This is a genomic window from Occultella gossypii, assembly GCF_019947135.1.
Classification (GTDB): Bacteria; Actinomycetota; Actinomycetes; order Actinomycetales; family Beutenbergiaceae; genus Occultella; species Occultella gossypii.
The window spans coordinates 397,185-479,671 of record NZ_JAGSHT010000002.1; the positions used below are offsets into that span (position 1 = coordinate 397,185).

Below are 82,487 nucleotides of genomic sequence, written 5' to 3' on the forward strand. Positions count from 1 at the left end.
GTCGGGATCAGCCAGGACGACGAAATCGGCATCGTCGGGATAGTCCCAATCCACCCTCCGAGCGCCGAGCGAGATCAGGCGGTCGACCTGTGCCCGTTGATCGGCCTCGTCGTCGGCCCAGAGATCGAGGTGGGTTCTGTCTTCGCCGTCTAGGTGGAGCCGAGTGCCACCAGAACCCTCGGGCGCCAAGAACGCCGGGTTGTGCGGTTGCCTCGTGTACCCGAGTGCTGCCGACCAGAACGCCCCGGCCCGGTCGACGTCCGACACGTTCATCACGACGGCTCCGATTCTCAGCATGGATCAAGCCTGACGCGTCGGGGGCGACTCGTCCAGTGATCTGCGGCAGATGCTGCCCTGTCGCTGGCTCCCGCGCTCCAGGTCGACACCATCACGCGTGCCAGCTGACCCTGACGGCCGGCTCCGTGCCGTGGCGCTGTCGGTAGGCATTGACGATCTCGTCCTCGGCGACCTGCTCGCCGGCGGCGACACGGCCGAGGAAGGGCACCACCCACAGCGCGCCGGCCTGCGCGAAGGCCTGCTCCCATCGTTGCTGCAAGCCACCGGACTCCGTGAGGACCTCCTCCAGCCACATGGCGCCCCCAGACCCGAGATGGCCGCTGCCCTCGGAGATGGTCACGACGGGCTCCGCACCACCCAGCCACAGGCCGACCACGACGGGCTCCTTGAGATGCCCCATGTTCGAGGCGACTCCCCTCGGCTTCGGACTGCTAGCGAGCGTGATGACGCGCGCGCCTGCGGGGAGGTACGGGGATGGGCGCGCCGTGCTCATCCTCCGCAGATCTGGTTGATGACCTCGTCCGACGGCTTCTTCGACTGCTGGAACCCAGGCACGACGCCATTATCGCCGTTGAGACATGACCGAGTACACCTCAGGTCACGTCCTGCCGGACCGTCCTGCATGCGGCGACCATCGATAGCCTGCCGTGTGTGACCGCCGTGGACCTGATCGTGCTCCGGGAGGCCGTCGAAGCGTCGTGGAGTCGCCGGACGTCGTACCGCGGCGTCTGGGACGAGCGAAATCCTGCGCTCGGACAGTGCTATCCGACGGCGCGCGTCGTCCAGCACTTCTTGCCGGCCGCCGACATCGTCAGGGGCTCGGTGTGGACCGGCGTCAGGCAGGAGGTCCACTTCTGGAACGAACTCTGTGTTGGGCTTGACCTGATGGCGATCGACCTCACCTGGCAGCAGTTTCCGCCCGGTTCTGTCGTGGCGTCTCGACAGACGCTGAACCGGCTCGAGTTGGGCGACACGCCGCCGACCGTCGCCAGGTGCGACCGGCTGCTGACCGCTGTCAACGCCCGCCTGAACCAGATCGTCACCAGCGAGAACCCTGCGACTACTTGATGAAGCCTCGATAACAATCGCCGGTCACGGCAGCGAGAAGCCGAGCGGCTTCACCCGCAGTTCGGTCGAAACTTCCCGGACCTCTCCCCCGATCTGGCTCGACGGCTCCGCCTACCCTTGGGAGCATGGCTGACGTCGAAGTACTGGGACCAGCCTCGTGGAACACCCTGGTGCACCTGGACGAACTCCCCGAACCCCGGTCTCAGACGGTGTTCGCCAGGGCCTCCTTCGAGACGCTCGGCGGCACGTCCGCGGGCAAGGCCCTGCACCTGGCCGATCTCGGTCGCTCGTTGCACCTGACCACGCTGGTCGGGTCCGATGCCGCGGGAGGATCGGTGGCCCACGCGCTGTCCCGCGCCGGGATCGATTACGAACCGATCACCGTCGGAGGGCCGAGCGAGCGCCACGCGAACCTGCTGACCGAGCGCGGCGAGCGGGTCTCGATCTACCTGTCGGTCCCGAAACTTGATCTTGACGCCGACGTGGTCGCCTCTCGCCTGGCCGCGCGAGTGCACGATGCGCGAGCGGTCGTGGTCGACCTGGCCGGATGGACCCACGATGTCGTCACGCTCATTGAAGCCCGACGCGACCTCGTCTGGACCGACCTGCACGACTACGACGGGCAGGCGCCGTTCCATCGGCCGTTCATCGAGCGCGCTTCACACGTCTTCATGAACGCCGACGGTCTGCACGCGCCGGGCGACCTCATGCACGAGCTGGTCGACGGCGGAGCGAGCGTTGTCGTGTGCACGCTCGGTGCCGAGGGTGCCCGTGCCGTGGACGCCGGGCACCGGGAGTGGCAGGTCGCGGCGGTGCCGGTCGAGCGGGTCGTCGACACGAACGGCGCCGGCGACGCTTTTCTGGCCGGGTTCCTCGACTCGACGCTCGACGGTGCTGACGTCGGTACGGCCCTGTCAGCGGGTGCCAGGCAGGCGGCCCGTGCCCTGAGTTCGTGGCACCTCAGCCCGTTGCTCGACGACATCTGCGACGGTCCGACACCCGGGAGGACGTCATGACCTGACGTGGCCGCACACTGCCGTGCGGGGACGTCACCCCTTCCGAACGCGGTAGCGCAGGTGCAGCACGCGGTTGCCCTGGACCACCGCGTGCGGGTCTTCAAGCAGGTGCTGGCCGTCGACCGGCCCGAAGTAGCGCTTCCCTGAGCCGAACACGACCGGGACGACGTCCATCGCCACCTCGTCGACGAGACCAGCTGCCAGGGCCTGGCCGCCGACGTCCCCGGCGCAGAGGGCGACCACACCGTCGCCGGCGCGCCGGCTGGCTTCGGCGATGGCATCCGGGACGTTGTCGAGGAACGGGACGTCGGCCTCGGGATGCCACCCATCCGGTTTCGGCCGGTGGGAGACGACCACGAGGTGCTCCCCCGCCGGCGGCTTGGCCTCCCAGCCGTTCGTCAGGTCGAACAGGTGCCTGCCCATGATCGTTGCCCCGATCGAGTCCCACATGGGCCTCGTGTAGTCGTAGGACGCCTGCGAGAGGCTCATCCCCATGTGCTCCAGCGGCCGGTCGCCGTTGAAGTACCAGTCAAAGAGCGGGCCGACGGCGTCGTCGTCAGCCGCGACGAACCCGTCGAGGGACACCACTGCGTGCATGAGTACGGTTGCCATGCCTGGATAGACCGGACCATCGACCGGGACTCATCGGAGCGGCCGACGAGAACGAAGGGCAGCTGCGCGCACCCGCGGCGGACGCTCACCTCTCGGTCGGGAGCCGGAGCGCGCCGAGGGCGATCACGTCACGCGCCCACGCCACCACCTGCTGAGCCACCTGCTCAGGCGTCGATCCGTCCGTGTCGACGACGTGGGCTGGCCAGCGGGGGTCGCCACTGCGCCACTCGTCCCATCGCTCCCAACGCATCGGGACGGAGCTCTCAACGCGAATGACCTCCGGGTGGAAGGTCGGGTCCACGGCGTGACCGTGGGACCACTCACCGAACGCAACGTGATGTTCGAGACTGTCCTCGGGTTCGCCGCGTTCCATCAGCCGGGCTCGACGTACCTCGGGTGAGCAGTGCAGCACGCAGGCAGCGATGCCATCGAGCCGATCTGCCGACGGCGCGGCCAGCAGTTCGCCGACCGGAACCTGACCGCACAGCAGAACGTGGCTGCCTTCATCCTGGGCGGCGAGGGCCCGCTGGACCCACTGCTCGATCACGGCATGTCGCCACGCCGTGTCGGCGTCCGGAGGCACACCCACCGAGTCGAACTCGACACAGGTGACCGGCTGCTCCCAGTCCGTCGCGGTGAGGTGCGCCAGCGTGGTCGACTTTCCTGCACCGCTGGCGCCCGTCAATGACAGCAACATCAGATCTCGTGCCGATCGACGCAGTGGAACTGCTTCATCCAGACAGAGTAGGCCGCGTGTACATGGGAAATGCGCGGGCTCCGGGACGCGAAGCTCCCGGTTCACAGCGTTCACCGGCCTGGATCGGGTCGGTGCTCCGCGAAACGGCTGTCGGTGAGTCCCTACTCGCGAGCCGTGCGATACCAGGTGGCCGTGGAAGTCTGCCGGAAACCGACGCCGTGATACAGGGCGCCCGCCGACTGCGTCTCGTATGAGACCTTCACCCGCTCGGCGCCTCTCGCAGCGAGTCGGTCGATCCCCGCGGAGAGCATCGCCCGGGCGAGTCCTCGACGCTGGTAGCCGTCCTCGACCCGCACGGGCTCGACCAGTCCCACCTTCGTGACCGGATCCAACCAGAAGAGCGCATACCCCGCGGTCCGTCCATCGGCGGCCTCGACGGCCAGGTCGAGCGTGTGGTCGTAGAGCGAGCACTGTTCCAGGCGCCGTGCGATGCCTTCGCCACTCCGGTGACTCATCGGGTGCGGCGCGTCCGAACGTTGCGTGCGGTCGACGAGCGCGAAGCCCGCAGCGGGTGGCGCGACCTCGGGCCCGTCCGACGCCACCATCCAGGCGGTGTTGTCGCGATCACCGGGGGCGAGACCCGAGCGCTCGGCCAACCCGCGAAACACAGGATCGTCATCGCTCACGGGCACCTCGAACCCGATCCCGCAGTGCTTCCCTGCATGCTCCAGGGCACGCTCCCACAGGTCACCGGGTTCGAGGCCCGACGCGTGCGGGACGGCGATCGGATCACACTGCCAGGTCTCGCCGGCCCAGGTCGTGAGCAGGACGCCGGCGACCGGCCCATCGTCATCGAGCCAGAACAGCTTCTCGACGTCGTCGGAACGTCGTGGACTGCGCCACCACCACTGGACGTCCGCGGCCTCCCAGAGGCCCGCCGTCGGATCGGCTCGTCGGGCGCGCTGCAACAGGCTCGTTGCCAGCTCCTGGGCGCGTGGCCCGGCGGCACGGATCTCTCTGACGGACACGTCCCTCTCCTCCCAGTGGCCACTCCCTCGTGAGACCGTACCGATCAGTACCTCGCCAGGGCTCATGGATATCGTCGCCGGTCACGCCTTCCAGGGGCCGGGCGCCTCCGTCTGTCACGATGGTGAGGTGACCGAAACGACACATGACGTCGATGTGCGCCCGGCTCGCGACGACGAACTCGGCCTTGTGGCCTCCCTACGGTGGCACTGGGTTCACGGCCAGCCCTACGGCGGGGCGAACCTGCCGAGTCTCGACGACTACGTCGCGTCAGCCGTCGCCTGGGCTCGCGCCCACAGCGACTCGCACGTCGCGTTCGTCGCGCGATCGTCCGGCAGTGCGATCGGCATGGCCTGGCTGGCCCTTCTCGAACGAGTCCCAGCACCCGACCGGATGCAGCGACTCAACGGCGACCTACAGTCCTGCTACGTGCTGCGGGAGTTCCGCGGACGTGGCGTCGGGAGTCGGCTCGTCGCGGCGGTCCTGCAGGAGGCCCGACGCCGAGGGTGTGAACACGTGACCGTCCACGCATCTCCACTGTCGGTGCCGATGTATGAACGCGCAGGTTTCGAGCACAATCCCGAGCTGTTGTGGAGCGCCACCGACGGACCGTGAGCCGGCCGGAGTGGGTAGGTCCACTCCCCCGCCGCCGGGTCAGCCGGCGGCCACCGGCTCCGGCTTCATCGCGATGATCTGCACGAGATTGCCGCAGGTGTCGTCGAAGACCGCCACGACGGCGGTGCCGATGTCCGTCGGCGGCTGGGTGAACACGACACCACGCTCGGTCAGGCGCGTGTGCTCTGCCTCCACGTCATCGACGGCGAACTGCACGAGCGGGATCCCGTCCTCGACGAGCGCAGCCCGGTACGTGCGCGCCGCCGGGTGGTCCGACGGCTCCAGCAGCAGCTCGGGACCGTCGGGGACCTCCGGCGACGCTACGGTCAACCAGAAGTTATCCCCGAGCGGGATGTCGTGACGTTTGGTGAAGCCGAGCACGTCGGTGTAGAAGTCGAGCGCGGCGCGCTGGTCGTCGACGAAGATGCCGGTCAGTTCGATCCTCATGGTTCGGTCCTTTGTCCGATCGGCCACCGCCGCGCGATCTCGGCGAGTGGCTCTGGGGTGAAGTAGTGGTACTTGGAACGCCCGCGTCGCTCGGTCCTGATCAGCCCGGCCTCCTCGAGGACTCCGAGGTGCTGCGAGACCGCCTGGCGCGTCAGGCTGACGTCGTACCGCGCCGCCAGGATCGAGCAGATCTCGAAGAGTGTCTGCCCGTCCCGGGTGGCCAACTGGTCGAGGACGAGACGTCTGGTCTCGTCGTCGAGGGCGCGGAACACATCAGCCATGCGGCCACTATAGGCAAGCAGACGCTTGCCTATCAAGTCCGGAACCTAAGAACTCAGGTAGATATGGTCGACGCCATCCTCCCCGGGCTCGTCCAGATCCGGGGCCCTGCTGAGTCCGACCCTGAGTGCGACGTTCGCACTCGCGTGATTGGCAGGCCGCACCCGTGCCACCACTGGCAACTCCGGGTAGAGCGCGCGTGAGCGGGCCACTGCCGCCCGGGCGGCCTCCGTGGCGTAGCCCTTGCCCCAGGCGCTCGGATCGAACCGGTACAGCAGATTCATGATCGGCCGGCCCCCGAGCGTCATCGCCTTCACCCCGCAGATCCCGATGACCGTCGGGTCGTCCTGTCGACGCACCGACCAGTAGCCGATCCGATGGTCGCGCCATTGACGCTGCCAGCGAGCGAGCAGTTCCCGGGCCTGCGCCTCGTCGGCCAATCGATCTCCCGGGTTGTGCATGATCGCCAGGTCCTCCTGGTGGACGCGCAGAATCGCAGGAATGTCGGACTCGGTCGGCACTCGAAGCTCGAGCCGCTCGGTAACAAGGCTGCTCTCGGCGACCTCGTCGTGGGCGGTGGCGCGGAGTTGCCCGAGTTCGTCATCCCAGCCGAATCCCGGCGTCAGCCCCGGATCGGTCAAGGGCCGGAAGGACAGCCGGAACAGCATCCCGGAGTCCTCCTCCCCCGCACTCACGACGTGCTCCCACCGGTCCGGCGTGGTGAGCGGGGCGGTCAGCCGGTAGTAGTGCCGGATCCGCGACGACGCCGCCTCGTCGTGCCAGAGGTGCGAGCCGAGGTGCCGCGCGGGTCCCGGCACGCGCAGGCCGGTCTCCTCGAGGAGCTCCCGGATCGCCGCGTCCGCAGGAGCCTCGCCCGGGTCGACCCCACCTGCCGGCACCTGCACGCCCGCGGTGGGGTAGGACTCGGTGTGTTCCAGGACGAGCACCTCGTCGGCGCGCCGGGTCAGGTAGATCAGCACCTTCTCGCGCCAGCCGTGGCGCCGCGCCAGCTCCCTCGCACGGTCGAAGGACAGAGGTTCGGAGGCTCGGGAGGGCATCGAAGCACCGTGGCCGGCGTGAACTACGAGACCAGCTTTCCCGCACCGACGTAGTCGGCGAGATGCTCGGCCGTCAGCGTGGACCCCTGCGCCACCAGATCGGCCGGCGTGCCCTCGAAGACGATCGCACCGCCGTCGTGCCCTGCCCCCGGGCCCAGGTCGATGATCCAGTCGGCGTGAGCCATGACGGCCTGGTGGTGCTCGATCACGATCACGGACTTGCCCGAGTCCACGAGCCGGTCCAGCAGCGCGAGCAGTTGCTCGACGTCCGCCAGGTGCAGGCCGCTGGTCGGCTCGTCGAGGATGTAGACCTCGCCCTTGTCCCCCATCTGTGCGGCCAGCTTGAGGCGTTGCCGCTCGCCGCCGGACAGCGTCGTGAGCGGCTGTCCGAGGCTCACGTAGCCGAGGCCGACGTCGTCGAGGCGCACCAGGATCTTGTGCGCCGCCGGGATCCGGGCCTCGCCCTCGCCGAAGAACACCTTCGCGTCGGCCACCGGCATCGCGAGCACCTCGCTGATGTCGCGGCCGCCGAGGTGGTAGTCCAGCACGGAGGCCTGGAACCGCTTGCCCTCACATTCCACGCAGGTCGTGGCGACGCCCGCCATGATGCCGAGGTCCTGGTAGACCACGCCGGCGCCCTTGCACGCCGGGCAGGCGCCCTCGGAGTTCGCGCTGAACAGCGCGGGCTTGACGCCGTTGGCCTTCGCGAACGCCTTCCGGATCGGCTCGAGGAGCCCGGTGTAGGTGGCCGGGTTGCTACGCCGGGATCCGCGGATCGCGGTCTGGTCGATGGTCACCACACCGTCGCGCCCTGCGACCGAGCCCTGGATCAGGGAGCTCTTGCCCGAGCCGGCGACCCCGGTCAGGACGGTGAGCATCCCGAGCGGGATGTCGACGTCGACGTTACGGAGGTTGTTCGTGTTCGCTGCGCGAACCTCCAAGGCGCCCGACGGCGTCCGTAGCGAGTCCTTCAGCCTCGCCCTGTCGTCGAGGTGCTTGCCCGTGATGGTGTCGGCGGCGCGCAGACCCTCGACGCTGCCCTCGAACATCACCTCTCCCCCGGCGGTGCCGGCCCGCGGCCCGAGGTCGACGACGTGGTCGGCGATCCCGATGACCTCCGGCTTGTGCTCCACGACCAGGACCGTGTTGCCCTTGTCCCGCAGCTGGAGCAGCAGCCGGTTCATCCGCTGGATGTCGTGCGGGTGCAGGCCGACGCTGGGCTCGTCGAAGACGTAGGTGACGTCCGTGAGCGATGAGCCGAGGTGGCGGATCATCTTGGTGCGCTGCGCCTCGCCTCCGGAGAGGGTGCCGGAGGGCCGGGCGAGGCTGAGGTAGCCGAGGCCGATGTCGACGAACGAGTCGAGGGAGTCGCGTAGGGACTCCAGTAGCGGGCCGACCGAGGGCTCGTCGAGCTCGCGCACCCATTCGGCCAGGTCGCTGATCTGCATGGCGCACGCGTCTGCGATGCTGATGCCCTTGACCTTCGACGAGCGCGCTCCCTCGTTGAGCCGGGTGCCATCGCACTCCGGGCAGGTCGCGAAGGTCACGGCCCGCTCCACGAACGCGCGGATGTGCGGTTGCATGGAGTCGACGTCCTTGACGAGGAACGACTTCTGGATCTGCGGGATCAGACCGAGGTACGTCAGGTTGACGCCATCGACCTTGAGCTTCGTGGCCGGCTTGTAGAGCAGGGCGTCCAGTTCCTTCTTCGTGTACTTCCCGATCGGCTTGTCCATGTCGAACCAGCCGGAGCCGCGGAAGATGCGGCCGTACCAGCCGTCCATGGAGTAGCCGGGGATCGTCAGGGCGCCATCGTTCAGGGACTTCGTCTCGTCGTACAGCGCGGACCGGTCGAAGTCGGTCACCGCGCCGCGGCCCTCGCACCGGGGGCACATCCCGCCCACGACGGCGAAGTCTCGTCGCTCCTTGACGGTCTCGCCGCCCCGCTCGAACGTCACGGCGCCCGCGCCGCTGATGGAGGCGACGTTGAAGGAGAACGCCTGCGGGGATCCGATGTGCGGTTGACCGAGCCGGCTGAACACGATCCGGAGCATCGCGTTCGCGTCGGTGATGGTGCCGACCGTCGACCGCGGATTGGCACCGATCCGCTCCTGGTCCACCAGGATCGCCGTGGTCAGACCTTCGAGCAGGTCCACGTCAGGCCGCGCCATGGCGGGCATGAAGCCTTGGACGAAGGCGCTGTAGGTCTCGTTGATGAGCCGCTGGGACTCCGCCGCGATGGTGGCGAAGACCAGCGAGCTCTTGCCGGAGCCGGAGACCCCGGTGAACACCGTCAGCCGTCTCTTCGGGAGATCGACGCTGATGTCCTTGAGATTGTTCTCCCGGGCACCGTGCACGCGGATCAGGTCGTGGCTGTCGGCTGCGTGCGCGGCGGTGTTCATCGGTGTCTCCAACGCTGTCTACTTGCTCTCGAAGATGCGGATCATGTTGCCGGACGGGTCCCGGAACGCGGCGTCCCGGACCCCCCAGGGCTGCTCGGTCGGCTCCTGGACGACCTCGCCGACGGTACCGGCCTGGACCTTCTCGAACGTCTCGTCGAGGTCCTTGGTGGCGAGGTTGATCCCCGCGAAGGTGCCCTTGGCCATCATCTCGGCGATGACCTTGCGCTCGTCCTCGGTGATGCCCGGGTCGGCCGCCGGCGGGTGCAGCACGATCGACGTCTCGGGCTGTCCCGGAGGACCGACGGTGAGCCAGTGGAGGCCCTGGTACTCGACGTCGTTGCGAACCTCGAAGCCGAGCGTGTCCCGATAGAACGCCAGCGCGGCGTCCGGATCGGTCTGCGGAAGATATGCCTGGTGAATGGTGATGTCCATGCGCCTCACGTTAGTTCCGGCGTCGGTGCGGGCGCTTCTCGATTCCTGATCGGTCGGGCGACTCGTTTCGCGACGCACGCCGGGATGCCGGCCGGCGGCCCGGCATCCTCGCTCCGATAGACGCTGGGCGGCATGCCCACGAGTTCGGTGAACCGGGTGCTGAACGTACCGAGGGAGGAGAACCCGACGGCGAAGCACACCTCGGTCACGGAGCGTTCGCCCACGCGCAGGAGCGCCATCGCGCGCTCGATGCGTCGGGTCATCAGGTAGCTGTACGGCGACTCGCCGAACGCGGCCCGGAACTCCCGGCTCAGGTGACCGGACGACATGTACTCGGCCTGCGCCAGCGCGTCCACGTTGAGCGGCTGGGCGTACTCGCGGTCGATCCGGTCCCGGATCCGTCGCAGTCTCTTCAGGTCGCTCAGCCGCTCCGCTTCGTCCTTCGGCACTCGCTAGATCCTGCCACGTTCGCCCGTACTTTCCCAGCGTGTCGCCGGCCGGAACGGTCAGTGGCGGATCGAGCGGGCCCGGTCCGCGGACAGGCGTTCCAGCACCTCGGCCAGGGCTCGGTGGTAGGCGAACGCACGCGGATATCCCGAGTGCGCCATCACCCCGAACAGATACCCGCCTCGATCGCGTTCCTCCGCGCCGCGATCGATCTCGTTGTCGCGGTAGGAGTGGACCGGGAGCCCGAGCGGGTCCGTGCGCCGCCAGAGATTCAGCCACGCCGGCTCGTCCCGTCCGGCACCGGTCAGCAGGGCGGTCAGGGTGTGCTCGCCGGTCGGAGTCGGGTTCACCGGGCGAATCGGGTCCACCGGGGGCAGCGGGGTTACCCGGTCGCGGCGCCAGGGGTCCGCGGCCAGGTAGGACGGTGCCCGGCACGGCGGGTTACCGGTGGCCACCGAGCCGAGCAGCTCCGGGAAGTAGCGTCCGAAGAAGCCACGCACCTGGGTGCCGTAGGTGAGCAGGCCGATGCGGGCGGTCGCGGGATCTCGCGGTCGCGCGAGCAGGACCGCGACTGCCAGCACGGCACCGAGGGAGTGCGCCGAGAGCACCACCCGCCGGCCGGACGGCGCTGCGAGGGAACGCCCGTCGGCCTCGGCACCGCCGAGCCAGGCATCGATGCGGCCCCGGAGTTCGGGCACCACGCGCTCCGCATAGCAGGGTGGTCCGAACGGGTGCGCCGCCCGCGGCAGGAAGCAGATCATGTCCCAGAGGATCCCGAGGGGTCGGGCACCGGTGCCGGCCGCTCCCGCGAGCATGGCACCCAGTAGCACCAACGCCGCGGCGCCGACCGCGCCGACCGCCCAGGTGGTGATGTCCTCCGGCAGCGCCCAGGGTGGCAGCGGTACCCCGACGAGCTCCGCGCCGGTATTCGCCGCCCCGGCGCGCCCCCATCCGTCTCCGGTCGACTCCGCCGACGCGAGGGGCCTCGGCACTCGCGTGAGCAGAGTGAGCGCGAGCGCCAGCGCGGCGCCGCCGGCCACCCATCCGACCACGGGCTCGGCGCGCTGGATCGCTGCCGCCACCTGTCGCGAGCGCTGGATCTGCGCGTCCGCGGCACTGCCGCTGCCGTCACCTTTGGCGCCGCCCCGCCGCGCGTTCCTGCGCTCGCTGCCGCGGTCGGGGGCACCACGCTCGCCGCGGTTGGGGTCCACCCACACACGCAGCGCTCCCGGCACAGACCGGGTGCCCACGACCGCCTGCAGCGCGGGCGGGATCACCGCGACCACCAGTACGGCCAACGTGAGGAGCGTTGCGAGGCCGAACTCCGCGTAGGCCTGCGGCGCCGCCAGCGCGGCAGGCCAGTCCGCCTGGGCACGAGCGAGCTCGCCCACCGTGGCGAGTTCCGCCGTCGGGAGGGTCAATGCGGAACCGGCCGCGACGGCGAACGTGGCCCGTGGACCGGCGCCGTTCAGGAACGCCTCCGTCCCGAGCACGACCAGCGTCGAGAAGATCATCGCGGCACCCCCGGCGAGGAGCAGGAGCACCCCTGGGCCACCCCCGGACCAGCCCTCGCCCGCACCGGACGGGCGCCGCAGGGCCCTGCTCACCAGGGCGAGCAGCGCAATGAGCGCCACCACACCGGCGCCGAGCAGGAGCACGGCCCAGTCGGTCGCGATGCGCAGCAGCGCGAACCCACCGCACCCGACCGCACCGACGGCCAGGAGCGGCACCCACAGACGCGGCCGCAGCCCGCCCCGCCAGCCGAGTGCCGCGACGGCGATCCCCAGGAGTGCCGCGACGAGCAGTACCGGGATCGCCTCGAGTCCGGCGTAGCCCGCGGACGACTGTGGCGCCTCCAGACGCCACGTGGTGACAAGTGCACCAGTGAACACGGCCAGCGACGCCAGCAGCAACCAGCCGGACTGGACTCGGCGGCCACGTCCGGCGCTACCGACATCCGGGCTCGCCTCCGACCCGATGCAGACCCGGGCGACGACCCAGGCGAGGATCACGATCGCGACCGCCCCGAGCCCGGCCGGCAGCGGGCGCTCCCCCGCCGCCGCGACGGCGCCGTCGGTGCACGCGCTCGTGAGGGCGCCGGTCAGGCTCCGGCACGCCGGGACGGTGCCGAGCACGCCGTCCCACGCGAGCACTGCGGTGAGCATGGAGGCGGCCGCCGCCAGATGGAGGCGACCCGTGGTCACGGTGAGCAGACGGTGGCCCCAGAAGCCCGGCATGGCCAGGACCGGAACACCCGGGCTCGGCCCCGGAACCGGTTCGGCGGGTCGCGGGGCGAGCGGGACCGCCACCGCCTGGCCCGGGCCCCCAGGCCCGTCCGCACGGGCCGCCGACATCTGCTCCTCGTAGCGGACCTGGCCGGTCAGCGAGATCAGCCAGAGCGCGACGACCGCGAGGAGCGGCACGAGGGCGAGCAGCGCCGTCCGGGCCCCGGGGTCCCAACCGGCCATGGTCTGCGCGAACCCGGGCAGCCGCGCGCACGCGAGAGCGACGTCCACCTCGGCTCCACCGGCCGGCGCGGGCACAGTCTGGGCGGCCGGGAAGCACTGCCCGGCGAGCAGGCCGAGGGTGACCGACGCCGTCGACGCGGTGAACAACAGCGTCAGGAGCAGCGAGAACACACGGACACTCGCCGCTCCGTTGCCGGCCCGCCAGCCGGCAGATCCGCGGGGCAGGCGGCGGGTCCAGTACGCGACGTTCGCCAACCCGAACGGGATGAGCACGGTCCACCCGACCCGGACCAGACCACGGGCCAGTGCCCCGATCAGGCCCCACCCCGGCACCGTGGACAGCCGCGCCATCGCACCCCAGGAGTAGGCCTCCCGGCGCGTGTCCGGCCGGATCGCGTGCACGTCCTCGGGTGGCAGCGCGCGGTCCCGTTCGGCGGCGGCGTCGGTCGGCACCCAGAAGCTGCCCAGCGCATCCCCGCGCGACTGCAGGATCTCGGCCGGCGGCAGGTCGAGGAGCACCGCAGGAGGCGTGTTGCCGATCCCGTGTACCCGTAGCTCAAGCACCGAGATGGTGGCCGGCCGGTCCGTCTGGCCGGTCCTGCCCCGTCCGGGCCGGCACCTGTTGCGCATCGTCACGCTCCCGACCCTGATGTCGAACCCGACTGACCGACGTTGGCACCGAATCTAGTGCCGACCCCCGACAGCGCCCGTGATCTTCACGATGTCGGAGGCTGTCCGTACTGTGCTGGACATGGACATCATCATGATCCCCGGTTTCTGGCTCGACGGCGCGTCCTGGGCGGCGGTGGTGCCGCATCTCGAGCGCGCCGGCCACACCTGCTTCCCGCTCACCCTCCCGGGCATGGATTCCCTTGATGCCGATCGGTCCGAGATCACCCTGGCCGACCACATCGACGCGGTCGTCGCGGAGATCGACGCCCACCCGGGTGGCCCGGTCGTGCTCGTCGGGCACTCCGGCGGTGGCCTCATCGCCTACGGCGCGGTCGACGCGCGACCGGACCGCGTGGCACGAGTGATCTATGTCGACAGCGGCCCGGCGGGAGAGGGCGCCATCATCAACGACGAGTACCCGGCGGTCGGCGGTGAGCTGCCGCTGCCGGACTGGTCGATGTTCGAGGACGAGGACCTCGTCGACCTCGACGATGCCCTCCGTGCCGAGTTCCGCCGAGCGGCGATCCCGACGCCGGCGCACGTGGCCCAGGATCCGCTGCACCTGACCGACGAACGGCGCCGCGATGTGCCGGCCACCGTGATCGCCTGCGAGTTCCCCTCGTCCCAGCTGCGGGACTGGATCGCCCAGGGCCACCCCTTCGTCCAGGAGCTCGGCCAGCTGCGCAAGGTGGAGTACCGGGACCTGCCCACCGGGCACTGGCCCCAGTTCACGCGTCCGGAGGACCTGGCCACGACGATCCTGGAGAGCGTCGGCCAGAGCTGACCGTCAGCTGAGGAGGCGGCCCCGCACCACGGTGGCGCCGACCTCCTCATCGCTGAGCACGTCGGCCACCAGGCCGTGCTCGAGGAAGATGCGGGCCGCCGTCGGGCCCTGCTCGTCGCTCGTCTCGACGAGCAGGTATCCGCCGGGAGCGAGCCACCGAGCGGCTCCGGCGGCGAGTCGGCGCTGGACGTCGAGCCCGTCCGGCCCGCCGTCGAGGGTCAGGTGCGGCTCGTGGTCGCGCGCTTCCGGCGGCATCTGGGCGATCGCGTCGGTGGGTACGTACGGGGTGTTCGCGACGAGGACCCGGACCCTCCCGGCGAGCTCGGACGGAAGCGCGTCGTACAGGTCACCGGAGTGCACCCTGGCGTGGCCGGCCAGGTTGCGCTGTGCGCAGCGGACCGCCTCCGGTTGGACGTCGCCCGCGTGCAGGTCGAGGCCGGGGATCCGGGTGGCGAGCACGGCGGCGATGGCGCCGGCGCCGCAGCACAGGTCCACGGCCACGTCCCCCGGACGCAACAGGGCTGCTGCCCGGGCGGCGAGGAACTCCGTGCGGGCGCGCGGCACGAACACACCGGGTTCGAGGAGGATCCGCAACCCACCGAACTCGGCCCAGCCGAGGATCTGCTCGAGTGGTTCGCCCTCGATGCGCCGCGCGAGGAGTTCCTCGAGTTCTGTGGCACCTGCCGCTGCCTCGTGCAGGAGACGAGCCTCATCCTCTGCGAACACACAGCCGGCCCCACTCAGGCGCAGCACCGTCTCGGACTGGTCGGCGATCCGTAGGCTCAACGGGCGCACCGGCACCGCCTCGCGTCAACGGGCACGACGACTCTCCAGCTCCACCTCGTGGTCGCCGTCATAGACGAAGGTCACCGAGCGGTAGGTGAACGTGACCGACTCCTCGAGCAGATCCGGCTCGGGCGCCGGCCGCAGGTCGTAGCCGGTCACGCTGGCATCGGTCAGCGTGACCACAAGGTAGTCGGCGGTGTCGCCGTCGACCGTCCGAGACAGGGCGAACACCGCCTCCCGGGCATGCTCCCCGCGGAACAAGACCCGCTTCAACGCGGGCGAGGACACGTCGTAGTGCTTCACGATGCGAATCGGCTCGAGGGTCACCCGTCCGACCCGTGCCGCTCCGACGCCACCCCCGCCCGCGGCCTGTGCCGCAGCCATCCCGAACTCGATCCCGTGGAACTCGATCTCGTCCTCGTGCCCGTCACGGACGCTCGCCCCTGGGATGCCCGGGATCTTGAGAAAGCCCTGGATCGCCATGATTGCCTCCTGCGATCGCCGTTCACGGGTGCCGTCTGAGGACGGCAGGTGGGCCGATGGCGGTCGGTCACCAGTATCGACCGCACCAGGGCCGTCCGTGACGTGATTTCCAGGGCTGTCACGGGTCGCGTGGGTCGCCGGGCCGGACCACGTCCGGGCCGGCGTCGAGAGCCTCTCTCAAGAGCCCGACGGCGCGGTTCGCGTCGGTCATCGCGGTGGCACCGAGCGCACCGCCGACGGCGTCCGCCCAGGCCTTCTGCGCCGCGTTGATGGTGAGGACGGCGGCCCGGCCGGCCGGCGTCGCCACCAGCAGCTTGGCGCGCCTGTGCTGCGGGTTCTCCTCGAACGTCGCAAGCTCGTCGGCCACCAGGGCGTCGGCCACCCGCTGCACGCTCTGCCGGGCCATCCCTCGGGCCCGGGCCAGCTGGGCCACAGTCGCAGGGCTCGTACAGGCCGCGTCCAACACCACCCAGCGAGCCAGCGACAGGCCGCCCAGAGCGGCGAGGTCCTCCCCGGCGCGGGTGATGCGATCACCGAGGGCGGCCACCGAGACCACGAGGGACGTGAACGCCTCCCCCTCGCTCGTTCGCGCCGGCCACTCCGGATCATTGACAGCAGACTGTCGTTTTGGTAGATTCGAGGTCATGACAGCATCCTGTCATATTCACCTGGACGTCGCCGCCGAGGAGCCCACATGACAACGAACAGCACCCGTGCCAACCCGGTGCCGACGCCACCGGTGGCCGTCCCCCACGACGTGGCCACCGCCGTCGAGCCGTACCGGATCGACGTGCCCGACGCCGCGCTGGACGACCTCCGTGACCGGCTGACCAGAACCCGGTGGATCACCGAGGTGCCCGGTACCGGATGGCAGCATGGAGTGCCCAGCGACTACCTGCGGGAACTCGTGGATCACTGGGCACACGAGTACGACTGGCGGGCAGCGCAGGCACGTCTGAATGCGTTGCCGCAGTTCACCACGACCATCGACGGCCAGCGCATCTACTTCCTCCACGTCCGCTCACCACATCCCGGCGCCCTGCCCCTGGTGCTCACCCACGGCTGGCCCAGCTCCCCGGCGGAGTTCCTCGACGTCATCGGGCCGCTGACCGACCCGGGTGCCCACGGTGGGGACCCCGCTGACGCGTTCGACCTGGTGATTCCCGCCCTGCCCGGGTTCGGGTTCTCGAGCCCGCTGTCGGGGCCCGGCTGGAGCAGCGACCGCACCGCCCGGGCGTGGGCCGAGCTGATGCGCCGGCTCGGTTACGCGCGCTATGGCCTCCAGGGCGGCGATTTCGGTGCGCTCGTCTCACCGGAGGTGGGTCGAGTGGACCCGGAACACGTCGTGGGCGTACACGTGAACGCGGCGTCGGCGGGTTTCATCCCGTGGGGCCCCGTGCCTGAGGACGAACTGGCCGCCCTCACCGACCTCGAACGCGACCGGGTGCGCCGCCTGGGTGACTTCCTCTCGGGGGGCAACGCCTACTTCCAGGTGCACGCCAACATGCCGCAGACGATCGGTTATGCGTTGGACGACTCGCCCGTGGCACTGCTGGCCTGGATGGTGGACAAGTTCGCCGCCTGGACCCACACCGCCAGTGGGCTCCCGGAGGACGCTGTGGATCGGGACGCGATGCTGACCGCGGTGAGTACATACTGGCTGACCGGCACCGGTGGCAGCGCGGCACGGATGTACTACGAGAACATGCACGCCACACCGGACTGGGGCCGGGCACCGTCGGCCACCCCGGTGGGTGTGATCGCGTTCGCGGAGGACTACGCGATCAGAGGCTACGGCGAGAAGTCGCACGTGATCACGCACTGGACCGATGTGGACCACGGCGGACACTTCGCGGCACTGGAGGAACCGGAACTCCTCGTCGCCGACGTGCGCACGTTCTTCCGGACGGTGCGGGACAGACGGCTCGGCTGAACTGCGGTCCACAGGAGTGAGCCGGACGCTCGGCCATCCACAAGATGCGCCCGGCGCTTGGGAGTCCACACACGCCATCGGTTCCCGGAGTCCCGGGTCAGGCAGCCGTCATCGTGTTCGGATGAGCGAGCGCGTGCACGAGATGGACCGGGGCGACGACGATCCCTCGGAGGCGGTTAGGGCCGAGTACGTCGTCCACCTCGACGACGAGTTCGATGGCGATGACGACGAGTTCGATGACGATGACGACGAGTTCGATGACGATTTCGAGATCGGCTACGGGGACGACCTCGACGACGACCTCGACGTCGGCGCCTTCATGGACGCGACCTTTGGCGAGATCACCGGCGCACGCGAGCCCGAAGTGCGGCCACCGATGCCCGGTGCCGGCTTGTCGGTCGCGGACGACGCAACGCTTCTGGCGGTGCTCGCGGCGTGGACCCGCATCCTGGTCACCGCGGAGGCACCTGGAGTGTGGTGCTTCGCGACAGACGATCGTGACGCGATGACCGAGGTGCTCCTGCCGATAGCGGTCGGTGGTGTGCGGCCCGACCGCGACCGGCTCGACGAGTTCTTCGTGGAGTTCCAGGAGGTCCTCGACGACGCCGAGGGAGGCCTGTCGAGCCTTGTGATCGCGATCGCACGCTCCGACGGCGGCGACCGGGGAGGCTACGAACGGCTCTGGTACACGGCAGTCACGGCGGCTGCGAAGCGCCACCGGGTACCGCTGCGGGCCGTGGCGGCGCTGGGATCGCGGCGTGCTGGGCTCCTCTGAGGTGTCCGTCGTCGCACGCCCGGTCCGGCTACGCCCGGCCCGACGCTGTCGAACGGCCCTGGCACGCCTGGTCCATCCCAGTGGGACGGGCCGGAGCGTGGCCGGCGGGTCAGACGGGCGAGGTGAGTTCGTCGAGCTCGACCAGATCCTCCGCGGAGGGGTCCCAAAGGGCGGCGGCATTGGTCCGCACCTGATCCGGGCGCGAGGCCCCGGAGATCACCGAGCCCACCGCCGGCTGGGCCGCCAGCCAGCCGATCGCGACCTGGATGAGGCTCAGGTCCCGGGCCTGCGCGAAGGCTTGGAGGCCCTCGATCACGTCGAAGTCCGCGCGCTCCAGCCGGTCCGGGCGCGTGGCCAGCCGGGTGCCCTCCGGCGCAGGAGTGTTCCGGGCGTACTTGCCGGTGAGCAGGCCCGACGCGAGTGGGAAGAACGGCAGGACGCCGGCGCCGACCTGTTCCACGGCGGGGGCCACCTCGGCTTCAAGGCGCCGGTTGAGCAGGGAGTACTCGTTCTGCGCGGAGATGAACGGCGTGTAGCCGGCGGTCCGGGCGGTCCAGTCGGCGTCGACGACCTGCCAGCCGGCGAAGTTCGAGGAACCCACGTAGCGCACCTTGCCCTCCACGACGAGCTCATGCAGGGCGGCGAGGGTCTCCTCGATCGGGGTGTGCGGGTCCGGCTTGTGCATCTGATAGAGGTCGATGTGGTCGGTGCCGAGCCGGCGCAGCGAACCTTCCACGGCTCGCCGGATGTAGCGGCGGGAACCCCGCACGCCCCAGTCGGCTCCGTTCAGGCCGCCGGTGTCCATTCCGAACTTGGAGGCGACCACGACCTCATCGCGGTGGCTGCCGAGCGCGGCTCCGAGGAGTTCCTCGCTGACGCCGGGCGTCGCGCCGTAGGTATCGGCCGTATCGAACAACGTGACGCCTGCGTCGAGCGCCGCTGCGACCAGTTCGGGGACCTCCGCGGCCGGGGTGTTCCGGCCGAAGGAGTTGCAGCCCAGGCCCACGACTGAGACCGTGAGACCAGAAGCGCCGAGTTGCCGGTATTCCATCGAGTGTGTGCTCACGTCGCCCGAGCCTATGCGAGGTCGGAGGGCGCAGGCACCATGCCTCAGCCGAACGCGGGAAACCTACCGCGCCGGCTCCGGCCACGTTCTCCCTGCGCGAACTTCACATCACCTTCACCCCCGGGCGGAACAGCACCGACATCTCGGCCGTTGGACCAATTGGAACGCACCACTGACACAAGGAGGAGTGCGATGGCTGACCGAGCACTGCGCGGCATGAAGATCGGCGCGAACAGCATGGAGACCGACGAGGGTGTCGAACTGGCACCCCGGGTCCAGGCGATCTACGACTGCCCGGACGGCAGGGTCATCGTGATCCCCTTCGCGGCGGAGGCCGAGATCCCCGCGGTCTGGGAAGCCCCCGGGGGTGGCGAGGCACTCCTGCGTGACGCGACTCGCCCCGAGGCGAAGCCCACCAAGCACGTTCGTACGCACTGGGACATGCTGCTGGAACGACGCACCATCAAGGAACTCGAGGTGCTCCTCGACGAACGACTGGCCCTGCTCCGCAGCGGTCAGGCCCGCCGTCGCAGCGCCTGAGACACCACATCGCCGAACTGCCTGGAGCGCGCTTGCGCGCCCCAGGCAGTGACGCGCCAGAGGGCCTCCACAACGATGTCGCGGCTCATCTTCGACTCCCCCTCGACACGCTCCACGAACGTGATGGGCACCTCCACGACGGTGCCACCGGCGCGGCGGACCCGCCAGGTCATGTCGATCTGGAAGCAGTAGCCGGCCGAATTGACGTCCTCCAGGTCCATCGCTCGTAGCGTGGCCGCCTGGTACACCCGGAAACCCGCGGTCGCGTCCTTCACCCCGAGCCCGATCGCGAGGTTCGCGTAGGTGTTCGCCCCGCGACTGAGCAATGAGCGGGACAGCGGCCAGTTCTCGGTCTTGCCCCCCGGCACCCACCGGGACCCGATGACCAGGTCCACCCCCGGGGCCGCCTCCGCGAGCAGTCTCGGCAGGTCCTCCGGCCGGTGCGAGGCATCGGCATCCATCTCCACCAGCTGCTCGTAGCCACGGTCCAGGCCCCACCGGAAGCCGGCAATGTAGGCCCTGCCCAGCCCCTCCTTGGCGCTCCGGTGCAGAACGTGCACCTGCGGGTCGGCGGCGGCCGCCTCATCGGCCCACTCCCCCGTGCCGTCCGGGCTGCCGTCGTCGACGACGAGCACGTCCACTCCAGGCACCGCGGAGCGTAGCCTGGCCAGGGTTCCGGGCAGCGCCCGGCGCTCGTTGTAAGTCGGGATGATCACCAGGGTGGCGTGCCCGTAGCGATCGGAACCACGGCCACCCGAGGCTTGGGGATTCCCCGGATCAGCTGGCCTCACGCAGGCTCCTTCGCCGGTGTGCCCGCCTCGGTGGCCGCACCCGGCGGACCCGCTGCATCGGAAGCGCCACCGGTCGCGTCCGCTTCCGCGGGAGCGTGTTGGGCTGCATCCTCAAGGGCTCCGGCCCGCTCGTCACGGCGGCGCCCGATCGTCGAGGCGATCCCCGCGAACAGTCCGAGCAGGGTCAGCGCGAACGCCGCGATGATCGGCCAGTCGCCGAGCCGGTCCGCGATCGTGAGGGTCGTGCGCAGCGGGACCGTCGCGGACAGCTGCGCCGGGGTGAACAGCTCCGTGTCCTGCCAGACCGATCCGTCCGGGCCGATCACGCCGCTGACCCCGACCGTCGAGATCTGCACGGTTGCGCGGCCGTGCTCCACGGCCCGCAACCGGGACATCGCGAACTGCTGGGTGGACTCCTGCGTGTACCCGAACGAGGCATTGTTGGTCGGCACGACGAGGATCTCGGCACCACCGAGCGCGGCCTCCCGGATCAACGCGTCGTAGGCGACCTCGAAGCAGATGATCGTGCCGACGTCCACGTCCCGGTCCAGCCGGGCCACCGGGACCGGCACGACGGCGATCGCGGAGCCGGGTGCCATGTCCGTGCGCACCAGGTCGACCGCGGAGGAGAAGATCCGCGCGACCGACCGCATCGGGATGTACTCCGCGAACGCGGCCGGGATCTGCTTCGAGTAGGAGAACACCGGGCCCTCGTCGGGCATCCAGAGCACCATGTCGTTGTAGCGGGCGTCCTCGGTGTAGGAGTCCGTACCGAACAGCAGGGGTGCGCCGACGGCATCGACGGCACCGTCGATCACGTCGGCCGCGTCGGCGTCGACCCGTGGATTGATGTCGGAGGAGTTCTCCGGCCACACCACCAGGTCGAACCAGCCCTCGGGCCGGGACTCGGCCAGCTCCTCGGTGCCGGAGGCGTGGTTGTTCAGCACCTCACGGGCGTTGTTGAACGCACCCAGGCCCGGCTCGGACACATTGCCCTGGACCGCACCGAGGTTCAGGACACCGTTCTCGTCCTGCGTGGGCAGTGGGATGAACCCCGCGGCGGCGACGACGGCCGCGCCGGCGAGGGCCGCCGTCGTCGCCCGCAGCACCTGCACCCGGCGGAACCCGACCACCGCCTGCGCGAGCAGGAACCCGACGATCACCACGGCGCCCGAGACCAGCGGCGCGCCCGCCACCGAGGCCAGCGCGAGCAGCGGGCCGTCGGTCTGGGAGAAGGCCAACCGACCCCACGGGAACCCACCGAACGGCCACACCTGGCGTAGCTGCTCGAGCGTGACCCACACGATCGCGAAGGCGACCGGTTGCGCGATCCGGTGCCGTTCGACCCAGCCGACCCGCCGGACCCAGACCCAGGTGGCGCACGCCAGTCCGGCGATCGCGGCCTCCGCCACGGACAGAGCCACCCACGGGATCACTCCGACGGCGTAGTTGGCCCACCAGATGTGCGGCAGGAAGAACGCCAGCCCCCAGGTGAAGCCGACCAGCCAGGCCCATCGGGCGCTGTCCCGCCCGAGCGCGAGCACCAGGAGCGCGATGCCCACGAATGCCATCGGCCACCAGGAGCGCTGCGGGAAGGCCGTGTCGGTGAGCAGGCCACCGACGACGGCGAGCAGCAGGGTCAGCCATCGGGGCGGGGAGAGCATGGACACCGTTGCAGGATACGTGGCCGAGCGGTCGATCCGTGACCGCGGCGGTCCGCCTCGAACGAGACGTCGCCCAACCGCAATTACCACCGACCGGCCCGCGAATCCTTCGGTCCGTGACCGCAGCGAACTGCCGCCCCGTTGTCTAGTGAACCCGCGGGCCCAGTCGGCGCCCACCTGCCTCCCCGGCGAGGTAGTGACAAGTGAACCTACCCGTCTCCACGTGCCCAGCCAAGACGGCATCGCCGCAGGTCAGGGGCGTCTGCGCAGGTCAGCGCAACCCCTACCGATAACAAAAAGATCTCGGTTCACGGCGTGTCGAGTGGGTGTGTCGGAGGATCGAGCACCCCGCATCCAGCAGGGGAAACGGGCACGTCTCACATCCTGACCCGCGCGCTCAAGTTGCGCACCGGGGCGTCCGGGTCACAGCGTGCCGTGCGCCACGATGCCACGCCGTACCGACTCGATCGCCTTGCGGGCCGTGCTGCGCAGCGCGGGGGTCGGCGCGGCCAGGGTGAGTTGGTCGAGGAGGTCGATGACCTGCTTCGCCCACCGCACGAAGTCGCCGGCTGCCAGGTCGGTGCCGTCGAGGACGTCCTCCAGGCTGGATCCGATCGCCCATTGATGGATCGAGCGGACCAGTCCGAGGTCGACCGGTTCGGCAGGCTCCAGGGCGTGCTCCCGCTCGAGGAGCTCGAGTTCCTGGGAGATCAGGACCGTCGCCTCGACAGCGCGGGCGAGCGAGCCGTTGGGGCCGCCGGGCAGCCGGGGCGCGGGCCGTTCATCGTCGGACCGGGAGGAGTAGAGGACCGTGGAGACCACGGCGGCCAGTCCCGCAGCGTCCAGGTCCGCCCAGGAACCGGACCGCAGGCACTCCGCGAGCACTAGGTCCTTCTCCGCGTACAGCCGACGCAGCCAGGCGCCCTGGTCGGTCACCGTGGTCTCCTCGCCGGTGCCCTCGAGGTAGTGCAGCGACCCGAGCACCTCGCAGACCTTCTCGAAGTCGCGGGCGATCGAGGACGTGCGGCCCTCGATCCGGCGCAGCAGCGCGTCGTGCTCCTCAGCGAGCTTGGCCCGGCGCTCGGCCCACCGGGCGTGGTTCTCGCGGTCCGAGCACCCGTAGCACGGGTGGGAGCGCAGCGCCTTCTTGAGCGCGCCGAGCTGGGAGTCGGTTGTCGCGGTCGACGGCGGTCGCTCGCCGTGGCGGGTGCGTGGCGCGTCGTCTGCCAGTGCCCCGAGGGCGTTGCGCATCGAGGAGGTCAGGTCCCTGCGGTCTGCCGGCCTGCGGGAGTTGAACGCCTTCGGGATCCGGACCCGGGTCAGTGAACTGGTGCCGTAGGGCACGTCCGCGCCGGAGAGGCGGCGAACCTTGCCGTCCCCGGTGAGCAGGGTCAGTGCGGGCCCGTCCAGCCCGGCCGGGCCGGGCGGCTCGATGACCACGGCGTACCCGGCGCGGCGGCCCGTGGGGATCTGCACGACGTCGCCGCGGTGCAGCTCGGAGACCGCCGAGTTGATCGCGTCCCGCTGGGCCCGCGACCGGGAGCGGGACAGCTCGCCCTCGCGCGCCTTGATGGCCCGCCGCAGCTCCATGTACTCCTCGAAGTCGCCGAGGTGGCAGGTCATCGACTCCGTGTAGCCGGCCAGGCCCTCCGACAGCGTGCGCGCCTGCCGGGCCAGCCCGACCACGCCGCGGTCCGCCTGGAACTGCGCGAACGAGGTCTCCAGCACCTCCCGGGTCCGGGTCCAGCCGGATGCCGCGATCAGGTTCACGGCCATGTTGTAGGTGGGCCGGAACCGGGACCGGAGCGGGTAGGTGCGCCGGCTCGCGAGACCGGCGAGGGCAACCGGATCCAGGCCCGAACTGTAGAGGACCACGGCGTGCCCCTCCACGTCGATGCCGCGTCGCCCGGCGCGGCCGGTGAGCTGGGTGTACTCCCCCGGAGTCACCTCCGCGTGACCGCGCCCGTCCCATTTGGTCAGCTTCTCCAGCACCACCGAGCGGGCCGGCATGTTGATCCCGAGTGCTAGCGTCTCGGTGGCGAACACGACCTTGACGAGACCGGCCGTGAACAGCGCCTCGACGGTCTCCTTGAACACCGGGAGCAGCCCGGCGTGGTGGGCCGCCACCCCGTGCAGCAGCGCCTGCTGCCAGGACCAGTAGTTGAGGACGTCCAGATCCTCGGCGGGCAGGCTGGCGCACCGCTCCTCGACGATCGCGGCGATCTGGGCTCGCTCGGCCGGCGAGGTCAGGGAGATCCCGCTGAGCAGGACCTGGGTGACGGCCGCCTCGCAGCCCGCCCGCGAGAAGACGAACGCGATGGCCGGGAGCAGGCCGGCCCGGTCCAGGCGGTCCACCATCACCGGCCGCGACGGCGGCCGCACCAGCGGACCACGCTGGTAGTAGCGGCCCTTCCCGCCCCGGCGGTCCCCTCGTGCGCCCCGGGTGCGCTCCCCCGGGCGGCCACCCCGCTCGGACGCCCTGATGGCCTCCACCAGGTCGGGGTTGATCGGCGGGTTCACCCCTGGCCTGGTCGGGTCCACGTTCGAGCTGTACAGGTCCAGGACGGTCTTGTTCACCATGACGTGCTGCCAGAGCGGCACCGGACGGATCTCGGAGACGACCACGGCGGTGTCCCCACGCACTTCGGTGAGCCAGTCACCGAACTCCTCCGCGTTCGAGACGGTCGCGGACAGGGAGATCACCTGCACGTCGTCGGCCAGGTGCAGGATCACCTCCTCCCAGACCGGCCCACGGAACCGGTCGGCCAGGTAGTGCACCTCGTCCATGACCACGAAACCGAGGCCGGCGAGGGCCGGAGAGTCGCTGTAGAGCATGTTCCGCAGCACCTCGGTGGTCATCACCACGATCGGTGCGTCACCGTTGATCGAGGTGTCCCCGGTGAGGAGGCCGACGTGCTCGGTCCCGTACCGGCGCTGCAGGTCGGTGAACTTCTGGTTCGACAGGGCCTTGATCGGCGTCGTGTAGAACGCCTTGCGGCCGGTCTTCAGACCCAGCTCGACGGCGAACTCGCCCACCACGGTCTTGCCCGCGCCGGTCGGGGCTGCGACGAGCACGCCGCGCCCGGCCTCGACGGCCTCGCAGGCCTCGATCTGGAAGTCGTCGAGGGGGAAGTCGAGGGTGGCCCGGAACGCGCCGAGCCGGCTGAGCGCATCCTGTTGTCGCTTGCGGGCCGCCGCGTACCGCTCGGCTGGGGAGGACATGCCTCCAGACTATGCGTCCGCCGAGGTCAACAGCCGCAGCGCACCGGGGCGCAGCCGCGCATGGATCGGCAGCGACCCGAGCGGCTCACCATCGGCGAACACCTGCGGCGGCGCGTGGTGGCCCGGCAGAGCCTCCATGATCACCTCACGGGCCCGGACCACATGCACCTTCGGGTCAGCCAGGTGGTTGCCCTTGAGGAGCTTGCCGAACAGCCGGAGCAGCTGGCCACGGGTCATCGCGTCGCCGATGACCACGTCGATCAGGCCGTCGTCGACCTCGGCCTCCGGCGCGATCGGGATGCCGCCGCCGAAGGACTTCGCGTTCGCCAGGGCGACGAGCGTCGCATCCTGCTCGCGCACGACGCCGTCGATCGTGAGCCGGTAGCCGTACGGGCGGAACCGGATCAGCTCGGTCGCCACGCCGCGCAGATAGCGGGCCTCGCCCTTGGGCCAGCTGAAGTCGTTCGCCCGGCCGTTCACGGCGGCGTCGAAGCCCGCCGAGAGGATGCAGGCCGTCCACTCCACGGCGGTCTCCTGCTCCGGCGCCGCCTCTGGGCTGTGCACCCGGGTGGCGATCGCGTCGATGATCCGGGGCGGCCGCTCCAGGGCTGCGACGATGACGTCCACGGCGGCGGGGACGTCGTGGATCGGCAGTCCGATGCACCGGGCGAAGTCGTTGCCGCTGCCGTAGGGCACGATGCCGAGCGGGGTGTTCGTCCCGGCGACGGCGTTGACGCCCAGGTGCACCATGCCGTCGCCACCGACCACGATGACGGCGTCGATCTCCCAGAGCGCGGCCCGTGCGTTCGCCAGCGCGTCGACGGCGTTCGGCCCGGAGAGGTCGATGACCTCGTGTCCGGACTTCGCCAGACCGGCGATGGCGTCGCGTCCTCCGGTACCACCCCGCCCGTGTCCCGCGGACGGATTGACGAGGACCCCGAGCCTGCTCACCGGGCGGTACGCCCGGGCTCAGAACTCCGCGGGTGGCGCGGGTGGCTCACGCCGCGGACGTGGTGTCGTCCGCGAGGGCCGCGTCGAGCTCGGCGTCCTCCTGGGCACGGCGCTTGTCGGCACGCTTGTCATGCCGGATGCATACCAACACGGCGATGAAGTAGAGCGCGACGATCGGGAGGGCCATGAGGATCATCGAGATCGCGTCTGGCGTGGGGGTCGCGAACGCGCAGAACGTGAAGATCCCGACGATCGCCCAACGCCAGCCCTTGAGCCAGGTCCGCCCGCGGACTAGTCCGAGGAACGTCACCACGACCATGATCAACGGCATCAGGAATGCGACACCGAACGCCAGGATGAACTGCGTGACAAATTTGAGGTAGGTGAGGGCGTCGATCCAGTTCACGCTGTCCGGCGGAGTGAACTCGGTGAGGATCCGCACCGCGTTGGGCAGCACCGACCAGGCCAGGAACGCACCTGCGAAGAACAGTGGCACCGCGGCACCGACGAATGCGAACGCGCTGCGACGCTCCTTCTTCGTCAGCCCTGGGGTGATGAACGCCCAGATCTGGTACACCCACCACGGCGACGAGACCATCACGCCCAGGAACAGGGCGACCCGGATCTTCACGTCGAACGAGGTAGCGATCCCGCCGAAGTTAAGGGCAGCGACTCTGCCCTCGCTGGCGAGGTTGTTGATCGGATCCTGCAACGCCTGGAAGACCGGGTCGAAGAGGAACCAGCCGACGACCGTGCCGACCGCGAGGCCGATCGCGGCCAGCACGAACCGCTTGCGAAGTTCGCGTAGGTGCGCGGTCAAGGCCATCCGCGCTTCGGGATTGCTCTTGCGCGCCCCAGTGTTCAGGGCCACGGGAGGTTAGCGGTTGGCGTCGCCGGGCGTATCACCCGGTGCTGTGCCACTACTGCCCTGTTGGGTGCCGGTGGGCACGCTCTGGGTCTGCGACTCCGGCGGGGCCGCAGGGGCGTCCGTCGTGGAGTTCGGGTCGACGGCGTCGACGTCGTCACGCAGTTCCTTGACCTCCTGCTTGAAGATCTTCATGGAACGACCGACGTTGCGCGTGATGTCGGGAAGCTTGTTGGCGCCGAAGATCAGGAGAACTACGACGAGCAGCACGATGAGGTGCCAGAGTTGCGGCCGCATGATTGGCCCTCCGCCTTGAGGATGGGTTCTGTGTGGTCAGTCTAACGTCTGTGTGACGCGGTGCTAGAACGGCATCCCGATCGAGCGCCACCTGGCCAGCGTACGCGACCGTCGCACCTGTACGCGCGCGCGCCGCGTGGCGAGATTCTCGGCGCGGCGTGACCGCCAGGTCTCTCGCTGGTCCTCGGTCGCGACCAGATCCGGCCGGAACGTGCGCGCCTGGCCTGCGGCGGCCTCGAGTTCGGCGATCTTCGCGGAGAGCTCTCCGAGCACCTGGGACGTCGCTCCCGCCTGCGCCATCAGTGCCTTCGCCGACCGCCACAGGCGTCGGCCGAGCAGGAAGGCACCCACGAGGGTGGCGAGGACGAGGACCGTCCAGACGCTGAACCAGAGCACGGGCGCCAGCCTACTGGGTGCCGTTGCCGGTGCCGTCGAGCGCTGCGTAGGCGTCCAGCGCCGCCTTGGCCCGCTCGGCGATCGAGGAGGCCACCTCGGGCGGGTGCACGGCCCGCACGTCGCCGCCGAGGCCGAGCACAAGATTGTGCAGCCAGGCCAGGTTCACCACGTCGAGCTCGACGGCGAACCAGCCCTCCTCGAGGTCCGTGACGGCGGCGCCGGGGTACTTCTCGGCGACCCAGCGGGCCCGGGAGGCCAGTTCGAGGCGCACGTGCCACTGCGCGGTCGTGAGCTCGGGGTCGGTGCGCTCGCTCAGGGCCACGTCGGGGTGCGCCGGTGCGTCGGAGTCCAGCACGGTCACCTCGAGCATCCGGTCGAGCCGGAACTGCCGGACGCCATCGGCCCGGTGGCACCAGGCGTAGAGGAACCAGCGCTCGGCGTCGGTGAGCAGCTGCAGCGGGTCCACGACGCGTTCGCTGACCACATCGGAGCCGGACACGTAGCGCAGCCGCACCTGCTTGCCGTCGGCGAGTGCCGAGCGCAGCGCGGTGAGCCGCTCCCCGACGTCCTCGGCACCGACGTACACGTCGACGGCGTCGGCGGCGCCCGCCGCCTCCCCCGCTGCGGCCCGGAGCTTGTCGATCGTGGAGACCAGCACCGGGTCGTGCGCCAGCGCCGGCATGGCCTGCAACGAGCGCAAGGCGACCAGCAGCGCCACTGCCTCCTGCGGGCCGAGCCGCAACGGCCGGTCCATCCCTCGGGCGTCGGTGAGCGTGAGCAGGTTCTGCTCGTGATCGTCGACCGCGAAGTCGATCAGGTCGTCGGGCAGGTAGCCGGGCGTGCCGGAGACCCACAGCGTGCTGATGTCCAGTAGCACCTGCCCCTCCGTGACCCCGAAGTGCGCTGCCACGTCCGCGACCGGCACGCTCGGGTGGTTCTCGAGGTAGGTGATCAGGGCGAGCATGCGGACCAGCCGGTCCTCGGCGGTCTCGGCCATCAGGACTCCCCTCCCAGGCTCGCGGCCGGCCGCAGGCGCGCCAGCACCGCCTCCCGCAGTCGCGGGGGGTCGAGCACCAGGACCGCGTCCCCGTAGCCGACCAGCTCCTCCGCGAACAGGTCCAGGTCGCTGATGTCGACGGCGATCACGTCCCGGTCCGAGGGACGGGGCACCTGCGCCGGTGGTGACGACTGCGCCGACCCGGCCCCCGCCGTCGGGCTCTCGATCTCGACGGCGCGGGCGCGCAGCGCCGACGCACGCTCGGGACGCAGCGCCAGGGTGGCGCGGATGATCGGCGCCTCCCGGTGTGCGCTCGCCCGGTCGGGCACCTGGACGGTCCCGGGTTCGCCGATGCGGCTGACCCGCCCCACGATCCGGGACATCCGGAACTCACGCTCGGCGGCCCGGTCGACGTCATGGCCGACGAGGTACCAACCGCGGTCCTTGGCGTACAGGCGCCAGGGCTCGACCGTGCGCTGCTTGGTCCGGCCGGTGTTCGCGGCCCGGTAGGTGAACCGGACCGTGATGCGGTCCGCGATCGCGTCCAGGAGGGCGCCGAAGTTCGCGTCGGGACCGCGCACCCGCAGCGCCAGGCCGGCGTGCAGGGCGGCGTCCTCGAGCTCGCTGACCGCCCGCACCTTCGTCAGCGCCCGGCGCGACTGTGCGGACAGGGTCGAGTCCTGCCAGACCTCGGCGGCGAGCGAGAGCGCTCCGACCTCGGCCGGCGTGAACGCCACCGGTGGCATGTCGTAGGAATCGGTGTCGATCCGGTAGCCGATGTCGTCCTCGTGGGCGGCGTCGGTCAGGGTGACGATCGGGACGCCGAGGGTGCGCAGCGCCTCCTTGTCCCGCTCGAACATCCGGTCGAACGCCGCGTCGTTCTTGGCGTCGGCGTAGCCGTTCACGCCGCGTCGGATCTGCGACTTCGTCATCCGGTGGGGTGTGTTGGCCAGCGCGATCACCAGATCCAGCAGCCGTTCCGCGGGTTCCACACGCTCACTCATACTGCGAGGCTAGTCGCGATAGGTTGCCGGGATGATCAACTGGCGCGACGGCGTGGTGCGCTCCCTGGGCAGGAGCTGGCCCGGGTCCCTCGAACTCGAGGTCGACATCGAGGGCGGACCGAGCGGCATCCGGGCGTTGGCCTACCCGGAACTGGTCGGTTCGCCGGAGGTCGGCGACCGGGTCATCGTCACGACGTCGGCGCTCACCCGCGGCCTCGGCACGGGCGGCTACGCGCTCGTGGCGGCGCTTCCGGACCGGCTGCCCCCGGACCCGCCCGCCGGACCCGGACACATCGTCAAGGCTCGCTACACGCCGCTCCAGACGATGGTCCTCGGGGTGGACGAACAGGAGTCCGCCCACCACGAGCTGCTGCGCGACGCCGACGACCTCGCCGGCCTGCCGGTGGTGGTCGCGGACCTGCACTCCGCACTGCCCGCCATCGTGGCCGGGGCGCGGCTCGAAGCCGCGCGGGCCGGGCTCGTGACGCCGCGGGTCGCGTACGTGATGACCGACGGCGGAGCGTTGCCGGCCTGGTTCTCCCGGACCATCGGGGCGTTGCGGGAGTCTGGCTGGGTCTCGGCGACGATCACCGTCGGGCAGTCGTTCGGCGGCGACTTCGAGGCGGTCACGGTGCACACGGGCCTGCTCGCCGCCGCCCTCGTGGTCGAGGCCGACCTGGTGGTCGTGGCGCAGGGCCCGGGGAACCTCGGAACCGGCACGAGATGGGGTTTCTCCGGCGTGAGCGCCGGTGAGGCGGTCAATGCCACCGCCGTGCTGGGCGGCCGGCCGGTCGCATCCCTGCGCGTCTCCGGCTCTGACGCTCGGGAGCGGCACCTGGGCATCTCGCACCACAGCCTGACCGCGTACGGGCGGGTCGCCCTCGCTCCCGCGGACGTCGCGGTGCCGGTGTTCGACGGCGATCTGGCGCCGTTGGGTGCGCGCGTCGACGAACAGGCCGCGCTGCTCGAGACGGCCCCGGCCGGTCACCGGCTGGTGCGGATCGGCACCGAGGGTCTGTTGCCCGCGCTCGCGGCCACGCCGGTGCGGCTGTCCACGATGGGCCGAGGGCTCGAGGAGGACCCTGCGTCGTTCCTCGCGGCGGGCGCCGCGGGGGTGCACGCATTGCGGATGGCAGCCGGGAGCTGACGCTCGCACCCTGCGCCCGGAAGGTCGCGGGCCCCGGATCGTCGGACTCGGTCGATCAGGGCGCGCCGCCGCCCTCGTGGGCAGCGACCAGGCTCGCCAGCCGGCTCGCCGAGGCCCGGCCCCGCTCGCCGTCGACCCGTTGGATCGCCATGACCGCCAGCGTACGTCCGTCGGCGAGGTCGAGCTGGACCCAGTCGCGCTCGCCGAACCGGACCGAGACGATCTCCGCCCACTCCAGGCGATGGGTCAGGATGACGTTGCGGACGGTGAGCCCGTCGGCGTCGGGCACGGCCCTGACGCCGGCCTGTCGGGCGAGGAAGGCACAGACGAGCCCGACGATCACGGCGGCGGCGATCTGGTCCGGCACGCGGGGCTCGTCCAACCGGTTCAGGACCACCACGAACACGACCAGGCCGGCGACCAACCAGACCACGATCACCAGGCACGCGATCCGGGTCGCCCGCGGGCGGAATGGTGCGTAGGGATCGGGGTCGGTGGCCATGTCGCGGAGCCCTACAGGCGACTCGCGGTGATGGCGGTGACGATGATGGCGCGCGCGCCGACGTCGTACAGCTCGTCCATCACGGCATTCGTCCGCTCGCGCGGGACCATCGCGCGTACCGCCGCCCACCCGGTGCGATGCAACGGCGAAACCGTCGGGGACTCGAGGCCGGGTGTGATGGACACGGCCGCGTCCACCTTCTCGACCGGGCAGTCGTAGTCCATGAGGACGTACTGGCGCGCCACCAGCACACCGTGCAGGCGCCGGTCGAGCACCGTCAGGCCCGGCTTCGGATCCGCGTTCGGGCGGATCAGGACCGCCTCGGACTGCAGGATCGGGTCGCCGAAGACCTGCAGGCCGGCGGCTCGGAGGGTGCTGCCGGTCTCCACGACGTCGGCGACCAGGTCGGCGACGCCGAGCTGGACGGTGGACTCGATGGCACCGTCGAGGCGGACCACGTCGGCGGTGATGCCCCGGTCGGTCAGGTAGTTGCGTACCAGCACCTCGTAGGAGGTGGCCACGCGCTTGCCCTCGATGTCCTCGAGGCGGCTCACGCTGCCCTCCGGCCCGGCGAACCGGAACGTCGACCCGGCGAAGCCGAGCGCCCGATGTTCCAGGGCGTCGACGCCGGAGTCCAGGAGCAGGTCCCGGCCGGTGATCCCGGCGTCGACCACGCCGGCGCCCACGTACACGGCGATGTCCCGGGGACGCAGGAAGAAGAACTCCACGTCGTTCTCCGGGTCCGGCAGGACCAGTTCGCGTCCACCGTCGCGGCGCTGGCGGTAGCCCGCCTCGCGGAGCATGTGGGTGGCGGGCTCGGAGAGGGAGCCCTTGTTCGGCACGGCGATTCGCAACACGTCGTCAACCTTGTTGGTTCGTGCCCCGGGGGCCGGGGCGGAGTTTCGGTGGCTAGCTGGTGGGGTGCCCTGCTTCCGCTCAGAGGTAGCGGTACACGTCCTGTGGGGTGAGGCCCTTCGCGACCATGAGCACCTGCAGGTGGTAGATGAGCTGGGAGATCTCCTCGGCGGTCTCGGCGTCGGTCTGGTACTCCGCGGCCATCCACACCTCGGCGGCCTCCTCGACGATCTTCTTGCCGATGGCATGTACGCCGGCGTCCAGCTGCGCCACCGTGCCGGAGCCCTCGGGTCGGCTGATGGACTTCTCCCGCAGTTCGGCGTACAGGTCGTCGAAGGTCTTCACGGCCCCGAGCCTACTCGGCACCGATCAGGTCGTTGGTGTACGCCTCCGATGCTGAGACGGGCGCGGTGATGAGCGCGGTCTGGGTCATGAACTCCACCATCTGCTCCCAGGTCGCGTCGTCCTGGGTCCCCCACGGGCCCTCGAGATCGCCGTAGAGCGGGATGGTCTCCTCGGCGGTGGCCAGGGTGATGGCCTCCTGCTCGGCGGTCATGGTGCCCGGCACCTCTTCGGCAGCGGCGTCGGCCGCGACCTGCGGGTCCGCGGCGATGTCCGCGACGGCACGCCCGACGGCGGTGATCACCGCAGCGAGTGCGTCGGGTTCGGCGGCGAGCACGTCGTCCGTGGTGCCCAGGCCGATGCCGACGAGCGGGATGTCGGTCCCGATCGGGACACCGCGGACGGCCAGGCCGGTGGCCCGGAACTGCGGGATGTCATTGTTGGCGTAGCCCATGACGGCGTCGACGTGCCCCTCGGCCAGGGCGCTCTGCTGGGTGAAGCCGACGTGTTCGATGGTGACGTCATCGGTGGTCAGGCCGGCGGCGTCGAGCATGGCGAGCAGGCCGAAGTAGGTCTCGCCGAAGGGGCCCGGGACGCCGATGCTGTGCCCGGCGAGATCGGCCGCGGAGACGATCTCGGAGTCCTCGGGGACGATGAGCGTGACCGGGTAGGTCTGGTAGAGGGTCGCGATGCTGACCACCGGGGTCCCCTGTGAGCGGGCCTGCAGCATCTCGTCGCCCCCGGCGACGACGACGTCCTCGGTGCCACCGGCCAGCGCACCGAACAGGTCCTCGGACTCGCCGTGATGGCGCAGCGTCACGTCGACCCCGGCGTCTTCGAAGTAGCCCTGCTGCGCGGCGACATAGAACGGCGCGAACTGGACGTTCGGAACGTACGTCAGGCCGATGGTGAGCTCGGGCAGGTCGGTAGCCCCGCCGTCGGGCTCCTCGGCGCCGCAGGCAGCGAGGCCGAGGGTGAGGGCCGCGGCGCCGGTGAGTGCCGCGAGGATGCGGACGGGGTGCTCGGTCAGAGCCATTGGATGCGCCTTTCGAGTGAGCGGATGAGGTAGAAGACGCTGATCGCGAGGGCGACGAGCGCGACGAGCACGGCGAACATGCCCTCGACGTCGGAGCGGTCCCGGTAGACGGAGAGCAACAGGCCGAGGCCTTGGCCGCCCATCACGAACTCGCCCACCACGGCCCCGGTGACGGACAGCACGAAGCCGTTCCGGATGCCGGCGAGCAGGGCCGGCAGCGCGAGGGGGCCCTCGATGTGGACGAGCAGGCGCCAGCGTCCGGCGCCGTCGACCTTCGCGGCGCCGATCACGTCCGGGTCGAGGGTGCTCAGGCCGAGGGTGGTGTTCACGAAGATCGGGAAGAAGACCAGCAGGGCGCAGAGCAGGGCGGTGGGCAGCAGTCCGTAGCCGAACCAGACCACCAGCAGCGGGGCGAGGGCGACGGCGGGGATCGCCTGGGAGGCGGCGAGGTAGGGCCCGATCGCGGAGGCCACGAGGCGGGACCGGGCGACGAGGTAGCCGAGCGGCACGGCCACGGCGAGCCCGAGCAGGCTGCCGAGCACCGCCTCGGTGAGCGTGTGCCCGGCAAAGCCGAGCAGGCCACCCTCACGCAGTTCGAGGACGAACCGGGAGGCCACCGCGGTGGGGGTCGGGAGGACCCGGTCCGGCAGCAGCGTTGCCAAGCCCTGCCAAGCGATCAGTCCGAGCGCGCCGAATGCGACGGGTGCGACGAGATCCTCGCGGGCCACCTGCCGTTCTCCTTCCCCAGGCGTACCCCGGGGAAGGACGGCGCGCCGCGCGTCCGTCCGTCGACGCCGGGACTGACCCGACGCCGCGTGCATCCTCCCATCCGGACTTTAACCGTCGGTCCTGGAGTTCCACCAGGTCAACCGACCACTGACGAGCAGTGGCCGGGTCGCGGACTATCACCGCCGGCTCGGACTTTCACCGACCCCGGAGCACGTTCTTGCTGATCCGATTCTGACACACCCGGACAGCCCCATGCGTATGACGACGGTCACGACCGGACTGCGAGATGCCGCGGCCGTGTTCCGGGCGAGCAATCAGGGCGGGTTCGGCGTCAGTCCCGGTAGGCCGCCTCGGCGAGCTCGCGCAGGGCGCTGATCTCGGCGTTCGGGTCGTCGGCGGAGTAGACCGCGGAGCCCGCCACGAACATGTTCGCGCCGGCCTGCGCGGCGGTGCCGATCGTGGTCCGGGACACGCCACCGTCGACCTGCACCCAGATGTCGGCGCCGAGCGCGGTGATGGCGTCCCGGGTGCGCCGGATCTTCGGCAGCGTGCCCTCGATGAAGGACTGACCCCCGAAACCGGGCTCCACGGTCATGACGAGCACCATGTCGAACTCGGGCAGCAGGTCCAGATAGGGCTCGATGCCGGTGCCGGGCTTCAGCGCGATCGCCGCCCGTGCCCCACGCTTGCGCAGCTCGCGCGCGAGCCGCACCGGCGCGCTCGACGCCTCGACGTGGAACGTCACCGACTTCGCACCGGCCTCTGCGAACGCGGGCGCCCACGTGTCCGGGTCCTCGATCATCAGGTGCACGTCGGCGGGCAGCTCGGTGCGGGCGAGGAGCCGCTCCACCACCGGCAGGCCGAACGTGAGGTTCGGCACGAAGTGGTTGTCCATGACGTCCAGGTGCACGAAGTCGGCGGCGGAGATCCGCCCGACCTCCCCGGCCAGGTCGGACAGGTCGGAGTTCAGCACGCTGGGAGAGATGAGGATGCCCATACCGGCGAGCGTAGTGCCGCGGAGCGTCAGCTACGGATCAGTGCCAGGAACATCGCGTCCGTGCCGTGTCGGTGCGGCCAGAGCTGCACGTAGGGGCCGTCCAGGTCGCCGAGCGGCTCGGCGCTCACGCCGGCGAGCACCTCGACGGCATCCAGGAGCGTCGCACCGTCGTGGCGCTTGAGCACGTCCTCGACGACGAAGCGGGTCTCGGCCAGGTGCGGCGAGCAGGTGACGTACGCGACGACCCCGCCTGGGCGGGTGGCGGCGAGAGCGGAGGTGAGCAGCTCCCGTTGGAGCTGGCCGAGGGTCGCCAGGTCCGCCGGCGACCGGCGCCACCGCGACTCGGGTCGTCGCCGTAGGGCGCCGAGTCCGGTGCACGGCACGTCGACGAGGACCCGGTCGTATCGTCCGGGCTCGGTGTTGCCGACCTCCCGCCCGTCGCCGGTGCGGACCTCGATGCCGGGCAGCAGCCCCCGCACCGCGGTCATGGACTGCTCGACGAGCCTGGCCCGGTGATCGGCGACCTCGTTGGCGACGAACAGCCCGTCCGGGGCCCGCTGTGCGAGCAGGGCGGCCGAGAGCGCGGCCTTCCCACCCGGTCCGGCGCACAGGTCCAGCCAGGTGCGGTCCGGGCCCTCCACGGGCACGGCTGCGGCTGCGAGTGCGACGAGCTGGCTGCCCTCGTCCTGGACGCCGATGCGCCCCGAGCGCACGGCCCCGATCGCGCCGGGGTCACCGCCGCGGAGCACCAGTGCCGTCGGTGCCCACCGGCCCGGGTCCGCGTCGGGCACGTCCTCGGGCTCGGCCAGACCGGGGCGCACCACCAGATTCACCGACGGGGAGGCGTTGTCTGCCTCCAGCAGGGCCTCGAGGTCGCTGTCGCCGGCGCCGGTCTGGGCGAGTGCCGAGCGCATGGCCCGAACCACCCAGGCCGGGTGCGAGTGAACCGCGGCGAGGCGGGCGGTCTCGTCCGCGGCGTCGGCGCCGATCAGGTCCAGCCACTCCGCCAGAGAGCGTTCGGTGATGCGGCGGAGGACGGCGTTCACGAGCTGGGACGGTCCGGTGCCGCACGTGGACCGCGCCAGGCCGACCGTCTCGGAGACGGCCGCGTGACCGGGCACCCGCATGCCGAGGACCTGGTGGGCTCCGAGGCGAAGCACGTCGAGGACCTCGGCGTCGAGGCTCGTGACGTCGCGGCGGGAGGCGTGGGCGATGATCGCGTCGTAGCGGCCCTGCATCCGGAGCGTGCCGTAGGTGAGTTCGGTGGCGAACGCGGCGTCGCGGCCGCGGATCTGCCGCTCGGTCAGGACCGGGGGCAGCACCAGGTTCGCGTAGGCGTCCGTGGCCGCGACCGACCGCAGGACGTCGTAGGCGGCGCGGCGGGCCGGGTCGGAGCCGCGGGAGCGCTCGGAAGGTCGGGAAGAGGTCCGCTGCGAATCCGGCCGATGGCCCCGGTCGCGCGAGCCCCGGCCCTGCGCCGGCCCGCCGGAGCCGCGGCCACCCCGCTGCCCGCCGCCCGAGCCGTGACCACCGCCCCGCTGCCCACCGCCGGAGCCGTGACCACTGCCCCGGTCCCCGCCGCCCGAGCCGCGGCCACCGCCCTGGTTCCCACCGCCGCCCTCAGACATCCGAGCCCACCTCGGTCCGGTCGAAGGTGGCGTCCGCCGGCAGCCGCGCACCACGCAGCCAGTCCGAGGCGGCCATCCAGCCACGACCGGGCGGGGCGATCGCCTCGAGCCGCACCGCGTCCGAGCCGGTGCCGACCAACACGGCGCCGTCGACGTCCGCGAGCTGCCCCGGGGCCAGACCGGCGTCCTCGACCACCGGCAGCACGGGCCCGAGCTTGTACCGGCCGCCGTCACGGGTGGTCCAGGCACCGGGGGCGGGCGTGCAGCCGCGGATCTGCCGGTCGATGGCCAGCGCCGGCAGCGACCAGTCGACGCGCGCGTCCGCGCTGTGCAGGCGGGGCGCGAGGCTGATCCCGTCGGCGGACTGGGGCACCGGCCGGGCGGTGCCGCCCTCGATCGCGTCCAACGTGGCCAGCATCAGCGCAGGCCCGGCCTCGGCCAGCCGGCCGAGCAGATCCGCGGCGGTGTCCCGTCGCCGGATCGGCTCGGTGAGGGTGCCGTAGACGGGTCCGGTGTCCAGCCCGGCCTCGATGCGGAACGTGCTCGCACCGGTCATGTCGTCGCCGGCCATGATCGCGTGCTGCACCGGGGCGGCGCCGCGCCAGGCCGGCAGCAGGGAGAAGTGCAGGTTCAGCCACCCGTGCCGGGGCAGCGACAGGGCCGGCTCGCGCAGCAGCGCGCCGTACGCGACGACGGGCGCGCAGTCGATGTCCAGCGCGGTCAGGGCGGCCATCGTGGCCGCGTCGTGCGGGCGCGAGGAGGTGATGACCGGGACGCCGCGTTCGGCCGCGAGTGCGTGTACGGGACTCGGGGTGATCACGCGCTTGCGGCCGACCGGGGCCGGTGGCCGGGTCAGGACGCCCACCACGTCGTGACTGGAGTCCAGCAGGGCCGCCAGGGTGGGCAGGGCGACGGCGGGGGTGCCCGCGAACAGCAAACGCATACGGGGCAGTCTAGGAGCCCGGGATGCCCAGCCCGAGCGCGAGCAGGTCAGCGCGGAAGGTCGGCGCGTCGGTGAACAGCAGCGCGTGGAAGCCCAGGTCCGCGGCCGCGGCGACGTTGGCCGGCGAGTCGTCGATGAACACCGTCTCCTCGGGCACGAGCCCGGTGGTGCGGATCAGCAGCTCGAAGATCGCGTGGTCCGGCTTCGCCAGGCCGACGGCGCCGGAGACCAGGATGTCCTCGAACTCGGTCAGCACCGGTGCAGCCCTTGGGGCGTGCTCGAACGTCTCGGCGGACCAGTTCGTCAGCCCGAGCACCCGCACACCGGCGGCCATCAGGTCCCGTGCGACCTGCGCCGTGCCCGGGACCTCACCGACCAGGGAGCGCTCGAAGTCACGCAGGTAGGCGTCCATGTGGTGGACGTGGTCCGGGGCCCGGTCGGCGACCTCGGGCCGGGCCTGCGCCCAGGTGCGGCCGGCGTCCAGGGACCGGTTCAGGGTCGGGAAGTCGACCGCTGCCATGAACTCGGCGACCTCGCCCGCGCTGAGGCGGCCCTCGAAGACCGCCACGGGGTCCCAGCGGATCAATACGTTGCCGAGGTCGAACACGACGGTGGTGATGGTCCGGTCGATCGTGCTCATGCGGGTGCCTCCTGGCCTGGGCGGTGGGTGATGGACGTCACCACAAGTGGTCGGGATCGATACGGACCCGGACCGTGCCGGGTTCCTTGCGGGCGCTGCGGATCGCCTGGGCCTGGGTCAGCGCGACGCTCAGCTCGTCACCGGCACGGCGATCCATGCGCACCAGGGTACGCAGCGTCTCCTCCTCCGCGCTCGGGTCCGGACCGCCGGTGTCCTCGACCGGTACCGGCCCGAGGACCTCCGCCTCGGCCGGCAGGCGCAGGTGCCGCATCATCGAGGCGAGCGCACCCGAACCGCCGGTGAGGGTGGCGAGCCGCACCAGCGGCGGGAACGAGAGCTCCTGTCGCTCGCTCAGCTCGCGTCCGGCGTGCCCGACGGGGTCCCAGCGCACCAGTGCCTGCACGGGCACCGGGGCGCCCTGGCCGAGGATCATCACCTCTCCCCCGTCGCCGGAGGACCGGACCAGGGCCGCGGCACGCAACCAGCGGCGCAGTGCCTCCACTCCGGCCGAGAGCTCGGGCCGATTCGTGATCAGGGCCGCGTCCAGCAGCAGCGCGCCCGCGTAGCCGCCGTCCGCCGGCGGTTCTGCGCCGGGCGTGGCCACCACGAGCCGCGGTGAGGCGGGCACCCGGTCCAGCACTCCGCCGTCGCGTCCGGACACCGTCACCGGCACCCCGGGGAACGCCCGGCCGAGCTCCTCGGCGGTACGGCCGGCGCCGGTGCGCATCGCGCGCACCGCCGTCGCGCCGCACTCGCCGCACGCCCACGCGGTGGCGTGCCGGCCGCACCACCGGCACTGCGGAGGTGCGTCCGCACGGTCGAGCCGGAGCGGACCGTGGCAGTGGCTGCACCGGGCGGGGGTGCGGCACCGGGCGCACGCCACCACCGGCAGATACCCGGCTCGGGGCACCTGCACCAGGACCGGGCCGTGGGCCAGCGCACGGCGGGCCAGGGTGATCGCCGGCGCCGGGATCCGGGCCCGGCCGCCCTCGCCCTCGCGGGCCAGGTCCGCCTCCCCCGGGGCGATCACCCGGGGCGCGCGGGCGCGGACCACGGCGCGGTCTGCCTGCAGCGAGCGGGCCCAGCCGTCGGCCACCAGCAGCTGGGCCTCGGGGGTGCGGGCGAAGCCGCCGACGAGCGCGGCGGCGCCCGCCAGGTCGGCCCGCTGCACGAGGACCTCGCGGGTGTGCGGGTACGGCGCGCGCGGCTCGGCGAGCAGGTCGTCCCCGTCGTCCCAGCAGACCACCAGGCCGAGGTTCGGCAAGGGCGCGAACGCGGCGGATCTGGTCCCGATCACCACGTGGGTGCGCCCGGTGAGGGCGCGCACGAACCGGCGGTAGCGGGCCGAGGCACCCTGCTCCGCGGTCAGGACCACGTGCTCGATCTCCAGGGCGTCCAGGGCGGCCCCGAGCGTTGCGACGTCGCGGGCGTCGGGCACGCTCACGATGGCGTCCCGTCGGCCGGCGCGGGTGGCGAGGACGGCGACGGCGATCGCGACGGCCCAGTGCGGGTGCTCGGCGCCGCCGAGCTCGATGCGCCCCGGCAGCGCGCACCAGGCGGCCCGGGGCGAGTCGCCGGCACCGATCCGGCGTAGGAAGGCGGCGCCGCCCGGGTAGTCGGCCCAGTGCGCGAGCCGGTCGGGGCCGAGGACGACGTCCGGGCCGGTCGGGTCGGGCAACGGTGCCTGCTCGACGGCGGAGCGCTCCTCGGGTGCGAGCGCCGGCAGCTGCGCCGCGGACGTCGGCAGCTCGGGAACGGCCTCCGGTTGCGCGAGCACCGCCTTCTCCGCGGTGGCGTGCCGTGGCGGGATGGCCAGGCGGAGCACGTCCGTGCTGGTCCCGGCATAGTGCCGGGCCACCGCGCGGGCCAGCTTGTGGACGGCCGGCGTGAGCACGGGCAGCGGCGAGACCACCTTGCGCAGAGGTGCGAGGGTGCCGATGTGGTTCGTCCCGGACGTCCGGGCGATCAGGTACCCGTCCCGGTCGGTGCCGGCGAACCGCACCTTGACCCGCACGCCCGGTTGCGCGGCCTCGTCGAGGGCGTCCGGGATGCCGTAGTCGAAGGTGTGGTCCAGGTGCGGCAGCGGCATGTCGACGAGCACCTGCGCGACGGCGGCGAACCGGGCGGACACGGGTGCAGGCGCGACGATCCCCGGGTCGAGGAGGCTGGGTTGTTCGGGTGCCGGCACAGGACCGATCCCATCATGAACTGCCGACACCCCACGAACCCGGTGCACAGGACCGGGTGCCGGCCGAACGGTCAGGACACCGCGGCCTTGAGGGCGTCGACCCGGTCGGTGCGCTCCCACGTGAACTCCGGCAGGTCCCGTCCGAAGTGCCCGTAGTTGGAGGTCAGCGCGTAGATCGGCCGGAGCAGGTCGAGATCGGCGATGATCGCTCGCGGGCGCAGGTCGAACACCGACGTGATGGCCTCGGCGATCTGGGCGGTCGGCACGGTCTCGGTGCCGAACGTCTCGACGTACACGGCGATCGGGCGGGCCCGGCCGATGGCGTAGGAGACCTGGACCTCGCAGCGGCGGGCGAGCCCGGCGGCCACGACGTTCTTGGCGACCCAACGCATCGCGTAGCACGCCGAGCGGTCCACCTTCGAGGGGTCCTTGCCGCTGAACGCACCGCCACCATGGCGGGACATGCCGCCGTAGGTGTCGACGATGATCTTCCGGCCGGTCAGCCCGGCGTCGCCCATCGGCCCGCCGACCACGAACGTTCCGGTCGGGTTGACGTACAGGGCGTAGGAGGAGATGTCGAGGCCGACCTTCTCCTGGTACTCGCGCAGCACGTGGTCCACGACGTGCTCGCGGATGGCCGGGGTCAGTTCGTCCTCGAGCCGGACGTCCGCCTCGTGCTGGGTGGACAACACCACCGTGTCGACGGCGACCGGCTTGTCCCCGTCGTAGGCGACGGTGACCTGGGTCTTCCCGTCGGGCCGCAGGCCGGGCACGATGCCCTCCTTGCGGACCTGGGTCAGGCGCGCGGACAGCCGGTGCGCCAGCAGGATCGGCAGCGGCATGAGCTCGGGGGTCTCGTCGGTCGCATAACCGAACATCAGGCCCTGGTCGCCCGCGCCCTGGAGGTCGTTCGGGTCGTCGTCGGCGGCGTCCGTGCGGACCTCGAGCGCCTTGTCCACGCCGGCGGCGATGTCTGGGGACTGCTGCCCGATCGAGATCGAGATGCCGCACGAGTCACCGTCGAACCCGATGGCCGAGGAGGTGTACCCGATCCCGTTGACGACGTCGCGCACGAGCCGCGGGATCTCGACGTAGCTGTCCGTGGTCACCTCCCCCGCGACATGCACGAGACCGGTGGTCACCATGGTCTCGACCGCGACCCGGGACGTCGGGTCGGAGGCGAGCATCGCGTCCAGGATCGAGTCGGAGATCAGGTCGCAGACCTTGTCGGGGTGGCCCTCGGTCACGGATTCCGAGGTGAAGAGGCGCATAGTCACGGGGGCGAGCCTAACCGCAAAGGGCTGGCGCGTGCGGGCGATTTCGCCGACGGATCGAGTCGATCCGTGAGCAGATCCGGCTCAGTCCGTGATCAGGGCGGCGATGGCGTCCCAGAGTCCTGCGGCCACGTCGTCCTTGCTGCCCTCGACGGTCGTGACCTCGGCGCCGGACGCGTCCAGCACCACCACGTGGTTCGGCACGTCGCCGAAGCCCTGGCCATTGCCGACCTGGTTGACGGCGAGCAGGTCCGCGCCCTTGCGGCGTGCCTTGGCCCGGCCGTGGTCCAGCACGCTGCCGCCGGCGTCGCCCGTCTCGGCGCCGAACCCGACGATCACCTGACCCGTGCGTCGCCCGGCCGCGAGGGTGGCGAGGATGTCCGGGTTCTCGGTCAGCACGATCGGCGCCACCGATCCGTCCGCGGTCTTCTTCGTCTTCGCCCCGGCCACCTGGACCGGCCGGAAGTCGGCGACGGCCGCCGCCATCACGAGCACGTCGGCGGTGCTCGCGCGGTCGGTCATCACGTCGTACAGCTCGGCGGTCGTCTCCACGGCGGTGACCCGGACGCCGTCGGGCAGTAGCGCCGCGTCCACGTTCGCGGCGACCAGCTCCACGTCGGCGCCGCGGGCGGCGGCGACCGCTGCCAGCGCCGCGCCCTGGCGCCCGGAGGACCGGTTGCCGATGAACCGGACCGGGTCCAGCGGTTCGCGGGTGCCGCCGGCACTGACCACGACGCGGCGCCCGGTCAACGGTCCCGACGGCGGCGCCTCGCCCACCGAGGTGGCGTCGCCTGCCGCGCCGGTCACCAGGCCGAGCGCGGCGAGCAGGATCTCTTCGGGCTCCGGCAGCCGGCCGGGCCCGGAGTCGGCACCGGTGAGGCGCCCGTCGGCAGGGTCGAGCACGTGCACGCCGCGCTCGCGCAGCGTCGCGACGTTCGCCCGGGTGGCCGCGTGATTCCACATCTCGGTGTGCATGGCCGGGGCCATCAGTACCGGAGCGGTCACCGTGAGCAGCGTCGCGGTGAGCAGGTCGTCGGCATGGCCGCCGGCGGCACGGGCGAGCAGGTCCGCCGTCGCCGGGGCAATGATCACCAGCTCGGCCGCGCGGCCGAAGCGGACGTGGTCGACCGTATCGGCGCCGTCGAAGACGCTCGTGGTGACCGGGTGCCCGCTGAGGGCCTCCCAGGTCGGCGCACCCACGAACGCCAGCGCGGCGTCCGTGGGCATCACGCGCACGTCGTGCCCGGCCTCTCGCAGGAGGCGCAGCAGCAGGACGGCCTTGTAGGCGGCGATCCCCCCGCCGACCCCGAGGACGACGTGCACGCTCGGGCTCAGTCCTCGGTCGGCTCGACGGTCAGGAGGCCCTCGTTGATCTCGCGCATGGCGATGGAGAGGGGCTTCTCCTGCTGCTTGGTCTCCACGAGCGGGCCCACGTACTCGAGCAGCCCTTCGTTCAGCTGTGCGTAGTAGGCGTTGATCTGACGCGCGCGCTTGGCGGCGTAGATGACCAGGGCGTACTTGGAGTCGGCTGCCTCGAGGAGTTCGTCGATCGGCGGATCGGTGATGCCCTCGGGTGCGGCAACGGTTCCTGACATGTCGGGAGAACCTCGTATGTGCTTGGGGGTGTTCGAACGCTCTAGTCTAGCGGTTCGCGTCGTCGGTGTGCGTGAGGCGCGGTTCGGGCTGAGGCGCGCAGCCCATCAGGGACACGAGTTCGTCCGTGGCCCGGTGTACGTCGTCGTTGACGATCGTGTGGTCGAACTCCGCGGCCGCGGCCAGTTCCACCTGGGCGGTGACGAGCCGTCGCTCGCGTTCCTCGGCGTCCTCGGTGCCACGGCCCTCGAGCCGGCGGACCAGTTCCTCCCAGCTCGGTGGGGCCAGGAACACGAACCGCGCCTCGGGCATGGTCTGACGCACCTGCCGGGCGCCCTGCAGGTCGATCTCCAGCAGTGCCGGCTGCCCGGCGGCGAGCCGCTCGGCCACCGGCTGGCGCGGGGTGCCGTAACTGTTGCGGCCGTGCACGACGGCCCATTCGAGGAACTCCCCACCCGCGACCATGGCCGCGAACTCCTCCGGCTTCAGGAACAGGTAGTGCACGCCGTCGATCTCGCCGGGGCGGGGCGGGCGCGTCGTGGCGGAGACGGACAGCCAGATGTTCGGGTAGCGGGCCCGCAGGTCCGCGGAGACGGTGCCTTTGCCGACGGCCGTCGGGCCGGCCAGGACCGTGAGCCGAGCGGGGGTGGTCTGCTCAGCCAAACCGCTCGACCAGCTTGGCGATCTGGTTCGGCCCGAGTCCGCGCACGCGGCGGCTCTCGGAGATGCCCACCTCGGTCATGACGGCGCGCGCGGTGATCTTGCCCACGCCGGGCAGGGACTCCAGCAGCGAGAGGACCTTGAGCTTGCCCACGGCGTCATCGGTGGCGCCCTCGGCGATCACCTCGGAGAGCTTGCCACCGGAGTACTTCAGCCGGTTCTTCACCTCGGCGCGGGTGGCGCGGGCAGCTGCGGCCTTCGCGAGCGCGTTGGCGCGCTGCTCCGGTGTCAATGGGGGAAGAGCCACGGTGATTACCTTCAACTCTCGAAGCGGTGGTCGGCGGAGTGGTTCCTAGGCAACCTAGCGATGGGAACGCCGCAGATCAATCGCGGGCGGCGTGGGCATGCCCACTACCCGGCGACGGCGTGCCGCAGTTCCGCGTTGATCGCCTGCGCGGCCGCGAGCAGGTCGCCGGCGTCCGGCCCGGCCCGCAGGACGTCCCGGGAGCTCGACGGCAGCACCGCGCGCAGAGCGTCGGCGAACACGTCGCGGATCTGGGCCGCACCGCCGCCCTGGGCGCCCACGCCGGGCGCGAGCAGCGGGCCGCGCACGGCGCCGAGGTCCACCCCGAGGTCGCGGGCCGCGGAGCCGACGGTCGCCCCGACGACCAGCCCGACGCTGCCGAGCGGGGCACCCGCTTCGATCTCGGCGGCGTTCGCCGCGGCCGCCTGCCGCGCGATCAGCGCGGCGACCGGGACGCCGTCGGCCAGGGCGTGCTGCACCTGCGCACCCTCCGGGTTGGACGTCAGCGCGAGCACGAACACCCCGCGGCCCGTTGCCAAGGCGGCGTCGATCGCGGGCCGCAGCGTCTCGAACCCCAGGTAGGGCGAGAGCGTGACCGCGTCCCCGGCCAGTGTGGAGTCCTTGCCGAGGAAGGCGTCGGCGTAGCCGTCCATCGTGGAGCCGATGTCTCCGCGCTTGGCGTCCACCACGCACAGCAGATCGGCGGCCCGGCAGGCCGCGATCGTCTCCTCGAGGGCGGCCATGCCGGGGCTGCCGTAGCGTTCGAAGAACGCGGACTGCGGCTTCACCGCGGCGACCTGGCCGGCGAGGGCCTGGACGACCCGCAGCGAGAACTCGCGGACCCCGCGGGCGTCGTCGGGCAGACCCCACCGCTGCAGCAGACCGACGTGCGGGTCGATCCCGACGCACAGCGGACCCCGGGCCGCCATCGCCTCGCTGAGCCGGGTGCCGAACCCGGCCCCGGCGAACGCCTCGCCGGCGCCGGCGGTCGATGTCGTCATCGCACTCATGTCCGCTCCCTCGTTCCCTGGTGGCTATTGTGCCGGTCGCCCTCCGATGTGGCCCGGTCAGCCGCGCCGCGCGGCGGCCTCGACCCGGTCCGCCCTGGCGGCGTCGTGCTCCTGCAGCGACCGCACGGCGAACGGGCCGCGCCGGATCGCCTCGATCGCCTGTACGGCGGCCGTGAACTGCTGCGTGGTGGTCGAGATGGCCTTGTCCGCGGCCGTGGTCGCGGTCCGGATGTCGTAGCCGTCCGCGCGGGCACCCTTGCTGCCCGGGGTGTTGATGACCATGTCCACCTGCCCCGCGTTGATCAGGTCGATGATGGTGGGCTCGCCGTTCGGTCCGGGCCCGTCGGAGGCCTTGCGGACCACCTCGGCGGCCAGGCCGTTGCGGCGCAGGACGCTCGCGGTGCCGGCCGTGGCGAGGATCCGGAACCCGAGCTCGATGAGCCGGCCGGTCGCCATGGTCAGCGACCGCTTGTCCCGGTCCGCCACGGACACGAAGACGGTGCCCTCGGTGGGGAGACCACCGAACGCCGCGGCCTGGGACTTCGCGAACGCGAGCGGGAAGTCCACGTCGTAGCCCATCACCTCACCCGTCGAACGCATCTCGGGCCCCAGCACGGTGTCCACGACCTGACCGGACGCGGTGCGGAACCGCTTGAACGGCAGCACCGCCTCCTTCACCGCGATCGGCGCGTCGAGGTCGGTGTGGCTGGCGTCCTGCTCGGGGAGGACACCCATCGCCCGCAGGTCCGCGATCGAGCGGCCGCTCATCAGCAGCGCAGCCGCCTTCGCCAACGGCACGCCGGTGGCCTTCGCCACGAACGGCACGGTCCGGGAGGCCCGCGGGTTCGCCTCGAGCACGTACAGCACGTCCGCGGCGAGGGCGAACTGGATGTTGATCAGCCCGCGCACCCCCACGCCCTCGGCGATCGCCTCGGTGGACGTGCGGATCCGGTTGATCATCGAGTCCGAGAGCGTGACCGGCGGCAGCACGCACGCGGAGTCCCCGGAGTGGATCCCGGCCTCCTCGATGTGTTCCATCACGCCACCCAGGTACAGCTCGGTGCCGTCGTAGAGGGCGTCCACGTCGATCTCGATCGCCTGGTCGAGGAACCGGTCGACGAGCACCGGTGCGGGCAGCAGCGTCCCGGCGTCGCCGGCGCCAGTGGCGCGGCGCACGTAGTCGACGAGCTGGTCGGCGTCGTAGACGATCTCCATGCCGCGTCCGCCGAGCACGTAGGACGGCCGCACGAGAACCGGGTAGCCGATCCGGTCGGCGATCTCGGTGGCCTGGGCCAGGGAGATCGCGGTGCCGAACGCGGGAGCCGGCAGCCCCGCCCTGAGCAGGACCTGCCCGAACTGGCCGCGGTCCTCGGCCGCGTCGATGGCTGACGGCGGGGTACCCCAGATGGGCAAGCCGGCGGCGGCGAGGCCGTCGGCGAGCTTGAGCGGGGTCTGCCCGCCGAGCTGCACGATGACGCCGGCGACCGGCCCGGCGGCGAGCTCGGCCAGGTAGACCTCGAGGACGTCCTCGAACGTGAGTGGCTCGAAGTACAGCCGGTCCGCGGTGTCGTAGTCGGTGGAGACGGTCTCCGGGTTGCAGTTGATCATGACGGTCTCGTAGGTGTCGGAGAGCGCCAGGGCAGCGTGCACACAGGAGTAGTCGAACTCGATCCCCTGCCCGATCCGGTTCGGCCCGGAGCCGAGGATCAGCACCGCGGGACGCTCCCGTGCGGCCACCTCGGTCTCCATGTCGTAGCTTGAGTAGTGGTACGGGGTCTGGGCGGCGAACTCGGCGGCGCAGGTGTCGACGGTCTTGTACACGGGCCGCAGCCCATAGGCGTGCCGCATCTCGCGGACGGTGGCCTCCCCCAGGCCACGCATCTGCGCGATCTGGGCGTCCGAGAAGCCGTGCCGCTTCGCCCGGGCCAGAACGTCGGCCTGGAGGGTCGGGGCGTCGGTGATCTCCCGGGCGACCTCGTCCAGCAGGAAGATCTGGTCCACGAACCACGGGTCGATGCCGGTGGCCGCGGTGATCTCCTCGAGGGTGGCACCGCCGCGGATCGACTGCTGCAGGTCCAGGATCCGGTGGTCGGTCGGGACCCGGATCGACTCCAGGAGCAGCCCGGTCTCCTCGGCGTCCGGCACCGGGCCGGCCCAGGTGAACGAGGAGTCGTCGGTGTCGATCGAGCGCATCGCCTTCTGCAGCGCCTCGGTGAAGTTGCGGCCGAGCGCCATCGCCTCCCCCACGCTCTTCATCGTGGTGGTCAGGGTGGGGTCCGCGGCCGGGAACTTCTCGAACGCGAACCGCGGAACCTTGACCACGACGTAGTCGAGGGTCGGTTCGAACGACGCCGGCGTGGACCCGGTGATGTCGTTCGGGATCTCGTCGAGGGTGTACCCCACTGCGAGGCGGGCCGCGATCTTCGCGATCGGGAAGCCGGTGGCCTTCGAGGCCAGGGCGCTGGACCGGGAGACCCGTGGGTTCATCTCGATGACGACGATGCGCCCGGTGCTCGGCTCGACGGCGAACTGGATGTTGCAGCCGCCGGTGTCGACGCCGACCTCACGGATGACGGCGATCGAGATGTCCCGCAGCCGCTGGTACTCGCGGTCGGTCAGCGTGAGCGCCGGGGCCACGGTGATCGAGTCGCCGGTGTGCACGCCCACCGGGTCGAAGTTCTCGATGGAGCAGACGACCACCACGTTGTCCGCACGGTCGCGCATCAGCTCGAGCTCGAACTCCTTCCAGCCGAGGATGGACTCCTCGAGGAGCACCTCGGTGGTCGGCGAGTAGTGCAGCCCGGCGCCGGCGATCTGGCGCAGCTGGGTCTCGTCGTAGGCGATCCCGGAGCCGAGCCCGCCCATGGTGAAGGAGGGGCGCACCACGACCGGGTAGCCGAGGTCCTCGACGGCCGCGAGGCAGTCCTCGATGGAGTGCGCGATCGCGGAGCGGGCCACCTCGGCGCCGCACCGCTCGACGACGCCCTTGAAGAGCTGCCGGTCCTCGGCCGCGTTGATGGCGGCGATGTTGGCGCCGATCAGCTCCACGCCGAACCGTTCCAGCACCCCGGCCTCGTGCAGAGAGATGGCCGTGTTGAGCGCGGTCTGCCCGCCCAGGGTCGGCAGCAGGGCGTCGGGGCGTTCCTTCTCGATGATGGACGCGACCACCTCGGGGGTGATCGGCTCCACGTAGGTGGCGTCGGCGAACTCGGGGTCGGTCATGATCGTGGCCGGGTTGGAGTTCACCAGGATGACCCGCAGTCCCTCCTCGCGCAGGACCCGGCAGGCCTGGGTGCCGGAGTAGTCGAACTCGGCGGCCTGGCCGATGACGATCGGGCCGGACCCGATGACGAGGACGCTGGAGATATCGGAACGACGGGGCATCAGTTGGCGTCCTTCTGGGTGTTGGCGGTGGCGTCGTCGGTGATCAGGTCGACGAACCGGTCGAACAGGTAGGCGGCGTCGTGCGGCCCGGCCGCTGCCTCCGGGTGGTACTGGACGGAGAACGCGGGGATGTCGAGGCACTGCAGGCCCTCCACCACGTTGTCGTTCAGCCCGATGTGGGAGACGATCACGCGCCCGTAGCGGCCGCCGTCGTGCGGGGCGATCGACTCGCCGTCGATCGGCGCGTCGACGGCGAACCCGTGGTTGTGGGAGGTGATCTCGACCTTGCCGGTGGTGACGTCCTTGACGGGCTGGTTCAGACCGCGATGGCCGTACCTGAGCTTGTAGGTGCCGTACCCGAGGGCCCGGCCGAGGATCTGGTTGCCGAAGCAGATCCCGAAGTACGGAAGGCCGGCGTCGAGGACCTCACGCAGCAGAGCCACCTCGTGCACGGAGGCCTCGGGGTCACCGGGGCCGTTCGAGAAGAACACCCCGTCCGGGTTCAGCGCGGTGAGGTCGTCGATCGTGCTGCGCGAGGGCACCACGTGCACCCGCACGCCCCGCTCGGACAGCCGTTGCGGGGTCATCGCCTTGATGCCCAGGTCGACGGCCACGACCGTGGCGAGCGGCTCCCGGCCGGCGAACTCGCCGGCGGGCTCCACCACATAGGGCTCAGGGGTGCTCACTTCGCGGGCGAGGTCCGCACCGGCCATCTGCGGGCTGGCCTGGACCTGGGCGAGCAGCTCGGCCTCCCCGTGGGTCCCGGGCAGGCTCGGCAGCGCGTCGCCGGAGAAGATCCCGGCGCGCATCACGCCCTCCTCGCGCAGGCGACGGGTCAGGGCGCGGGTGTCCACGTCGCTGATCGAGACGATGCCCTGGGCGGCCAGCTCGTCCTCGAGCTCGCGGCGCGAGCGCCAGCTGGACGCCCGGCGGGCCCGGTCCCGCACGACGAAGCCGGCGACCCAGATCTTCAGGGACTCCGGGTCCTCGTCGTTCACGCCGGTGTTGCCGATGTGCGGGGCCGTCATGACGACGATCTGGCGGTGGTAGGAGGGGTCGGTGAGGGTCTCCTGGTAACCGGTCATCCCGGTCGAGAAGACGATCTCGCCGAACGTGACGCCCCGCGCGCCGTAGGCACGCCCGCGTATGACGGTGCCGTCCTCGAGGACGAGCAGGGCGGTGTCCGCCGCCCGCTGGCCGACGGTCTGCGCGGCGCTCTCGCTGGACGTCATAAGTTTCACCTCGGGGTTCGTTTGCTGCTGGGGACTCACGCGCGCACGTCCGTTCGCGCTCGGGGTTCGCCGTCGAGGACGGTGGCCCGGCCGCGCCAGAACGTGGCGATCACGCGGGCCGGGAGCTCGTCGGAGGCGAACGGGGTGTTCTCGCTGGCAGTGCGCAGCGCCGCCGGGTCGACGGTCCAGGTGGCGTCGGGGTCCACCAGGACGAGGTTCGCGGGCTCGCCGACCTCGAGGGGCCGGCCCTGCTCCGCGACGCGGCCGATGGCCGCGGGGGTGGTCGACATGGTCCGGGCCACGTCCGCCCAGTCGAAGTCGTACTCCGGGTTGTCCACCATCGCGGCGACCACCACGGACAGCGCGGTCTCCAGCCCGGTCATGCCCATGGCGGCGGCGGCGAACTCGCAGTCCTTGTCCTCGTCCGGGTGCGGCGCGTGGTCGGTGGCGACGATGTCGATGGTGCCGTCGGCCAGGCCGGCCCGTACGGCGGCGACGTCGGCGGCCGTGCGCAGCGGTGGGTTCACCTTGAACTGCGGGTCGTAGCCGCGGACCGCTTCGTCGGTGAGGATCAGGTGGTGCGGGGTGACCTCGGCAGTCACGTCGATCCCGCGGGCCTTCGCCCAGCGGACGATGTCCACCGAGCCCGCCGTGGACAGGTGGCAGATGTGTACGCGGGAGCCGACGTGCTCGGCGAGCAGGACGTCCCGGGCGACGATCGCCTCCTCCGCGACGGCCGGCCACCCGGTCAGCCCCAGCTCGGCCGAGACGACGCCCTCGTGCATGAGCGCACCCTGGGTCAGGCGCGGCTCCTGCGCGTGCTGGGCGACGACGCCGTCGAACGCCTTGACGTACTCCAGCGCCCGGCGCATCAGGACCGGGTCGTCGACGCACTTGCCGTCGTCGGAGAACACCCGCACGGCCGCGGCGGAATCGGCCATCGCGCCGAGTTCGGCGAGCTGCTCCCCCCGCAGGCCCACGGTCACGGCACCCACCGGGCGCACCTGCGCCCAGCCGGCGTCCTCGCCGAGCCGCCAGACCTGTTCCACGACGCCGGCGGTGTCCGCCACGGGGTCGGTGTTCGCCATCGCGTGCACGCAGGTGAACCCCCCGACGGCGGCGGCGCGGGTCCCGGAGGCGACGGTCTCGGCGTCCTCGCGGCCGGGTTCGCGCAGGTGCGTGTGCAGGTCGACGAGGCCCGGCAGCGCGATGAGGGTGCTCGCGTCGATCTCGACGACGTCCACGCCGTCGGCGCGGGCCGTGGTCGCGGCGTCGGCCGCGTCGGCACCCAGGGCGGCGATCACGCCGTCGGCCAGGTAGAGGTCGGAGCGCTCACCCCCAAGCACGGATGCGGCACGGATCAGGTAGGTGGTCATCGGGATCCTTCGGTCTCGGTGCCGCCGGCGAGCAGCAGGTACAACACGGCCATCCGCACGGCGACGCCGTTCGCGACCTGTTCGACGATGGTGGATCGGGGCGAGTCGGCGGCCTTCGCGGAGATCTCCAGGCCGCGGTTCATCGGCCCCGGGTGCATCACCACGCAGTGCTCGGGCAGCGCTGCCAGGCGCGTGCCGTCGAGCCCGTAGCGGCGCGAGTACTCCATCGGCGAGGGGAAGAAGCCGCCGCCGGCGCTCGACATCCGCTCCCGCTGGACGCGCAGCATCATGATCGCGTCCGGTCGGACGTCGGCGATGGTGGCGTTCAGGTCGTAGGAGACCGCGCACGGCCAGGTGTGCACGCCGACCGGCAGCAGGGTGGGCGGCGCGACGAGAGTCACGTCCGCACCGAGGGTGTGCAGCAGGTCCACGTTCGAGCGGGCCACCCGGGAGTGCAGCACGTCCCCGACGATGACCACCTTGGCGCCGGCCAGATCACGTCCGATGCCGTCGGGGCCCGCCTCGCCGCCGCCGGCGAGGTGCCGGCGCATCGTGAAGGCGTCGAGCAGGGCCTGGGTGGGGTGCTGGTGCATGCCGTCGCCGGCGTTGACCACGGGGGTGCGGACCCAGCCCGAGGTGGCCAGCCGGTGCGGCGCACCGGAGGCCTGGTGCCTGATCACGACGGCGTCCGCGCCCATCGCGGCGAGGGTGAGTGCGGTGTCCTTGAGGGACTCCCCCTTGGACACCGAGGAGCCCTTGGCGGAGAAGTTGATGACGTCCGCGGACAGCCGCTTGGCGGCGGCCTCGAAGGAGATCCGGGTGCGGGTGGAATCCTCGAAGAAGAGGTTCACCACGGTCAGCCCGCGCAGGGCCGGCAGCTTCTTGATCTCCCGGGACTGGGTGGCCGCCATCGTGGCGGTGGTGTCCAGGATCTCGATCGCCTCGGCGCGGCTGAGGTCGGCGGCGGAGAGCAGGTGCCTCATGAGGACAACACCACCGAGTCGGTGCCGTCGAGCTCGGTGAGCCGGACGCTGACCCGCTCGCTGCGCGAGGTGGGCAGGTTCTTGCCGATGTAGTCGGCGCGGATCGGCAGTTCCCGGTGGCCGCGGTCGACGAGGACCGCCAGCTGCACGGCGCGGGGCCGGCCGAGGTCGGAGATGGCGTCGAGCGCTGCGCGGATGGTGCGGCCGGAGTAGAGCACGTCGTCGACGAGAACGACGACCTTCTCGTCCAGGCCGCCGGACGGGATCCGGGTCGGCTCCAGTGCCCGGGTGGGGTTCCGGCGCAGGTCATCACGGTGCATCGTGATGTCCAGGGTGCCGACGAGATCCTCGAGCGGGGCGTCGGGACGGCCCTCGGCCGCGAGGATCCGCTCCCCCAGGCGCCGTGCGAGCGGCGCGCCCCTGGTCGGGATCCCGAGGAGGACCAGATCGGCCCCGCCCTTGTTGCGTTCGAGGATCTCGTGAGCGATCCGGGTCAGTGCCCGGGAGATGTCGTTCTCGGAGAGCACGGTCGTGCTCGGGGCGCCAGAGGTCACCGGCGGAAAGCCTCCTTCCCCGCCTCACAGGACGGGCTTAAAGGAACGTCAACATGCCTCGGCCACCATACCGCCACCGGCGACCCGCTCAGCACCGGGCCGCACCGGCGCACCCGGGGTGAGCGACGCCGTCGGGCCTCGGACGGGCCCTTGCTGAGCCGCGGTCGAACTCAGATCGGCCAGTCCTGCTCCGGCAACGGCTTCGGGCAGGTGACGTTCAGCGCGTTGAACGTCTGGATCACGGCCGCGGCCCAGATCACGACGGACAACTGGTCGTCGGTGAACACCTCGGCGGCCGCCGCGTAGATCTCGTCCGGCACGTGCTGGGTGAGGGCGAGCCGGCTCATCGACTCGGCCAGATCCAGCGCCGCGCGCTCGGCGGGCGTGAAGAGCAGGGTCTCCCGCCAGGTCGGCAGAACCGCAAGCTGACGGGCGGTGACGCCCGCCGAGAGGGCGTCCTTCGCATGCATGTCCGTACAGAACGCGCATCCGTTGATCTGGGAGGCGCGCACCTTCACGAGTTCGACGACGGCGTGGTCGAGGTCGGCGTCGCGCCGGGCGGCCTCGACCTCCCGGTTGAGCGTGAGGAGGCGCCGGTAGACGTCGGGCAACTGGTCCGCGACTGAGATTCGGTTCACGCGACCCCACGCTAGTTCGACGCGCCCCATCGGCCAGATCCCGTCCACCCACCGAGCCGCGCGGGGTCGCCCGGCTCAGGCGTGCGGCGTCGGTGCGGGTGTGAGCAGGAACACGGGGATCAGCCGCTCGGTCCTGCGCTGGTAGCTCGCGTAGTTGTCGAATGCCGCCACGGCGCGCGTCCACCAGGCCTCGCGCTCGGGCCCGGAGAGCTCGCGGGCGACCATGTCCCACTTCTCGGGCCCGTCCTGGAGCTCCACCCGCGGGTCGGCGAGCAGGTTGTGGTACCAGACCGGGTTCTTCACCGCTCCGCCCAACGACGCGACGGCGAGGTACTCGCCGTCGTGCTCGACGCGCATCAGCGGGACCTTGCGGAGCTTGCCGGACCGGGCGCCGAGGGTGGTGAGGATCACGACCGGCTTTCCACCGAGGGTGATGCCCTTCGTGCCGTGGGAGGACTCGTAGGCGGCCACCTGCTTGGCGGACCGGTCGCTGGGGCTGGGCGCGTACTCACCGTTGAGGGGCATGATCAGTCCAGGAGGTCCGAGCCGTACTGCGCGATCCGGCCGAGCAGGCCGTTGATGAAGGGCGGGGAATCGTCGGTGGACAACGCCCGGGCGAGCTCGAGCGCCTCGTCGATCGCGACGGCGTCGGGCACCTCGTCGTTGAAGAGGATCTCCCACGTGGACAGCCGCAGGATGGCGCGGTCCACCGCGGGCATCCGTGCGAGCGTCCAGCCCTGGGAGAACGTGGACAGGATCTCGTCGATCCGGGCCACGTGCTCGCTGACGCCCTCGACGATCTGCACCGAGTACTCGGGCAGCGCGGCCTGGGTGCCGGGCTCGAGGATGCGGTCCGCGAGCAGGCCCATCAGGGTCGGGGCGGAGCCCCCCTCGGTCGCGGCGGCACCCAGTGCCCGTTGGTCGGCCTCATAGAGCACATCGAGCGCCCGTTTGCGTGCCTTGCTGCGTGCCGCCACTAGTCGTTGACGCGGCCCAGGTAGTCACCGCTGCGGGTGTCGACCTTGACCTTCGTGCCGGTCTCGAGGAAGAGCGGCACCTGGATCTGATAACCGGTCTGGATCGTGGCGGGCTTCGTACCGGCCGAGGAGCGGTCGCCCTGCAGGCCCGGCTCGGTGTAGGTGATCTCCATCACGACGGACGCGGGCAGCTCGACGTACAGCGGGACGCCCTCGTGCAGCGCCACGATGACCTCCTGGCCCTCGAGCATGAAGTTCGCGGCGGTGTCCACGGTCTCGGCCGACACGGTGATCTGCTCGTAGTCGCTGGTGTCCATGAAGACGAAGTCCTCGCCCTCCTGGTACAGGTACTGCATGTCGCGCTTGTCGACGTTCGCCGTCTCCACCTTGACGCCGGCGTTGAACGTCTTCGCGACCACCTTGCCGTTGGTGACGCCCTTGAGCTTCGTGCGCACGAACGCCGGGCCCTTGCCGGGCTTGACGTGCTGGAACTCCACCACGGACCAGAGCTGGCCGTCGATGTTGAGAACCAAGCCGTTCTTGAGGTCGTTCGTCGATGCCACAGGCGTTCCTTCGTTGTCTATCGGGACGGGCCGGGAGCCCGTGCTCGCATGCGAGCGGCGGGTCTCGGGCCGGGAGGATGAAAAGGTGCGGCCCTCAGGGTAACGCGCCGAGGGCAGCCACCGCTGCCACGCCGATCGTGCCGGCCCACAGGTAGGACGCCAGCGTGCCGATGATGAACCGCTCGGAGACCCCCGAGCTGCCGTGGATCTCCGGGAACCGGCCGAGACCCTTGACCGCCACGACCACGGCGATGGCGGCCGGATAGCCGACCAGGATCGAACCGGTGATGGCCAGGCGCTCGAGGACGCCGATCCAGGCGCCGCCGCGCAGTTGCTCGGCGGCGGGGTCGGGCCGGGGCTCGCCCGTCGGGTCACCGGCTCGTTCGGCGGCCTCCTCGCGGTGCTTGCGGCTCGCCAGGCGCAGGATCCAGGCCGTGATGGGGCCACCGGCGCCCGCCGAGATGATAAGGGCGGCCGCGGCGATCTCGATGGTGAGGACCAGGTTCACCGCGCCATCATGTCGTGACCTGGTCCAGGTCGGCCAGCAGGCGCTCCGCGAGCGGGCGGACCCGGTCCTGGACGGTCCACATCGCCGCGTCGAGTCGCTGGCTCACGGCCTGGGGTGTGATCCCGAGCCTGACGGCTGCCTCCTTCGCGGTCCCGACGCCGTCGACCAGCAGGTCGACCACCTCCCAGCCGCGCTCGGTGCGGCGACGGACCACGGCGGCGAGCAGCTGCAGCAGCGCCTCCGCCTCGTCGGCGGCCGGGCTCGGCCCGTCCGCGGCGACGAGGGCGAGCGGCACCGGCACCGACTTGCCCTTGGCACGCTCGACGGCGTCGCGGGCACGCACGAACGCCGCACCCGAGGAGGCCCGGGCGGTCGCGGCCAGCGGCGTGTCGACGGCGCCGATGCCCACCCCCACGCTCCACTCGGTCCGCCGTTGCAGGTACAGCGCGAGGTCGAGGGTGGTCGCCGCGGTCCTGATCACGCCCTGGATCTCGTCCCCCACCGTGCGCTCGAACGGCAGGGCCAGGTCCGCGCCGAGACCGCGGGCTCCGATGTGGGCGGCGAGCCCGCTCAGTGCGGCGTCGACGCGGTCCCCGCGTCGCCGGGAGGCGTCTTGGTCCACGGTGAGTACGAACATGTGACAAGGCTACAACCTTGATTGCCTACTATCAAGGCCAGGGGCTTGATTAGAGAGGATCAAGCCTGAGCGAGTGCCGACAGGGCGAGCCGGTAGGAGTCGGTCCCGAAGCCGGCCACGGTGCCGGTGGCGACGCCGCCGATCACGCTGTTGTGCCGGAACCGCTCCCGGGTGGCCGGGTTCGTCAGGTGCACCTCGATCAGCCGGAGGCCGGACGTGGTCACCTGGGCGGCCGCGTCCCGCAGCGCATAGGAGTAGTGCGTGAAAGCGGCCGGGTTGAGCACCACGTCGCGACGCGCGTCCACCGCCTCGTGCAGCCAGTGCACGAGCTCGGCCTCGTCGTCGCTCTGGCGCACCTCGGCGGACAGGCCGAGGGCGGCGGCCCACCCGGCTATCGCCGCGGTGAGTCCGGCGTGGTCGAGGGCGCCGTAGACGTCGGGCTCGCGGGAGCCGAGCCGGCCGAGGTTCGGGCCGTTCAGGACGAGGACACTGGTCACAGGAACTCCGGGGGGTCATCGGTGGACGTGGCGGGTCGCGCGGTCTCCTCCGGCTGCGGCACCGGCAGCGCGGGCTCGGTGCTGACGGCGACGTAGGCGGCCAGAAGCAGGTCCTCGGAGGGCCCCTCGAGCCGGGTCGGGGACGCCGGCCCGTCGAGGATCACGAACCGCAGCGTCGCCCCCCGGGTCTTCTTGTCCCGGCGCATCGCGGTCAGCAGGTCGTCCCAGCTCCCCGCCGGGTAGCTGGTGGGCAGGCCGAGCGAGGTGAGGATCCGGCGGTGCCGGTCGACGACGCCGGCCTCCAGGTGCCCGGCGAGGTGGGCCAGTTCCGCGGCGAACACCAGGCCGACCGAGACGGCCTCCCCGTGCCGCCAGCGGAAGTGCTCGTGGTGTTCGATCGCGTGACCGAACGTGTGCCCGTAGTTGAGGATCTCGCGCAGGTCGGCCTCGCGCAGGTCCGCGGAGACCACGCGCGCCTTCGTGGCGACCGCGCGTTCCACGAGCTCGCGCAGCACCGGTGCGGACGGGTCCCGGGCGGCGTCCGGATCGGCCTCCACCAGCTCGAGGATCCGGGGGTCGTCGATGAACCCGCACTTGACCACCTCGGCCAGCCCGGCGGCCAGGTCCGCAGCGGGCAGTGTCTCGAGGGTGTCGAGGTCGCACAGCACACCGACGGGCGAGTGGAACGCGCCGACGAGGTTCTTGCCCTCGGCGGTGTTGATCCCGGTCTTGCCACCCACGGCCGCGTCGACCATCCCCAACAGGGTGGTGGGCACCTGGATCACGCGGACCCCGCGCAGCCAGGTCGCAGCCACGAAGCCCGCGAGGTCGGTGGCCGCTCCCCCGCCGAGTCCGATGACGACATCGTCACGGGTGAAGCCGGCCAGGCCGAGCTGTTCCCAGCACCGGGCGGCGACGGTCGCGGTCTTCGCGTCCTCGGCGTCCGGGACCTCGCTCAGGTGCACCTCGTACCCGGCGCCGGTCAGGGCCGTCCGGATCCGCTCGGCCGAACCGGCCACGGCGCCCTGGTGGACCACGAGGACCCGGCGGGTGCCGGCCCCGATCAGGCCCGGCAGCTCGCCGGCCAGGTCGCGCCCGATCAGGACGTCGTAGCCGCGTTCCGCAGTGACGCCGATCCGGGTGATGCTCACGGGGCGGACACCTCGGCCAACACGGCGTCGCGGACCTGCTCCGGGGACCTGTTGTCGGTGCTCACCTCGACCGTGGCGAGCGAGGTGTACACGGGCCGGCGAGCCTCCATCAGCAGCTGCCACTGCCGGCGCGGGCTCCCCACGAGCAGGGGGCGGTTGCCGCTCAGCCCGACCCGGGGAGACGCATGCGCCAGCGTGACGGACAGGTAGACCACCCGCCGGCCCGCCAGGGCCGCCTGGGTGCCCTCGTCGAGCACCGCTCCCCCGCCCAGGGCGAGGATGCCGTCGTGCTCAGCCAACGCCGTCGCCACCGCCGCGCGCTCCAGGGCGCGGAACGCGTCCTCGCCGTCGTCGATGAAGATGTCCGAGATGCTGCGCCCGGCGGCGGTCTCGATGTCGTGGTCGGTGTCCCGGAACGTGGTGCCCCAGGCCCGGGCGAGCAGACGGCCCACGGTGGACTTGCCGGCCCCGGGGGGCCCGATCAGGATCAGCGCCGGGCCGTTCGTCGTGTCGCTCATCGCATGGTCTCCGGGATCGCCTCGAGGTAGGACGCCACGTTCCGCGCCGTCTCGGTGATCGAGTCGCCGCCGAACTTCTCCAGCAGGGCCTCCGCGAGGACGAGCGCCACCATGGCCTCGGCGACCACGGCAGCCGGCGCCGCGGCACAGGTGTCGGAGCGCTGGTGCAGGGCGGTCGCGGACTCGCCGGTGGCGACGTCGATGGTCTCGAGGGCTCGCGGCACCGTGGAGATCGGCTTGAGCGCCGCGCGCACGGCAAGCACCTCGCCGTTGCTCATGCCGCCCTCGACCCCGCCGGCCCGGTTCGTGCGCCGGCGCACGCGGCCGTCCGCGTCACGGGTGATCTCGTCGTGCGCGACGGAGCCGCGCCGGGCAGCGGTCCGGAACCCGTCACCGACCTCGACGCCCTTGATGGCCTGGATGCCCATCAGCGCACCGGCCAGGCGGGCGTCCAGACGGCGGTCGCTGTGCACGTAGCTGCCCAGGCCCGGGGGTAGCCCGTACGCGAGGACCTCGACCACACCGCCGAGGGTGTCCCCGGCCTTCTTCGCGTCGTCGATCTCGGCGACCATCGCGGCGGAGGTCTCGGGGTGGAAGCTGCGGATCGGGTCCGCGTCCAGGGCCGCGACGTCATCGGGACCGGGTTGCGGGGCGTCCTCGGGGGTGCCCACCGGGCCGACCGAGACCACGTGCGAGACGAGCCGGATGCCGGCGGCCTGCTCGAGCAGGGCGGCGGCAACGGTGCCGAGCGCGACCCGGGTGGCGGTCTCGCGCGCGGAGGCCCGCTCGAGGACGGGGCGGGCGTCGTCCAGGTGGTACTTCTCCATCCCGACCAGGTCCGCGTGGCCCGGCCGGGGCGTGGTCAGCGGCTTGTTCCGCGACTTCTCGCGTGCGTCGCCGGTGCCGGCGTCGACCTCGAGCGCGCTCGCCTCGACCGGGTCGGCGGCCATCACCTGCTCCCACTTCGGCCACTCCGAGTTGCCGATCTCGATCGCGACCGGCGAGCCCATCGTGACCCCGTGCCGGACGCCACCGAGCAGGCGCACCTCGTCCTGCTCGAACTTCATCCGGGCACCCCGGCCGTGGCCGAGGCGGCGCCGGGCGAGCGCGGCCCGGATCTGCGCACTACCGACCGTGACACCGGCCGGCACCCCCTCGATGATCCCGACGAGCGCTTGGCCGTGTGACTCCCCGGCCGTCAACCATCTGAGCATGACCGTCAGTCTCCCACGGACCCGGTGCCGACCCGGGCGCCGTCCGGCACGCGGGCACCGCGCCCGCCGGACGTCTCAGGCCATACCGAGAAGCGCCGGACCCCAGGCGACGCCGACCACGCCGCCCGCCACCAGCCACGGCCCGAACGCGACAGCGGTGCGCCGGTCCGCCTTCGTGGTGGCCAGCAGGATCACCGCGAACAGACCGCCGAGCACGAATGCCGCGAGGATCCCGGCGGCCACGGCGGCCCAGCCGGTCCAGCCGAGGACCAGGGCGATCAGGGCACCGAGCTTCACATCGCCCAGGCCGAGGCCGGTCGGGCTGGCCAGGCACAGCAGCAGGAGCCCGAGACCGACCGCGGCCGCGCCGGCGAGCGCACGCAGCAGGTCCGGCCATGCGCCGGTGCTGGCTGCCGCCACCACGAGTGCGACGAGGACGACGGCGAACGCCGGCAACACGATGACGTCCGGTAGCCGGTGGGTCGCCACGTCCACGACGACGAGCAGCGAGCACGCCAGCGCGGCGACCGCCAGCGCCACGAGCTCGGCCCAGCCGCCGGCGACGGCGGCGGCCCCGGCGCCACCGAGGCACGCCAGCATGGCGTGCAGGCCGGAGTTGGGCAGCGTGGACTCCTCCCCTGCGAGAGTCCGCAGCCACGGGGTCAGGATCAGCGCCACGAGGCCGGTCAGCGCACCACAGACCAGCACCACCACGGGATCGCCCATGGGGTCAGTCCGCCAGCGCCTGCATCAGGGCCGAGCGCATCGCCTCGACCGGGCCCGGGCGCCCGGTCATCAGACGGACCTGCTCGGCGGCCTGATGCAGCAGCATCAGATAGCCGGGCGAGATCGAACCGCCGGCCGACCGCCACGCGGACGCGATCGCCGTCGGCCAGCCCTCGTACACGACGTCCAGCAGCACCTGATCGGCTTCGAGCGCGACGCCGTCGAGCAGGCCGACCAGGGAGTCCGCGGCGCCGTGCGGCAACGTCGAGATGACCACGTCCGCGCCGAGCAGCTCGCTGCGAGCCCGGTCGGTGTCGATCGTGACGTACTCGGGCGTGACGCCCATCCGGCCGGCCGCGCGCATCACCACGCCGGCGCGCCCGACGGACCGCATCAGGACCACCGGAGCGTGGATGCCGAGCTCGCCGAGCGCGGCGAGGGCGGCCGCGGCCGTGGCACCGGCGCCGATGATCACGCCGCGGCGGGCGTCCGCGCCCGGCGCCTGTGGGGTCGCCTCGCGCAACGCCTGGACCAGACCGTGCACGTCGGTGTTCGCGCCGATCAGCAGCCCGCCGGGCTGGAACAGCAGCGTGTTGACGACGCCCACGACCTTCGCGAGCGACTCCACGTGGTCACTGAGCGCCATGGCGCGCTGCTTGAGCGGCATGGTCAGCGAGAGCCCGGCCCAGGAACTGTCCCGGCTGCGCACGAATGCCTCGAGGTCCGGCTCGTCCACGTCGTGGAGCTCGTAGGTCCAGTCGGTCAGCCCGAGCTCGGCGTAGGCGGCCCGGTGCAGCACCGGAGACAACGAGTGTGCGACGGGGTGGCCGAGCACCGCCGCGTGATGGCTCATGCTCAGCCTTCGTCCTCCGTCGTCTCCTCCGGCGCCGCGGTCTGCTCGGCCAGCCAGTCACGGTACATCTGTTGGTTCACGAGGTGCTCGTCGTAGTCGGCGGTGAACCGCGTTTCCCCGGTGGTCGGGTTGACCGTGACGAAGTAGCACCAGTCGCCCTCGGGCGGGTTCAGGACGGCGTCGACAGCGCCCGGGCCCGCGGCCCCGATCGGCGTCGGCGGCAGCCCTGGAACGATCCGGGTGTTGAATGGATGCTCCGTCTGCCACTCCGTGCGCGTGATCTCGGTCGCGATCCTGTTCAGTCCGTACGCATAGGTGGAGTCCATGCCGAGGGTCCCGTCTCCGGTGCAGCCCGCGAGCCGGTTCTCGAGCACCCGAGCGACCCTGTTCCAGTCGTCCTGGTTGGCGACCTCGGCTTCGACGATCGAGGCCTTGATGAGGAGCTCCGCGCGGTCCTCGGCGGGCACGTTCCGCTCGTCCAGGTTCGCCACCGTCAGGTCGACCATCTGCTGCAACACCGTGCTCGGCGTGGACTCCGGCTGGACCGTGTAGGTGGACGCGAACAGCCAGCCCTCGATCTCGCCGCCTGCCTCGGGAGGCAGGTAGGACGCGGCGACCTCGGCGGCGGCCGCGGCGACATCCTCCTCGGTGACCCCGAGCCGGTTCGCGATCCGCGCGTAGATCTTCGTGGCACGCCAGCCCTCGGGGATCGTGATGGTGAGGTCCGAGCGGCTGGCCGGGTCGAGGAGCGCGGCGACGGCGTCCGCGGCGTTCATCTGGGACTGCAGCGTGTAGGTGCCCGCCTGGATGCCCACGGCGTCCGGGTTGTTGCTGTAGGCCTGCACGAACGCATCGCTCGTGGCCACCACGTCGTTGTCGACGAGAGTGGTCGCGATGTCGGAGCCCGTGTCGCCGGTGTTGACCACGATCTGTACCTCGCCGGTACCGGGCCCGGGGTAGTCCGAGATGGTTTCGGTTGCCGACCCGTCGCCCGCCAGCATCGGACGGATCAGCACCCAGGCGCCCCCGATGAGCAGTGCGATCGCGACGAGCATCACGATGAACGTGATCAGGTTGCGGCGCCGCTGAGCGCGCCGCTTGGCCTGGCGCCGGCGCTGTGCGCGGCGTCGCGAGGCAGCCCGGTCCGGTTCCGGATCGGTGGCACCCGCCAGGGGTTCGTCGAAGAGGTCGGTCACCGTTCCTCCTCCTGGGATGTCGGTTCGTTCACTGTGCCGCCGCTCTCGATGGCCGTGCCGGGCGGCCGGCCGAGGTGACGTTCCTGGTCGAGCGCAGCCTGCAGGATCATGGTCGCGGCGACCTGGTCCACTACTTGTCTGTGTTTGCGCCCGGCCCGTCCCGACGCGTGCAGGGCCTGGTGTGCCGAGACGGTCGTCAGCCGTTCATCGACGAGGCGCACAGGAGTGGGGCGGACCGCTAGTGCAACCGCCCTAGCGTACGCGCGAACCCTGAGAGCCGCAGTTCCCTCCTCGCCGGACATGCTCCGGGGCAGGCCGACGATGACCTCGATGGCGTCGTTCTCGGCCACGATCTCGGCGAGCTCGTCGATGCCTCGGCCGGGGCCGGAACGTGCCACGGTACGCACCGGTGTGGCCAGCATGCCGTGCGGATCGCAGCGCGCCACACCGATGCGGACGGTGCCGACGTCAACACCGATCCGCACGCCCGTCCGCATGCCCTCGGGGCCGTCAACCACCGATGGCGTCCAGGTCCGCGGTGATCGCCGTGAGCGCCTCGGCCAGCGCCCCCGCGTCGGTGCCCCCGCCCTGCGCGATGTCGTCCTTGCCGCCACCGCCGCCGCCGAGCCGGCCGGCCGCCGTCCGTACCAGGGCGCCCGCCTTCGCGCCCGCGGCGCGGGCCGCCTCGTTCGTCGCCACGACCACCACCGGGCGCTCCTTGACGAGGGCGCCGATGGCCACCACGGAACCGGAGGCGTTGCCGAGCCGGTCCCGGACGTCCAGGGCGAGGCTGCGCACGTCGTCCGTCGAAGCGACCTCACCGATGTCGGTGGTCACGACGAGCAGGCCGCCGTGCGTGGCCGCCTGCGCCGCGAGCGTGCCCGCCCCCGCGAGCAGCTGTCCCTGACGCAGCGCCGCGAGCTCCTTCTCGGCGTCCTTCAAGCGGGTGAGCAGGCCGGAGACCCGCTCCGGCAGCTCCTCGCTGCGGGCGCCGACGAGTTGGGAGAGCTGGCCGACGAGCGCATGCTCGCGCGCTCCGTAGCTGTAGGCGCCCGCGCCGACGAGTGCGTCGATGCGACGCACGCCGGAACCGATGGACGCCTCGCCGAGGAGGGTGACCAGGCCCAGTTCCCCGGACGTGCGCACGTGGGTGCCACCGCAGAGTTCCTTCGACCAGTCCCCGCCGATCGAGACCACGCGGACGCGGTCGCCGTACTTCTCGCCGAACAGGGCCATGGCGCCCTGGGCGCGGGCCTCGTCGAGTCCCATGACCGCGTCGGTCACCTCGAGGTTCTCCGCGAGCTGGGTGTTCACCCGTTCCTCGATCTCCGAGAGCACACCCGCGGGCACCCCGGATCCGGACCGGAAGTCGAACCGGACCCGGCTCGGCGCATTCTCGGAGCCCGCCTGGGTGGCCGAGTCACCGAGCGACTCACGCAGCGCCTTGTGCACCATGTGCGTGGCGGTGTGCGCGCGGCTGATCGCCCGACGGCGGTCGCTGTTGATCGTGGCCGTCGCACCCTCGTCGAGGGTCACGTCGCCGTCCACGAGCCGGCCCCGGTGCACGGGCATGCCCTTGACGGGCGCCTGCACGTCGTCCACCTCGACCAGGCCACCGCCGTCCAGCACGATCGTGCCGTGGTCGGCGAGCTGACCGCCGGCCTCCGCGTAGAACGGGGTGCGGTCCAGGATGATCTCGACGTCGGCGGGGGCGTGTGCCTGCGGCACCGCCACGCCGTCGACCAGGATCGCCGCGACCCGCGCGGGCGCGGTGTGGTCGGTGTAACCGAGGAACTGCACGGGCGCATCCAGCTCGGACTGCAGGCCCTGGTAGACCTGTGTGTCGACCCCACCGCTGCGCTTGGCGAGGGCATCCGCGCGGGCGCGCTGACGCTGCTCGGTCATGAGGGTCCGGAACGCCTCCTCGTCGACCTTCAGGCCCTGCTCCGCGGCCATCTCGAGGGTCAGGTCGATCGGGAAGCCGTAGGTGTCGTGCAGCGCGAACGCCTGGTCCCCGGCGAGCAGCGTGCCGCCGGAGGACTTCACCTTCGCCACCGCGGAGTCAAGGATCGTGGTGCCGGAGTCGAGAGTGCGCCGGAACGCCTCCTCCTCGCCGTACGCGATCTGGGAGATCCGCGCGAAGTCCGACTCCAGCTCCGGGTAGGAGGCCTTCATCGCGTCCTTGGACACCGGCAGCAGGACCGGGAGGGTCGGCTCGGTGACGCCGAGGAGGCGCATCGCGCGCACGGCTCGGCGCAGCAGCCGGCGCAGCACATAGCCGCGTCCCTCGTTCGCGGGCTTGATGCCGTCGGAGATGAGCATCAGGGCCGAGCGCACGTGGTCGGCAACGACGCGCATCCGCACGTCGTCGTCGTGGTTGTCGCCGTAGCGCTTGCCGGAGAGCCGCTGCGCCGCCGCGATGACCGGGAACACCTCGTCGATCTCGTACATGTTGTCGACGCCCTGCTTGAGGAACGCGACCCGCTCGAGGCCCAGACCGGTGTCGATGTTCTTCTTGCGCAGCTCGCCGAGGATCTCGAAGTGGTCCTTCGTGCCGCCGTCCGCGCGCTCGTACTGCATGAACACGAGGTTCCAGATCTCGAGGTAGCGGTCCTCGTCGGCGATCGGTCCGCCCTCGACGCCGAACTCGGGACCCCGGTCCACGTAGATCTCCGAGCACGGGCCGGCCGGGCCGCGCGCGCCGGTGGACCAGTAGTTGTCCCGCATGCCGCGGCGCTGGATCCGCTCGGCCGGCAGGCCCGCGATCTCCTGCCACAGCCCGAACGCCTCGTCATCGTCCTGGTACACCGTGACCCAGATGATCTCGGGGTCGAACCCGAGCCCGCCCTCGTCCTCGGAGCCCGTGATGAACTCCCAGGCGTACCGGATCGCCTCCTCCTTGAAGTAGTCACCGAAGGAGAAGTTGCCGTTCATCTGGAAGAACGTGCCGTGCCGGGTGGTCTTGCCGACCTCTTCGATGTCCGAGGTGCGCACGCACTTCTGCACGCTCGTCGCGCGCGTCCACGGCGGGGTCTGCTCCCCCGTCATGTACGGGATGAACGGGACCATGCCGGCGATCACGAACAGCGTGGAGGGGTCCGGGGAGATCAGCGAGGCGGACGGCACCACGGTATGGCCGCGGTCGGAGAAGTAGGTCAGCCAACGGCGTCGGATCTCGGCGGTGCGCATGGGTCCTCGTTCGGGGATAGATCGGGGCGGACCTGCCGGCGGCCGGCAGGGCGCTGCTCGGTGGCGCTCGGAGCGCCTAGAAGAACTCGTTCTCGTCGTCCGGGTCGTAGCCACCGGACTCGGCAGCGGCGCGACGGTCGGCGGCGCGACGCTCCTCGCGTACCCGGGCGGCCCGCGCCTGCTCCTCCTCGGATGGCAGCAGGGCAGCGGTGAGGGCCGCCTCGTTCTCGGCCATCGAGGCCCGGAACGTCTCGCCGAGCTCCTTGGCGGTGGTGGCGAGCTCGGTGATCGAGTCCGCGATGCCGGCAGGGCTGACCGCGTGGGCCACCTTGCCGACGGTGTTGTTCAGACGGCCGACCTGGCGCAGCACCAGCACGGTGACGCCCACGCCGACGCCGATCCAGAACAGCCGCTTCACTTCTTCTCCGCCTTGCCGAACAGGCCGCGCACCGCCAGCGAGAAGGCCGCCACCTTGATCAGCGGCGCGCCGACGGTGGCGGCGACAAGGGACGTCATCGCCGACACGTTCGTGGAGACCTCGGCCACCGCCGTCGTGACCGTGTCCACCTTGGCGATCTGGCCGTTGGTGGACGTGATGGTCTGCGCGGCCTCGTCGATCACCGGGAGGGTGTGCTCGGTGATCTGGGCCAGGGACGTGCGCGCCTCGTCCATGACGCGGCCGAGCTTGAACAGCGGGATCGCGAGCGCTCCCACGAGCAGCACGAACGCGATCGCCGCGATCAGACCTGCGATGTCTCCCAATGCCATGACGGTGCCTCCTGAGGCTTCTGGGGCGGGGGGAAGATCCTCGGGGCGACACTACCCGTTTCGGCTCGGGAACCGGGTACCCGAACCGGAGTCGGGTGCTGAAACGAACCCACCCCGGGTACGGCCATGGTGCGGCCGTCCCGGGGCGGGCTCGATGCTCCGACGATCGTCTGCTGCGTCAGCGCGAGTAGTGCTCCACGACCAGCTGGACCTCACAGGTCACGGGGACCTCGGCGCGCTTCGGGCGGCGGACCAGTTCGAAGCGGAGCTTCTCGAGGTCGACGCTCAGGTACTCGGGCACCTGGGGCAGGACGTCCCGGTGGGCGCCGGCGGCGGCCACCTGGAACGGCACCATGGTCTGGCTGCGCGGCTTGACCTGTACGACCTGGCCCGGCTTCACGCGGAAGGAGGGGCGGTCCACGAGCTTGCCGTCGACCAGAACGTGGCGGTGCACCACGGACTGGCGGGCCTGGGCGATGGTGCGGGCGAAGCCGGCGCGCAGCACGAGGGCGTCGAGACGCATCTCGAGCAGCTCGACCAGCGACTCACCGGTCAGCCACGGCTCGCGGCGGGCCTCGTCGAAGGCGCGGCGAAGCTGGACCTCACGCAGCCCGTACTGGGCGCGCAGACGCTGCTTCTCCTTCAACCGGACGGCGTAGTCGCTCTCGGTGCGGCGACGGGCGCGGCCGTGCTCGCCCGGCGGGTACGGCCGCTTCTCGAAGTACTTGACGGCCTTCGGCGTGAGGGCGAGGCCCAGCGCGCGGGACAGTCGCACCTGGCGGCGCGTGCGGTTCTGTGATGCCATGCGAAATGTGTTCCTGTCGTGTTATTGATGACGTCACACCACTCCTCCGGCGGATGCCGGTGTGGTGTGGGGCCGACTCCCGATCGCGTCCCTGACGGGTGCGCGACCCTCGGCTAGGGCCCCAGGTGTCCGAACGGACAACCCAGAAAGTCTACCGCACCGATCGGGGCCGCATGGCACAGTGGCTGGGAACGAAGGGAGCCGCGTGACCGTCCTGTCCTACCGCCCGGCCGAGGTCCTCGGGCGTTGCCATGACCGATTCGGCCCGGTGCTACGTGTTGGTGGCCGGCGCGGGTTCGCATACGTGCGTGGCGAGGCAGCCAACGCGGCCGTGTTCGCGGCCTCGGACCGGTTCCGCTGGGAGGAGGCCTTCGCCGGTCTGGTGCCGGTGGACGGGCCGACCTCCATGATCGTCTCGGACGGGGCGCAGCACCGGCGACGGCGCCGTCTCGTGCAGCCCGCCATGCACCATCGGCAAGTCGCCCACTATGTGCAGATCATGGCTGCCACGGCGGACGAGGCCATCGATGGTCTGCGGCCCGGCACCGACGCGGACGCCTACGCCGTGTTCCGTGGCGCCATCCGGCGCAGCACCATCCACGCGTTGTTCGGGCCCGACCTCGCAGCGGACGCGGACGCTCTGGGGCGGAGTCTGCAACCGCTGCTGGACCTGGTGGACGGTCTGCCCGCCGCCACCGACTGGCACCGACGACTGCGCACGCCTGCCTGGCAGCGCGCCGGCCGGGCCCGGGCGACGCTAGACCGGCGCATCCGCGCGGAGATCGCCCGCACCCGCCTCCTCGGCCCGCGTGCGGGCGATCACGTGCTCGCGACGCTGGTCAACGGCCGCGACGACGACGGCGACGGCCTCACCGACCGGGAGATCCGGGATCAGGTCGTCACCCTGATCGCGGCCGGCTACGAGACGACCAGTTCCGCCATGGCGTGGGCGATCTACTCGCTCGCGACGGAACCCGCCGTGTGGGCGACCGCACGCGCCGAGGTGCGCGACGCCGTCGGCGACCGGCCACCGGGACCGGGCGACCTGCGCGACCTGCCGTACCTGGCCGCCGTCGTGAACGAGACGCTGCGCCTGTACCCGCCCGCGGTCGTGACCGCGCGATACGTGGCGCAGGACTTCGAGGTGGAGGGACGGCTCATCCGAGCGGGTGCGACCCTGCTGCTCAGCCCGTACCTGACCCACCGGATGCCCGAGTACTGGGACCGCCCACTCCAGTTCCGCCCGCAGCGGTGGATGCCCGGATCGGCCGAGTACACGAAGCCGGGCCCGGCGCGCTACCTGCCGTTCGGGGGCGGCCCGCATCGGTGCATCGGGGCGACCATGGCCACGACCGAACTGATCGTGATGCTGGCCCGGGTGGTCGCTCGCCTGGACCTGACCCTGCCCGCCCAGCGGATCCGTCCCACCGGATTCGCGGCGATGCGGCCTCGGGACGGCCTGCGCGTGCACGTCACCGCACGCCGGTGAGCGGCGCACGCGAGGCTGCTCCTACTCCAACATCGCCCGGATCCGGGCGAGCCGCTCGGTGAGGCCGCGCTCGTAGCCGCGGTCGGTCGGGCTGTAGTAATGCGTGCCCTGCAGGTCGTCGGGCAGGTACTGCTGGCGGGCCACTCCGTGCGGCTCGTCGTGGGAGTAGACGTAGCCCTGCCCGTGGCCGAGACGCTTCGCGCCGGCGTAGTGCGCGTCTCGCAGGTGCACCGGGACCAGCGGCACCTTGCCTGCCTGGACGTCGGCGAGGGCGGCGTTGATCGCGTTGTAGGAGGCGTTCGACTTCGGTGCGGTGGCGACGTGCACCACGGCCTGCCCGAGGATGATCCGGGCCTCCGGCATCCCGATCATCGCCACGGCCTGCGCGGCGGCCATCGCGGTCTGCAGCGCTGCCGGGTCCGCCATCCCCACGTCCTCGGATGCCGCGATCACGATCCGTCGGGCGATGAAGCGGGGGTCCTCCCCCGCCTGGATCATCCGGGCCAGGTAATGCAGCGCGGCGTCCACGTCGCTGCCCCGCATCGACTTGATGAACGCGCTGATCACGTCGTAGTGCTGGTCGCCGTCGCGGTCGTAGCGCACTGCGGCGACGTCGATCGCGCGCTCCACGGCCTCCAGGCCGATGACGGCGCCGCCGCTCCCGGCGCCGGACTGTGCCGTGCCGGCCGCGGCCTCCAGGATGGTCAGGGACTTGCGGGCATCACCCCCGGCCAGGCGAAGGAGGTACGCGCGGGCCTCGTCGTCGAGGGTGACCAGCCCGGCCAGACCCCGCTCGTCGATCAGCGCGCGGGTCAGCAGCGCATCCAGGTCCTCGGTCTCCAAGGGTCGCAGGGTGAGCATGATCGACCGGGACAGCAGCGGTGAGATCACCGAGAAGCTCGGGTTCTCGGTGGTCGCGGCCATCAGGGTGACCCAGCGGTTCTCGACCGCGGGCAGCAGGGCGTCCTGTTGTGTCTTGGAGAACCGGTGCACCTCGTCGATGAACAGCACCGTCTCGCCGCCGGACCCGGCCAGGCGGCGTCGAGCGTCCTCGATCACGGCCCGCACGTCCTTGACCCCGGCGGTGACCGCGGACAGCTCCACGAACCGCCGGCCCGAGACGTGCGCGACCAGGTAGGCGAGCGTGGTCTTCCCGGTGCCGGGCGGCCCCCACAGGATCACCGACGACGGCGGCAACGCCCCCGGTACGGGCGGGTCGATGAGCCGGCGCAGCGGCGACCCCGGCTCGAGCAGGTGGTCCTGGCCGAGCACCTCGGCGGGGACCGAGGGCCGCATCCGGACGGCGAGCGGGGCACCCTCGCGGGTCCGCGGCACACCGACATCGTCGGTGCCGGCAGCTTCGAACAGATCCACGCCAGCAGCCTACGCGGCCCGTACGACGCCGTCGGCCGTCGGCTCGGGGCAGCGGTCGTGACTGGGGGTGCCGGCGGGCTGTCATCATGTGTCCCGTGTTCGATCGCCTTGGACGTGACATCGCCCACCGCCCCCGCCTGACCGTGTTCATCTGGATCCTGCTGGTCGGTGGGTGCCTCACGCTCGCCCTGACCGGGGTCGGGGGGCAGGGCCTGTTCGACCGGCTGCACTCCGGCGAGCCTCGCGTTCCCGGCTCCCAGAGCCAGATCGGCTCCGACATCGTCGCCGACAACGACGAGACCGGCGAGACCATCTCGCTGGTTGTCCGGGGCGTGGATCTGGCCGATGCCGAGGCGGTGAGCGCCGCCGGCCGCGCCGCGGCCACCCTGCACACCACCCTGCTGGCGATCGACGGCGTGGAGTCCGTGGTGGACCCGTTCGTGTTCCCCGGCGGGCCGGCGGCCGAGGAGGCCGCCGCCTTCGTCTCGACGGCGCAGGACGGCTTCTTCGTCTCGGTCACTCTCGAACCGGACGCACCCGACGCCGCCCACGACGAGGTCGTGACCGAGCTCGAGGAGTTCCCCGCGACGGCCTCCGACGGGGCCACCGGGCTGGTCTCCAGTTCCCCGATCATCACCGACGAGATCATCGGTCAACTGCAGACGGACCTCGCCCGTGGCGAGGCCGTGGCGCTGCCGATCTCGCTGCTGATCATGATCGTGGTGTTCGGCGGCTTCCTGACGGCGGGGATGCCGTTGGCCGGTGCGCTCGCCTCGATCGCCGGTGGTCTGGGCGCCCTGTACGGCTTCTCCTACGTGCTGGACCTCGACTCGGTCGTGGTGAACGTCGTGACCGTCCTCGGGCTCGGCCTGTCCATCGACTACGGGCTGCTGATCGTGTCCCGGTTCCGGGAGGAGATCCATGCCGCGGCCGCCGCCGAGGCCGAGCTCGGCTCCGGCGAACGGCGCCAGCGGGGCAGCAGGGGCCGGCGCGGCGTGGATCCGGTCCTGGTCCGTGCCCTCCGGCGCACCATGACGACGGCGGGGCGTACCGTCACGTTCTCGGCCGTCACCGTGGCCGTCTCGATCGCCGGGTTGTTGCTGCTACGGCCCGACATCCTGAAGTCGCTCGGCGCGGCGGGGGTGTCCGTCGTCATCATCGCGGTGGCCTCGGCGCTCACCCTGGTGCCGGCGCTGCTGGTGCTCGTCGGGCGACGGATGCTGCGGCCCTCGGTGCTCACCAGGGTGCCCGTGCTCCGGTCCCTGATCGGCAAACTCGGCGATGTCGCGCCCGAGCACGGCTTCTTCTCCAGGCTGGCCGGCGCCGTCCAGAAGCGACCGTGGGTCGTCCTGCTGCTGACCACGGTCGTGCTGGGTCTGCTCGCCTCCCCCGTCCTCGGACTCCAGCTGCGGAACTCCACGACCGAGATGCTGCCCCGGGAGTCCGACCAGCGCGACTTCATCGACGTCGTGCAGGCGGACTACCCGCTCCTGGCGACGCCCGCGATCCAGGTGCTCGTCGAGGCCGACCCGGCGCAGGCCCAGGCGTTCGCCGACGAGATCGCTACGCTGCCGGACGTCGAGGGCGTGAACCCGCCCACCGCCGTCGGGACGGAGTACCAGCTGATCGGGGTGCGCCCGGACACCGACGAGGCCGGTGGTGAGGTGGCCACGGGGGTGGTGGAGGAGATCCGCGCCCTCCAGACCGGGGACGGTGCCCCGGAGCAGATCTGGGTGCTGGGCCAGGCGGCCAACCAGATCGACTTCACCGACGCACTCATCGAAGGGCTGCCGTGGGCGGTGGGCATCGTGGTCCTCGCGACGTTCATCCTGTTGTTCCTGATGACGGGCTCGCTCCTGGTACCGCTCAAGGCGCTGCTCATCAACATCCTGTCCCTCGGTGCCTCCCTCGGGATCACCACCTGGATCTTCCAGGAGGGGCACCTCTCCGGGCCGCTCGGGTTCACCTCCACCGGTGGCCTGGAGTCCTACGTGGTCGCCATCGTGATCGCGTTCGGGTTCGGCCTGGCGATGGACTACGAGGTGTTCCTGCTCGCCCGGATCAAGGAGTTCTACGACGCCACCGGCGACAACGACCTCGCGGTCCGGAAGGGCCTGCAGCAGTCCGGGCGGATCATCACGTCCGCGGCCCTGGTGATCGTGGTCGTGTTCGCCGGCTTCGCGACCGGGGAGCTGATCGCCATCAAGCAGGCCGGCGTCGCGCTCGCCCTGACCGTGCTCGTGGACGCGACGCTCGTGCGGATGCTGCTCGTGCCCGCCACGATGACGCTGCTCGGGCACTGGAACTGGTGGGCGCCGAAGCCGTTGCGCCGCCTGCACAAGCGGTTCGCGATCCAGCACTGAGGCACACACTCGTTCAGCAGTTGGAATTTGGCTGCAGGACGGTCTGACGGACCGAGGCGAGCCCTGGTACGCGTGTAACACCGATCGTCATGACCCGGAGGCGCCCGCTACGACGAAGCAGCGGGCACGACGTCGGTATGGCTGAAGTCGTTCCCCTTGAACAGGAGTTGCCGGCCCGACACGATCGCGAGGGCGTAGGCGAAGCAGTCGCCGTAATTCAGCTTCGCGGGCGACCCGGATCCTCTGCCGTACTGCAGATGCGCTCTGCGCGCCAGGGACGACTGTGCCTTGTCCACGGGCTCGATCGAGGCTCCCGCGGTGTCGATGAAGTCGTCGAGCAGCGTCTGGCGCTTCGCACCGAGCACGATCGACGCCTCCAGCACGGTGGCGGCCGAGATGCGGACGGCGGGCTCGGCCTCGATGAGCGCGGCGAACTCCGCCGCCTCGGGCTCTCCTTGAAGGATCGCCACGATCGCCGAGGTGTCGAGGATCATCGCGGCAGGCCGTCGCCGTCGTACAGGTCCGCATCCGTCAGAAGCGGCTCGCCGATCTGCCGGCTGGCAGTCCCCAGCGCGAGGAGCCGGTCCGCGATCCCCTCCCGAGCCGCCTCGTCGCGAGCCAGCGTCTCCGCCAGCGCCTCGCGTACCGCGCCCGTCAGAGTGGTCTGCCGCCGCGCTGCGAGGGCGCGAGCGAGCCGGTTCACCTCCGGGTCTTTGATGTTCATCGTTGCCACCCCTCGATTCTACCTCGTGGGGTAGAACGGGGAGGGAGGCGTCGCGTACCAGGGCGCCGGCACCCCGGGTCAGCGGTCGCATCCAGTTCACGCGCGGCGGTGCGTCTCGACCTCCTGCCCGACGGCGAAGCCGAGCCGCGTATAGAGGCGCCGGGCAGGCGCGTTGTCGGCGTACATGCCCAGGCTCACCTGCCCGGTGCTCGAAATCCCGCCGCGGGTCATCGCCGCGGTGACGGCCGCACCGAGGCCGCGGCCCCGCCACGCGGGCACGGTCGCGATGGAACCGAGGTGCACGGAGACCGGCCGCTGCGTCGTTCCGCCGATCGCCCGCAGACTCCCCTGCCCGTCGCGCCAGCCGAACCAGCGCGCCCCCTCCCGGTCCAGCGTCAGGTGGGTGGTCGGGTTCGCCGCCGCCTGTACGGCGAGGATCTCCTCGGCGTCGGCAACCGGATCCAGCAGGCGGACCGCGTCCTCACCCGGCGTCGCCGGAGGTGGCGCCTCGGTCCAGAGCCAGTCCCAGTGGGAGACCGTCGGCAACCCGAGCACGCCGGCGACGGTCGTGTCGAGTAGGTCCCAGGTGCCGCGCGTCAGGCTCGCCACAGCCACCTGCCCGAGGTGACCGGACTCGGCAACGGAAGGGCCGCCGTCGGGCGTGATGACGGCCGCCAGGACCGCCGCCAGGGCCGCAGGCTCCCCCACCCCGATCAGGGCCGCGGTGTCCGGGCGGGGCCGCGCGAGGAACAGCAGCGCGCGCTCGTCACCCCACGCGAGGGGGTCGGCCCACCGGTCGAAATCGTCGACAATGAACCGGTCGGCCGGCCATGGCGCGGGCAGGTCGGTGACGCTCCGGGGGCGCAGGGCCTCCGGCGGCGTCACCTCGCGTCGGTCGCGGCGCCGTCAGCCCCCTGGGCGTCGGCGGTGGCCGCCGGCTTGGGTGCCTTGAGCGGCGCGTCCACGCCGGCCTCCTTGCGCTGCTGCGCGGTGATCGGCGCCGGGGCCTGGGTGAGCGGGTCGAAGCCGCCGCCGGACTTCGGGAACGCGATCACCTCGCGGATCGAGTCCGAGCCGGTGAGGAGGGTGACGATCCGATCCCAGCCGAACGCGATCCCGCCATGCGGCGGGGCGCCATAGGCGAACGCGTCGAGCAGGAAACCGAACTTCGTCTGCGCGGACTCCTCATCCAGACCCATCAGCTCGAAGACGCGCTCCTGCACCTCACGCTGGTGGATACGGATCGACCCGCCACCGATCTCGTTGCCGTTGCAGACGATGTCGTAGGCGTAGCTGAGCGCGCTGGCCGGGTCGGTGTCGAAGGTGTCCAGGAATTCCGGCTTCGGGGATGTGAACGCGTGGTGCACGGCGGTCCACTTCCCGGCGCCGACGGCCACGTCACCGGCGGCCACCGCGGCCTCGGACGACTCGAACATCGGCGCGTCGACGACCCAGACGAACTTCCAGTCGGCTTCGTCGATGAGGTCGGTGCGGCGGGCGATCTCCAGCCGCGCGGCGCCGAGCAGTGCGCGTGCGTCGGCCACGGCGCCGGCGGCGAAGAACACCGCATCGCCGGGGTTCGCGCCGACCGCGTCCATCAGGCCGTCGCGCTCGGCGTCCGTGAGGTTCTTGGCCACCGGCCCGCCCAGCTCGGCGTTCTCGGAGAACGTGACGTACGCGAGGCCCTTGGCCCCACGCTGCTTGGCCCACTCCTGCCACGCGTCGAACTGCCGGCGCGGCTGGGAGGCGCCGCCGGGCATCACCACGGCGCCCACGTACGGTGCCTGGAACACCCGGAACGGTGTGGCCGCGAAGTAGTCCGTGAGCTCGGTCAGCTCGAGCCCGAACCGCAGGTCCGGCTTGTCCGACCCGAACCGGCGCATCGCCTCCGCGTAGGTCATCCGCGGGATCGGCGTCGGGATCGTGTAGCCGATGAGCTCCCACAGCGCGACCAGGACCCGCTCGGCGACGGCGATCACGTCGTCCTGGTCGACGAAGCTCATCTCGACGTCGAGCTGGGTGAACTCGGGCTGGCGGTCGGCGCGGAAGTCCTCGTCGCGGTAGCAGCGGGCGATCTGGTAGTACCGCTCCATCCCGGCCACCATGAGCAGCTGCTTGAACAACTGCGGCGACTGCGGCAGCGCGTACCAGGACCCGGGCGACAGCCGCGCGGGCACCAGGAAGTCGCGGGCACCCTCCGGGGTCGACCGGGTCAGCGTGGGGGTCTCGATCTCCACGAACTCCTCGGCGTCCAGGACGCGCCGGGCAGCGGCGTTGACCTTGGCGCGGAGCCGGATCGCGTGCGCGGGCGCGGGCCGGCGCAGGTCGAGGTAGCGGTACTTGAGCCGGGTCTCCTCGCCGACGGTGACCTGCTCATCGAGCGCGGTGGACACCTGGAACGGCAGTGCCGCGGCGGTGTTCAGCACCTCCACCTCGGTGGCGATGACCTCGACCTCGCCGGTGGCGAGGTTCGGGTTCGCGTTGCCCTCCGGGCGCTGCGAGACCTCGCCGGTGACCGCGAGCACGAACTCCGAACGCAGCGGGTGGGCAACGGACTCGTCTCGGATGACCACCTGCACGATGCCGGACGCATCCCGTAGGTCGATGAACGCCACCCCACCGTGATCACGACGGCGATCCACCCACCCGGTCAGGGTGACGGTGGAACCGATGTCACCGGCGCGCAGGGAGCCGGCCTTGTGGGTGCGAAGCACTGCTGATCCTTCCGAACGAGGAACGCCGGTGGGTTGCGCGGCGCCTGCACGATCCTAGTGCGCCCCGTGGCGCGGTTCAGCCCCCGGCGGTGCGGATCCCCGCGGCGAACGCGGCCACGTCGGAGATCCGGGCCCGGACCGGGTCCAGGACGAGCCTCTCGGCGACGTCGGCGACGGCGCGGTTCAGGTCCGCGCGGGCTTTGCGGGCGCGTCGTCTCGCGCCCACCCGCGCCACCACCGCCGAGATCAACGAGATGAGCAGCCCGAGTACGACGCCGGCGATGACGAGCACCGTCGGCCATGGCAGCGCCGGCAGTTCCGGCCACGGCGGGTCGGCCGGCACCGGGCCCAGCTGCGGCAGCCAGGTCACCGGCAGACCGAAGTAGCGCAGGGCCGCGAGGACACCGAGCCAGAGCACCCCGGCGGCCAGCATCGCGAACACGAGCCACTGCAGCGCCCCGACCACGCGGAACCAGCGTGGGTCGGAGCGCCCTGCGAGTGGCGTCGAGACGATCGCCTGGTCGAGAGCGTCCGGCAGGGCCGCGAGTGCGCCGGTGGCGCCGGCCCGCACGTACGAGCGCCAGGGTTCGGCGCTGCCGGCAGCGGTGGCATCGCCCAGGTCCCGCAGCGCCGTCGCGACCTTGGCGCGCTGGACCGGAGAGGCGGCCGGGATCGATGACGTCGCGACGACGGCTCCCCCCTCACCCCGCTCGGGCGCGGAGTCCAGGTGCAGCCGGCGCAGCGGGTCCCGTCGGAACCGGCCCAGCCAGCGGGTCACCGGCCAGCCGGTCGCGGCGCGGGCCCGGTGTCGGAACGAGCCGGCGACGGCGTCCGCCACCTCCTCGACGCCGGCGGACCGGGCCAGGGTGGTCACCAGGCGGCGCCGGTCCGGGGCGCCGAGCTCCGAGCCGGCCTCGGCCGAGTATGCAGTGCCGAGTTCGGCGGCGACCGTCGCGATGTCCGCGGACAGTCGGGCGTCGGCCGCGCGGCGCTCGGACACGAACCGGGCGATCACCTCCCGGAGGTCGTCCAGGCCCTCACCGGTGCGCGCGGAGACGGCCAGCGCCTGCACCCCACGCAGTCCGTCGTCGGCGAGCCGGTCGGTGAGGTCCGCCAGGACCGGTTCCCGGTCGCCCGGGGCGAGCAGGTCCGCCTGGTTCAGGATCGCGACGGTGACCTCGGCGTGCCGAGACATCGGCCGCAGGTACTGCGTGTGGACGACGGCGTCGGCGTACTTCTGCGGGTCCAGGACCCAGACGAGGACGTCCACCGACTCCGCCAGCCGGGCGGCCCGTAGGTGGTGCTCGGTCTGCACGGAGTCGATGTCCGGCAGGTCCAGAAGAATCAGGCCGGACAGATCTGTGCCGCCATGATCCGGGGCGACCTCGACCCGCTGGGTGACCTCCAGCCAGTCGAGCAGCGCGCCAGCCGGGGCCGCCGGTCCCCAGATGACCGCAAGGGGGTGCGACGTGGTGGGCCGCCTGGCGCCGACGGTTGCGACGTCCGTACCGGACAGCGCGTTGAACACCGACGACTTGCCGCTTCCGGTGGCGCCGGCCAGGGCGACCACGGTGTGCTCGGCGGACAGTTCCCGCCGGCGTCCGACCCGGGTGAGCACGCCGTGGGCACGAGCCAGCGGCGCGGCCGGCTCGGGCGGTTCGGTGCGGTGCGGACCGTCGACGCTGTGCCGGCCGTGAGCGGGGTCGGCGAGGGTCTCGGCGCCCACTCGGTCGAGGACCTCGACGGCGTCGCGCAGGCCGGCGAGCCGGGGGCCCAGGTCGGCGCGTTCGCCGGCGCGGGCCCGCGCCGTCACCCGTGCCATGGACGATCCGGGGCGGTCGGGTCTGCGGGACTGGTGCCTGGGGCAGCGGCGCCGGTGGTCGTACGTCGGGGAGCCGCGTCAGTCACGGTGTAGTCGGTCGACTCGATGACCCGGGGCGCCGCGGTGGGGAGTTCGGGTGGCTCGTCGGGTACGGGCCCGAGCGCTGCGGGTACGGGTGCCGACTCGAGGGCCGTGGCACCGCGTTCGAGGACCGCCTCGCCGCGCACCCGCAGTTCGGCGGCGACCGCGTCGGCGCCGGCCACCGGTGCGAGCAGGTCCTCGAACCGCTGTCGCTCGGTGGCGAGCAGCGCCGTGGCCCGCTCGGCGAAATCGTCCCGGGCGGCGGTGGCGAGCCGCCGGACGGCCTGGTCGCCGAAGATGGCCTCGAGGACCTTCTGGGCGACGACGGCGGTGCCGCCGGCCACGACGATCTCGCCGCCGACGAGGCCGCCGGTCGAGGCGAACACCACGATCATCAGGGCGACGCCGACACCGTTCACGCCGAACGCGAGGATGCGCGCCATGGTGCGCTTGCTCTGACCTTCACCGCGGACGAGGTCGAGCAGGTAGCCCTGCCACTGACGGACCTGTTCGGCGGCCCGCTCGGGAAAGCCGCTGGTGGCTCGGCCCCAGTCGCGTCCGTCCAGGAGGGCCCGGCCGGCGTTGTCCTGCCGCAGCGCAAACTGGGCGCGTTCCGCGGCGGCGTCGGCCTCGGCCACCAGGAGCGCCTGCAGGCCGGTGCCGATGGCCTCCTTCACCTCGACCTCGCGTTGCGGCCGTCCGGTGACGAACGCGGTCAGCTGGTCGCGGATCCGGCCCACCCGGCTCTCCAGGCCGCGGATGAAGTCTCCGGTGCCGATGAAGTCCTGCCAGCGGGCGAGGACCTCGCCGCGCAGCACGGCGCCGTCGGCGAACGCGTCGAGTGCAGCGTCGGAAGTGTAGGCCGTCGTGATCCGTTCGCGGATCTCCCGCGCGGCGCGCTCCTGGGCCTCGGCGGCTGCGGCGAGGTCTGACGCCTGCCTGGCCACATCCATCGTCGCGCCCGCGAGGGTCTGCCGGATCACGCCGGCGCGGGTCTCCTCGTCAGCGGTGAGCCCCAGGAGCCAGTTCCGTAGGTCCGTCACCAGCGGGGTGGGGAGCATGCCCCGCTCGTCGAGTGCGGTCTCGGGCAGCAGGAACAACGGGGCCCGTTCGAGCCCTTCGCTTGCCAGCATGGCGGCGAGGTCGTGACTGATCTCCGCCAGGACGGGCGGGGGCACCCGGTCGAGCACGACGGCCACGACCACCTGACGGCGGGAGGCATCCCGGAGCAGTTCCCAGGGCACCGCGTCGGCGTACCGGTTCGCGGTGGTGACGAAGATCCACAGGTCCGCGGCGGCCAGCAGCTGGGACGCCAGCTGCCGGTTCGTGTCGACCACGGAGTCGATGTCCGGGGCGTCCAGCAGCGCCAGGCCCTGCCGGAGCCCGTCGTAGGGCTGCAGCCGCAGGGCCGCTCCCCCGGCCTCGCCGGCGCCACCGGCGGGTGGCATGGTGCCGTCCCCGCGGACCCGCGGCAGCGACGGGAGGATGCGCTGATCGGCGAACCAGCGGGCATCGGCCGGGTGATGGATGAGCACCGGGTCCCTGGTCGTTGGCCGTAGCGCGCCCGGCCGGGTCAACGGCGCGCCGACGAGAGCGTTCACGAGCGTCGACTTCCCCGCACCCGTGGACCCCCCGACGACTGCGAGCAGCGGGGCATCGAGTTGGTCGTAGCGGGGCAGGATGTAATCGTCGAGCTGGTTCAACAACTGGGCCCGCAGACCGCGTGCGTGTTCGGCCCCGGGAACCTCCAACGGGAAGTGCGCAGCCTCGATCGCCCCTCGAAGGCCGGACAGCGCAGATTCCATGGCGCTGATCATGCCAGTGCGTGAGATGCCGCACATCTTCGTGTCCTACCCAGCGCCGAGGCCCTTCGTCCCGGTAGACTCGGGGCACCTGGAGCGCATCATGCCGCGAGAGGGCCCACATCACGACCCGCCGAGAGCGGGTGTTCACGTGCGGATGTCGCAGAGTGCGGCATCGCGAGGAGACGGGCCGATGCGGAGAAGGACCGTCCGGTCTGCCGGCTCCGCATTCGACGAAGGCCCCACCATGACTGAATCCGTCCTGTCCTCCGACGTGCCCACGCACGCCCCCGACGCCTCTGACGCGCCCGCCACGTTCGCCGACCTCGGCCTGCCGGCCGATCTGCTCGACGCAGTGTCCCGGATGGGGTTCACCACTCCGACCGACATCCAGGCCGCTGTGATCCCCGCCCTGCTCGCCGGCCGCGACGTCACCGGCGTGGCCCAGACGGGCACCGGAAAGACCGCCGCGTTCGGGCTGCCGCTGCTGGCGACGATCGACCCCGAGCAGCGCCGTGTGCAGGCGCTCGTGCTCACCCCGACCCGTGAGCTGGCCATGCAGGTCAGCGAGGCGATCGGCGCGATGGCCGCGGCGAGCCGCGGCGTGAACGTCCTGGCGATCTACGGCGGCTCCCCCTACGGCCCGCAGCTGCGCGGTATCCAGAACGGCGCCCAGGTCGTCGTCGGCACCCCCGGCCGCGTCATCGACATGCTCGAGCGCGGCGCCCTGGACCTCAGCGGACTGCGGTTCCTGGCCCTGGACGAGGCCGACGAGATGCTCCGGATGGGCTTCGCGGAGGATGTGGACCAGATCCTCACCCACGCGTCCTCCGACCGCCAGACGTCACTGTTCTCGGCGACCATGCCGCCGGCGATCCGCAAGGTCGCCCGCACCCACATGAACGACCCGGTCGAGGTCGCCACCTCGCGCCAGTCCTCCACCACCGACACGATCACCCAGACGTTCGCAGTCGTGCCGTTCCGCCACAAGATCGGCGCGCTGGCCCGCGTGCTCGCCACCACCCCCGCCGAGGCGGCCCTGGTGTTCGTGCGCACCCGCGGCACGGCGGAGGATGTCGGCTCGGCTCTCATCGAGCGCGGCATCAACGCCGCCACCATCTCCGGTGACGTCGCCCAGCGGGAGCGGGAGCGGATCGTCGAGCGCCTGCGCAACGGCACCCTGAACGTGCTCGTCGCCACCGACGTGGCCGCCCGTGGCCTCGACGTGGACCGGATCGGGCTCGTCGTGAACTTCGACGTCCCCGGCGAGCCGGAGGCGTACGTGCACCGCATCGGCCGCACCGGCCGCGCCGGCCGCACGGGCATCGCGCTCACGTTCCTGACCCCGCGTGAGAAGGGGCGCCTGCGCGCCATCGAGCGGGTCACCCGAACGCCGCTGACCGAGGTCCCGATCCCGACCCCGGCGCAGGTGAGCGCCCACCGCGCGACTACCGTGCTCGAGTCGGTGTCCGAACGGATCGACAAGGGCCGGTTGGAGTCCTACCGGGAACAGCTCGCCGAGTTCCTGCTCAACGCAGCGGACACCCCCGCCGGTGACCCGCTGGATGTCGCCGCCGCGCTGCTCGCGCTTGCAGTCGGGGACGCCGGGCCCAAGCCGTGGCGTGAGGGCGAGGACAACGCCGACTCCGAGTTCTCTGCCCGCTTCGACACCGAGCGCCCCGAGCGGGTCGCCCGGGGGGCGCACGAGGAGCGGCGCGTCCCGACCCGGCACCGCGCGTCCGGTGCGGGCACCGTGTACCGGGTGGCCGTCGGCCACACCCACGGCGCGCGCCCGCAGGACATCGTCGGTGCGATCACCGGCGAGGGTGGCCTGCGTGGCAGCGACCTCGGCAAGATCGACATCTTCAGCCGGTTCTCCCTCGTGGAGATCTCCGCGGACGTCTCCCCCGAGGCGTCCCGCCGGATCGGCAACGCGCGCGTCGCCGGCCAGGCCCTGAAGATCCGTCCTGACGAGGGCGGCCCGCGCCGCGGCCCTGGAGTCGGGGACGCCAAGGGTCACGTGGACAAGCCTCACACCGCCCGCGGCCAGTGGGACAAGCCCCACTCGAGCAAGCCCTACCGGGACAAGCCGGCCGGCAAGTACAACGGCCAGCGCCCCTCGCGCAGCGTTCCCCGCTGACCAAGCCTTGAACCGCTGAAGGACCCCAGCACTCGCGTGCTGGGGTCCTTCTGTCGTAGGGCCGAAGAGGATATCCCCAGGTTCGGTGGGGCTATTCCCTTTGTCTGCGGGCGGACGTAGGATAGTACACATGTTCGATCACGACGAGGGTGGTGTTCCGCGGGCGGCGGCGTCGTCGCTGGGGTGCTGTGCGCATTGTGTTGAGGTGGTTCGTGAGCCGGTGCGGGTGGTCGACTATGACGCGTTGGATGAGGCGGCGTTGGCGGTGTTG

At 71.5% G+C, this 82,487-nt stretch carries 81 protein-coding genes, 1 pseudogene and 1 riboswitch (1 of these 83 only partly in view); of the genes and pseudogenes, 11 read left to right on the forward strand and 71 right to left on the reverse strand.

Features of this window, described 5'->3' with window-relative positions; translation table 11 throughout:
* Both KCQ71_RS27850 and KCQ71_RS02925 read right to left on the reverse strand, forming a co-directional pair.
* Window positions 1-297, reverse strand: a pseudogene (locus KCQ71_RS27850) (VOC family protein) (its annotated part extends 21 nt beyond the left edge of the window); the annotation flags it as partial.
* 91 nt (window positions 298-388) lie between these two features.
* Window positions 389-697, reverse strand: coding sequence for a hypothetical protein (locus KCQ71_RS02925; RefSeq protein ID WP_223402648.1), 309 nt, complete (start codon window positions 695-697; stop codon window positions 389-391).
* A gap of 251 nt (window positions 698-948) precedes the next feature.
* On the opposite strand from KCQ71_RS02925, the gene KCQ71_RS02930 reads away from it, so the two are divergent.
* Window positions 949-1,365, forward strand: a complete 417-nt coding sequence (locus tag KCQ71_RS02930; RefSeq protein ID WP_223402650.1) for a YunG family protein — start codon at window positions 949-951, stop codon at window positions 1,363-1,365.
* Window positions 1,366-1,490: 125 nt separating this feature from the next.
* Window positions 1,491-2,381, forward strand: a complete 891-nt coding sequence (locus KCQ71_RS02935) for a carbohydrate kinase family protein (protein WP_223402652.1) — start codon at window positions 1,491-1,493, stop codon at window positions 2,379-2,381.
* Window positions 2,382-2,414: 33 nt separating this feature from the next.
* Here the strand turns inward: KCQ71_RS02935 and KCQ71_RS02940 are convergent, their stop codons facing one another.
* From KCQ71_RS02940 to KCQ71_RS27510, 3 genes are all read right to left on the reverse strand, one after another.
* Window positions 2,415-2,993, reverse strand: coding sequence for a dihydrofolate reductase family protein (locus KCQ71_RS02940; RefSeq protein ID WP_223402654.1), 579 nt, complete (start codon window positions 2,991-2,993; stop codon window positions 2,415-2,417).
* 85 nt (window positions 2,994-3,078) lie between these two features.
* Window positions 3,079-3,804 (reverse strand): DEAD/DEAH box helicase family protein, encoded by a 726-nt coding sequence (locus KCQ71_RS02945; protein WP_223402655.1) that lies wholly within the window; start codon window positions 3,802-3,804, stop codon window positions 3,079-3,081.
* Window positions 3,805-3,851: 47 nt separating this feature from the next.
* A complete protein-coding gene (locus KCQ71_RS27510; protein WP_223402657.1) occupies window positions 3,852-4,718 on the reverse strand; it encodes a GNAT family N-acetyltransferase in 867 nt (288 codons plus the stop codon).
* Between the two features lie 127 nt (window positions 4,719-4,845).
* Between KCQ71_RS27510 and KCQ71_RS02955 the strand changes: the two genes are divergently transcribed.
* Window positions 4,846-5,331 carry a GNAT family N-acetyltransferase gene (locus KCQ71_RS02955; RefSeq protein ID WP_223402659.1) on the forward strand — a complete coding sequence of 162 codons (486 nt, stop codon included), beginning with the start codon at window positions 4,846-4,848 and terminating at the stop codon, window positions 5,329-5,331.
* A 39-nt stretch (window positions 5,332-5,370) separates the two neighbouring features.
* On the opposite strand, the gene KCQ71_RS02960 is transcribed toward KCQ71_RS02955, so the two are convergent.
* Genes KCQ71_RS02960 through KCQ71_RS02990 form a run of 7 tightly spaced genes read right to left on the reverse strand, consistent with a single transcriptional unit; the run spans window position 5,371 to window position 13,500 of the window.
* Window positions 5,371-5,778, reverse strand: a complete 408-nt coding sequence (locus KCQ71_RS02960) for a VOC family protein (RefSeq protein WP_223402661.1) — start codon at window positions 5,776-5,778, stop codon at window positions 5,371-5,373.
* The gene (locus tag KCQ71_RS02965; RefSeq protein WP_223402663.1) at window positions 5,775-6,059 is read right to left on the reverse strand and encodes an ArsR/SmtB family transcription factor; all 285 of its coding nucleotides are present in this window, start codon (window positions 6,057-6,059) and stop codon (window positions 5,775-5,777) included. The genes KCQ71_RS02960 and KCQ71_RS02965 overlap by 4 nt, the downstream gene beginning before the upstream one ends.
* A 45-nt stretch (window positions 6,060-6,104) precedes the next feature.
* Window positions 6,105-7,115, reverse strand: a complete 1,011-nt coding sequence (locus tag KCQ71_RS02970) for a GNAT family N-acetyltransferase (protein ID WP_223402665.1) — start codon at window positions 7,113-7,115, stop codon at window positions 6,105-6,107.
* Window positions 7,116-7,138: 23 nt separating this feature from the next.
* On the reverse strand, window positions 7,139-9,517 hold the full coding sequence (locus tag KCQ71_RS02975) for an ATP-binding cassette domain-containing protein (RefSeq protein ID WP_223402667.1): 2,379 nt from the start codon (window positions 9,515-9,517) through the stop codon (window positions 7,139-7,141).
* Window positions 9,518-9,535: 18 nt separating this feature from the next.
* A complete protein-coding gene (locus KCQ71_RS02980) occupies window positions 9,536-9,949 on the reverse strand; it encodes a VOC family protein (protein ID WP_223402669.1) in 414 nt (137 codons plus the stop codon).
* Window positions 9,950-9,954: 5 nt separating this feature from the next.
* Window positions 9,955-10,398 (reverse strand): helix-turn-helix transcriptional regulator, encoded by a 444-nt coding sequence (locus tag KCQ71_RS02985; protein ID WP_223402671.1) that lies wholly within the window; start codon window positions 10,396-10,398, stop codon window positions 9,955-9,957.
* Window positions 10,399-10,455: 57 nt separating this feature from the next.
* The gene (locus KCQ71_RS02990) at window positions 10,456-13,500 is read right to left on the reverse strand and encodes a hypothetical protein (protein WP_223402673.1); all 3,045 of its coding nucleotides are present in this window, start codon (window positions 13,498-13,500) and stop codon (window positions 10,456-10,458) included.
* Between the two features lie 115 nt (window positions 13,501-13,615).
* On the opposite strand from KCQ71_RS02990, the gene KCQ71_RS02995 reads away from it, so the two are divergent.
* Entirely contained in the window at window positions 13,616-14,320 is a 705-nt protein-coding gene (locus tag KCQ71_RS02995; protein ID WP_223402676.1) for an alpha/beta fold hydrolase, read from the forward strand.
* A 3-nt stretch (window positions 14,321-14,323) separates the two neighbouring features.
* Here KCQ71_RS02995 and KCQ71_RS03000 read toward each other — a convergent pair whose 3' ends face one another.
* From KCQ71_RS03000 to KCQ71_RS03010, 3 genes are all read right to left on the reverse strand, one after another.
* Window positions 14,324-15,115, reverse strand: a complete 792-nt coding sequence (locus KCQ71_RS03000; protein WP_308116597.1) for a putative protein N(5)-glutamine methyltransferase — start codon at window positions 15,113-15,115, stop codon at window positions 14,324-14,326.
* Window positions 15,116-15,130: 15 nt separating this feature from the next.
* Entirely contained in the window at window positions 15,131-15,589 is a 459-nt protein-coding gene (locus KCQ71_RS03005) for an Hcp family type VI secretion system effector (protein WP_223402678.1), read from the reverse strand.
* A gap of 118 nt (window positions 15,590-15,707) precedes the next feature.
* A complete protein-coding gene (locus KCQ71_RS03010; RefSeq protein WP_223402679.1) occupies window positions 15,708-16,235 on the reverse strand; it encodes a MarR family winged helix-turn-helix transcriptional regulator in 528 nt (175 codons plus the stop codon).
* A 48-nt stretch (window positions 16,236-16,283) separates the two neighbouring features.
* Here KCQ71_RS03010 and KCQ71_RS03015 point away from each other — a divergent pair, with 48 nt between their 5' ends.
* A complete protein-coding gene (locus KCQ71_RS03015; protein WP_223402681.1) occupies window positions 16,284-17,522 on the forward strand; it encodes an epoxide hydrolase family protein in 1,239 nt (412 codons plus the stop codon).
* Window positions 17,523-17,643: 121 nt separating this feature from the next.
* Complete coding sequence (locus tag KCQ71_RS03020) at window positions 17,644-18,297, forward strand: hypothetical protein (RefSeq protein WP_223402683.1); 654 nt, start codon at window positions 17,644-17,646, stop codon at window positions 18,295-18,297.
* A 109-nt stretch (window positions 18,298-18,406) separates the two neighbouring features.
* On the opposite strand, the gene KCQ71_RS03025 is transcribed toward KCQ71_RS03020, so the two are convergent.
* Window positions 18,407-19,348, reverse strand: coding sequence for an aldo/keto reductase (locus tag KCQ71_RS03025; protein ID WP_223402812.1), 942 nt, complete (start codon window positions 19,346-19,348; stop codon window positions 18,407-18,409).
* A 207-nt stretch (window positions 19,349-19,555) separates the two neighbouring features.
* On the opposite strand from KCQ71_RS03025, the gene KCQ71_RS03030 reads away from it, so the two are divergent.
* Window positions 19,556-19,903 (forward strand): RNA polymerase-binding protein RbpA, encoded by a 348-nt coding sequence (locus tag KCQ71_RS03030; RefSeq protein WP_223402685.1) that lies wholly within the window; start codon window positions 19,556-19,558, stop codon window positions 19,901-19,903.
* Here the strand turns inward: KCQ71_RS03030 and KCQ71_RS03035 are convergent.
* The 9 genes from KCQ71_RS03035 to KCQ71_RS03075 all read right to left on the reverse strand — a co-directional run bounded on the left by KCQ71_RS03035 (window position 19,879) and on the right by KCQ71_RS03075 (window position 30,090).
* Window positions 19,879-20,622, reverse strand: coding sequence for a polyprenol monophosphomannose synthase (locus KCQ71_RS03035; protein ID WP_223402814.1), 744 nt, complete (start codon window positions 20,620-20,622; stop codon window positions 19,879-19,881). The genes KCQ71_RS03030 and KCQ71_RS03035 overlap by 25 nt on opposite strands.
* 68 nt (window positions 20,623-20,690) lie before the next feature.
* Window positions 20,691-22,358 (reverse strand): apolipoprotein N-acyltransferase, encoded by a 1,668-nt coding sequence (gene lnt, locus KCQ71_RS03040; protein ID WP_223402816.1) that lies wholly within the window; start codon window positions 22,356-22,358, stop codon window positions 20,691-20,693.
* Window positions 22,359-22,781: 423 nt separating this feature from the next.
* Window positions 22,782-25,580 (reverse strand): DEAD/DEAH box helicase, encoded by a 2,799-nt coding sequence (locus KCQ71_RS03045; RefSeq protein WP_223402687.1) that lies wholly within the window; start codon window positions 25,578-25,580, stop codon window positions 22,782-22,784.
* A 9-nt stretch (window positions 25,581-25,589) separates the two neighbouring features.
* Window positions 25,590-26,531 carry a diacylglycerol/lipid kinase family protein gene (locus tag KCQ71_RS27515; RefSeq protein WP_223402689.1) on the reverse strand — a complete coding sequence of 314 codons (942 nt, stop codon included), beginning with the start codon at window positions 26,529-26,531 and terminating at the stop codon, window positions 25,590-25,592.
* 46 nt (window positions 26,532-26,577) lie between these two features.
* On the reverse strand, window positions 26,578-27,402 hold the full coding sequence (gene tatC / locus KCQ71_RS03055; protein ID WP_308116598.1) for a twin-arginine translocase subunit TatC: 825 nt from the start codon (window positions 27,400-27,402) through the stop codon (window positions 26,578-26,580).
* Window positions 27,403-27,408: 6 nt separating this feature from the next.
* Window positions 27,409-27,693 (reverse strand): Sec-independent protein translocase subunit TatA, encoded by a 285-nt coding sequence (gene tatA, locus KCQ71_RS03060; protein WP_223402691.1) that lies wholly within the window; start codon window positions 27,691-27,693, stop codon window positions 27,409-27,411.
* 63 nt (window positions 27,694-27,756) lie between these two features.
* Complete coding sequence (locus KCQ71_RS03065; RefSeq protein ID WP_223402693.1) at window positions 27,757-28,089, reverse strand: hypothetical protein; 333 nt, start codon at window positions 28,087-28,089, stop codon at window positions 27,757-27,759.
* 10 nt (window positions 28,090-28,099) lie between these two features.
* Window positions 28,100-29,086, reverse strand: a complete 987-nt coding sequence (locus tag KCQ71_RS03070) for a helix-turn-helix transcriptional regulator (protein WP_223402695.1) — start codon at window positions 29,084-29,086, stop codon at window positions 28,100-28,102.
* Window positions 29,086-30,090, reverse strand: a complete 1,005-nt coding sequence (locus tag KCQ71_RS03075) for a helix-turn-helix transcriptional regulator (protein WP_223402696.1) — start codon at window positions 30,088-30,090, stop codon at window positions 29,086-29,088. Before KCQ71_RS03075 ends, KCQ71_RS03070 begins: the two co-directional genes overlap by 1 nt.
* Window positions 30,091-30,121: 31 nt before the next feature.
* Between KCQ71_RS03075 and KCQ71_RS03080 the strand changes: the two genes are divergently transcribed.
* Window positions 30,122-31,237, forward strand: coding sequence for a DUF3866 family protein (locus KCQ71_RS03080; RefSeq protein WP_223402698.1), 1,116 nt, complete (start codon window positions 30,122-30,124; stop codon window positions 31,235-31,237).
* A 55-nt stretch (window positions 31,238-31,292) separates the two neighbouring features.
* On the opposite strand, the gene KCQ71_RS03085 is transcribed toward KCQ71_RS03080, so the two are convergent.
* From KCQ71_RS03085 to rpsD, 39 genes are all read right to left on the reverse strand, one after another.
* A complete protein-coding gene (locus tag KCQ71_RS03085) occupies window positions 31,293-31,739 on the reverse strand; it encodes a PH domain-containing protein (protein ID WP_223402700.1) in 447 nt (148 codons plus the stop codon).
* Window positions 31,740-31,750: 11 nt separating this feature from the next.
* The gene (gene hisG / locus KCQ71_RS03090) at window positions 31,751-32,596 is read right to left on the reverse strand and encodes an ATP phosphoribosyltransferase (protein WP_223402702.1); all 846 of its coding nucleotides are present in this window, start codon (window positions 32,594-32,596) and stop codon (window positions 31,751-31,753) included.
* A 79-nt stretch (window positions 32,597-32,675) separates the two neighbouring features.
* Window positions 32,676-32,939 carry a phosphoribosyl-ATP diphosphatase gene (locus KCQ71_RS03095; RefSeq protein WP_223402704.1) on the reverse strand — a complete coding sequence of 88 codons (264 nt, stop codon included), beginning with the start codon at window positions 32,937-32,939 and terminating at the stop codon, window positions 32,676-32,678.
* A 10-nt stretch (window positions 32,940-32,949) separates the two neighbouring features.
* Window positions 32,950-33,972 carry an ABC transporter substrate-binding protein gene (locus tag KCQ71_RS03100; protein ID WP_223402706.1) on the reverse strand — a complete coding sequence of 341 codons (1,023 nt, stop codon included), beginning with the start codon at window positions 33,970-33,972 and terminating at the stop codon, window positions 32,950-32,952.
* Window positions 33,963-34,700, reverse strand: a complete 738-nt coding sequence (locus KCQ71_RS03105; protein ID WP_223402708.1) for an ABC transporter permease — start codon at window positions 34,698-34,700, stop codon at window positions 33,963-33,965. The genes KCQ71_RS03100 and KCQ71_RS03105 overlap by 10 nt, the downstream gene beginning before the upstream one ends.
* An 84-nt stretch (window positions 34,701-34,784) precedes the next feature.
* Window positions 34,785-34,917: riboswitch (FMN riboswitch) on the reverse strand.
* 115 nt (window positions 34,918-35,032) lie between these two features.
* Window positions 35,033-35,698, reverse strand: coding sequence for a ribulose-phosphate 3-epimerase (gene rpe, locus KCQ71_RS03110; protein ID WP_223402710.1), 666 nt, complete (start codon window positions 35,696-35,698; stop codon window positions 35,033-35,035).
* Between the two features lie 26 nt (window positions 35,699-35,724).
* Entirely contained in the window at window positions 35,725-37,326 is a 1,602-nt protein-coding gene (locus KCQ71_RS03115; RefSeq protein ID WP_223402712.1) for an RsmB/NOP family class I SAM-dependent RNA methyltransferase, read from the reverse strand.
* A complete protein-coding gene (fmt, locus tag KCQ71_RS03120; RefSeq protein ID WP_223402714.1) occupies window positions 37,319-38,269 on the reverse strand; it encodes a methionyl-tRNA formyltransferase in 951 nt (316 codons plus the stop codon). Before fmt ends, KCQ71_RS03115 begins: the two co-directional genes overlap by 8 nt.
* A gap of 10 nt (window positions 38,270-38,279) precedes the next feature.
* On the reverse strand, window positions 38,280-38,909 hold the full coding sequence (locus KCQ71_RS03125; protein WP_223402716.1) for an HAD family hydrolase: 630 nt from the start codon (window positions 38,907-38,909) through the stop codon (window positions 38,280-38,282).
* Between the two features lie 37 nt (window positions 38,910-38,946).
* Entirely contained in the window at window positions 38,947-41,097 is a 2,151-nt protein-coding gene (locus tag KCQ71_RS03130; RefSeq protein WP_223402718.1) for a primosomal protein N', read from the reverse strand.
* Between the two features lie 71 nt (window positions 41,098-41,168).
* The gene (metK, locus tag KCQ71_RS03135) at window positions 41,169-42,368 is read right to left on the reverse strand and encodes a methionine adenosyltransferase (protein ID WP_249422511.1); all 1,200 of its coding nucleotides are present in this window, start codon (window positions 42,366-42,368) and stop codon (window positions 41,169-41,171) included.
* A gap of 87 nt (window positions 42,369-42,455) precedes the next feature.
* Window positions 42,456-43,694, reverse strand: a complete 1,239-nt coding sequence (gene coaBC, locus KCQ71_RS03140; RefSeq protein ID WP_223402721.1) for a bifunctional phosphopantothenoylcysteine decarboxylase/phosphopantothenate--cysteine ligase CoaBC — start codon at window positions 43,692-43,694, stop codon at window positions 42,456-42,458.
* A gap of 8 nt (window positions 43,695-43,702) precedes the next feature.
* Entirely contained in the window at window positions 43,703-43,966 is a 264-nt protein-coding gene (gene rpoZ, locus KCQ71_RS03145; protein ID WP_154794234.1) for a DNA-directed RNA polymerase subunit omega, read from the reverse strand.
* 46 nt (window positions 43,967-44,012) lie between these two features.
* The gene (gmk, locus tag KCQ71_RS03150; RefSeq protein WP_223402723.1) at window positions 44,013-44,627 is read right to left on the reverse strand and encodes a guanylate kinase; all 615 of its coding nucleotides are present in this window, start codon (window positions 44,625-44,627) and stop codon (window positions 44,013-44,015) included.
* Entirely contained in the window at window positions 44,620-44,931 is a 312-nt protein-coding gene (gene mihF, locus KCQ71_RS03155) for an integration host factor, actinobacterial type (protein WP_133108129.1), read from the reverse strand. Before mihF ends, gmk begins: the two co-directional genes overlap by 8 nt.
* A gap of 104 nt (window positions 44,932-45,035) precedes the next feature.
* Window positions 45,036-45,938, reverse strand: a complete 903-nt coding sequence (pyrF, locus tag KCQ71_RS03160) for an orotidine-5'-phosphate decarboxylase (RefSeq protein WP_443683099.1) — start codon at window positions 45,936-45,938, stop codon at window positions 45,036-45,038.
* Window positions 45,939-45,995: 57 nt separating this feature from the next.
* Complete coding sequence (gene carB / locus KCQ71_RS03165) at window positions 45,996-49,322, reverse strand: carbamoyl-phosphate synthase large subunit (protein WP_223402731.1); 3,327 nt, start codon at window positions 49,320-49,322, stop codon at window positions 45,996-45,998.
* Window positions 49,322-50,554: a glutamine-hydrolyzing carbamoyl-phosphate synthase small subunit gene (gene carA, locus KCQ71_RS03170; protein ID WP_223402733.1), complete on the reverse strand. Its 1,233-nt coding sequence runs from the start codon at window positions 50,552-50,554 to the stop codon at window positions 49,322-49,324. Before carA ends, carB begins: the two co-directional genes overlap by 1 nt.
* Window positions 50,555-50,589: 35 nt before the next feature.
* Window positions 50,590-51,930 (reverse strand): dihydroorotase, encoded by a 1,341-nt coding sequence (locus KCQ71_RS03175; protein ID WP_223402735.1) that lies wholly within the window; start codon window positions 51,928-51,930, stop codon window positions 50,590-50,592.
* Window positions 51,927-52,913 (reverse strand): aspartate carbamoyltransferase catalytic subunit, encoded by a 987-nt coding sequence (locus KCQ71_RS03180; RefSeq protein WP_223402737.1) that lies wholly within the window; start codon window positions 52,911-52,913, stop codon window positions 51,927-51,929. The genes KCQ71_RS03175 and KCQ71_RS03180 overlap by 4 nt, the downstream gene beginning before the upstream one ends.
* A complete protein-coding gene (gene pyrR / locus KCQ71_RS03185) occupies window positions 52,910-53,467 on the reverse strand; it encodes a bifunctional pyr operon transcriptional regulator/uracil phosphoribosyltransferase PyrR (RefSeq protein ID WP_223402738.1) in 558 nt (185 codons plus the stop codon). Before pyrR ends, KCQ71_RS03180 begins: the two co-directional genes overlap by 4 nt.
* Before the next feature lie 170 nt (window positions 53,468-53,637).
* Entirely contained in the window at window positions 53,638-54,105 is a 468-nt protein-coding gene (locus tag KCQ71_RS03190) for a carboxymuconolactone decarboxylase family protein (RefSeq protein WP_223402740.1), read from the reverse strand.
* A 75-nt stretch (window positions 54,106-54,180) separates the two neighbouring features.
* Window positions 54,181-54,630 carry a nitroreductase family deazaflavin-dependent oxidoreductase gene (locus KCQ71_RS03195; protein WP_223402742.1) on the reverse strand — a complete coding sequence of 150 codons (450 nt, stop codon included), beginning with the start codon at window positions 54,628-54,630 and terminating at the stop codon, window positions 54,181-54,183.
* 2 nt (window positions 54,631-54,632) lie between these two features.
* Entirely contained in the window at window positions 54,633-55,082 is a 450-nt protein-coding gene (gene nusB / locus KCQ71_RS03200; RefSeq protein WP_154794244.1) for a transcription antitermination factor NusB, read from the reverse strand.
* Window positions 55,082-55,645, reverse strand: coding sequence for an elongation factor P (gene efp / locus KCQ71_RS03205; RefSeq protein WP_223402744.1), 564 nt, complete (start codon window positions 55,643-55,645; stop codon window positions 55,082-55,084). The genes nusB and efp overlap by 1 nt, the downstream gene beginning before the upstream one ends.
* 94 nt (window positions 55,646-55,739) lie before the next feature.
* Entirely contained in the window at window positions 55,740-56,153 is a 414-nt protein-coding gene (locus KCQ71_RS03210; RefSeq protein ID WP_308116599.1) for a hypothetical protein, read from the reverse strand.
* A 7-nt stretch (window positions 56,154-56,160) separates the two neighbouring features.
* Window positions 56,161-56,790, reverse strand: coding sequence for a hypothetical protein (locus KCQ71_RS03215; protein ID WP_223402746.1), 630 nt, complete (start codon window positions 56,788-56,790; stop codon window positions 56,161-56,163).
* 59 nt (window positions 56,791-56,849) lie between these two features.
* Window positions 56,850-57,287, reverse strand: coding sequence for a type II 3-dehydroquinate dehydratase (locus KCQ71_RS03220; protein ID WP_223402748.1), 438 nt, complete (start codon window positions 57,285-57,287; stop codon window positions 56,850-56,852).
* Window positions 57,284-58,438, reverse strand: a complete 1,155-nt coding sequence (gene aroB, locus KCQ71_RS03225; RefSeq protein WP_223402750.1) for a 3-dehydroquinate synthase — start codon at window positions 58,436-58,438, stop codon at window positions 57,284-57,286. Before aroB ends, KCQ71_RS03220 begins: the two co-directional genes overlap by 4 nt.
* A complete protein-coding gene (locus KCQ71_RS03230) occupies window positions 58,435-58,956 on the reverse strand; it encodes a shikimate kinase (RefSeq protein ID WP_223402752.1) in 522 nt (173 codons plus the stop codon). Before KCQ71_RS03230 ends, aroB begins: the two co-directional genes overlap by 4 nt.
* Window positions 58,953-60,170, reverse strand: a complete 1,218-nt coding sequence (gene aroC, locus KCQ71_RS03235) for a chorismate synthase (protein WP_223402754.1) — start codon at window positions 60,168-60,170, stop codon at window positions 58,953-58,955. Before aroC ends, KCQ71_RS03230 begins: the two co-directional genes overlap by 4 nt.
* Before the next feature lie 75 nt (window positions 60,171-60,245).
* The gene (locus tag KCQ71_RS03240; RefSeq protein WP_223402755.1) at window positions 60,246-60,896 is read right to left on the reverse strand and encodes a prepilin peptidase; all 651 of its coding nucleotides are present in this window, start codon (window positions 60,894-60,896) and stop codon (window positions 60,246-60,248) included.
* Window positions 60,897-60,900: 4 nt separating this feature from the next.
* Window positions 60,901-61,749 (reverse strand): shikimate dehydrogenase, encoded by an 849-nt coding sequence (locus tag KCQ71_RS03245; protein ID WP_223402757.1) that lies wholly within the window; start codon window positions 61,747-61,749, stop codon window positions 60,901-60,903.
* Window positions 61,750-61,751: 2 nt separating this feature from the next.
* Entirely contained in the window at window positions 61,752-62,945 is a 1,194-nt protein-coding gene (mltG, locus tag KCQ71_RS03250) for an endolytic transglycosylase MltG (RefSeq protein WP_223402759.1), read from the reverse strand.
* Window positions 62,942-63,463 (reverse strand): Holliday junction resolvase RuvX, encoded by a 522-nt coding sequence (gene ruvX, locus KCQ71_RS03255; RefSeq protein WP_308116600.1) that lies wholly within the window; start codon window positions 63,461-63,463, stop codon window positions 62,942-62,944. Before ruvX ends, mltG begins: the two co-directional genes overlap by 4 nt.
* The gene (gene alaS / locus KCQ71_RS03260) at window positions 63,456-66,134 is read right to left on the reverse strand and encodes an alanine--tRNA ligase (RefSeq protein ID WP_223402761.1); all 2,679 of its coding nucleotides are present in this window, start codon (window positions 66,132-66,134) and stop codon (window positions 63,456-63,458) included. The genes ruvX and alaS overlap by 8 nt, the downstream gene beginning before the upstream one ends.
* Before the next feature lie 76 nt (window positions 66,135-66,210).
* On the reverse strand, window positions 66,211-66,552 hold the full coding sequence (locus KCQ71_RS03265; RefSeq protein WP_154794254.1) for a hypothetical protein: 342 nt from the start codon (window positions 66,550-66,552) through the stop codon (window positions 66,211-66,213).
* A complete protein-coding gene (locus KCQ71_RS03270; protein ID WP_223402763.1) occupies window positions 66,549-66,902 on the reverse strand; it encodes a DUF948 domain-containing protein in 354 nt (117 codons plus the stop codon). The genes KCQ71_RS03265 and KCQ71_RS03270 overlap by 4 nt, the downstream gene beginning before the upstream one ends.
* A gap of 178 nt (window positions 66,903-67,080) precedes the next feature.
* On the reverse strand, window positions 67,081-67,707 hold the full coding sequence (gene rpsD, locus KCQ71_RS03275; protein ID WP_223402771.1) for a 30S ribosomal protein S4: 627 nt from the start codon (window positions 67,705-67,707) through the stop codon (window positions 67,081-67,083).
* Window positions 67,708-67,912: 205 nt separating this feature from the next.
* On the opposite strand from rpsD, the gene KCQ71_RS03280 reads away from it, so the two are divergent.
* Window positions 67,913-69,196, forward strand: coding sequence for a cytochrome P450 (locus KCQ71_RS03280; RefSeq protein ID WP_223402773.1), 1,284 nt, complete (start codon window positions 67,913-67,915; stop codon window positions 69,194-69,196).
* A 21-nt stretch (window positions 69,197-69,217) separates the two neighbouring features.
* Here KCQ71_RS03280 and KCQ71_RS03285 read toward each other — a convergent pair whose 3' ends face one another.
* A complete protein-coding gene (locus tag KCQ71_RS03285) occupies window positions 69,218-70,570 on the reverse strand; it encodes a replication-associated recombination protein A (protein WP_223402775.1) in 1,353 nt (450 codons plus the stop codon).
* An 86-nt stretch (window positions 70,571-70,656) separates the two neighbouring features.
* On the opposite strand from KCQ71_RS03285, the gene KCQ71_RS03290 reads away from it, so the two are divergent.
* On the forward strand, window positions 70,657-72,933 hold the full coding sequence (locus tag KCQ71_RS03290) for an MMPL family transporter (protein ID WP_223402776.1): 2,277 nt from the start codon (window positions 70,657-70,659) through the stop codon (window positions 72,931-72,933).
* Between the two features lie 107 nt (window positions 72,934-73,040).
* On the opposite strand, the gene KCQ71_RS03295 is transcribed toward KCQ71_RS03290, so the two are convergent.
* The 6 genes from KCQ71_RS03295 to KCQ71_RS03320 all read right to left on the reverse strand — a co-directional run bounded on the left by KCQ71_RS03295 (window position 73,041) and on the right by KCQ71_RS03320 (window position 80,079).
* The gene (locus tag KCQ71_RS03295; protein WP_223402778.1) at window positions 73,041-73,427 is read right to left on the reverse strand and encodes a type II toxin-antitoxin system VapC family toxin; all 387 of its coding nucleotides are present in this window, start codon (window positions 73,425-73,427) and stop codon (window positions 73,041-73,043) included.
* Window positions 73,424-73,657, reverse strand: coding sequence for a type II toxin-antitoxin system VapB family antitoxin (locus KCQ71_RS03300; protein WP_223402826.1), 234 nt, complete (start codon window positions 73,655-73,657; stop codon window positions 73,424-73,426). The genes KCQ71_RS03295 and KCQ71_RS03300 overlap by 4 nt, the downstream gene beginning before the upstream one ends.
* A gap of 96 nt (window positions 73,658-73,753) precedes the next feature.
* A complete protein-coding gene (locus tag KCQ71_RS27520) occupies window positions 73,754-74,542 on the reverse strand; it encodes a GNAT family N-acetyltransferase (protein WP_223402780.1) in 789 nt (262 codons plus the stop codon).
* Window positions 74,539-76,371 carry an aspartate--tRNA ligase gene (aspS, locus tag KCQ71_RS03310; protein WP_223402782.1) on the reverse strand — a complete coding sequence of 611 codons (1,833 nt, stop codon included), beginning with the start codon at window positions 76,369-76,371 and terminating at the stop codon, window positions 74,539-74,541. Before aspS ends, KCQ71_RS27520 begins: the two co-directional genes overlap by 4 nt.
* Window positions 76,372-76,447: 76 nt before the next feature.
* A complete protein-coding gene (locus KCQ71_RS03315; RefSeq protein ID WP_223402783.1) occupies window positions 76,448-78,193 on the reverse strand; it encodes a GTPase in 1,746 nt (581 codons plus the stop codon).
* On the reverse strand, window positions 78,181-80,079 hold the full coding sequence (locus KCQ71_RS03320; protein ID WP_223402785.1) for a dynamin family protein: 1,899 nt from the start codon (window positions 80,077-80,079) through the stop codon (window positions 78,181-78,183). The genes KCQ71_RS03315 and KCQ71_RS03320 overlap by 13 nt, the downstream gene beginning before the upstream one ends.
* 244 nt (window positions 80,080-80,323) lie before the next feature.
* On the opposite strand from KCQ71_RS03320, the gene KCQ71_RS03325 reads away from it, so the two are divergent.
* The gene (locus KCQ71_RS03325; protein ID WP_223402787.1) at window positions 80,324-82,216 is read left to right on the forward strand and encodes a DEAD/DEAH box helicase; all 1,893 of its coding nucleotides are present in this window, start codon (window positions 80,324-80,326) and stop codon (window positions 82,214-82,216) included.
* The last annotated feature ends 271 nt before the right edge of the window (window positions 82,217-82,487 follow it).

What these genes read in the sequence shown, in the direction of transcription:
- KCQ71_RS03045 (WP_223402687.1), bottom strand. Translation starts at nt 25,580, where the DNA reads ATGTCCTCCCCAGCCGAGCGGTACGCGGCGGCCCGCAAGCGACAACAG.
- KCQ71_RS02970 (WP_223402665.1), bottom strand. Translation starts at nt 7,115, where the DNA reads ATGCCCTCCCGAGCCTCCGAACCTCTGTCCTTCGACCGTGCGAGGGAG.
- KCQ71_RS02925 (WP_223402648.1), bottom strand. Translation starts at nt 697, where the DNA reads ATGGGGCATCTCAAGGAGCCCGTCGTGGTCGGCCTGTGGCTGGGTGGT.
- KCQ71_RS03175 (WP_223402735.1), bottom strand. Translation starts at nt 51,930, where the DNA reads ATGACCACCTACCTGATCCGTGCCGCATCCGTGCTTGGGGGTGAGCGC.
- lnt (WP_223402816.1), bottom strand. Translation starts at nt 22,358, where the DNA reads ATGCTCTCCCCGCCCCGATGGCTGACCCTGCTGCTCGCCGTCGTCGGT.
- aroC (WP_223402754.1), bottom strand. Translation starts at nt 60,170, where the DNA reads ATGCTCAGATGGTTGACGGCCGGGGAGTCACACGGCCAAGCGCTCGTC.
- alaS (WP_223402761.1), bottom strand. Translation starts at nt 66,134, where the DNA reads ATGCGCACCGCCGAGATCCGACGCCGTTGGCTGACCTACTTCTCCGAC.
- KCQ71_RS03295 (WP_223402778.1), bottom strand. Translation starts at nt 73,427, where the DNA reads ATGATCCTCGACACCTCGGCGATCGTGGCGATCCTTCAAGGAGAGCCC.
- KCQ71_RS03325 (WP_223402787.1), top strand. Translation starts at nt 80,324, where the DNA reads ATGACTGAATCCGTCCTGTCCTCCGACGTGCCCACGCACGCCCCCGAC.
- rpsD (WP_223402771.1), bottom strand. Translation starts at nt 67,707, where the DNA reads ATGGCATCACAGAACCGCACGCGCCGCCAGGTGCGACTGTCCCGCGCG.
- KCQ71_RS03080 (WP_223402698.1), top strand. Translation starts at nt 30,122, where the DNA reads ATGATCAACTGGCGCGACGGCGTGGTGCGCTCCCTGGGCAGGAGCTGG.
- KCQ71_RS02975 (WP_223402667.1), bottom strand. Translation starts at nt 9,517, where the DNA reads ATGAACACCGCCGCGCACGCAGCCGACAGCCACGACCTGATCCGCGTG.
- KCQ71_RS03010 (WP_223402679.1), bottom strand. Translation starts at nt 16,235, where the DNA reads ATGACCTCGAATCTACCAAAACGACAGTCTGCTGTCAATGATCCGGAG.
- KCQ71_RS02940 (WP_223402654.1), bottom strand. Translation starts at nt 2,993, where the DNA reads ATGGCAACCGTACTCATGCACGCAGTGGTGTCCCTCGACGGGTTCGTC.
- KCQ71_RS03015 (WP_223402681.1), top strand. Translation starts at nt 16,284, where the DNA reads ATGACAACGAACAGCACCCGTGCCAACCCGGTGCCGACGCCACCGGTG.
- KCQ71_RS03005 (WP_223402678.1), bottom strand. Translation starts at nt 15,589, where the DNA reads ATGGCGATCCAGGGCTTTCTCAAGATCCCGGGCATCCCAGGGGCGAGC.
- KCQ71_RS03245 (WP_223402757.1), bottom strand. Translation starts at nt 61,749, where the DNA reads ATGAGCCATCACGCGGCGGTGCTCGGCCACCCCGTCGCACACTCGTTG.
- KCQ71_RS03020 (WP_223402683.1), top strand. Translation starts at nt 17,644, where the DNA reads ATGAGCGAGCGCGTGCACGAGATGGACCGGGGCGACGACGATCCCTCG.
- KCQ71_RS03025 (WP_223402812.1), bottom strand. Translation starts at nt 19,348, where the DNA reads ATGGAATACCGGCAACTCGGCGCTTCTGGTCTCACGGTCTCAGTCGTG.
- KCQ71_RS02935 (WP_223402652.1), top strand. Translation starts at nt 1,491, where the DNA reads ATGGCTGACGTCGAAGTACTGGGACCAGCCTCGTGGAACACCCTGGTG.
- KCQ71_RS03100 (WP_223402706.1), bottom strand. Translation starts at nt 33,972, where the DNA reads ATGGCTCTGACCGAGCACCCCGTCCGCATCCTCGCGGCACTCACCGGC.
- KCQ71_RS03240 (WP_223402755.1), bottom strand. Translation starts at nt 60,896, where the DNA reads ATGGGCGATCCCGTGGTGGTGCTGGTCTGTGGTGCGCTGACCGGCCTC.
- pyrF (WP_443683099.1), bottom strand. Translation starts at nt 45,938, where the DNA reads ATGAGTGCGATGACGACATCGACCGCCGGCGCCGGCGAGGCGTTCGCC.
- rpe (WP_223402710.1), bottom strand. Translation starts at nt 35,698, where the DNA reads ATGGGCATCCTCATCTCTCCCAGCGTGCTGAACTCCGACCTGTCCGAC.
- KCQ71_RS03195 (WP_223402742.1), bottom strand. Translation starts at nt 54,630, where the DNA reads ATGCCCCTCAACGGTGAGTACGCGCCCAGCCCCAGCGACCGGTCCGCC.
- carB (WP_223402731.1), bottom strand. Translation starts at nt 49,322, where the DNA reads ATGCCCCGTCGTTCCGATATCTCCAGCGTCCTCGTCATCGGGTCCGGC.
- KCQ71_RS03125 (WP_223402716.1), bottom strand. Translation starts at nt 38,909, where the DNA reads ATGAGCACGATCGACCGGACCATCACCACCGTCGTGTTCGACCTCGGC.
- KCQ71_RS03270 (WP_223402763.1), bottom strand. Translation starts at nt 66,902, where the DNA reads ATGGCATTGGGAGACATCGCAGGTCTGATCGCGGCGATCGCGTTCGTG.
- KCQ71_RS03070 (WP_223402695.1), bottom strand. Translation starts at nt 29,086, where the DNA reads ATGGCCGAGACCGCCGAGGACCGGCTGGTCCGCATGCTCGCCCTGATC.
- KCQ71_RS02980 (WP_223402669.1), bottom strand. Translation starts at nt 9,949, where the DNA reads ATGGACATCACCATTCACCAGGCATATCTTCCGCAGACCGATCCGGAC.
- metK (WP_249422511.1), bottom strand. Translation starts at nt 42,368, where the DNA reads ATGCGCCTCTTCACCTCGGAATCCGTGACCGAGGGCCACCCCGACAAG.
- KCQ71_RS03315 (WP_223402783.1), bottom strand. Translation starts at nt 78,193, where the DNA reads ATGGCACGGGTGACGGCGCGGGCCCGCGCCGGCGAACGCGCCGACCTG.
- fmt (WP_223402714.1), bottom strand. Translation starts at nt 38,269, where the DNA reads ATGCGTTTGCTGTTCGCGGGCACCCCCGCCGTCGCCCTGCCCACCCTG.
- carA (WP_223402733.1), bottom strand. Translation starts at nt 50,554, where the DNA reads ATGACGTCCAGCGAGAGCGCCGCGCAGACCGTCGGCCAGCGGGCGGCG.
- KCQ71_RS03075 (WP_223402696.1), bottom strand. Translation starts at nt 30,090, where the DNA reads ATGAGTGAGCGTGTGGAACCCGCGGAACGGCTGCTGGATCTGGTGATC.
- KCQ71_RS02965 (WP_223402663.1), bottom strand. Translation starts at nt 6,059, where the DNA reads ATGGCTGATGTGTTCCGCGCCCTCGACGACGAGACCAGACGTCTCGTC.
- rpoZ (WP_154794234.1), bottom strand. Translation starts at nt 43,966, where the DNA reads ATGTCAGGAACCGTTGCCGCACCCGAGGGCATCACCGATCCGCCGATC.
- KCQ71_RS03300 (WP_223402826.1), bottom strand. Translation starts at nt 73,657, where the DNA reads ATGAACATCAAAGACCCGGAGGTGAACCGGCTCGCTCGCGCCCTCGCA.
- KCQ71_RS02960 (WP_223402661.1), bottom strand. Translation starts at nt 5,778, where the DNA reads ATGAGGATCGAACTGACCGGCATCTTCGTCGACGACCAGCGCGCCGCG.
- KCQ71_RS02995 (WP_223402676.1), top strand. Translation starts at nt 13,616, where the DNA reads ATGGACATCATCATGATCCCCGGTTTCTGGCTCGACGGCGCGTCCTGG.
- tatA (WP_223402691.1), bottom strand. Translation starts at nt 27,693, where the DNA reads ATGCGGCCGCAACTCTGGCACCTCATCGTGCTGCTCGTCGTAGTTCTC.
- KCQ71_RS03115 (WP_223402712.1), bottom strand. Translation starts at nt 37,326, where the DNA reads ATGTCTGAGGGCGGCGGTGGGAACCAGGGCGGTGGCCGCGGCTCGGGC.
- KCQ71_RS03320 (WP_223402785.1), bottom strand. Translation starts at nt 80,079, where the DNA reads ATGGAATCTGCGCTGTCCGGCCTTCGAGGGGCGATCGAGGCTGCGCAC.
- KCQ71_RS03290 (WP_223402776.1), top strand. Translation starts at nt 70,657, where the DNA reads ATGTGTCCCGTGTTCGATCGCCTTGGACGTGACATCGCCCACCGCCCC.
- KCQ71_RS03180 (WP_223402737.1), bottom strand. Translation starts at nt 52,913, where the DNA reads ATGAGGCACCTGCTCTCCGCCGCCGACCTCAGCCGCGCCGAGGCGATC.
- KCQ71_RS03085 (WP_223402700.1), bottom strand. Translation starts at nt 31,739, where the DNA reads ATGGCCACCGACCCCGATCCCTACGCACCATTCCGCCCGCGGGCGACC.
- KCQ71_RS03215 (WP_223402746.1), bottom strand. Translation starts at nt 56,790, where the DNA reads ATGTTCGTACTCACCGTGGACCAAGACGCCTCCCGGCGACGCGGGGAC.
- KCQ71_RS03230 (WP_223402752.1), bottom strand. Translation starts at nt 58,956, where the DNA reads ATGAGCGACACGACGAACGGCCCGGCGCTGATCCTGATCGGGCCCCCC.
- KCQ71_RS03030 (WP_223402685.1), top strand. Translation starts at nt 19,556, where the DNA reads ATGGCTGACCGAGCACTGCGCGGCATGAAGATCGGCGCGAACAGCATG.